A 109856-nucleotide genomic window follows, 5' to 3' on the forward strand; every position below is an offset into this window, starting at 1 on the left:
GACGAACGGCTCAGGCCACTATCTGCCCGGCAGTTGTGCCCCCGCGTACAACGAGGTGGATTACATGCGGCTGCGGGACGTGGCTGCACGAGCGCTGCAGGGCCAGGGCTTCGGGCTCACAGTCAACGAAGGCACCGTATGGAAACCCTGGCCCGTGCGAAATCAGCATTACGGCGGTTTGCTCTGAAAGCGCGACTCCTGGGAGTAGGGATGTCCGGTCCTCATTTCCAAGGAGCCTCGGCCCCCTCCGTCGATCGACCCCTTTCGACGCAAGACGTAAGGTGACACCGTGGCGAGTCATCCAGGCTTCGGCGTTCTTCTGGCTCGACTTTTGAAGCACCGTCGGACGGATGTCGCGTGGCTGTCCTCGGCGTCCGGCATCCCGGAGACCGAACTCCGCTCGGTGGTATCGGGCACGCCGCCGCTGGCTTCGCAGCTCGACAACCTCGCCCCCGCGCTTGGTTTCCACGCCGTCGACCTCTATGCGATCGCCGACGTATCGGCGCCGGAATCCCTCACCCCCCAGGACCCGGCCGCAGGATCCGTAGTTGCGGACCTTGTCCGGATCACGATGGCACTGCCGTCGGACCAGAGAGCCAATGTCCACCAGCTTGTCGATCAGCTGCCGCTGGAACTCAAAGGACGTCCATCCGCTTCGCCGTTCACCTATGACCAGCACAAGGCCGGTTCTGGTGCGATGCTCGCCAACCTGTTGTGCGGCAACCGGAACCTGCGCTCCCTGACCGCTGCGGCCAAGATCTTGGCCATCCTGACCGAAGGGCGCGTGTACCTGGCCGCCTCGACGATCAGCGGCATCGGAAGGGGCCGTGTACCTCTGACCTCGGACCAGGTGGAAGCCTTCGCAACCGCTCTCGGCATCCCGGCCGGCGACCTCGCCGCCATCACCGGCGTCGAACTCCGCGAGCCATCGCGGCCCGACGATCCACTGGCGGCCGAAATGGCAGGGCTGCTGTGGAACTGCCGACGGCTGACCACAGCCCAGGTCGGACTCGTCCGCGACGAAGCGGAGTCGATGCTCGTAGCAGTGCCTGACGATGCCTCTGACGAAGCCTGGAACCGTGTTCATCACCACCACGGCAGATGGTGGGGTGCGCCGAGACGGTGAGAGCCGCTGGTGACGTTTCTCCTGGATCTTGGACTCTTATGTCGTTTCGGTGAACACCTGCCGACCACGGTGGGGCAGTGGTCTGCGCGTTGCGCGGGTGGACCGCCGTGTCCGTCCCAGCGTCGATTCCACGCTGCACCGATGCCTCCAACGCCACCATCGAGCCCCGTATTGAGGCTGTTGAGCGCAAACAGTCGAAAGCGCAGGAACTGCTCTATGAGCGGTTTATCGATCGCGCCCAAGATGGAGCGCACCGATCGTGGAATTGTTTGGATGGCACAATCCTGCGGCCCAAGCCCTCATGTGACCGCGCGGCAGATCGGGAAGCCAGGCCACAGCCCTACGAGCCGAAACGCCCACTGGCGGTCGACCTCAGACCTACGCATTGCGATGCGCAGGTCACAGGTGCCCGGTTGGCCCGGATTCCAAGGTCAACCAAAACAAGAAACCCCAGGTCACGGCGAGTGAGTCCTGGGGTCCCTCAGAGCCGCCTTCGGGATTCGAACCCGAGACCTACGCATTACGAGACCACGAGCGTTCGTGTTGCCTGGTGTCTCGCCGTGCTGCGTGGTGACGTTTTTACTGATCAGAGCATGTGCAGCAGGTTGAACCGTGCCACCCCGTGATGCACCGTCCAAAGGCGTCTGTCCACCGGCTGTCCACCGGGCGGGGTCGCACCCACGTCGCAAGGGCGGGGCAGCCGACCATCGAGGGGCTACCGACCCGCACCGTAATTCAGCGCAGAGGCGCTTGTCGACAACTGACAGCCCACCTGGCGGGGCCATATCGCTTGGTCATCACGCCGGACCACCCGAGTTGCCGGAGTCCTGACCGTTACTCCCCCGCCGAGACCTCGACCATCAGCCGGCCACCGTCCGCGCCCGCCATGATCAAAGCCACCATCGGCTTCGTAGCAGCCACGTCCACCCCGTTCTGCTCGGCCTGGTGTCGTGCCTCCGCCTTGGCTCGATCCATATCAGGCTTCCAGACGGGGCGGCTCGGCTTCGGCGATGAAACGTGGCCGTCGTATGCCGAACGCTCCAGCACAAGCCGGAACTCGTAGGACGAACGGCCGCGCATCGAGCGGGTGTGGTTCTCAGCCCGTCGGATCCGGATCCGTGCCTCCGCCACGGTGGTCGTCGGGCCGTGGCTGCTCCTCCTCCATGCCCGTCGCTTCCTGAAGCTTGACCATGGGGCGCGCCGGCGTCGGCCGCACGGCTCGTGCACCGGGTGCGCCGGGTGTCGACCGCCGGGCGGTCGGCGCGTGACGTGTGCCCGGCACGGTCGGCGGCGGGACCGCCACGGTCTGGCGGGCTCGTATCGCGAAGGGCGTCCGGGAGAGGACCGTCACGGTCAGCGGGGCGTCGACGTCATCGAGGTCGCCGTCGACGGTCAGCACGAGGCCTGCTCTCGGGTGCTCCATGACGCCGCGGACCGTCGCGGTCGTGGTCGCCAGCCGGTCTGCCAGCCACCTCAGCGTGACCGGGGTCGCGCTCTCCGCGGCCCACAACGCCAGCATCGCGACGTCGGTGACGACGCTGCGGTAGCTGCCGTCGAAGACGCCCCGCTGGTCGGCGGGCCGGGCGTCGACCAGCGGGGCGCTGCGGCGCAGCCATCGGGGCGGCTCCCCGGGCGCGTCCACCGGCCAGAACCGCAGCCGGTACTCGCAAGGCCATCCCCTGGGGTCGTCGCCCGCCGTCAGAGGGCGGCGGGCGAACAGGATCCGGTACGCGCTCGGCGGTCCGAGCCGGATCGGTTCGCCGACGGGGCCGGCGACGACGAGGGCCAGGCTGACCAGACCCGAGCTGACGAAGGGCGTTTCCATGACGTCGTCCCACTCGGAGAGGTCGTCGTCATCCGGCGGGGCGTCGTACACCTCGATCCGCACGGTGTGCTGGCTGTCGGCCGCGACGCCTTCCACCCAGCCGTCACCGGCCCGCGCGAACGACCCACTGGGCTGGGTTTCCACCGCGAACTCCGCGAGCAGCTCACCGACTTGGGGCCCGGACCGGTTGAGCCAGGGAACGTCCCGGATGACGAACGTCCCGTACTCCGGCCAGTAGTCGTCGTTGTCCACGGCCCTCAGCAACGGCATGACCTGTCCTCCCTCACACCGTCAGTTCGACGGCTTCGAGGCGGAGCGCCAGGCCTGTGGTCCCGGCGGTCAGGAAGTCGCCTGGCGTGTCGCACTTCCGGCCCTGCCAACCGATGTTCTCCACATGGGCGTTGGCGCAGACGGTGCCGGAGCCGACATTCAGCGTGAACGCCTCCATGCGCAGCAGCTGTCCGGTGGTTCCGATGGTGAGGTTGGCGCCGTTGTCCGCGAACTTCCAGTTGGGCTCCCAGCCGGAGTTCTCGATGTACCCGTTGGAGCCTGTACCGCTGACGCCGGACACAGCGATGTTGAGGGCTTCGATGGCGCGGGCCTGTCCGACGGTGCCGGCCTGGGCGCCGTCGCACACCGGGGCCTGCCAGCCGACGTCGCTCACATAGGCCCGGTAGCAGATGTGGCGGCCCGGGCTGGCGGCGGCCAGCTTCTGCACGGCGTAAGCCGCGGTGCCGGCCGGTGCCGTGATGGTCGTCTTCGTCGTCTTCGACGACTGTGTCTTCGTAGTCCCGGATCCAGTCGAGGCCACGTGTCCGCCGGTTTCGGCGCTCTTGGCCTTGGCGGCCGTCGTCTGCTGCTTCGCGGCGGGCGTGGGCGGCGATTTCGTGGTCTTCTTCTTGGTCTTCGTGTCGTCGTCCTGCTTGGACGACGGTGTCGCCGAGGGAGAACCGGACACGTAGCCGCCGGCCGCGCCGTCGGGCCGGCCGTTCAGAACGGTGTCGCTCGTGGCTGCCGCGCCCGCCGGGTGGGACGGCTTGCTGTCGCCGTGTCCCAGGACCAGGAACGGAACCCCGATGAGTAACGCCCCGATGATCGCCGCCGCGGCCAGCACCGGTTTCTTCGGCCCGGCCGAGGGCATCCGTACGCCCTCGGTGTCGGCGCCGCTCGTCCCCGCGGGCGCCTCGTCGGCCTCGTGCTCGGCCAGGACGTCGGCTCCGGCGCGTGCTTCGGGTGCGGCGGGTTCCTCCCTGGCCGTCGAACCGGCCGGGGCGGCGGCCAACTCCGGAGCTGCAGCCTGAGCCTCCGGCCCGGGCTGCCATGCCGAGCGCTCCGGGGCCTGGGGACGCTGCTGCTCCGGCGTGGCCTCGGGGCGGACGGGCACAGTGGCCGCCCGGCCGCTCGGGGTCAGGGCGGCGCCGGGATCTCCGGCCACCGCGGACACCTGGACGGCCCGCCGAACGGCCACCGGCGCCGTGTCCTCACTCCCCGGTGGCGTGCCGCCGGATGTTTCGTGCTGCCGGGACATCCTCGGGTCCTCTCTGGTGACTTCAAGGGTGGCGCCTCAGGACCGGCGGGCACCTGCCGAGCCCGCTGTGTCGTGTGACGCGTGGGGCAGGGGATACGGGCACGGTATCGGCGGGGACCCCAGAAGACCTCGGTCTTCGCCAGCTGTTTGACGAAGCTTCAGAAACCATTGCTGGACTGGGTAGTTGGGAGCTGCGGCGGAAACCCCTGGGTGGCGGTCAAACCGACGCGCCGGCGACCTGGACGTCTTCCGGCAGCAGCAGCCGCAGGTCGTCCAGGCCCGGTGCGGCCAGCGAGCTGAGCCGCCGGGCCTGCCGGGTCATCATCGACTCCAGCAACTGGCGGGCGGTACGCGCGTTGCCGAAGGAGCGGTCGCGCGGCAGGCCGTCCACATGGCCGCGCAGCACCTCGACAGTGGCGGGCGCGCACTCGTAGCCGGACGTGGCGGCATGCCCGCGGATGATGTCGATCAGTTCGTCGGTGGTGTAGTTCTCGAATTCCACGAAACGGGAGAAGCGCGAGGCCAGTCCGGGGTTGGAGGCCAGGAAGCGCTGCATCTCCTCGGTGTAGCCGGCGGCGATGACGACGATCTCGTCGCGGTGGTCCTCCATGAGCTTCAGCAGGGTGTCGACGGCCTCGCGGCCGAAGTCGGAGATGGCGCCCTCGGGAGTGAGGGTGTACGCCTCGTCGATGAACAGCACGCCGCCCAGGGCGCGTTCGAACACCTCGCGGGTGAGCTGGGCTGTGTGGCCGACGTAGCGCCCGACCAGGTCGGCGCGGGCCACCTCCACGAGGTGCCCCCGGGGCAGCACACCCAGGGAGCTCAGCAGTTCCGCGTAGAGCCGGGCGACGGTGGTCTTGCCGGTGCCGGGCGGGCCGGAGAAGACCAGGTGGTGGCTGATCTTCGGCACGGGCAGTCCGGCGGCCCGGCGCTGCCGGGTGGTGGCGAGGAGGTTAACGAGGTCGGCAACCTCACGCTTGACGGCCCCCAGGCCGACCATGGCCTCCAACTCCGCGCGCGGGTCCGCCTCCTGGTCGGCGTCCGTGCCGGCGCGGGCTGCCGCGTCACTGACGTCCTCGGGGAACAGCAGGGACAGATCACTCTCGCTCGCCTCGGGCACGGAGGCCAGCCGGAACGCCTGGCGGTCCACCATCTCCTCGAACACCCCGCGTGCGGCACGGCCGTTGCCGAAGGTCGCGTCGCGCGGCATGCGTTCGAAGTGGGCGGCCAGCGCCTCGGCGGTACCGGGACCGAAGTCGTAACGGTGAGCCCGGCACATGCTCTCGGTGATGGTCACCAGCTCCGCCACGGAGTAGTTGGCGAACTCCACGGTGCGGGTGAAGCGGGACGCCAGGCCCGGGTTGGCCGACAGGAACGCGTTCATGTCGTCGGTGTACCCCGCGGCGACGACCACGACGTCCTCGCGGTGGTCCTCCATCAGCTTCACCAGGGTGTCGATGGCCTCCCGGCCGAAGTCGGCGCCGGAGCCCTTGCTGTCGGAGAGCAGGGTGTACGCCTCGTCGATGAACAGCACCCCGCCCAGGGCGGTGGTGAACGCGTCGGTGGTCTTGATCGCGGTGCCGCCGATGACCTGGGCCACGAGGTCGGAGCGGGAGACCTCCACGAGGTGCCCGGAGCGCAGCACGCCGAGTGAGGCGAGGATGCTGCCGTAGAGGCGGGCGACGGTGGTCTTGCCGGTGCCGGGCGGGCCGGAAAAGACCAGGTGGCGGCTCATCGGCGGGGCGGGCAGGCCGAGCCGGGCGCGGCGCTGGGTCAGTTGGGTGAGGTTGATCAGGGTGCGGACCTGGTGCTTGACGGCCTGCAGGCCGATCAGCGCCTCCAACTCCTCGACGGGGCCCTCGGGTTCGGCGGGCGGGGCACCAGCGTTGTCGCCACCGCCCTCGGCCACGCTTCCGGCGCTGGTGCCCCAGGCATCGGCGACGGCGTTGGAGGCACTGGTCAGGTCGCCCACGTCGAGTCGTTCCCCGGCGCGGGTCTGGCGCAGCCCGGAGCCCCGGTTGTCGCGTACGACGCAGCCGTCAACCGTGACCGCCTCGGTGCTGTCCACCCGGATCCCGTCGCCCGTGTTGCCGCTGATCTCACAGCCGTTGAGCACGGCCCGCGCACCGCTCGCGATCAGCACGCCGTGCGCACCAGAGGCGGTGACCCGGACGCGGGTGGCGTTGAGTTCGCCGCCGTCCTCGACGAGCATTCCGGTGGCGCCGCTGGTGTCGATCTCGCAGTCGCGTACGGTGCCGAGCCCGCCGGGGCCGACGGACACCCCGGTCCGGGCCGCGGCGCGCAGGACGCTGTCGCGGACGTAGGGGTTGCCGTCGTCGGCACAGCGGACGGCCGCGGCGCCCGCCGCGGCGGTGATCTCGCTGTTCTCGATCCGTCCACGGCCACCGGCGGTGACCTCGACGCCGTACCCGCCGGGGGCCTCCACACGGGCCCGGCGTATCAGTGGCTTGGCGCCGCCCCGGATGGCGATCGCGGTGCCCGCGGCGCGCAGGATCTCCAAGTGGTCGAATTCGGCGGCGCATTCGTCGTCGAGCAGGACGGCGGCGTCGGTTCGGTCGGCGCAGTCCCGTACGGTCACGCGGACCAGCGTGGGCGCCGAGCCCGAGCCGCTGACGTGGATGCCCGGCCCGGCAGAGGAGTTGAACTCGCAGTCCTCGAAGGTACCCCGGGCGCGGTCGGTGACCAGCAGACCGCTGCCCTTGGTCCGTGAGGTGTGGCAGCGGCGCAGCACGGGCGAGGCCCCGGCGGAGAGCGCGATGGCGGGTCCCGTGGTGTCGGTGACGCGGATGTCGGCGAGTTCCGGGCGCGAGGCGCTGGTCACCTGGAGGCCGACAGGAGCGTGCTCCACGGTCGTGCGCAGCACGGTGGTGGTGCTGTTGCCCTCAAGCGCGATGGCCGGTTTCTCGGTACCGGATATCTCGCAGTCCTCGATGCTGCCCCGGGCCTCCTTGTTGGCGAGCAGGCCGTTGGCACGGGCGTCACGGATCCGGCAGTCGCGCACGGTGGTGCGGGCGCGCTCGGTGAGGACCAAGCCGGTGGTGCCGAGGTTCTCGATCAGGCAGTCCTCGATGACGCTGCCGGTGGGGGAGGTGTCGACGATTCCGGCTCCCTCGGGATTGGTGACCCGGCAGTCGCGCATGGCGACCGAACCGGCCTCCCGGGTGAGGATCGCGGTCCAGCCCGAGCCGATGACGGTGCAGCCGCCCATGGCGACCTGGCCGCGCGGTACGTCGACGACGGGGAGGCCGTCGCCGCCTCCGCGCAGGAGGAGGTCGGTGAGCATGACAGCATCGGCGACCAGGGTGATCGCGCTGCCGTCGCGTGGACACAGTTCCACGCTCCCGGACTCGCCGTCGGCGACGATGGTGACCCTGGTCCTGACGGTGAGTCTCTCGGGGTAGCGGCCCGGTCGGACACTGATCACGGCCCCTGAGCGGGCCGTGGCGAGTGCGTCGCCGATCGTCCGGAAACCGTCCGGTGCTTCCGGGTCGACCGTGAGCCACTGCCGCGACACGCTGGGTCCTCCTGGGTCTCGGAGTCTGGCCTCTGGGTCCGGCCGCGAGATCCGGCCTGGGGTGAAGGGCCAACTTCCCTCCCCCGCCCCTGTGTTCGCAACGCTATCCCGGCGCACCACCGGTGACGAACTATCATGCGAACATGCGATGTCCGGTGGCCCGCAGACTGTTCCTCCTGCCCGTGGTGCTCGCTGTGTCCGCGACCCTGGTGGCCGCGAGTCCGACACCCCGCCCGACCTCGGTGAGCCTGCCCGTCATCCCGTCGGAGCTGACCTCCGACGCCCCCTGTACGCCGGCGTCCAAGCAGTCCGCCGAGGCGCGGTCGTCGACCCGGGCCGCTCTGGGTCTGAACCGTACCTGGCAGTTGACCCAGGGCTCCGGGGTGACCGTGGCGGTGGTGGACACCGGTGTCGCCGAGGGCGTTTCCGCTCTCGCCGGGCGGGTCTCGGCGCCGGCCGGAGCCGGGGAGGACTGCGTGGGGCACGGCTCCTTCGTGGCCGGTCTCATCGCGGCCCGCAGTACCGACGCCGGCGCCTTCGCGGGGGTGGCCCCGCTGGCCCGGATTCTCGCGGTGCGTGGCACGGACGACCGGGGGGTGCCCTCGGTGGCCCTGGTGGCGGACGGCATCCGCGCGGCGGTGAATGGCGGCGCCGAGGTGATCGCGGTCTCGGCGGCGCTGGCCGACGGCCGCGAACAGCTGACCTCCGTGGTTGCGTACGCGACGGCCCACGACGCCCTGGTCGTCGCCCCGGCGGTGCCGGACACCGAGAACGACAAGGACGGAGCCGCCGGCGTCTACTGGCCCGCCTCCGCCCCCGGTGCCCTCTCGGTCGGCGGCACCGGTCTGGTGCTCCCGGCCGCCGCCGCGCCCGACCTGGCCGCGCCCGCCGACGGCATCGTCGGCGTCGGCCCACGCGGCTCCGGCTCCTACATCGCCTCCGGGTCCTCTCTCGCGTCCGCCTTCGTCGCGGGCGCCGCCGCGCTGGTGCGCTCCCGCTACCCCGCGCTGAGTGCCGCGCAGACCGCCGCCCGGCTCACCGACTTCGCCTACCCGGCGGTCCCGCCCCGCCTCGACCCGTACGCCGCTGTCACCGCCGTCCGGTCCACGGTGGCCCGGGCCCCCGGGGCCCTGCCCGATCGGGTCCGCATCGCACCCCCGGCCTCCGGCACCCCGCGCGCCGTGGCGGTGCTCGTCGCCGGGGTCTCCGGTGGCCTGGTCCTTCTCACGGCCGCCGCCCTCCTTGTCATTCCCCGGGGACGCGCGCGGAGATGGCGCCCGGCGGACTCCTCCCCGGCCCCGCCGATCCCCTGACCGGCCGGCCGACACGGCCTGCCGGTCGACGCCTCCCGGCGGACCACGGCGCGGGTCAAAACCACCGGCCGCTCGTTCCGCGGGGCCCTTGGCGCATTCTGCGGGCGCGCGACGATCGTGCCCGGGGTCACTCACGCAAGGCGCCGGGTCTGTTTAGCCGACCGGGAGTCCGGGTGCGTCCCGTTCGCGGGTGTCTGGCGGGTCTGTAAGGCCCGGCCGACGGGGCGATGCTGTTGGCGAAAACCGGCTGGGTGATCCGGGCCGTGGCGAGGCAGTGCCGGGAGCAGGGGGGGCTGTCGTCCGCGAACGCGACACTTCACCCGACGAGTGTCACATTCGCGGAACTAGCACCCTGCCCCCCGTGGATTCACCGACGACATCACAGAGTGGGCCGGGCGTCCTGCTCGCCCCGTCGGCCCGAAGCCGGGAAGCCGGAGCAGGTCCGGTTCTGGTACGACGACGGCCGGTCGGGCCGGCCTGCTCGTCACAGCCGGCTGGGGTCCAGGAGGGCCGTCTGTATTTCGACCGTCTTGCGGCGGGCGATCCGTAGCGCCCGGCCCGGAGGGAGGATGCGGCCCTTGACGTTGCCGAAGACGTACCCCTCGGCGGGCGGGCAGGACATCAGCAGGGCAGGGGTGTTGACCTCCTGGAGGCGCCGTAGCAAGGACTCGTTGAGGCCGCGTCCGGCACTGGCCGCTGCCCGGGCGACGACCAGGTGGAGGCCGACCTCGTGGCCTAGGGCGAGGTGGTTCAGGAGCGGGTCGAAGGGGGCGTTCATCGGACCGGTGCCGACCATGTCGTAGTCGTCGACGAGGATGAAGAGCCGGGGGCCGGTCCACCAGTCGCAGAGCCTCATGCGGGCGGGGCTGATGTCGGGGCCGGGGACGCGGTCGCGGACGGCGCGGGCGGCGCCGTTGACGAGGTCCTTGAGGACGTCGACGGAGACGGCGTGGCCGAGGCGGTAGGCGTCGGGTACGGCTTCGACGAGGTCGCGGCGGTAGTCGACGATCATGATGCGGGCCTCGGCGGGGGTGTAGCGCTCCGTGATGGCCTTGGCGATCAGCCGCAGCAGGTTGGTCTTGCCGCTCTCGGTGTCACCGACCACGATCATGTGCGGGGATTCGCTGAAGTCGTGCCAGACGGTGGCGAGTTCGTCCTCGTCCACGCCGATCGGCACGCGCAGACCGTCCTGCGCCGGGGGCAGCGCGGAGGCCGGCAGGAGCGTCGGCAGCATGCGCACCGACGGGGCGGCCGGCCCCGGCCAGCTCTCCTTCACGGCGGAGACCAGGCCGGCGACGCCGTCGGCGAGGTCCTGGGCGTCCTCGGTGCCGTCGATGCGGGGCAGGGCGGTGAGGAAGTGCAGCTTGCCCTCGGCGGTCATGCCCCGGCCGGGGACACGGGGGACGGTGGCGGCGCGGCGGATGTCGATGTGGGAGTCCATGGGATCGCCCATGCGCAGTTCCAGCCGGGTGCCCGCCTGGTCCCGGACCGCCGCGGGGAGTTCGACCCAGCGGGCGGTGGTGGTGACGAGGTGGATGCCGTAGCTGAGGCCGCGCCCGGCGAGCGCGCTGAAGGTCTGGATGTGCCGGTCGAAGTCCTGGCGCACCGTCTGCCAGCCGTCGATGACGAGGAAGACGTCGCCGTGCGGTTCGTCGGGGAACTCCCCGGCGGCGCGGCGCCGCCGGTAGGTGATCATGTTGTCGATGCCCTGGTCGAGGAAGAAGCGCTCCCGCACGGCCAGCAGCGAGGTCACCTCGGCGATGGTCCTGCCGACGCGTTCGGTGTCCAGTCGGGCCGCGACACCGCTCACGTGGGGGAGTTCGGCGAGGCTCGCCAGCGTGCCGCCGCCGAAGTCCAGGCAGTAGAACTGCACTTCGCGCGGGGTGTGGGTGAGGGCGAGGGCGGTGATCAGCGTACGTATGAGGGTCGACTTGCCGCTCTGCGGGCCGCCCGCGATGGCGACATGCCCGCCCGCGCCGGACAGGTCCACGGTGAGCAGGTCGCGCATCTGGTCGAAGGGCCGGTCGACGATGCCGACGGGCACGGTGAGCCGACCGCGGCCGTCCGGGTCGGTGGTGGTGAGACCGCGTACCGGGTCGGGCGCGAGCGGCGGCAGGACCTGGTCCAGGGTGGCGGGCAGGCCGAGCGGAGGCAGCCACACCTGGTGGGCGGGCGGTCCGGCGCCGATCAGCCGGTCCACGGCGACCGACAGCAGGCTCTCGGCCTCCTCGTCCTCCGCCGTGTCGGGTCCGGTGGCGACGGATTCGTCGGGCATCCGGCGTGGCACCACCCAGTCGGCGGTCCACGGTACGACCTGGCTGGCCACCCGGGCCTGGACGACGGCGCTGTGCCGTCGGGCGTACGGTCCCGACACGTAGGCGGCGCGGAACCGGGTCAGTGCCTCGCCGCCGCTGGCCAGGAAGCCGCCGCCGGGCTGCGGTGGGAGCTCGTAGGCGTCCGGCACACCGAGCACACCGCGGCTCTCCATGGCGGAGAAGGTGCGCAGGCCGATCCGGTACGACAGATGGCTCTCCAGGCTGTGCATGCGGCCCTCGTCGAGCCGCTGCGAGGCCAGCAGCAGATGGACGCCCAGCGACCTGCCGAGCCGTCCGATCATCACGAACAGGTCCATGAACTCCCGGTGCGCGGCGAGGAGTTCGCTGAACTCGTCGACGATGACGAAGAGGCTGGGCAGCGGCGCCAGCGGGATGCCCGACACGCGTGCCTTCTCGTAGTCCAGCGCGGAGGTGTAGTTCCCGGCGCTGCGGAGCAGTTCCTGACGGCGCATCAACTCACCGTGCAGCGCGTCCTGCATGCGGGAGACGAGGGCGACCTCGTCGGCGAGGTTGGTGATCACGGCGGAGGTGTGCGGCAGTTCGTCGAGGCCGAGGAAGGTGGCGCCGCCCTTGAAGTCGACCAGGACGAAGTTCAGGGTCTCGGAGGAGTTGGTGAGCGCCATCGCGAGCACCAGGGTGCGCAGCAGTTCGCTCTTGCCGGAGCCGGTCGCGCCGATGAGCATGCCGTGCGGGCCGGTACCGCCCTGCGCGGACTCCTTGATGTCCAGCTGTACCGGAGCGCCGTCCGCGCCGACCGCGATCGGCACGCGCAGCCGGTCGGCTCCGGTGCGCCGCCGCCACAGGGCGGCCGGGTCGTGCCGGTGCAGGTCGGGTATGCCCAGCAGGGTCGTCAACTCGACGTTGGTGGACAGCGGTTCGGCGGCCTCGGTGCCGAAGCCCATCCGGTACGGGGCGATGAGCTTGGCCAGCGCGGTGGCGGTGACCGGCCCCAGGGTGTCGGCGCGGCCGAGCCGGGTGGTCTGTTCCTTGCGGTCGCGGTCGGTGCGCACCAGGCTGAGTTCGTCCCCGGTGAGGTCCAGGCGCAGGGTGGTGCGGCCGGGCCGCCAGCCGAGTTCACCGGTGAGGTCCAGGACGACGGCGTTGCGGAAGCCGGACCCGTCGATGCGGTGCCCGGCCGGGACCCGGCCGCCGTCCAGGACGATGACGGTGAACGGCTCCTCGCGTCCGGTCGGCGCCTCCGGGTCGAACGGTGGCCGCTCGACGAACTCCGCGCCGAGCAGGTCCTCCAGTTCGTTGAACGCCGAGACGATCATGCGGGCGGGGCCCGCGCCGTCGTGTTCCTGGTCGCGCAGGCTGTGCGGCAGCCACTTGGTCCACTCCCACTGTGCACGCCGGTCGTCGTCCACGCACAGCGCGATCCACAGGTCCTCGGGCGCCTGGAAGGTGGCCAGTTGGGCGACTATGGAACGGACCAGGGCGCGTATCCGCTCCTGGTCGCCCCGGAACAGGACCCGGGACCAGGGACGCAGATAGATCGCGATGGGCTGGTCGGGGACGGTGGCGTAGGCGCGGATGAAGCTCCGCAGGGCGTGCGCGGTCAGTGGTTCCAGGTCCTCGACGGGTTTCGTGGACTGCGGGGTCAGCCGCAGTCCCAGCCGCTGGTCACCGACGGCCACCCGGACCTCGGCGAAGTCCTCGTCCGTCGGACGGCGTTCCCACAGCCGCGAGGTGCCCACCAGTGACGGCAGCGCGGCCGGTTCCGGGTGCCGCCAGGCCAGCGCCCGCTGCTGCTCGACGACGGCGCCGCGGACCTTGCGCCGGGTCTGGGTGAGATAGCGCAGGTAGTCGCGACGTTCGCCCTTGAGCCGTTGCTTGCGCTCGCCGTTCTTGCGGACGACCTGGCCGACCATCATGGCGGCCGAGGAGAGCACCATCAGCCCCATGGCTATGTACATGAAGCTGCCGAGCTGGCCGTTGGAGCCGGGCCTCATGAACATCATCATCATGGAGACCGACATCATCCCCATGGGCAGATACGTCCACACGGCGGAGCTGTCCGGCACCACCTCGGGGAGGGTGGGCGGCTCCTGGAGGCTGAGCTCTCCTTCGGGCATGTCCGGGCCTCGCCGGCGGGCAGGCCTGCGGAACAGAACCACACTCACTGCGGTGTCTCCTCGCCATGGTCGGCGCTCGCGCCACTGTGGGGCTTTCGGGACAGGGCCCCGAGTCCGGTCACGGTACCCGGCCCGGAACCTGCCTCCGATCGCCCGACCGGGAGTTCAACTCGCGGTCTACAAAGGTTCGTTGGGAAGTTTCTCTGAAGATCCGTCAAAAAGGAGTGGTGGCCCGTACGTTCGGCTCTGACGTGTGCGAGTGGTGACCCCGGCGTTCAGGTCACACGTCCGGCGCGTCCCCCCTACCCCGCCCTGTTCCCCCAGCCCCGGACCTCCGGAGAAGGGTGCGGCCCCTGATGACCGACAGGCCCGTCGGCTCAGCGGCGGCCCTGTGCCGTCTGACCGTGCATGCCCCCGCCAGGACCATCGACCTGGCGGTCCCCTCCGATGTGCCCGTCGCCGACCTCCTGCCCACCGTCGTCGGCTACGGCGGCGACGGGCTTGCGGAGACCGGCATCGAGCACGGCGGCTGGGTACTCCAGCGCCTCGGTGGGCCGCCGCTGGACGAGGAGAGCACGCTGGACGCCCTCGACCTGCGTGACGGCGAGACGCTCCACCTCCGCCCCCGAGTCGAGGCACTGCCCGAAGTACACCTGGACGACCTGGTGTTCGGTGTCTCCACCACCATGCGGCAACGCCCCTACGGCTGGGGACCGGACGCCAGCAGGCGGCTGCTGCGGGGGTTCGCGGTGACCGCGCTCACCCTCGGCATCCTGGTGCTGGCGCTGCCCGGAGCCCCCGGCTGGCAGCGCGGCCTGGCGGCCGGCGCGACCGGGCTGCTGCTGCTCGCGGGCGCCGCCTCCGCCGGCCGGGCGGTCGGCGACGCCGGCGCGGGCGTGGCGCTGGGGTTCATGGTCGCCCCGTACCTGGCACTGGCCGGCTGGCTGCTGCCCGGCGGCGCGATAACGGGGCCGAATGGCAACGAGGGGCTCGGCTCGCGCCTGCTCGCGGCCTGCGCGGCCGGAGCGGGTGGCGCGGTGCTGGCGCTGGCCGCCGTGGCCTCGTTCGCCGCGGTGTTCCTCGCGCTGTTCGTGGTCGCGGTGTTCGGCGCCTTCGGCGCCGTCCTCATCCTCGTCGGCGACCTGCCCCTCGGGCACGCCGCCGGCGTCCTCGCGGTGTCCGCGGTGGTCCTCGGCGCGTTCGTCCCGGCACTGTCCTTCCGGCTGTCCGGACTGCGTACGCCACCGCTGCCGACCAACGCCGAGCAGCTGCAGGAGGGCATCGAGCCGCATCCCACCGCCGCCGTGGCGGCCCGGGCCGTGATCGCGGACGGCTGGATGACCTCGCTGTACGCGGCGACCGGGGCGATCTGCGCGGCCAGCCTCGCCGCGTTCACCCACGACCCCGGGCTGCCCGAGGCCGTCACCGCGGCTGTGCTCTCGCTGCTCCTGCTGCTGCACGGGCGCGGCCTCGGCAACGTCTGGCAGCGGCTCTCGCTGCTCCTGCCCGGCGCCCTGGGCGCGGTCCTGCTGGTCTACGGCGTCGCCCGCTCGGCCGGCCCCGACGACCGGATGCTGGTGGTCGCCGGGCTGCTCGCGGTCACCGCGACCCTCGCCATCGCCTCCTGGACGGTACCGGGGCGGCGGCTCGTGCCGTACTGGGGGCGCGCGGCGGAAGTACTGCACACCACGACCGCCATCGCCCTGCTGCCGCTGGCCCTGTGGGTGCTCGGTGTGTACGGCGCCCTGCGCGCGATGAACAGCTGACCCGGAGGAAACGACCGCGATGCAGTCCAGGCGCGACCAGGTGCAGGCCCACATGTTCGTCATGGGCCGGCTGACCTCGGGCATGCTACGAGCCGACCCGGACGCCCCGGAGAGTCCGCAGGGCCGGACCAACCGGGGTGTCGTGATCGGCCTGCTCGTCGCGGTCCTCGTCTCGGCGGGGGCGTTCGTCTTCGGCATCATCAAACCCGGAGGCACGGACACCTGGCGGACCTCGGGGAACCTGATCGTCGACACGGACACCGGCTCCCGCTATCTGTACCTGGACGGGCGGCTGCGGCCGGTGCGGAACTACGCCTCGGCACGGCTGCTCCTCGGCGCGGATCTGGCCGTCACCAAGGTGCACACCGCCGCGCTCAGCGGCACCCAGCACGGCTCGCCGGTCGGCATCGACGGCGCGCCTGACGCGCTTCCCACCGGCGCGGGGCTCAACAGCGGTCCCTGGCAGGTCTGTTCGGGGCCGGACACCGGCGGCGGGACCGGCTCCGGATCGTCGGCCGGTGCCGCCGTCACGACCCTGGCGGTGGGCGCCTCGACCGGCACCGGCACCCCGCTCGCCTCCGGGCAGGGCCTGCCGGTCGTCGGCCCCGACGGCACGGACTATCTCCTCTGGCAGGGCAGCCGGCTGCGGCTCGACCGCGCCGCCGGCGCGATCGACGCCCTCGGCTACGGGTCCACGACCCCGCGCCCCGTCTCGGCCGCCTTCCTCGACGCGCTGCCGTCCGGTCCCGACCTCACTCCGCCGGACGTCCCCGGCCGGGGCGACACGGGTCCGGCGCTGGGCGGTCTCGCCACTCGCGTCGGGCAGGTGTTCCAGGTGTCCGTGCCCGGAGGCGGCCCGCAGTACTACCTCCTGCTCAAGGCGGGGCTGACGCCGCTCACCGCCACCGGCGCCGCCCTGGTCCTGGGCGATCCGCAGACGGGCGCCAAGGCCTACGCCGGCGGGTCCGCCGCCATGGTGTCCCTGGGCGCCGACGCCCTCAAGGGCCACCTGGCACCCACCACCGGAAGCGTCGCCACCCCGGGCCTGCCGGAGTCGCCGCCGTCCGCCCAGCGGGTGGCGGACGGCTGGACGGCCTGCGCCCGCGTCCAGCCGAGCGGTTCCGGCACCCGGGTGAGTGTCGACCTCGTGCCGGCGGACTCCGGCGGGCGGGCCACGCAGGCCCTCGCGCCCGGCGAAGCGTCCGCCGCATGTCTGCCGGTGAACTCCGTCACCGTGCGCGCCGGAGGCGGCGCGCTGGTCAGGGCGCTGGGCGAACACGGCGACGAGGTCGGGGACACCACGTATCTGGTGACCGACACCGGGGTGAAGTACCAACTCGGCACGGAAACCGACCAGAAGGCCCTCGGTTATGCGGACAACGAGGTCGTGGGGCTGCCGTTCATGCTGCTGTCGATGCTCCCGACCGGACCCGAACTGACCGGCGCCGCGGCCTCCTCGGCCGGCGACGCCGCCCTGGCACCCGCCGGCTGCGGGAGGCCGGACTCTCGTCGAAGTACATCGGAAGCAGGGTCTGATGTCATGTCAAATTAACCTGGGGCAAAGGAATTTGACGGATCGTCGACTGAAGCTCAGGAGAAGCCTCAGAAGTCATCGCCCGTCACTCCGGCCCCACCCTGCGATCAAGTTTCCGCAACCGTGGCGGGAAGCAGTGACGGATCATCAGAGGGAAGGCGAACCCTATGCCCGACGGCGTATCGAACGGCCAGCAGTCATCAGAGAGCTCGACCCGCAATGGGGTCCAGGCTCTGGAGACGGCGTTCAGCGGCATCCAGAACTCGAAGCAGGACGTCGAGAACACGAGGTTCAACCTCGCCTCGGGATACCAGGGCAGCGACGGCGGCAAGTACGGCGGCCTGATCAGCCAGTGGGAGGACCAGTGCGACATCGTGCTGAAGAACCTCAAGGACGTCATCGAGGGGCTGAACCAGAGCCTCGTGCAGCACGGCAAGCAGCAGGGCTCGTCGAACGACTCCATCGACCAGGCGTACAACCAGGCCCAGTCGGTGTTCGACACGCTCAGCGGCTGACGCTTCACCCGGCTCCGCCTGGGCACCCCGGGTGACCCAGGACATTTCCGCACCCCTGATGACCGTTGTGAGAAGAGGACTCGAATGGCCGACAACCTGACCGACGGTTTCATCTACGTCGACTACTCCCACATGGACAACGCGGCCGATGACCTGGTCAGCCAGACCAAGGCGATCGCCAACACGCTGTCCTCCCTGGAGTTGGAGCTCAACGAACTCTCCAAGACGTGGTACGGCTCGGACGCCGACATGTACCGGCAGAAGCAGCAGGCCTGGGACAACGCTGTCAAGGCCATGGAGCAGTTGCTCAGCACGCACGCCACGCTGCTCAACGACGTCTCCGGCAACTACCGCTACAGCGAGCAGTCCCTCGCCCAGATGTGGTCGGACATCCCCATCGGCAGGTGAACCGGTGACCGGTCGGGCGCGGCGCCTTCGCCCGCCCGGCCCGGCACGCCGGAACGGCACAGCGAACTGACGGCGACAACGCGCCTCTCGGGAGGGGACCACCGTGGCAGACGTGACCCGGATGGACAGTGCGTGGCTACAGAACTTCCTCACCAACAACATCGAGCCGTTCAGCAAGGCGATCGACACCATCGAGAACGTCGACGACCCGTCGCCGAGCCTGGGGACCGTCATCGGCGGGAAGGTCACCGACACCTCCCGCCCGCAGAACAAGCCGCTCGCCATCGGAAAGATGGCCGTGGACGACTCCGTGCAGGGCCTCAGCCTGAACAAGGCGGTGGCGTCCGCGGCGCAGTCGATCATCACCATCTACGAGGACCAGGCGGACCTCTTCTCCAACATCCACGACGACATCAAGACCACCATCGACACCCTCCTCACGACACAGAACACCAACCTGACCCAGATCGAGGGGAAGGACTTCCTGGACGTGTTCTCCAACGTCGACGGTGACCTCAGCGGATCAAGCGGGACCAGCGGCTCCGGTTCCGGCTCCTGAGGTCCGTCCGCTCGTACTCGGCCATCGCATCCATCGGACGGAGATCCCCCCATGCCGGTGTCACCACTCGACGACACCAACGACAACTGGTACACCGCCGTCCAGTTGTTCACCGGTTATCCGCTGCCCAAGCGGAGCACCGTGTTCGACACCTTGAAAGGGAACAATGAAATCCCTCTCATGAAGGTGGAGATCTCCAAGAAGAACATGGAGGCGGTGGATCCGCACGACCTCCACTGGATCGTCGAGAACGCCGGCTGGCGCATCGAGAACACCGACTTCGTCATCCCCTTCTACATCGCGGGGGGAAACGGCGCTCAGGACGACGTGTCGATGCACAAGGCCCGCATCACCCTGCTCGGCACCAACGGTCACGACGTCCCGGCCGGCGGCATCGACATGGGCGGAAAGTTCGCCAGCAGCTACAAACTCGGTGACTCACCGACCAGTTGGGACTCCGCACCCTGGACCCAGTACGCCTACGGCGGCGGCCTCGCCCTGATGCGGCTGATGGACACGCCGAACACCACCAAGGACTTCAGCTGGAACAACCTGCTGGTCGATCAGAAGGACGCCGTCGACCTCGGTTCCTTCACCAGCGCCGCCGACGCCTTCGACCGCTCCGCGCTGTTCTTCAAGAACCAGCTCGACCAGCTCCAGACCTGGGAGAACGCGCTGGGCAAGGAGGACTCCTCGTGGCGCGGAAACGCGGCGGGTCTGTTCTGGGACCTCGTCCACATCCTCCGCAAGAAGTACGAGGCCTACGACAAGAAGCTGCGCCCCGGCGGCGGCGCGACGTCCGCGCACGGGGACGCCCTGCGGCAGGCGCGGCAGGACTTCATGAACGCGGCGGGCGACCTCTACAACGCCTGGAACTCCTGGCAGTTGCAGATGGGCAATCCACTGCGGTGGCTGTACGACGACCTTGCGGACATCGCCAACTGGGTGTGGGACAACAACATCACCCACATCAACCATGAGTTCAACTACACGGCCGAAAGCTATTCGGACTCGTACTCCACCGACGCCGGGTTCCTGCAGGACCTCAACGCCCCGCGTACCGGTCCGCTCGGGCGGCTGGACGACATCGGCACCTGGAAGAAGGTCGGCGAACACGCCGTAGGACAGTGGCAGCAGTCGATCCGGGACAACCTCGAAACGCCCGCCTCGCATGCAATGACGGTGATCTACAACAGTTGGGGAAGCTTCAAGTTCCCTGAGGTGAAGTCGACGGGCGACGAGACCCTGAAGGACTTCTACGCGCAGGAGCAGTCGGACCTCGCGCAGGAGAAGGCCGACGCGGCGGCGGCCAAGGCCGCGGCCGACGCCAAGGCCGCGCAGGACAAGTACGACAAGGACAAGGCCGACGCCGACGCCAAGGCCGCCAAGGACAAAGCCGACGCGGACGCCAAGGAGGCCGCCGCCGAGGCGAAGTACGACAAGGACAAGCAGGACGCCGACGCGAAGGCGGCCAAGGACAAAGCCGACGCGGACGCGAAGGAGGCGGCTGCCACCGCCAAGTACGACAAGGACAAGGCCGACGCCGACGCCAAAGCGGCGAAGGACAAGGCCGACGCGGACGCGAAGGAAGCCGCCGCCGAGGCGAAGTACGACAAGGACAAGCAGGACGCGGAGGCCCAGGCCGCCAAGGACAAGGCCGACGCGGACGCCAAGGAAGCCGCCGCGCAGGCGCAGTACGACAAGGACAAGAAGGAAGCGCTGAACCTGTCGTCGGGTCTCAACACGGACACCGGCACGCCGACCCCGGAGCAGGTGGGCTACAGATCCACCATGCCGCTGAACTCCAATGACTCCAGCAGCTCCTCGGTGACGAACCCGGACGGCAGCACCTCCCTGCTCAACCCCGACGGCTCGGTCACCACGACCTTCCCGGACGGCAGTACCACGACCGTCGACCCGAACGCGGGCATCTCGACGGTGACCCTGCCGGACGGTTCGACCATCACCGCGCCGCTGAACCCCGGTGACACCGGCACCTCCTCGGTGACGAACCCGAACGGTTCCACGTCCACGCTCAACCCGGACGGCTCGGTCACGACGAAGTTCCCGGACGGCAGTACCACCACCGTCGACCCGAACGCCGGTACGTCCACGGTGACGTTGCCGAACGGCACCTCGGTCACCTCCCCGCTGAACGGCGGCGGTACCGTCGTCGGCCCGGACGGCAGCACCTCCGTGGTGAACAGCGACGGTTCGGTGACCACGACGTATCCGGACGGCAGTGTCAGGACGGTCGACCCGACCGCCGGCACCTCCACGCTGACCCTGCCGGACGGCACCTCGGTGACCACTCCGCTGAACCCGGGCGGTTCGGTGGTGAGCCCCGACGGCAGCACGACGACGCTCAACCCGGGCGGCACCGTGACGACCACGTACCCCGACGGCAGCTCGATGACCATCGACCCGAACGCCGGTACGTCGACCATCACCCAGCCCGACGGCACGTCCGTCACCAGCCCGCTCAACCCGGCGCAGACGAGCCCCACGCTCACCGAACCGACGCTGACGACCCCGACGCTGCCGGACACCACGGTGACGACCCCGGTCAACGACCCGACTGCCAACCCGACGGTGACGATTCCCAGTCCCACGGTGACGACCCCCACGGTGACCATCCCGCCGGCCACCGTCCATTCGCTCAACCCGGTCGCCACCACGTCCGTACCGACGCTGACGACACCCTCGTTGTCGTCCGGCACCGGTGTCGGCGGCGGCATCGGTTCCTCGACCACGCTGAACGGTGGCGTATCGACGTCCAGCGATCCCGGCTACGACGACTACGAGTACCAGTCGCCCTACTCCCCGGCCACCCTCACCCCCCCCGCCACGGCGACCGCCGCCGCGGCGAGCAGCGGCACGCCGCTGAACTCCGGTGGCTTCCCTCCCATGTCCGGGGGCACGGGCGGTGCGGGCTCCGGGTCCGGGTCGGGGTCCGGCGAGCGGGTGCGCAACGTGATGGACGAGACCGGGGTCACCACCCGGGGCGCCGGCAACCGCCGTGGGCGGGCCGCCACCCGCGCCGCGCAGCGGGTCGAGGACGAAGAGGAGGCCCTGGTGCCCGGCTTCGGCAGGGGCACGGCCACGACGAGCGGGGGCATGCCGTACCTGCCCGGCGCCGGCGGCGGGCCCGGACAGACCCAGACCCAGAGCAGCGACCGTGAGCGCGGCTCGTGGGCCGAGGAGGACGACGACGTCTGGGGTACGGACGAAGGAGGCGCACCGGCGGTGATCGGTCGATGAGGGAATCCATGGAGGAGCGGATCGCCAAGGCGACCGCGGAGTTGCGGGCGACCGAGGCGGCGGTCGCCCGGACCGAGGCGGAGCTGCGGCACGCCTCGGTGACGGTGGTGGCCCGGGACCGCTCGGTGAAGGTCACGGTGGGCCCCCAGGGCGAGCTAACCGGTCTGGAGTTCCTGGACGGCAGGTACGGGAATCAGGAGGCCAAGCAACTGGCCGCCGCGATCCTGGAAGCGGCCGACCGGGGCCGCGCCCAGATGGCCCAGCAGGTGGTGGAGGCGTTCGAGCCGCTGGCCCGGTCCATCCCCCCGGTGCCGGGTGCCGACGGCTCCTCCGCCGACTGGGAGCGAATCTTCGGGTCCCTGTTCTCCGGCGGAGCGGCGGACCCCGGACCGTACCGCTCGCGCGGCGACCGGCTGCGCGACGAGATCGACGAGGACGCGGAGGCGGAACGTGGCAGGTGACAAGTACACGGCGGACACGTCCCGGTTGCGGGCGGCTTCGGAGAACATCAAGTACATAGGCGACTTCGCCGGCAGCCTCAACGAGACCTTCAACTCCCAGCGCAGGCCGACCGACCAGTGGCCGGGGATCAACGACGAGTACGCCCTGCAGGCAGGCCAGACGTACCGGCAGAACGTCAACGACGTCCTCGACATCGGCACCGCGATCTTCGGAGCGATCGCGGGGATCGCCAAGGGAACGCTCGACAGCACCGCGCAGATCACCGGTACCCAGGGCTACGCGCTGGACAGCATCGCGCAGGTCGCGGCACAGACCTCGGACGAGTCGACCGGCGGCGGAAAGCACTGAGGTGCTCGACTTCCCGGAGTGGGCCAGGAAGCTGATCTTCGTCCTGATCGGCGAATGGCCCTTGCAGGCCAACGAGGACATGGCCTACGACAGCACGACCGCGTGGTCCGACCACGCGCGGCGGGTCCGGAACCTGCGGGCGCTGATCGTCAAGTCGATCGACGAGGCCGGCGCGGCGCTGCCGCCGGGCGTCGGGGACAGCTATGTGCGGGCCATGTCCACGCTGACCGGCGCCGGCGGCAGGGACTACCTGAACGAGTTCGCCGACGGGCTGGAGAAGATCGGGCAGGGTCAGGTCAAGAACTCCCGGGACATCATGGAGTCCAAGTGGAGCATCATCGCCGAACTGATCCACCTGATGCTGGAGTTGGCGCTCATCGCCGCCCTGTCCTTCTTCACCGGGGGCGCGTCCGCCGGTGAGGCGGCGCTGGCCAGGGCGCGGAGCCGACTGGCGATCCTGCTCGCCCTGGACCGGCTGCTGCAGCGTACGCACCTGATGCCGAGCATCTCGGAGGCGATCCAGGAGGCGTTCGAGACCTTCGCCGTCCGGCTGGCCATGCTCACGATCAACAAGGGCGACCACCGACCGGACGGGTTCAACTGGACCGACATCGGCAAGTCGGCGCTCTTCGGCCTTGTCGTGGGCGGTCTGGCCCAGGGGCTGGACAAGGTCTTCCACAACTTCAAGAACCTGTTCAAGAACTTCGACGACAACAAGTTCAACAAGAACCTGTTCCACGTCACGGGGGACTTCACGACCGAGGCAGTGGCGGAGGGGGCCGGCGAGACCCTGGTCAACGGTGTCCTCGACGGCAAGTGGTCGTGGAGCTGGAACACCTTCGTCGGCGCGGGCCTGAGCGGCATCAGCGAACTCGCCGGCCACCACGTGTTCGAGGGCGCCGGCAGCTGGCTGGGCAGCAACTACTTCAAGAACGCCAACCTCAGGCTCGACCTGCAGAACACCAACACCTTCAACCAGCCCGGGGGCCCCGGCTCCGCCAAGTTCACCCCCACTCCCACCCCCGTCGTACCGCCGCCCTACACGCCGCCCGTACCGATCACCCCGGTGGAGAGCACGTTCAGCGCCGGCGATCCGCTGACCGCCGGCTACCGGACACCGCCCCCCGAATACGAACCCGGCGTGCCGCACATCCCCACGGCCACGAACGAGTTCACGACGCCGGACTATTCGACACCGGACTTCACCGAACCGTCCCTCACCCCGCCACCGACCCCGACCGTGCCCACGGTCGTGACCCCGGTCCCGATGCCGAGTCGAACGTCGAACGTGACGCCCACGTCCACGCCGACGCCGAGTCCGGTGACCGAGGTGACGCCGGAACCGACACCGATCGTGACATCGAGTACCGCGCCACCGCGTTCAGCACCCGTACAGGACAACCGCACGCCCGAGGTGACACCCGATCCGACACCGATCGTGGCATCGGGCACTGCGCCACCGCGTTCGACACCCGTACAGGACAACCGCACACCCGAGGTGACACCGGACCCGACACCGGTCGTAGGGCCGGACACGACCCGGGTTTCGGCCCCGACGCCGAGCCGGACATCGGATGTGACACCGACGCCGGAGCCGGTCCTGACTCCGGGCCAGGCTCCGGGGTCGACTGTGATGCCGACACCGTCGCCGAGCCGGACCTCGAACCCGACATCGAGTTCGGGGCCGGCCGAGGGTGAGGCTCCGGTTCCGCCGCCGGTTCTGAGCCCGGGGTCGGGCCCTGCGGTGACGCCGACGCCGAGCCGGATGTCCAACGTGACGCCCACGCCGAGTCCGGTGACCGAGGTGACGCCGGAACCGACACCGGTCGTGACGTCGAGTGCCGCGCCGCCTCGTTCGGTGCCGGTGCAGGACGACCGGACACCCGAGGTGACGCCCACGCCCAAGCCCACGCCGACCGTGTCCCCGGTACCGGGGACAACGGTGACGCCGGGGCCGGTCCGGACCTCGGCCGTGGCGCCGCCCCCGGCCTCGGCGGAGGGGAGGACACCCGCCCCGGCCCCCGGCAACCCGGCGACCCCTGCTCCCGGCACGGGCAGTGCCCCCGCCAGGCCGTCGACCCCTGTCACCGCCTCACGCGACGCCTACGGCTCGGACAGCGGCGATGACGACACGGCGTCCTACAGCGGCACCGATTCCGATGCCGCCTCCGTCAATTCGGACACCACCTACGGTTCCGAGGACCTGCCCGTTTCGCCCATCACCCCGGTGACGTCGTCCGAGTCCTACGACTTCCCGGTTCCGGACACCACGACGACAACCCCCTACCCGAGTTCCCCCCCGAGCCCCGGCGCCGATCCGCGAGCGGCGCACGTGCGACAGCAGCCGCCGACCACCGAACGCCCGGTCCAGGACACGGAGAAGGAGCCGAGCCGCCCGCACACGGACGTCCGGCCGAGCACGCAGGCCGATGCCGTCGCAGCCGTCCTGGCCGGTGGGACGCCACCGATCACCCCGGCGGCACAGTCGGTGAACCGGCCCGGCAGCCCCGTGCCGTCGGTGACCTCGTCCTCCGTACCGGCGGTGGCGGTGCCCGCGTCGAGGCCGCGTTCCGCCAGCGAGAGCGCACCCGATCAGCCGTACGGCCCGGGCCGTCCCGACGTTGTGGCGCCGCCGTCGGCCGTGGCCACGTCCAGCCGGGCCGCGGCCGACGCATCACACGATTCCCCGTCCGGCACGAGCGGGCCCCGGGATTCACGGCCGGACGCCGCCCCCGACGACATCGCCGCCGCCCCCGATCCGGCGGTCCACAGTGTGGTCACCACCTCCGCCTCGACACCGCAGGCCGGGGTGACAGGTGGGCCGGCGTCCGTTTCCGGGGCCGACGCCACTCCCGAACCCCGCCCCGTCGCCGCTTCGTTGCCGCCGCCCCTGTCGCGGGTCAGCTTCACGGACGGCTCACTGGACATCGATCCGCATCAGCTCCGCGACATCAAGGCGCTGGCTCGACAGGTGGCGGAAGTGGGGGTACGCGACCAACGGGCAGGACTCCCGCACACTCCTCGGATCACCATCACCGGGTACGGCAACGGCTCGTGGCTCAAGCTGGGGACCGGCGACTGGACCGCGGAAAGGAGGGGACGGCGGCGCGCGGACACCGTCGCCACGGTATTCCGGGACGAGCTGTGGATCGCCCTGGACGAGCTCCAGCGCAACGAGCCGTACGGCACCCCGCGTGTCGACTCCCACCATTTCTCGATCGTGGTGCGCAGCCGGGGACGCGCACTCGACGCGAACGACCTGTCCGGCGGCACGGACGCGCGGGTCCTGCGTCGGCGGGCGACGATCGAGATCGACCTGAGCCTCCGCTCGTCGGCCGTCGAACGGCTGAACGCCCTACGGCTGGCCGACCCCGACCCCGGTGTGCGCGCGGGCCTCTTCGCCCCCGCCCCGCTCGCCCGCCGGATCCTGGGCCTGGACGCGGCGCAGCAGGTGACGGATGCCCACCGCCGCGAGCTGTACGCGCTGGTGGACGAGGCCGTCGCGGCCGGCCGGGCGACGAGCCTGGCGGCGCTGGAAGCCCACCGTCTCAAGCAGCAGGGGGTGCTGTCCGACGCGACCCGGATCACCGCTCGGGACGGCAGGGCCCTGGGCCGTAGCCTCACGCGCACCCCGGTGGTGAACCTGGACACTGCGTGGGACGGAAGCGGTCAGGCCCTGTGGCAGAAGAACGCGGGCGATCCCCGTCCCTACTTCGTGGTCGCCCAGGGCGACCACGAAAGCGTCGAAGTCTTCGGGCCCAACGGTGCCGTCCGCCGTGTGCCGGTGGACACCTTCGCGGAGTTGCTGGCCGTGGACCCGGACCTGGCGGGGCTCGGCGCCGACGTGCCCGTCGTCCTCGTGATACCGGGCGCTGGTGCCAGGGAACTCGTCCTGCCGCGGACCGTCGCCGCCCGGACCGGCCGGACCGTCTGGTCACACGCCGGCGCCGCGAAGCTGCGTTTCAACGGCCCGATGCTCAGTCACCGGATTTCGACGCTCGGTCTCCCGGGGGAGCTGACCGGGAGCTGGATCGCCAGCGGGCCGGGCGACCTGGGTCCCGTCGACCCGGATCCCGCAGCTCCGGAAATTCGCACGATCTCCGGTGACCGGATCCCGGACAGCCAGATCATGAGCCACACCCTGGCCGCCGACGGACTCCCGCACGGCCGCGCCGTGTTCACCAAGGGCGACCTGCTCACGCGGGAGAAGTGGTTCGGCGCTCTCCCGAAGATGACGTGGAACGTGCCCATGGACCCCGTCACCCAGGATCCGCACGGTGTCCCGGAGGAGGTGCCCTGGATCGGCCGGAAGGCGTACTACTTCTATCTGCACGGGCTGCCGGGCCGGTTCGAGGTGGTGAGAGAGGGCGGGACCCAGAAACCGGCGGGCGGCGGCCAGGTCGTCCGTGAGATCCGGGAAAAGGCTCTAGGCGACCAGGTCGGCGGGTATCTGCGACGGCGCCCGAGCATGCGGCAGCTCGCTCCCGACGGCGTCGTGGTGCTCATGTCGTGCTGGGCCGACGCGCCCGCGGAGGGGTTGCCCGCCGTCAACGCGGCCGGCCCCGCACCTTTCGTCTCCGATCCGCTGGAGACCGTTTCCGAGGCCCAGCGTGTGTCCAACCAGGTCGGCCGCACGGTGTTCGCGGTCGACCGGACCCACTACACGCTGAGGACGGGCACGCTGCGGCGTCAGGGCGTCGACTCCACCGCCGACGGGCGGCCGAGCCGGTGGCGGGAACTGCGACCCGAGCCGGCCGGGACCGCGCTCGACGACCTGGCGCGTACGGCGGGCCTGCACACGGGCACGGGCCCGGCATCGGACGGGAACAGGCGCACGACCCTACGGCTGGTCCGGGCCCTGCGTACGACCTTCGGCGCCTCCGTCGAGGACGACAAGGATGACCCGGCGGGCGGCTATCAGCGGCTGTTGGGCGGTATCGGCGCACTGGAAAGCATGCGCCTCGGGGACCAAAACCTGCGGGGCACCGGGGAGTTCACCCTCGACCTGCTCGACCGGGCCACCCGTGCGCACCTCAAGCAGCAGCAGGTCGTCGGCACCCGGCCCGCGCCGCCCGCCGAGGCCGACGTAAAGGCGACGTTGGAGGCGGCGAGCGCGAAGCTGGCCGCCGAGCCCGGGGCCGCGCTGCCGGCCTTCGTCGCCCTGCCTTCGGTGGACCGGGCCCGGGACCTGCTCGCGCAGGGCGATCCGGACCAGCGGGCCCGCGAGGTGCTGGGCCTGGGCAGGACCGACCCGGTCACCCCGGTCCACCGCCAACGTCTGCTGTGGGCCACCGTCAAGGCCGTCGAGGGCGTGGAGAACCATCCCGACGCGGATGCCCTCACGACGAAGGTCCTCCACCTGCGCGACGGTGAGGATCCGAAGGAAGCCGCCCGGCAGACCGAACTGCTCTGGACGGCGGCTGCCGCGGCGGCGGTCGGCCGCGACACTCACCACCGGACCGCGCTCGCCGCATATCACCTCGAACGTCACGGGGCACTGGACCGGGCCACCGAACTCGGCGGGGCCGGAAAAACGGTGACGGGCCGTAACTGGACCGGCAAGCCGATCACGGACCCGTTGCTCACGAACAAGTACTTCGTCTCGGAGGACGGCACCGTCGCGAAGGGCACGTTCTTTGCCGTCCCGTGGCGCACGACCGCCACCAGTGAGGACGCGTACTTCCTGGTGACCAAGGAGGACCCGCTCGCGGGCGGCGACATCATGATGCCGTGGCCGACCGGCCCCGACCGGCCGGTGCCCCCCGACGAGATCGCCGAACTGCTCGTGCACGACCGGTCTCTGGCGCGCCACGAGGCGACGTGGCCCGTCGTCCTGGTCGGAAGCGGTGGTCCGACCAGCCCGTCGGCCTCCGCCGACGGGCTGGCCAAGGCGCTCGCGGACCGGTCGGCGACCGCCAGGAACGTGCTGCGCACACCAGGTCCCCTCAACCTGGTCTACGACGCGGGGAAGAAGCAGAACGTATTCGTCCTGACCGGCGACCCGGCAAATTCGAGCCTCACGAAGGACTGGCTGCGCACCGAACCCCGGAAGCTGCCGACCCCGGTGGCCCAGGTGCCCCCGACAGCCCCCGTCGCTCCGGTCGCTCCGGTCAACCCGGTCACGCCGGTCACCCCGGTTGTCCCCGTGACGACAACGGCGAGCGACCCCGCGCTGCCCACCCCCATGTCCACCACTCCCGCTCCGGTGGTCGTCACGTCGTCCGCCGACGTCTCCCCGCCGACGGACCCCGGCCCGCCCGCCCCGTCGACCACCGTCGGTCAGGGCCTCGACGAGCGGCGTCCGCCCCGGATCGACCCCGACCCGCGGCCCGCTCCGGTGAGCGGCCTCGGCTCGCTGCTAAGGAATCTCCCCCGGAAAGTCCTGCGACGCCCCGGTGACCGCGTCCTGCGCGGTGTCGACCAGGTCGTCCGGGAACTCGACAGCAGGCTCCAGCAGCAGGCCGGCGTACGGCCCGCCACCCCCGAGTTGCTGAACGACGTACAGCGGCGGCTCGGGCAGCAGCCGTCCGGTGTCCTCGGCGACGGCGGCCAGACGTTCGCCTACACCACGGCCGACGGCACGCCCCTGACGCTCACGGTCACCGCCCGGCCCGACACGTTCACCGTCGTCGGCCACGCCAACTTCACGAAGACGGACGGCCTGGCGCGGGATGGGCGTTCCCACGGTGGAACCGCCGTCAACTCCACCGCCCAGACCGTGGCCCCGGCGATTCCGCCCGGCCCCGTCAAGCAGCCCGCCCGCACCTGGAAGCGGCTCCGCGCGCGCTTCTCCGGGATCCTGAACACCGCCAGCGGTGCGCGCCCGCGTCCGGACCACGTCTGGTACGAGTTCACGGTCACCGACCCGACCGGCCGCCCTGTCGACGGAACCGGCAACGTGCTTCCCGAGGGTGACACCTCGCGACTGCCGGTCGCCTTCGGCTTCGGCGTACGCGACGGACTGCTTGTACGACTGCCTGACAGCCCGGTTCAGGAGGCGCCTGAGCAGGAAGTCCCCGCGCCGCAGGCTCCGGTTGAGGCCCCGGTTCCGGAGCCCTTTGTTCTTGAGGAGCCGGTTCCGGAACTCTCCGACCATCAGCAGCCGAACCCGGAGACTGCCCTTTTCGAGCAGCCGCCTGCCGAGACCCCCGTCCCCGAGCCGGAAACGGATCGGTCTCCGGATGCAACGGATGTAGCTGACGCCGAAACGGTGCCCGAGCACACCCCCGAACTCCCCGCCACGACCGACCAGTTGCCCGTGCCGTCCACCGCCGCTGTACCCGGCCCGCGTCGTGTGCTGGCGCCCGCGCCGGAGCGGCTGGCCGCGTACGCGGGTGCGCTCACGGCCGAGGACGAGGAGACGCCGGGCAGCCGCGAGGCGATGTGGGCGAAGCGGTCTCCGGTGCTTGCCGCGGAGGGCAGTGATGTTCCGTCTCGGTTCGTGGAGATCGAGGACGTCACGGTCGGCTACACGCCGGCCGAGGAGAACCCCGAGGCCAACGCACCTGTCGCGGGCGGCAAGTTCATTGATGTGTTCGGCCTCGGTGACGACGGCAGCACTCTCGCGGTGATGGCGGAGATCTACCGTGCGCCCGGCGAGGAGTTCACGGCCGCCGACGCGTTCATCCACCAGTGGGCAACCGCCCATGGCCTGCTCAGCGGGGAGAAACTGTCGGCGAAAGCACTGTCCAAGGCGATGGCCCGGAGTCTGGACCAGCAGCTTTCCGTAGCTGATGTGCCGGATCGGCTGCCGGACCGGATCTACCAGCAGAACATTTCCGGATCGGAGGCGAAGAAGGCGCTGGGCGAGATTCTCGGCGATAACACGAGTACGAGGCAGTTCACCGAGGGCGACGAGACCTACCGGAAGATCCTCGGGACGGTCAACGGCAAGGCGAACAACAATATCGTCAAGACGTTCAATGATCTCAAGGGGTATGCGGGCGACGACGTCCAGGTCATTACCGGGGGATCCTTGTTCCGGGACGCCAACGGCAATTACCAGTTGCGTTTCGACATCGCCCGGGCGGCCGACGCTTCCCCCGGTGACACCGAGGCGGTGCCGACCGCGTCGACGACCGCGCCGGACCCCATGGACTCCGCGCCAGGCGCCGCCATGCCGGCGCTGAGCACGGCATCCGACGACGATGTGGGCAGCATCGTGTCCCTGGGGCCGGACGACCCCGGCCCACACCGCTCGCCGGCGGTCCAGCCGCCGTCGCCCCGGTCGCGGGTCCCGTTCGGGAAACGCCACAAGGAGATCGGTCCGCGGGAACGGCAGGAGATCGCCGACCTGGCCGAGCAGATCGTGGTGGCGGGCCTGCGGGACCTGAAGGCAGGACTGCGGGCCCCCCGTGTCACGGTCACCGGGTACGGCAACGGCACACGCTTCTCGATCCGCGGACGTACGGGCCGCCGGTCGGCGCGGGCGACCGGACAACTGCGGGCGGAGGCCGTGGCCGACCTGCTCCGTGAGGAGATCCGGGGGCAGCTGCTGAACAAGGACAACATGGTGAACCTCGTCCATGCTCTGCGGGGCAGGGAGGCCACGGTCGAGGACTTCCCGCTCACGGTGGTGAGCGGTGGCCGGGAGGCCGAGGGTGCGACCCGGCGGGCGGACCGGCGGCTGGCTGTGATCGGGGTCGACCAGTCCCCGCTGTCGGCGGCCGTCGCCCGGCTGGAGCAACTGAGCCCGGGCGACTTCGGTCCGGGAACGGGATTCGATCCGGACGCGATGATCCTGACCGTCCTGCGCAGGCCCTACCAGGGCGGCCCGGACAGCCGCTCCTCGAGTCCCGCCCCGTCGTCCGGGGCCGTGAGCCGTGTCTCCAGCGGGGCCGTGAGCGGCGCGTCCTCGCCCGTCGACCCCGGGAGCCGCGCACCGTCGATCGCCGGCAGTGACGCGAGCGACGCGTCCGACGGATCCGTACCCGTACCCGTCTCCTTCGACGTCGAGGACATGTCGGCCGATCAGCGCGCGTTGTACGAACTGGTAGCCGAGGCGATGGCGGCGGGGCGGGCGACGAGTACGGCGGCACTGGCCGCGTTCCACCTGAGCAAGGAACTGCTGTCCGACGCCACGCGGATCACCGCCCCGGACGGCACGCCGGCGGGCCGCAATTGGACGGGCCAGCCGGTGTCGTCCCTCGACACCTCCTCGTACGCCGAGGTGCCGCGTCCCGCTCCGAACGCCCCCACCACGCAACCGGCACCGCTTCCCGGGCCATGGGCCAAGACCCCGGGTGCCCCCGCCCCGTACACCTACGCGACCGCGGAGGGCGGCCACCTGTGGCTCGGGGCCGCCCTGCCGGACGGCAGGCACTGGAACCTGTCGGCGGACATAATCGCTGAACTGATGGACATGGACCGGGACTTGGCGTCCCGGGGCCGGGACACCCACGTACTGCTCGTGTCCCCGAAGGCCGGTGACATGGAGCTGGAGCTGCCCCGCAGGGTGTCGGCGCGGGTCGGCCGGACACTGTGGGCGCACACCGGCTCGGTCACGCTGGGCCTGGAGCAGGGCACCGGCCTGCACAGCGTCGTGGTGATCGACCGGCGGGCCGTAAATCTGCCGCTGGGCCAGTGGATCCGCACCGAACCGGAGGATCTCGGCCCCACCGACGACGGGTTCGAAGGCCCCGGCATGATCGAGGCGCTGGACGGCTCGGGCCTTCGCGACGACCAGGTCAAGAGCGTCACGTTGACCATCGACTCGCGGCCCGTCGGCCGCTCCGCCATGGACGACGTCGACCAGCTGCACCGCAAGCACACCTTCGAGACGTTGGGCACGTTCACGGAGTGGACCAGCGGCGATCCGGTCACGGGAGAGCCGTCCGGTCCCAGGAGGCCGGTGCCGTGGAAGGGCCGGAAGGCCTACTTCTTCCAGGCGCACGGACTTCCGCGGCGGAACGCCATGCCCCGGCTGAACCGCCCGAACCCCGTACACGTCCACAGCCGTGCGACCGGCGGCTACCTTGCCCGGCGGCGGAGCCTGCGGCGGCTCCCCAAGGACACGGTGATCGTACTTCTCTCGTGCTGGGCGAACACCGCCATCGGCGACTTCGGCAACGCCTGGCTGGGCCCGAGCGCCGACTCCCCGTTCGTCGCCGACCCCCTGTCGAACCCCTCCGGTGCCCAGGACATCGCCAACGAGACCCGGCGTACCGTCTTCGCCCCCAACCGGGTGCACATCCACTACCTGGTGGGGGGCCTGCACGGCATCGTGAGTTCTCCCTCGGGTGCACCGACCATCTGGGACGAGGTGCGGCCCGAACCGACCAGCGCCGAGCTCGACGCGCTGGCGGAGCAGGCCGGTCTGGGCTGGATCGCGTCGGACTTCAGCCCGGAAGAGGCCCGCGCCACCACTCTGCGGCTGGTCCGCGCCCTCCGGCAGACCTTCGGGGTGTCCGTCGAGGACGACAAGGACGACCCGGCGGGCGAGTACCAGCAACTGCTGGGCGGGATCGGCGCGTTGGAGGCGATGCGCCGCAAGGACGGAAACCTTCGGCACCACGGGGAGTTCACCCTCGACCTGCTCGACCGGGTCACCCGTGCGCACCTCAAGCAGCAGCACGTCGCCGGCACCCGGGCCGCGCCGTTGGCCGAGGCCGACGTACGGGCGACGCTGGAGGCCGCGGCGGCGAAGCTGGCCGCCGAGCCCCGGTCTGCGCTGCCGGCCTTCGTCGCCCTGCCGTCGGTGGACCGCGCCCGGGAGCTGATCGCGCGGAGCGACCCGAAACTACCGGCCCGCAGAGAGGCGGCGCGGGCCACCGATCTCGATCCCCAGTCGCTGCTGTGGGCCACCGTCAAAGCCGTCGAAAGCGTGGACAACCATCCCGACGCCGACGCCCTCACGACGAAGGTCCTCCACCTGCGCGACGGCGACGATCCGACGGAGGACGTCCGGCGGGCCGAACTGTTCTGGACGACGGTCGCGGCGGCAGGGGTGGGCCGCGACACCTACAACCCGACCGCCCTCGCCGCGTACGACGTCGAACTCCACGCCATGGGACCCCATGGAGCACTGGGCTCCGACTCGAAGATCCTGACGACCAACGGCAGGCCGGCCGGACGCAACTGGCGGAGGCAGCCCGTCCAGGGCCGGCTCGGTACGGAGACCTACGCCGTCGAATCCGCGGGCAGCCGCAGGACATTGCACCGGCTGCCCTGGCGCAGTCTCAGGGCCGGCGCCGAGCGGGCCGAGGGGTACTTCCTGGCCATGGACCCGGACTCGGGCTCCTCGGGCATCGACATGCCCTGGCAGGACGGCGGCACCCGCCCGGTGCCCCACGAAGAGATCGCCGAACTGCTGAGCCACGACACCGAGTTGCAGTACTCCCAGACCCGCGAGATGCATATCGTTCCGGTGGGGATCGACCGCGGGGCCGACCGGCTGGCCGCGGCCATCGCCGACCGGAGGGCCACGGGCAGGACCGTGCCGGTGGCCCAGCATTCGTTCAAGATCGACGACTACCCGTCGGCGAGCCACGCGGAGCTGGTCATGACCGTGCCGCCGGGCAGCGGCAGGGCAGACGACTGGGACTCGGTCAGCCCAGCCGGGGTGTCCCCGCAAGCCACCCCGTCCAGCCGCACCCCGTCCCCGCAGCCGGGCCCCGCTCCCGTCACTCCCGTCGCCACCTCGTCGCCCGGCGTCTCGTCGGCACCTACGTCCGCCCCGCCCGCGCCGACGGACGCCGCCCGCCGAGGCGACACGAACCCGCCCACGCCCACCGTCCGTGCCCGCCGAGCCGTCCTGCCCGTGCCCCCGCACCGCCGTGGCGGCACCCCCCTGACCCCCGTCCCCGAGGACGCCCCGACCCCCGTCGCCCCGGTCACCCCGGATCCCGTCGGCTCCCCCACCCCGCGCCCCGCCTGGATCGGCGAGGACCTCGGCGACCGCCGGCCGCCCCGACTGGACCGGGACCTGCCGCCCGCGCGGGTCCTCGGCGGCGAGGTGCGGTTCAGCGACAGGACGCGGCTGCCGGTCTACATGGGCCGGGTGGGCTCGGTGCTGAAGGGCCTGTCCGCGCAGGTGCTGGGGCGCTCCTTCGCCTTCGGGCACAGCGACCGCGCGCTGCGCGGGACCGACCTGGTGGTGGACGAGCTGGGCAGCCGGCTCGACGGGCTGGCCGGGGTCCGGCCGGCCGCCGCGAAGGGCGGCACGTCGCGGGAGTCCGCCCTGCTGGCCGACGTACGGCGCAGGCTCGTGCAGTCCCCGCAGGGTTTCTTCGGCGACGGGCAGGAGTTCGTCTACACCACCGCGAACGGCAGAACCCGGGTGCTGAGGGCTACCGCGCGACCGTACGCGCAGTGGGAACGGTTCGCCTTCGGCTACGCCAACCCGGTGAAGGCCGACAGCATGCAGCGGACCAACGTGCTCACCGGCCGCACCGCCGTGAACACCACCGCCACCGCGCTGGCCCCGACAGTGCCGCTGGGCCCGGTCAAGGTGGCCTTCAACGGATGGGGACGGGTCTTCGCGCGGGGCTTCTGGAACAAGCGGGTCCAGTACGGGATGCAGAACCAGACGATGAGCCAGACCGAGACCCGTTCCACGGACGGCTCGCACGCCCATCTGGACGACGTCTGGTACGAGTTCACGTTCGCAGACCGGGCCGGCCGCCCCGTCGACGCGTCCGGCCGCGCCATTCCCGAGGGAGAGACCTGGCGGCAGCCGGTCGGCTTCGGCTTCGCGATCCGCGACGGTCTGGTCGTACGGCTGCCCGACAGCGTCACCACGGAACAGCCCGCCAAGAACCGGGACGGGCTGCCGGCGGAGATGCGGCTCAGTCGCAGATCGAACTACCGGTCGGTGAACACGGAGGCGTACGGCCCGGTCGCGCACATCCGTGACTGGGTGATCAGACAGGCGGGCGTCGGGCAGGACAGCGTGGCCGGTTCCCAGCTGGGCGACTTCTTCTCCACCGACTCCTTCCACCGCATGGGCCGCGTGCTGAACGCCGGCCAGGTCACCACCCCGCCGCTCCTGCGCGACAAGGCCAAGACACCGTTGGGTGTCTTCTCGGTGCGGGTGGAGTCCGGTCAGGCCGTGCTGATCGACGGGACGACGGCGGCGGAACTGCGGGACATCATGCAGTCCACGGTCCGCAACGAGCGGATCACGGGCAAGGGCGCGGGCATCGACATCGGTGGCTCGGCCGGACCCGCCTTCCACCTGCTCGGCCTGGACAAGGGCGCGTTCGACCTGCGGATACTGGCCGGACTCAACGTCCGCTACGGCTCCTCGCGCGCCCGTACGTCCACGACCGGCGGCACCGGCGCCATCAAGTCCGCCTCCCAGGCCAAGGGTTCCTCCACCGGCCTCTACCTGGTGCAGAAGACGGTGACCGTCACCGCACCGCCCGACACGAAGGCCCCGCTGCCCGACCCGGCGGGCGACGGACAGGGGCCGCGGCTGATCCGCAAGAACCCGCCGCGCAAATGGAGCGCGCCGCCGCGCACCGAGACGTTCCAGACATGGGCCGTGGAACGGCTGACCCGCGCCGAGGCGCGCCGGCTGGCCGGGCTCGACACGGACGCACCCCGGGGCCCGGAGCCGACACCCCCGCCCTACCTGACCGAGGACCGTCCGCCGACCCTCGGCATGAGCCACGTCGAGGAGTTCACCTTCGCGGACGGCTCCGTCACCCGGACCATCGACGGTCAGGAGCGCACCTTCCTGGAGCACTTCGGGGACCGGATGCTGGAGGCCGTCGCCGAGGTCTATCCGGACCTGGTCGCGCCGCTCGCCGAGCTCAATCCGGACAACCCGCGCTGGCGCGGCGCCGACCACTTCCAGATGGTGCAGAACAACACCCTGGAGGTGCTGAGCACGCTCGCCCACCACAGCATGGCGGGGAACCTGGAGACGATGCTGACCACGGGCCTGCGGATCGGCCTGGTCGACTCCCGCCGCGCCACCCGGGCCCATCGGTACGTGTGGCTGGACGCGGACCTGACCGGCCGGCGGTACGAGACCACGGAGAAGGACGAGCGGCTGCGGTTCAGCGCCCCGGGCAGCGAGAACCTGAGCGGCACCTACAGCGGGACCCGCGGTCTGCACGGCGGTGTCGAGGCGCTGGTGGCGGTGCGCGACAGCGTCGGCGACAACGCCGGCGTGCCGATGCACGCGGGCTCGGCGTCGCTGGGCGGCCGGTGGGGACGGCGGCGGGAGAGCGAGAGCGGATACGGCCCGAGCGCCACGCACGAAGCCATGTCGATCGGCGCCAAGGGGTCGCACCTCTACAGCTACCGGATCGACCTGACGGCGAAGCGCGGCGGCTTCTGGCGGTTCCGCAGTCTGCTGCGCGGGGTCCTCTTCCTGAACCTGCTGGGCACGCAGCCGTTCGTCTTCGACGAGACGGAGACCCAGCTGATCGGCCCGGAGACCGGTCCGGGATCCGGTCCGCGCACCGCGGGGCAGTCCATGCCGGCGGGCCGGGTGCTGCTCAGCATCCCTGTCGAGCACACCCCCACCCGCACCCCTGCCAAGGCCCGGAACCCGCTGCACGGGGTTCCGCTGGCGACCACCCGCAGGGTCGCCAGCGACCTGGCGCTGGCCACCGACGACCTGCTTCACCGGGCCCGGCGGCGCGGCCCGGCGGACTACCAGAAGCACCCTCACCTCACGCTCACCGTGGTCGCAGATCCCTCCCTCGCGCGCGCTGCGGAGGAGGTGCTGGAGGAGTCGTCGCTGGGCTCGTGGATGATGTCGCAGGAGGGCGCCCCGGCGCACGATTCGGCGCTGCGGCTCTTCCAGAGCCCCTATCTGACCGCCAACTTCGACCAGAGTTCCACGCCGACCGGGTGGCGGGCGTCCGGGCTGTGGGCCAAGGCGCCGTACCTGGACAGGTCGTCGGTCCTCGCCCACCGCACCCGGCTACGCCCCGGGACCCTGACTGCCCTCACCGGTGCGGTGCCGGTGGAGACCGAGACCACGATCGGCGGCGTCACCCAGGCGGCCGGCCGTGACACCAGGACCAGTTCGCTGTTCTTCGGCGGCCAGCTGGTGTACCTGCACTCTCATGCGGCGGGACCGGGTGTCACCGGCAACTACGGCCTGGTCGCCAGCCCGTACCGGCTGGACCGATCGCGGGTGGCCCTCGTCTCCCGGTCCGCCGTCGCGGAGATCAACCGCAAGGACATGGGCCGCCAGGTCCTGGTGAACGGCGACGTGGACCACGAGATCGCGGTGGCCAGCAGCGTGATCGGCGAGCGGGCGACCGGCTGGCGGCGCATCCCGCGCCGGCTGGCCGGAGTGGCGGGACGGCGGGTCCTGGTGGGCGACGGCTGGGTGGGACACGTCCCGGAGAAGAGCGCCTACCGGCTGGGGCTGCTGACCGACCGGTGGGGCGACGTGCCCCTCTACACCGCCCGGTCGTGGTCACCGCAGCCCTGGCTGCTCGACAATCCCTTCGGCAGCTGGCCGGTCAACTCGCTCAACACCTCCGCCGTCCTCGCCGACTTCGACCGGAAGGTGCACTCGCTCGGGCTCTCCAAGCGCGACCAGGACACCATCAACCGCCTGGTGTCGGAGCGGGTGGTGCGGGCCATCGGGAAGGAGATGGTGGGGGCGGGCTCCTCGGTGCCCGCGCGCATCGGCCGTTGGGGTTCGGAGAGCGTGAACCTGTGGGTCGGCAGGCGGCGGGTCCGCGCGCGGGCCGAGCTGATCCCGGAGCGCGTACCGCGCGGGACGGACGCCGGCGCCGGTACCGGTTTCGGGGGCCTCGGCCACAGCGTGGAGCTGGAGGAGCACCGGCAGGCCGCGGAGACGGTCCAGGAGGGCCACAGCCGCAGGTCCGGCGCCAGCGTGGGAACCGTCGTCAGCGAGGGCGTGCACACCTCCAACGACACCGTCCGGGCCGCCGGTCCCACCTATGCGGAGGTGGGCTCCACCCAGCAGGTCGCCGCGCAGAACCGGTCGGAGGGCAGCGTCAGGATCGGCACCGCCACGACCACGCAGGCACACGGCGAGTACACCACCCGGTACCGCCTCCGCCTCACCCTGGAGATCACGGACGGCCCCGACCCGGACGAGGCCGCCGCCAGGCCGGCGCCGCGCGGCGGTCGCCTGGGGCGGTGGTGGCAGCAGTGGACCGGGCGGAAGAAGCGGATGATCACCTCCGAGGGCGAGGCCGGCGAGCTGATCGAGCACTACCCGCTGAGCCTCATGCGCCCGGACCCGATCGGCACCGCCACCGGCCCTGACCCGTTGGCCCCACCGGAGCTGGACGCGCCCGGCGAGCCCCGTACGGTCCCGGTGCCGCGCTCCATGGGCGCCGGCGGCTGGCACGACGTACCGCACCCCGGCGACGGCACCACGAAGCCGTTCCAGCTGCCCGAGGACGGCTTCAAGGTCCGCCGGGTCGTCGGTCTCGGCAACCTCCAGGCCGCCAACAACCTCGCCGTGGCCGCCGCCTACGACACCTCGTTCCCGCGGACCGGCGGCCTGGACGGCGACCTGCTCGCCTGGGCCAAAGACACCTCCCTGACCCGCCCGGGCACCGGGCCCGCCCAGAACCTGGAGGACAGTTCCAGCAACGGCGCTCTCACCGCTTTCTACGACCGGACGCTCGCCGCCGGCGGTTACGAGGTGCCCGGCCTGACCGACCGTGGCTTCTACGGCGGCTCGGACGCCGACCTGAGGATGTACTCCAAGCCCGACTTCGGCCGTGCCCAACTACTCACCGTCGCCGACGGGGTGAAGCACGAGGCCCCGAAGCGGGACGTGCAGGGCGGCGGTATGTCGGTCGCCCGGGTCGGGGCGACGGAGTCGGCACTGGGCGGCGGCCCGGTCACCTCCTCGCAGGACACCGGCGCGAGCCAGATGGGGGCGACCGGCCCCGGCGACTACTCCGTCGAGTCCGACGCGCTGGCGGTCTCCGGCGACCGGCTCGCCTCGGTCAACGTCAAGCCGAACCCGACCCGGTCGTTCCTGTTCGCGATCCCCACCACCTGGCTGAGTGTCGCCGCCGTGCACCACCACGTGAAGGACAGCCTGCCGGGCAGGGCGGCCCGCACCGTGTTCGGTAACCCCGGCCGGGGGCCGCAGGCGCTGGAGACCGAGACCACCGTCCTGGCCTGGGTCCGCGAGGACGTGGCCCTTCGGCTGGGGCTGATCGACGCAACCGGGTTCCCGCCGAAGGTGGCCAAGGCGTGGGACGCGGTCACCGCGGCGGACAAGGGGTGGACCGCCGCCGACAAGAAGTACTGGGACCTGCGCCGTGGCGGCGAGACCGAGCGGCAGGCCGAACTGGCCGCGGCGGAAGGGACCTTGCGCGAAATCCGGCAGACGCTCGCCGGACTGACAGCCGCCGACCTGGACGCCCTGCCGACCGAACTGACAGCCGCTCAGGCCGCTTTGGCGGACCTGGACCGGGAAGCCGGGGCCGACGCCGAACCCGCCCACGACGGCTGGGCGGAACTGGCCCGCCGGCAGCGGCAGGCAGCGGCCGGCCGGCTGACCGTGGTGAGCCGACGATCCGCCGCGCTGTCCGCACTGCCCGCGGCGCAGGCCTCGATGGACACCGCGCAGACCCGGCTGAACGGGCTCGGCGGCGAGCTGGCGGCCCTGCGGAAGACGGCGGAGGACCTGGCCGAGGAGTACGCCCGGGTCCGCGAGGCCACCGACCGGCTCACCCGCTGGCACCAGCTCGCCGCCACCGAGAAGGGGCGCCGGCAACTCGGCGACACCCCGGAACCGGACGAGGTGACCTTCACCCCGCCGAAGACGGACGGCGGCAAGCCGGCCATCCAGAAGACGGCCACGTCTCAGAAGCCCGCGGAGCAAAAGGGCGAGGAGCAGAAGCCCGCGGAACAGAAGAACGCCGGCTCCGGAACATCGGGCGGTGAGCTCACGGCGAGTGCCGACGAACGGCCCGCGTACGCCCGGCCGCCCTGGCAGTCGCCGCCGGGCGCCGGCCCGGGACCAGGCGAACGCCGCTTCGACGCGGCCACGGACCACCGCACCCTGACCGCCACGGACCCGGACGGCCGGAGCCGGGTCTACGACCTGCGTCAGCCGAGCGGAGACGGCAACGGCTTCTACGCAGCCGTCCTGGCGGCCGGGGGCGGAACCCGTGACCCGGCGGCCCTGGCCGGTCTGGTCGCCAGGAGCTCGCTGATGCCCGCCGACGCGCCGCTCGACCCCCAAGCGGTGTTCCACACAAGGGAGTTGGACTTCCGCCTGGGCCCGGGTTTCCGGTCCGACGCACGACTGCACGACAACATCGTGGCGAGCGGCGGCCGACTGCCCGACTCCGCACTGGCCCGGCTCACCCCGCACCAGCGCGCGAGCCTGGTCAGACTGCACGTCCAGCGGGCCCGTCGCTGGGACGACACGACGGCGGAGCTGGCCGCCTCCCTCACCGCGCGGACACTCGGCGTGGACCTGACCGTCGTGGACGAGGACGGCTCCTACCGGCACTTCTCCGGCGTCGGCCCCGACACCACCGGTCCGCTGGACCAGGTGATCGTCTACCGGCGCGGGGACACCTACCTGGCGGCCCGCCCGCGCCCGGTAACCCCGCTGCCCACGCCGGGTTCCGATGCCGCGCCGGCCGGGCGGCGCGTCGACGCCGGCAACCGGTCGTTCACCGTGAGCCCGGTGGCGGACGACGGGAACCGCCTGTTCAACGCGGTGCTGGGCAGTGTCGCGGCCCAGCGGCCCGGCTCGCCCGCGGCGTCCATGGACGTCCGACGGCTGCGCGAGCACACGGCGGCCTGGTACGGGCGCTCCGACGCGGCGGCCACCTCCCGCGCCCGGCACGCCGACCGGGACCATCTGGAGCCGCTCGTCCAGGACCTGTTCCCGGATCTGAGCACCCTGCTGGACCTGCTGGACCGCACCGACACACCCCCGAAGCTCACCGCCGTACAGAGCGGCCGGATCAACGAGGAACTGTCGGATGCCAGGCGCCGCACCGAACTCCTCGCCCTGTCCACCGAGGACGAGGACCGGGGCCTGCTCGCCGGCCTCCCGACAGGAGTCGTACGGGCCCTGCTGCCCGGCGTCCGGTACCGGCCCGGCCCGGATCCGACGGTCCGGCACCGGAGGCAGCGGCTGGCCGAGGAAGCACAGGCCGAGACCCTGCGGGCCGAAGTGGTGGCCGCGCTGAGCGCGCCTCGGGGCGACACGAAGGCGGACGAGTTGTGGCAGCGGATCCGTGCGACCCTGCCCTCCGGTGTCCGTGACGGTGTCCCCCGGGACCGCGCCGCGCTCTTCACGACGGGCCACGGAGGCCTGGTCGACCACGCGATCCGCTCGGTCCCGACGGAGCACATGTCGTTCCACGACGAGGTGCCCCCACTGGTGGCCGGTTCGCTGGGCGTCCTCCTCGTACTCGTCGAACCGGACGGGACCGGCGGCTTCACCACCCGGCACCTCGCCCCCGATGCCACCGGCCCCGCCGTCTACGTCCACCACGACGGCCACGGCCGCTACGAAACGCTGGTCCCGGCAGGTCCGGCCCCCGCCGGCGACACCGACCGGAGGCCGCACCGCGGGTCGGCGGAACCGGAGACGGCGGCGGACGGCGAAGGCGGCGTTCCCGCGCCGGACCAGGAGACCCGGGACTGGTTCGCGGACCTCGCCGGACGGCACGGGGCGAGCGGCGCCGACGTACGGCGGCTGACGGCCGGACTCTCGGCGGGGACCCTGGCACGGCTGCGGGCGGTGTCCGGCGCCGACGCCCCGCTCACGGAGCCCGACCCGGAGGACGGTCATCACCAGGTACTCCCTCCAGAGCCCCCCGCTGCCGCGGGCGACGCTCCTGCCGACCCGCCCCCGCCCCCGCCGCTGTCCTCGCCGCCGATGACGGTGCGCGGGTACGGCCGGGCCGCCGATCCGACTCTGTCCCTCGTCCACGACGACGCCTACTACCAGGTGCCCCTGTCCAAGTCGCCCGCTCCCGCCGACGAAGCGCCGCAGGCCCCGGCACCCACCCGTCCGGGGAGGGAAGTCCGCGTCAACGGCCTGTCGTTCACGGTGGGAAGCGTGCGCGGCGACGGCAACTGCCTTCCCCAGGCCGTCCTGGACAGTCTGGCCGGCCAGCACCCCGACGCGCCGGGGCCGCACACGAGCGTCGAGCAGGTGCGTGTCCACGCGGCGAACTGGTACCTGAACTCGGACGACGGCGCGGCGGTCCGGGCCCAGCACGACACGCTGGATCCCGTGGACATGCTCGTCGACGACCTGTTCCCGGACGTCAAGAGCCTCCTGACGCTGCTCGGCCGCACCCGTGGGCCGGACCTCACCGCAGAGCAGCGAAGCCGGATCGAGGACCGACTGACCCGGCCGCCGTACCGGGCCGAGCTGATGAAGTCCGCCGCCGGCGAGGACGATCGCCGTCTGCTCGCGGACTTCCCGGTGGCCGCCGCCGAGGAACTGTTGCCGGACCTCCGCCCGGTCACGGGCGGGGTGGACCGGGGCGAGGAGACGCGGCTCGCCGAGCGGGCCCGGACGGAGACCCTCAGGAGAGAAGTCGTCGACCGGCTGCACGCCCCCGACGGGGACAGGGACGCGGAGGCGCTCTGGCGGCGGGTGCTCGCGGCGCTGCCGCCGGACGTCCGCGCGCACGGCTTCGTCCGCGACCGGGGTGTCTTCACCCGGGCGCGCCTCAGCGACCTGGTCGCCCTGTCGCTCGACGTCGGCACAGCGCTCGGCGGCGACTCGCTGCGCCGACGGCCGTACCTCGCCGGCCTGGCCGGCCAGGACCTGCGCAGCGCCTCGACGTGGCAGACACCGTTCTACGACGAGGTGCCGATGGTGTTCGCCCGCTCGCTGGGGCTGGACCTCGTGCTCGTCCAGCCGGCCGGTGACGGCACCTTCGCGACGTACCGGTTCGATCCCGAGGCGGCGGGCCGTACGGTCCATGTCCTCTACAACGGACACAGTCACTACGAGGCGCTCCGTCCGACCGCCCCGCCCGCGCCGTCCACCTCATCGGGCACCACGCCGGGCACCGTCTCCACCGGCCGGCGGGCGCCGTCGCGCACGAAGAGCCCGGAGAGCGGTGTGCCCGTGCCCGACCAGGCGGCGCGCGACCGGCTGGACGAGCTGGTGCGTCGGCACGGGGCGAGCGAGGAGTATGCGCGGCGGCTGACGGACGGGCTGTCGGCGGAGGCAGTGAGGCGGCTGGGGCAGCGCTCCGGGGGGCTCGGAGTCGGGGACGACGCCGGGTTCGACCGGCAGGCACTGGAGGTCGGGGGCGACCGCTTCGCCGGGGCGCTGGTGGCGGCGCTGGACCAGAGTGTCCCGGACCTGCTGCGGCGGCAGCCCGGGCTCGCCGCGAGTCCCGGGTCCCTTCTCGACTGGCTGGACGCGCGGCTGGCGACGGACGGCTCCCCGGACACCGAACGCGTCGGTGGGACTCAACTCCTTTCCGTTCCGGACGAGTTGGTCACAAGAAGCGAACTGAGGCGGATCGGGGCTCAGTTGACTGCCGGTCAGCAGGTGGAGTTGGTCCTCGGGGGCCGGATCGGGGCCGAGACCATTGCCCTGACGCGTCTGCAGCGGTTCCGGCTGCTGCTCGCGCGACCCGGATTCGGTGGTGCCGCCTTCGTCGAGGCCCTCGCCGCCACGGTGGCGAGTGAACTGGGCGTCAGGCTCGCGCTGTTGGACGCGGCCGGGCGGCGGATCGAGTTCGGCCGGGCTGGGGAAACCGTCGTCACCCTTGACGTTGGCCGACTGGTCGCCTTCCCGAAACCTGATGTAGGCCTGAGCGGATCATCAGGTCAATGAATCTGTGAATTAATGCTCTTGAGCCCGTAGGGGCCGGATGGGGTTCGCGTGTTTCTGGAGAGTGCGTCACCGGTGGGCGAGCGGAGCGAGGAGCTCACCCCCTCCATTCCCGTGCCGCCGGACGACATCATCGAGGCCGCACGGCTCGCGCCCGACCACTGGCTCAGCATGATCGATCCCGCGTGGCCGGGTGACGGCCCGCCGCCGGACTGGGCGGTGATCGGCCGGTGGCGTTCCGGCCCGACGGGTGAGATCGAGGAGTGGGAGGACAACGCGGCGTACCGGCCCTCCCCGGAGAGCCTGGGCTGGCCCGAGCCCGCCGACGACGTCGACGCCGCCGTCCAGCTCGCCGCCACCGGCTACGGCCCGACGCGGGACGTGCCGCGCGCGCTGGCCGACTCCGTCGAACTGGCCGTGTTCCTGGCCCCCTCCGGCACGGCACTGTGCGCCCGCGCGCCGGACGGCACCGCCGTCGTCCCTGTGTTCACCGCGGCGCGCTACCTCCACCTGGCCGGGAACCTCGCCTTCGAAGTGCTTCCCGGCACCGAACTCGTCGACCGGATCCCGGACGGGCACCACATCTACCTCAACCCCTCGGCGCCGGTTGCCCTGATCGTGGAGACCGAGGCCCTGGCCGAGGCTGTCACGGCCCGCGCCGCCCGGGCTTAGCAACAGGAAAGCAGCCGATGTTCCGTCAGCAACCAGACGGCCGCCGAGGGGCCGAGCAACGTACGGCCCCGGCCGACGGCACCCGCCGGGCGCAGCAGTGGAGCCACAGGTGACGCGCTGGACCAGCGGCAGGTCCCGGCGGCGCGGCGGGGTCCGGGCCGAGGCCGTACCACCGCCGGAGGCCGGCGCGGCCGAGGGATTCGTACTCGTCGAGGACCACGACGGCCTGTTGCTGCTCCGTTCGCCCTTGGACGACACGCTGGGCCCGGCCGAAGTGGCCGAGCTCTCCCGCGCGTTACGCCCGGACGAGGGCACCGTGACGCTGATCGCCGGTGCGCGGGGCGCGGCAGCCACCGGCTTCTGGCCGCGGCTGAGCGAGTTGCTCGACTCCTTCCGCGACGCCGGCACCGGATCCCTCCGGCTGGTGCTGGCGGAGGCCGGGACCGACCGCCCCGACCGTCCCGCCGTGGCGCGCCGGATCGCCGACGACTGGGGCCTGGAGGTGGAGGCCCCGGACGGGTCCGCACTGGTCGTGCCGGGCGGTTCCCTGTACGTTCCCGTGGGTCCGCGGGGCGGCGGCTGGTGGCGGTTCTCGCCGGGGGAGAAGCCGGTGCCCCTGGGGCCGCGCAGCCCCACGCCGTCATGGCAGGCCGCGCTGGGCCGGGTGCCGTCGGGCACCGACAGCGGCTGTGTGGTCGAACAGATCCCGGCAGGCCTGCTGATACGGCCCGCCGAGGCCGCCACGCCCCAGCCGGGCGATCTGTACCACGCGATACCGGTCGACCCCCGGCGCCCGGCCGTGGTGGTGGGGGTGCCCTACGGCGAGGACGTCTCCGCGGCGGAGGTCGCCGAACTGCTCGCCGCCCTGCCGGAGTCGGCCGCGTCCGGCGTACGCCTCGTGCCCGGCGGGCTGCGCGACCTGCTGCCGCTGGGCCAGTCGGTCGCCTGGATGCTGGGCTCCGAGGTGGAGGTCACGACCGGGCTGCCGCTGTTCGCCGCCGACGGCCCGCTGGACACGTACGCAGCACGGTCCGTCCTGGTCGGGCCCGACGGTACGCCGAGGTGGCTGCCGTTCGTGGACGCCGTCGTGTGCCTGCCGTCCCAGGACCCCGAGAACACCCCGGCACCCCGGTTGCTGCGCTGGTCCTCTCCGCTGCCGGGCCCAGGCCGCCCCGAGGCCGGTGTCGTGCACCTCTCCGACCAGTGGCAGGTCACGGTGACCCGGGCGGGCCTGTGGGTGGGTCCGCGCGCCGCAGGCCCGCCGCCGCCCGCGCGCACGGTCACCACCGAGGGTCCCGTCATCGAGCTGGGCGTACCCGGCGAGCGGCTCGACCGCTCCCTCTGGCCGGTTCTCTCCCGCCTCCTGGGCGGGCTCTCGGCCGACCTGCGTGGCCGTGCCACTCTCCACGTCCACGGCACCGCCTTGGACGGCGGTCAGGAACTTCGCCGCCTGGCCGCCCACCACGGACTCCGCGTCATCCGCTACGGCCCATCGCCCGCCATACCGGGACGGGGCGCCGGACGCCGCGCCGAAAACGCCGCTGGTCCCCGTCCGGATGCCGGCCCGGATACAGCGTCCGCCCAGGGCCCCTCTGCCGGCACACCCAAGGCCACCGGGCCGGCTCCCACACCTGCGGTGACGCCAACTCCCGCCCCTGCCCCGGTCCGCGCGACGCGTACGGCTGCCCCACCGACGGCGGCTCATGGTCCGGGGCCAGGGTCGGCTCCTGACCCGAGGCCAGGGTCGAGTACTCCGGTTTCCGGTTCGGACTCGGGCTCCGGTTCCGGTTCCGGGCGCCGTCCGGCCGTCAGGACTCCGGTCGGCTCCGGTTCTGCGAGGGGTTCGGGTTCCTCCGGGTTCGGTCTCGGGTCCGGAGGAGGTTCGATCGGCCGGGCTCGCGAGGCTCTCGCGATTGCGGCGGGTCTGGATACGGACACGGGCTCCGAACCGATCCCAGGCGTTCCGCCCCGGTCGGCCACCCCGCCCGAGGGTTCCGGAACCCGCCCCGGTCCGGATGCCGGCTCTGCCGCGGGCTCCGCCTCTGATCCGGTCGGCGCAACAGGTACGGACGATGAGTCCCATGCGTGGGACGAAAGCGGTCCCGGTCCTGGCCCTGGCCTCGGGGCGCGTCCGGCAGTCGTGTCCACGATCTCCGTGTCCGGACGCGGCCCGGTACCAGGACCTCGACCGGACACGGAGACCGTGCTCGCCGGTTCGGAGGGCACCGCCCCCGCGCCGCCCGCCGTATCGGACGATGCCGAGCCGACGACAGTCCCGGCGTCCGATGTCCCGACGGTCGGTGCCGCCAACGGCTCCCGACCAGGCGGGCACGACGTGGCTCCGGGCTCGACGCGCAGCCCCGGCTCCCCGACCACGGCGCCGGGCTCCGCGGCGGGAAGCCAGGCGCCTGCTGCCGGGGCGGAACCCGCTCAGACGCACGGTGCCGGGTCCACGCCGGTGCCGGGTCCGGCGACCGTCACAGCATCAGGACCGCCGCCCGTGTCGGTCACCGCGTCCGGCTCGGCCCCCGGCATTGCCCCAACGTCTGGTGGTGTTCCGGCCCCGGGGCCGGAGAACGGAAGGCTCGCCGACCCCGGGAGCGGTGGCACCCACGAGCTGTCATCCGCGCCGCACTCGCGGCGAACACCGGCCGGAACGCCACCCTCGACCAGCCGCCCTCTGCCCGCCACACATCTGCTGTCCCCTGTTCCGATCACGCCGGGCCACCGCAGTACCGATACCGAACGCGCTGCCTTCAGAGCGCTCGCCGACACCGTGTGGGAACGGCACAGCGCGGCCGTCGCCAGGGCCCTGGCCCGTATGCCCGCGCTGCGCGGCCAGGAACAGGAGGCCGCGCGGGCCGACCTGATCGCGCTGCGGCTGTATCTGCTGACGCCGGAGGGGCCGTTGAGCCACGGCGAACTGACCCGGGCCCTGCGCGCCGGCGAGGACCGGCTGCTGCCCTACGCGGCGTGCCTGGCCTCGGGGTTGAACAGGCTGCCGTCGTACCGGGGGGTGGCCCTGCGCGGCTCCGGCCCGCCGGCACCCGGCTCCGTCGGGCCTCCGCCGGGGACGCCGTTGCGCGATGCCGCCCCGGTGAGCGCCACGCCGTTCGACCGTGCCCGAGCGGCAACGCCCGTGACACCGGGCGCGGGCTACGCCGTCTGGTCGGTCACCGGCCGGCGCGTGCGGCATCTCCTCGACGCGGGTGCGCCGGACGAGGTGGTCTTCGCCCCGGGGACGGCCTTCCGGGTACTGGACGTGCGCCCCGGTGCCACGCCCTTGGTTCTCCTGCGCGAACTGCCTACTGCCGATGCGCTGTCCACAGGTCTCGACGACGCGGACCGTGCCGTGCTCGCCCGGCTGGACGAGGCGTTGGACGGCCACTCGTTCCCGACGGGGACAGGCCAGTGGCCGGAACGCTGCGCAGGGCCGATCGGCGGCGGACCGTGACATCGCGCCGGGACCGACAGCGGGCCGGATCGTGACATCGCGCCCGATAGACATTGAGGGAGACCACGTCAGATGCCCCGTCAGCACGACACTTCCAGTAGCGAGGCAGGAGACGGCGCGCCGCACGCCGGCTCGGCACCGCCCGCGAACGCGTCCCCGGTGGTCATTCGCCGGGCCGTGAGCATGACCGCCGCGGCGGCGGAGCCGGGTGCCGCCCTGGCGCCGCGTGGCCCGGAGCAGGGCAGGACACAGAGCCGGGACACCGCCACGGCCGCCGTCGAGGAGGCCACAGCCTCAGCTGTGGCAGCCCCGGCCTCCGCGCCCTCGCCGGTGACACCGGAGCAGGCCCCTTCGACGACCCAGGAGGAGCCGCCCGCCGCGGCCTCCTCCGTTCGCGAGGACACCGCCGATGCCGACGATGAAGCCGGGGGGATGCCGTCGGGCGCCGGCAGCGCCGAGGCCGAGGCAGTGCTGCCATCGTCGGGCGATCACACGGCCGAGAGCGAGCGCATACGGCCGCCTTCGGGCGGTCCGAGGAAGCCGCTCCTGGCCGCCGCGGCGATCGTCGGAGCGATACTGATCGCGGTCCCGCTTCTGCTGTTCGGACACGACGACAAACCGCAGCACGTCGTCCGTACGGACGCCACGGGCGGCGGCACGGTCCTGACCGGCGAGCCCAGCGGCCTGCCGGCCGGCGGTACCTCCGAGTCGCCCACGGCCTCGCCGTCCCCCAAGAAGAGTGGCCCTTCGAAGAAGCCCGCGGCGCACGGGGCAGCGGCTTCCACGCCCACCTCGTCGCACCATGGCAAGGCCGCCACCACGGCGAAAGCCACCACCGCAGCAAAGGCCTCGACCACGACATCACACGGATCCGGCTCGTCGGCCGCACCGGCTCCGGTTTCCCACGCCCTGGTGGTCCAGGCCTCGGGGAAGTGCCTGAGCCGCGGTGACGGGACCGAGGGCACACAGTTGTTCCAGGCCACGTGCGACGGTTCCGCGGACCAGCAATGGCAGATCCGATCGGACGGGACGATCCGCTCGTCCGGGAAGTGCATGACCGTGGCCGGGGGCGCGACCGACGACCGCACCGAGATCCAACTGTCCGGCTGTGCGGGCATCGCCGCCCAGCGGTTCGGCCTCGACGGTACGAAGCTGCTGGCCGCCGCGTCCCAGAAGTGCGTCGACATCTTCGGGGGAGCGACTGGAACGGGGGCGGTCCTCTGGGAGTGCAACGGGAGGGACAACCAGATCTGGACGCTTCGATGAGAGTTCGCCGAGATCGGCGGCGGCTTCACAGCCCGTCGGGACGTCAAGGCCACCGATGCCAACGCCATCGCCCTCACCAAGGTGACGGACGGCGTGGAGGTCTTCGAGCCGGGCTGGGACGACCTCGACAAGAACCTCACCGCCTACATCAACGGCTGGAAGCCGGCCACCGGCCTGACCCGCCCCGCTCCACCGCAGCGCCCCTGACACCCCAGGGCGCTGCCGTGCTCTGCATCCGCAGACCGCCGGGTCGTCGCGATGATGAACCGTGCCGAAGGTAGAACCAGAACCGGCCGCCTCAGTGACCTCCCCATGCACGCCACCGACACCGCCGGTGCGCATGGTCCTCGCCGAGGAGGAGCACGCCAGGAGGCGGAACTGGACTTCCTGCCGGTCTTCCACGGTGTCGACCACCTCGCCGGCGCCGTAGATCTCCTCACCGCCGCCCCGGCGGGCCACACGAACCGAAGTACGCGGTGCCCCACCTCCACGCAGCCGCCGAAGTCCTGCTCAAGGCCCGCCTCCAGCAGGAACCCAGGAGCGTGGTGTTCGACGACCCGCGCCGGACCAACCGAGGTCCTTCGAGTCGGGGAACTTCCAGAGCTGCACGGGTTGGCCACCCGTACGTCATTCGGACATTCGGACGCTGCGACTTGGTTACGGATTCCCCGCGTTCTGGTAGCTGTGCGGTGAGCTGGTCATGATGGGCGCATGACGTTGGCCGCGCGTGCGTTCACACAGCTGGCGACTTGGCCCGATCTCGCCGAGGTGAAACCGAGCTGCGGCATCGGCCGTGCACTCGCCTCGGCCCACGGCGAGATCGCGCACTTCCATTCCGACACGGACGTTGACCTGTACCTCACGGCCAGGGCCATCCGGCGGTTCGAAGAGCACCTCACGGGCGCCTCCGCCGTCCGGCTCGTGCCTGGCTCACATTGGGTGACGCTGCGCCTGGACGTCTCCGCAGACATCGACCTGCTCATGACCCTGGTCAGTCTCGCCTTGCAAGCTCACCAGGCATGGCCGGTTCCAGGCGACGGCCCACGCGCACGGTGCAATGATCAACACAGCGGGACACTTCCGCGTGAGAATCTCAGCGGAAGCTGAGTGGCGCCCTTCCAGACAGGTGACAACGTGGCGGACCAGGCACGCGAAGAAGACGCCATTCGCGGAATCGTGGAGCGCCTGAAAAACGCCTTCAGTGCGACCCACAGCCCGGCCGAGGTCGAAGCAGCCGTAGCCAAAGCTCACGCCTCGTTCGTCGACAGGCCTGTACGCGAGTTCGTCCCCGTGCTGGTCGAACGCCAGGCACGGAGCATCCTCGACAATCATCCGGCTGACAACGCATAGCCAGAAATCTGTAGACGACCTCCAGACTTCATCGCCCCTTGCGCCCCCGCTGACCACCGACCGGTGAACCCGAGGGCCAACCATGAGCGAGCGCTGGCCACCCACCTGCCGTTCTTCAGCCCTGCCTGGCCGACTATTGCTGTTCCCGCCAGGCCGCCAGCCGCTGGCGTGTCTCCCAGCACAGGTGACTGGCGTGGTGAGAGACCGGGTGCCATGTCCGAGCCGCAGCTGGCATCCGCGCCGGGGCGACAAGGATCCAAGACGGGGAAGTGAGACCTGTCAGGACCGGACAGTCCCGAAGACGTCAATTGCCGCGTCCGAGACCGGTCCATTTCATCCGTCGTCCCACGGGCAGCGACAGACCCCTGATGGAGTGTCAAGCACGCCTGTCCACCGGCTGTCCACCGGGACCCTTCGCACGGGCCCACTCCATTTCTCCCGAACAAGCAAAAGGCCAGGTCAGAGACTTAAGATCGCCTACGCCAGCACAGAAACCACACCCCTGACCTACGCATTACGATGTGTAGACCACGCATGCCCGATTGGCCCAGATTCCAAGGTCATCCGAAACACAAAACCCCAGGTCAGAGGCCTGACCTGGGGTTCACCATGGAGCCGCCTTCGGGATTCGAACCCGAGACCTACGCATTACGAGTGCGTTGCTCTGGCCATCTGAGCTAAGGCGGCGCGCTGTCCACACCATGGTGCGATCAGCAACGTCGGAAAGTCTACACAGTTTCTGGGGGTGCTCCGTACACCCCCCGGCAGCACCCCCGACCGCAGCCGCGCCGACGCTACGAGCAGCGCTTTCCCTCCGTCGGCGGGGTCCCGCGGAGCAGATACGTGTCGATCGTGGAGTCGATGCACGTGCTGCCGCGGCCGTACGCGGTGTGGCCGTCGCCGACGTAGGTCAGGAGGCGGGCCGAGGAGAGCTGGCGGGCCAGGGACTGGGCCCAGCGGTACGGGGTCGCCGGGTCGCGGGTCGTGCCGACGACCACGATCGGGGCGGCGCCCTTCGCCTCGATGCGGTGGGGTTCGCCCGTCGCCCTGACCGGCCAGTACGCGCAGTTCAGGGACGCCCAGGCGAGGCCGTCGCCGAAGACAGGGGACGCCTTCTCGAAGGCGGGGAGCGCCTGCTCGACCTGACCGGTGGTCGAGAACGCGGCCGGGAGGTCGAGGCAGTTCACGGCGGCGTTGGCGAACATCAGGTTCGAGTAGCGGCCGTCGGCGTCCCGCTCGTAGTAGCTGTCGGAGAGGACCAGCAGACCCGCGCCGTCGTTCTCCTTCATCGCCGACGTCAGCGCCTCGCGCAGCTGCGGCCAGGCCGCCTCGTCGTACATCGCCGCGATCACGCCGGTGGTGGCGAGCGCCTCGCCGAGCTTGCGGCCGTCCGCGTCGCCGGTGGGGATCGGGTGCGCGTCGAGTTTGCGGAAGAAGGCCTTCAGGTTCGTGCCGACCTTGGCGGGTGTCGTGCCCTTGGCGCCGAGCGGACAGTCGGTCTGCCGTACGCAGTCCTTCGCGAAGGACTGGAACGCCGTCTCGAAGCCCGCCGTCTGGTCGAGGTTCATCCGGCGCGCGGGGAGGGAGGGGTCCATCGCGCCGTCCAGGACGACACGGCCGACCCGGTCGGGGAACAGTCCCGCGTACGTCGCCCCGAGGAACGTGCCGTACGACGCCCCGACATACGTCAGTTTCCTGTCCCCCAGTACCGCCCGCAGGATGTCCATGTCCCGGGCCGCCTCGACCGTGGAGACATGGCGCAGCACGTCGGGCGAGTGGGCGCCGCAGCCCTCCGCGAACTTCTTGTACTCGTCGACGAGTCGGGTGGTCTCCCGCTTGTCGTCGGGGGTGGTGTCGGTCTGCGTGAACGTGTCCATGGCCCGCCCGCCGAGGCACTCGACGGGCTCGCTGCGGGCTACGCCCCGGGGGTCCATCGCGACCATGTCGTAGCGGGCGCGGACCGTTGCCGGATAGCCGATCCCGGCGTACTGCTGCAGATAGCCGACCGCCGAACCGCCCGGCCCACCCGGGTTCACCATCAGCGAACCGAGCGGCTTGCCCTTGCCCGTGGCCTTCTTGCGGGCGACCGCGAGCCGGATGTCCCCGGCGGTGGGCTTGGCGTAGTCCAGCGGCGCCTTCATCGTGGCGCACTCGAAGCCGGGGACACCGCAGGTGCGCCAGCTGAGCTTCTGCCCGTAGTACCGCGTGAGCGTGGACGGCGTCGACTGCGGCAGCGCGGCCAGCACCACGGCCGCGGCCGGACTCGCCGCTGTCGTCGAACTCCCCGAGGAGCACGCGGAACACGCGGACACGAGGAGCGCGGCTACGGCGAGGAGCGTGCCGCCGGTCCGACGGCTTCGGCGGGCCCGACCGGGCCGACTGGGTTGGCGGAGGGAGCGCCTGATGTGCATCAGGCGATCGTAACGTTGCGCAACCAATTGAACGCCCTGTGTGCATAATCCACCTCGGACGAGTTACGTCGTCAACCTCACACCCGAAGGATCAGCCCGCTCTGAGTGCCAAGGTCATCGCCTCCACCGCGAGCAGCGGCGCCACATTCCGGTCGAGCGCCACTCTGCACGCGCCGATCGCGTCGATACGGCGCAGCGTGGACTCCGGGGAACCGGCGCGGGCCAGCCGCTCCAGGGCGTCTTCGGCGTCCATGTTGGCGATCGCCACCCGCGAGCCGAGCTGGAGGGCGAGGACGTCACGGTAGAACGCGGTGAGGTCGGTCAGCGCGAGATCGAGGCTGTCGCGCTGCGTACGCGTTCTCCGGCGCTTCTGCTTGTCCTCCAGGTCCTTCATCACGCCCGCCGTGCCCCGGGGCATCCGGCTGCCCTGGCCGCCGCCCATCGCCGCCTTCATCTCCTCGGTCTCCTTGCCGTCCACCTCCTCGGCCAGCTGCTTGGCGTCCTCCGCGGCGGCGTCGACCAGCTCCTGGGCGGCCTTGAGACAGCCCCCTACGTCGTCGACGCGCAGCGGCAGCTTCAGCACGGTGGCCCGGCGCTCGCGCGCGGCCGGGTCCGTGGCGAGGCGGCGGGCCCGGTCGACATGGCCCTGGGTGGCGCGCGCGGCAGCCGCGGCCACGGCCGGTTCGATGCCTTCCCGGCGTACGAGCATGTCGGCCACGGCGTCCACGGAGGGCGTCGTCAGGTTCAGGTGGCGGCAGCGGGAGCGGATCGTGGGGAGGATGTCCTCGATCGAGGGGGCGCAGAGAAGCCAGACCGTGCGGGGGGCGGGTTCCTCCACAGCTTTGAGGACGGCGTTGGCCGACTTCTCGTTCAGCCGCTCGGCGTCCTCGACGAGGATGATCTGCCAGCGGCCGGTCGCCGGCGAGGTGAACGACTTGCGGACCGTGTCCCGCATGTCGTCGGCGAGGATCTGGGTGCCCACGGCGGCGACCGTGGTGACGTCGGCGTGGGTGCCGATCAGCGCCGTATGGCAGCCGTCGCAGAAGCCGCAGCCGGGGCTGCCGCCGAGCGCGCGGTCGGGGCTCACGCACTGCAGCGCGGCGGCGAAGGCCCGCGCCGCCTGGTTGCGTCCCGCGCCGGGCGGGCCCGTGAACAGCCAGGCGTGCGTCATCTTCGACGCCTCCGGCGGGGGCGTGCCGGTGGTCGCCGCGGTGACGAAGGCGTCGGCGTCCCGAGCGGCGGCGTCGAGTTGCTCGCTCACCTTCTCCTGACCCACCAGGTCATCCCACACGGTCATGGGTCACCGGCCCTTTCGTCACGCTTCGGGTTACGCGATCCATTGTGCGGGCCACCACTGACAACGAGGACCGAGGGCAGTCAACGAGAGCTGCCAGGGGGAGTACGGAGCCGCCCCCGCCCGCCGCCGTCAGCCTCTGCGCCCCCGGCCACGGCCCCGCCCGCGACCCGTGTCGTCGTCCGGGTCGAAGTCGCCGGCCTCGTGCGGGCCGAGCAGTTCGTCGGCCAGTGAGGGCAGGTCGTCCAGCGGAGTCTCCTCGGCCCAGTCGGAGCGCGGCCGGCGTCGGGGTGTGCCCTGCTCGTCGACCTGGGGCAGTTCGCGGGTGCGGTCCTCGGTCCGGTCGGCCCGGCCGGTCGGACGCTCGTCGCGGAAGAAACCTTCGGGTACCCGGTCCGACGCGTTCTCCCCGCGCACCGGCGGCAGCACCGCGGTCTCGTCCGCGGCACCGACCGGCGGCAGCACGGCTGTCTCGTCGGCCGCACCGGACGGAACGGGCGGCAGTACGGCCGTCTCCTCGGCGGCGGACACCGGCGGCAGAACCGCCGTCTCGTCCCCGGCACCCGCGGGAGCGGGCGGCTGCGGCAGCTCCGCCGTCGTCTCGGAGTCGCGCGCCTCGGAGTCACCGGACACCGACCGCAGTACGGCCGTCTCGTCCCGGGAGTCGGAACCGGAAGCCACCGGCCGCAGCACGGCCGTGTCGTCCGCCGACCGCCCACCGGTACCCGCGCTCGCACCCGGCGCCTTCACGAACGGCGTCTGCACGGTCGACGCCTCGGACCTGACCTCCGGAGCGGCGGGAACCGCCGGAGCCGTCGGCTGCCGTACGGCCACCTCGGCGGCAGCCGCCGCCTCGGCCGCCAAGCGGCGTGCCTCCTCGGCCGCGAGCAGTGCCGCCTCGGCCTTGCGCTGCTTCTCGCGGCGCCGCTCCTCGGCCTCGGCGCGCAGCCGGGCCTCCTCCTCGGCCTGCTTGCGCAGCCGGTCGGCCTCGGCCCTGCGGCGGGTCTCCTCGGCGGCGCGGGCCTCCTCCTCGGCGAGGAGGCGGGCCTTCTCCTCCTCGGCACGCCTGCGTGCGTCCTCGGCGCGCTGGCGGGCCTCTTCTGCCTGCCGTTCGGCCTCTCGGCGCTGGGCCTCCTCCAGCTCGCGCCGCTTGCGCTCCTCCTCCTCGGCGCGCAGCTGGGCGAGCCGCTCCTGGCGCTCGCGCTCCAGGCGCTCCTCCTCGGCCTTGCGGGCGGCCTCTTCCTCGGCCTTGCGGCGGGCCTCCTCCTCGGCGGCCTTGCGCGCCTCCTCCTGGGCCTTGATCTCGGCCTCGGAGAGCGGCAGGACCGTGTCGAGGCGGTGCCTGATCACGGTGGTGACGGACTCGGGCTCCTGGCCGGCGTCGACCACCAGGTAGCGCCCGGGGTCGGCGGCGGCCAGCGTGAGGAAACCGGACCGCACACGCGCGTGGAACTCGGCGGGCTCCGACTCCAGTCGGTCCGGCGCCTCCGTGAACCGCTCGCGGGCGGTCTCCGGGTCGACGTCCAGCAGGACGGTCATGTGCGGGACGAGTCCGTCGGTCGCCCACCGGTTGATGCGGGCGATCTCGGTCGGGGAGAGGTCCCGGCCGGCGCCCTGGTAGGCGACGGACGAGTCGATGTACCGGTCGGAGATGACAACCGCGCCGCGCTCCAGCGCGGGCCGCACGACGGTGTCGACGTGCTCCGCGCGGTCGGCCGCGTAGAGCAGGGCTTCCGCGCGGTGGGACAGTCCCGCCGACGACACGTCGAGCAGGATCGACCGCAGCCGCTTGCCGACCGGGGTCGCCCCGGGCTCGCGGGTCAGTACGACCTCGTGTCCCTTGCCCCTTATCCACTCGGCGAGGGCTTCGGCCTGGGTGGACTTCCCGGCACCGTCGCCGCCCTCCAGGGCGATGAAGAAGCCGGTGGTCGCGGGCACGGTGTCCGGGTCGTCGCCGCCGAGCAGCGCGTCCCGCAGGTCGTGCCGCAGCGGTACTCCGGAGCGGTCGTCGACCTTGGCCAGCACCAAGGCGGCGACCGGCAGCAGCAGTGCGCCGACCAGCATCAGTGTGAACGCGGCACCGCCGTGCGCGAACACGAACTTGCCGTTCTCCAGGCGGTGCGGGCCGATCAGCGCGGCCACCAGGGGGGCGATCAGCGCGCCGAGCGCCACGGAGACCCGTACGACCGCGTGCAGGTGCTCGGTCGTACGGGCCCTGCGGTAGTCCTCGGCCTCCTGGTCGAGGAGGGTGTGCCCGGTGTTGGCGGCCACGCCCGCGCCGATGCCGGCCAGCGCGACGATCAGCAGCACGGTGGTGACGTCCGGGACCAGGCCTGCGGCGAGCAGTGCGATGCCGGTGAAGGCGATCGCGAGCGTCAGCAGTCGGCGCCGGGACAGCGTGGGCAGCAGGGCGGGCGCCGTACGGATGCCGACCACGACCCCGCCGGTCAGTCCGAGCACCAGCAGCCCGAAGGTCACCGGACCGCCGTGGAGGTCCTTGGCCTGGAGCACGGACACGGCGACGGCGGCGGAGATCGCCCCGGCAACGGCCGCGCAGGCGACCACGAGCAGCGCGATCGCGCCTGTACGGCCCTTGTCGACGCCGGTGCCCGTCCTGGGGCGGCGCAGTCCTTCGAGCGGCGACCGCGCGCGCGGGGTGCGGATTCCGGGCAGTTCCAGGGCCGTCAGCACGGAGAGGGACGCGGCGAACAGTCCGGCGGCGACGTACGAACCGAGGGCGGCCTGGTGCTGGGCGAACCAGGCGACGCCCGTGCCCAGCAGGTTGTTGAGCAGCGCGGCCACGACGAGGGCGGCGGCGGCGAGGGGGATCGCCACGAAGCTCGTGCGCAGCGACAGCCGTCGTAGGGCGTCCATGTGGTCGGGCAGGGGCCGGACCGTGGCGCCCTCCAGCGGCGGGGCCGGCAGCAGGGCGGGGGCCGCGCTCTCGCGGCACACCGTCCAGAAGCGCTCGGCGACTCCGGTGACGAAGGCGGTCACCAGGAGCAGCGCCAGTGCGTTGTCCGGAGTCCAGTCGATCCACAGGGGGGCGACGATCAGCAGCGCGGCCCGCAGACCGTCCGCGCCGACCATGGTCCAGCGCCGGTCGAGGGGGCCGTCCTGCGCGGTGAGCGAGCTGAGCGGGCCGAGCAGCACCGCCCCGAAGAGCAGCGTCGCCAGGATGCGCGCCCCGAAGACGGCCGCCACCGCGAACGCCACACCCCGATAGCCACCGCCGAACGAGCCCTGGGCGATCGCCGATTGGAGGGCGAGCACGACCAGGACCAGCAGAGCGAGGGTGTCACCGACACCCGTCACGAACTGGGCGCTCCACAACCGCTTGAGCTGCGGCTGGCGCAGCAGGGCGCGGACGGCACGCTCGCGGGAGTCCGCGACAAGGGCGTCGTCGGGGGCCGGCTGGTGGGCCGTTGGCTGCTCGGCTGGCGTCATGCTTTCAGCCTATCGGCAGCCACCGACATCGAGCCGCGCCCGCCCGGACCTGCGCACACCCCGACACCAAAGTGATGCCGGGGCGTTCGTTTCGAGACCTTGCGGTGCAGGAAGCGTGCGCGCCTCAAGGCTCGGCAACAGCGCGTCAGTCCTCGGACGTCACCTTGGAGGTGGCCGTCTTCTTGGCCGTCGCCGTCTTGGCGGCCGTGGTGGTCTTCTTCGCGGCCGTGGTCGTCTTCTTGGCGACGGTCTTCTTGGCCGTCGTCGTCTTCTTGGCGGGTGCCTTCTTGGCCGCGGTCTTCTTCGCCGGGGCCTTCTTCGCCGTCTTCTTGGCGGGCGACTTGGCCCGCTTCTCGGCGAGCAGCTCGTAGCCGCGCTCCGGGGTGATCTCCTCGACGCTGTCGCCGGACCGGAGGGTCGCGTTGGTCTCGCCGTCGGTGACGTACGGCCCGAAGCGGCCGTCCTTGACGACGACGGGCTTCTCGCTGACCGGGTCCACGCCCAGTTCCTTCAGCGGCGGCTTGGCGGCGGCCCGGCCGCGCTGCTTGGGCTGGGAGTAGATCTCCAGCGCCTCTTCGAGGGTGATCGTGAAGAGCTGGTCCTCGGTCTGCAGCGAGCGGGAGTCCGTGCCCTTCTTCAGGTACGGCCCGTAGCGCCCGTTCTGCGCGGTGATCTCCACGCCCTCGGCGTCCTTGCCGACGACGCGCGGCAGCGACATCAGCTTGAGGGCCTCGGCGAGCGTCACCGTGTCGGGGGTCATCGACTTGAACAGCGAGGCCGTACGCGGCTTGACGGCGTTCTTGCCGGTCTTCGGTGTGCCCTCGGGGAGCACCTCGGTGACGTAGGGGCCGTAGCGTCCGTCGCGGGCGATGATCTGGTGGCCCGACTCGGGGTCGGCGCCCAGCTCGAAGTCGCCGCTCGGCTTGGCGAGCAGCTCCTCCGCGAGGTCGACCGTCAGCTCGTCGGGGGCCAGGTCCTCCTGTACATCGGCGCGCTGGTGGTTCTCGGAGTCCTTCTCGCCGCGCTCCACGTAGGGGCCGTAGCGGCCGACGCGCAGCATGATGTCGTTGCCGACCGGGAAGGACGACACCTCGCGGGCGTCGATCGCGCCCAGGTCGGTGACGAGTTCCTTGAGTCCGCCCAGGTGGTCGCCGTCGCCGTTGCCTGCCTCGGCGGCGCCCGTCGCCTCGCCCTCGCCGAAGTAGAAGCGGCGCAGCCACGGCACGGCCTGCGCCTCGCCGCTGGCGATGCGGTCGAGGTCGTCCTCCATCTTGGCGGTGAAGCTGTAGTCGACGAGCCGCCCGAAGTGCTTCTCCAGGAGGTTGACCACGGCGAAGGACAGGAAGGACGGCACCAGGGCCGTGCCCTTCTTGAAGACATAGCCGCGGTCGAGGATGGTGCCGATGATCGACGCGTACGTCGACGGGCGGCCGATCTCGCGCTCTTCGAGCTCCTTGACGAGGCTGGCCTCGGTGTAGCGGGCCGGGGGCTTGGTGGCGTGCCCGTCGACCGTGATCTCCTCGGCGCTGAGCGCGTCACCCTCGGCGACCTGGGGCAGCCGGCGTTCGCGGTCGTCCAGCTCGGCGTTCGGGTCGTCGGCGCCCTCTACGTAGGCCTTCAAAAAGCCGTGGAAGGTGATCGTCTTGCCGGAGGCGCTGAACTCGGCGTCCCGGCCGTCGGAGGAGGTGCCCGCGATCTTCACGGTGACGGAGTTGCCGACCGCGTCCTTCATCTGGGAGGCGACGGTCCGCTTCCAGATGAGCTCGTAGAGCCTGAACTGGTCGCCGGTCAGGCCGGTTTCGGCCGGGGTGCGGAAACGATCACCCGAGGGGCGGATCGCCTCGTGCGCCTCCTGGGCGTTCTTGACCTTCCCGGCGTACACGCGCGGCTGGGCCGGCAGGTAGTCGGCGCCGTACAGCTGCGTCACCTGGGCGCGGGCGGCGGTGACGGCCGTCTCGCTCAGGGTCGTGGAGTCCGTACGCATGTAGGTGATGTAGCCGTTCTCGTACAGCTTCTGCGCGACCTGCATGGTGGCCTTCGCGCCGAAGCCGAGCTTGCGGCTGGCCTCCTGCTGGAGGGTCGTCGTACGGAACGGGGCGTACGGCGAGCGTCGATACGGCTTCGACTCGACGGACCGGACGGCGAAGTCGGTGTTCTCCAGGGCGGCGGCCAGCGCGCGGGCGTTGTCCTCGTCCAGGTGGAGGGTGTTCGCGCTCTTGATCTGCCCCAGGGAGTCGAAGTCGCGGCCCTGGGCGACCCGCTTGCCGTCGACGGCCTGGAGGCGGGCGACGAGGGACGACGGGTCGCTCGCGTCACCTGCCCGGCCGGTCCCGAAGGTGCCGGTCAGGTCCCAGTACTCGGCGGAACGGAACGCGATGCGCTCGCGCTCCCGCTCGACCACGAGCCGGGTGGCGACGGACTGGACACGGCCGGCCGACAGGCGCGGCATGACCTTCTTCCACAGGACCGGCGAGACCTCGTAGCCGTAGAGGCGGTCGAGGATACGGCGGGTCTCCTGGGCGTCGACCAGGGGCTGGTTGAGGTCGCGCGGGTTGGCGACGGCGGCGCGGATCGCGTCCTTGGTGATCTCGTGGAACACCATGCGCTTGACCGGGACCTTGGGCTTCAGGACTTCGAGGAGGTGCCACGCGATGGCCTCGCCCTCGCGGTCCTCATCGGTGGCGAGGAAGAGTTCGTCGGAGTCCTTGAGGAGGTCCTTGAGCTTCTTGACCTGGGCCCGCTTGTCGGCGTTGACCACATAGATCGGCGCGAAGTCGTGGTCGACGTCCACACCGAGGCGGCGCACCTCACCGGTGTACTTCTCAGGCACCTCGGCGGCGCCGTTGGGAAGGTCACGGATGTGCCCGACGCTCGCCTCGACGACATATCCGGGGCCGAGGTAGCCCTTGATCGTCTTCGCCTTGGCAGGGGACTCGACGATGACGAGTCGGCGGCCGCCGTGTGCGGTCTCGCTGGTCGGGGACAACTTCGCTCTTCTCTCCGGTCGACGCTGGGGCCTCCCCCGAAGCCGCTCGCCCCGGGGTCGGGTCATGGTGACGCTGCGGAGTGTGACGGTACATCCCGCCCCCGTGTCAAACGGGAAAAGCCCGCAACGGCCACTCGAACGGTAACCCGACTACCGCCATTCCTGCCGCCCGGAGTCCCCACCGGCCTTTTCGGGGCGATCCGGAGGGTGATCCCCCGGTTACCCGCGCGCCGACTCGGCCGCGGTGCTCAGACGTGCAGGAAGCACCAGGTTCCGAGGAGGAGCGCGGCGAGTGAGACGACGCTCGCGAGGGTCGCCGATGCGACCGGGTTCACACCCTGGGCGACGGGTTCGCGGTGCCGCACCCTCACCACGGTCCACAGCAGCAGCGCGCCTCCGAACAGGGCGAACACCAACCCCGCGAAGATCGCCGGCCCGCTCTCCATGCGTGTCCCCTCCCGACCCGGATACCCCGGTCCGGGAGGCTGGCAGCCGTGGGCGACGGACAGACCAACCCCCGGTGAATTCCCGGCGCACAGCCCTCAGGCGGCCGTGCCCGAGGACGATATCGCCCCGGTCGTCCTGGAGTGGTCCGCCTGGCCCACCGTGCACACGACCGAGTTGAATCCGGCCTTCCAGTTGTTCTCGTCGGACAGATATCCGTAGACGGAGCGGTCCGTTCCGGGCGCCCAAGTCGACTCGAACTTGTTGCCGCACAGCTTGTTCCCCTGCTGCAGCGCCTCCTCGAACGCCATCGTCTTCGGAGCCGTCACGAAACCGATCACCTGGTCGGTGTGCTCGTCGGCGCAGTCGGTCAGGGTCGCGGTGAAGTAGGTCTTGTGGTCGACGTACAGCCAGCAGTCGCCGACGCTCATCTCGGTGGTCCACACGTTCGCCCCGGTGTCCCGGAAGCGCCCTATCTCGCCGCCTATCGGCACATGACGGCCGAGTACGAGACACGCCGTACCGCCCCCGGCCGCCCCGAAGCCCGCCTGTGTCGGCGTGAGGGCGTAGACGTCCGCGTCGGCCAGGGAGTCGGCCGCCGCCTTCGCCTTGCCCGCGCACCGCTCGGCCCCGTGGTCGCGGGCGTCGGCGAAGTCGCTCGCCGTGTCGACCGCCATCACCTGGCCGTCCGGCACGTCGTGCGCGCAGCTCACCACCCCGAGGTTGGGCCGCGACCGGAACGCCGTCCCGGTCCACACCACGTGCACGCAATCGCCGGTCTGCAGCGCCTTCTTGAGCCCGACCTCCTGGCCGTACGGATACTCGGAGCCCGTCGGCGACGACACGGAGGACGACGCGGACGGGGACGCCTTCTTCGTCGCCGCCGTGTCCTTGCCGCCGGTCAGCGTGGTCACCGCCCACACCCCGCCGGCGATCACCAGCGCGACGGCCACCACGAGGGCGACGACCGCCGCGACCGGCTTCCGCCGTCGCGGTCCACCGCCCGGCGGACCCGCCGCGTGCCCCGGGCCGCCCGGATACGTCGGCCCCTGACCGCCCGCGTACGGCGGCGGGACCGCGCCGCCCTGGTAGGGCTCCTGCCGGGCACCGGGATAGGCCCCCTGGTAGGACATCGTGGGGCTGTTCGCGTACGGATTCCACTGGCCGTACGACCCTCCCGAACCGGCCTGCCCCTGCGGGGCGTACGGCGACGCGGCGCCGCCCGGGGTGTTCGGCGTGTTGGGGGTGTTGGGGGTGGGCGGTGCGCCCGGGGTCTGGGGGACGCCCGGGGTGTTCGGGGTGCCCGGAGTGGGCCGTCCCGCGGGCGTGAAGCCCCCGAGAGCGGCTGCGGGCCGGTCACCGTACGGCGCGGGGCTCTGGTGGGTGGCCCCGGGACCACCGCCTCCCGGTGTCGGGGGGCCGTAGGGACCACCGCCCACGGCGTATCCGGGCGGCCCGCCCTGGAGCTGCCCCGGATGTCCGCCCTGGATCCGGCCCTGGGGTCCGCCAGGGACGTGACCCGGCGGCCCGAAGTCGGAGTTGCCCGCAGGTCCGAAGTCGGCGTTGCCCGGCGGGCGTTCGGGGGTGGACCAGCCGCCCGGTGCCGGGCCGAAACCCTCCGGCATCGGTGTGTGCCCCGGTACCGGACCGGCCGACAGCGCGACCCGCTCCAGGCCGTGTGCCGCCGTCTCGGGTGTCGACCTCAGTACCGGGTCCTTGACCAGCAACCCCTGGAGCACGGGCGCCAGTTCGCCCGCGCGGACGGCGGGCGTGGGCTCCTCGCCGAGCAGGGCCGTGAGGGTCGCGTAGTCGCCGTGGCGGTCGAAGGGGCCGCGGCCCTCGACGGCGGCGTACAGCGTGGCACCCAGGGAGAACAGGTCGGCGGCCGGGGTGGGCGGCTCGCCGCGGGCCCGCTCCGGGGCGAGGTAGCCGGGCGTGCCGAGGATGCCGGCGGTGGCGGTGAGCCGGGGTTCGCGGGACTCGGGCTGGAGCGCGATGCCGTAGTCGGTGAGCAGCACGCGCGCGTACGGATCGCCCGAAGCGTTCGGTGCCAGAAGGATGTTGGCCGGTTTCACATCCCGGTGCAGGATGCCGATGCGGTGTCCGGCGGTGAGCGCGTCGAGGACGGCGAGGCCGATACGGGCGACCTGTGCGGGCGGCAGTGGCCCGGAGCGCCGGACGACCGCCTGGAGGTCGACGCCGTCGGGGACGTACTCCATGACGATCCAGGGCAGGCCCTCGTGGATCACCACGTCGTGCACGGTCGCCACATGCGGGTGGCCGCGCAGCCGGGCGGCGTGCCGGGCCTCGCTGCGGGCCCGCGCGATGCGGTGCGCGGGCTCGCTCGCGTCCCTCGGGACGTCCGGCAGCGAGATCTCCTTGATCGCGACCTCGCAGGCCAACTCCTCGTCGTACGCGAGCCATACGCGGCCCATGCCGCCCGCACCGAGCGTGCGCAGCAGTCGGTAGCGTCCGTTGACGATCCTGCCTTCACCCTGCTCCGGCGTATCCCCGGCCATCACGCCTCCCCCGAGACGGCGCGCCTCCCCCGAGGACGCGTGGAACCTGTCTCCGAAGGTAGCCTCGCACCCGCCACTGACAAGAGGGCCTTTCCGTACCAATCCCACCGATCCCGCCGGGCGGGGACACAGGCGGCTCAGTGGTGCGGACAGGCCTCAGGCGTGACGGACGCGGGCGCGGCGCGAGGCGGGACGAGCGGCGAACCGGCCGCCGGGGGCGGTCAGTCGACGGGCTCCAGGAACCCCTGCTCCACCAACAGCCGGATCTGCGCGGGCGTCCGGTCCCGGAGCAGCACCGGGTCCTCGCCCACGAGTTGGGCGATCGCGTCGAGGATGCGGCCCGCGCTCAGGCTGCCGTCGCAGACGCCGGCGAAGCCCGCGCCGACCGTGTCGACCTTGGTCGCCCGGCGCATCCCGCGGTGCTGGCGCAGCACGACGTGCTCGGGGTCCTCGGCGCCGGGCAGACCGACCTGTTCCTGGATGACCTCGGCGGCGAGCCTGAAGTGGGCGGCGAGCAGGGCCGCGTCGTCGTGGGCGCGCAGATGGTCGACGCGGTCGAAGTGCGCGCGCACGGTGTCGCCGAGCGGCTGCTCGACCGGGTGCGGCCACTCCTCGACGGTGATCGAGGGGGCGTCAGAATCCGTCCTGCGCAGCGTGATCCAGCCGAAGCCGACGGCCTTGACCTTGCGCGCCTCGAACTCGTCGAGCCACGCGTCGTAGAGCGCCTCGTACGCGGCCGGGTCGCCCCGGTGGTCGCCGGCGTCCCTGAGCCACAACTCGGCGTACTGCGTGACGTCCTGGACCTCGCGCTGAACGATCCACGCGTCGCATCCGCGCGGCACCCATGACCTGAGCCTGTCCTGCCAGTCCTCCCCCTCCACGTGCTGCCAGTTGGCGAGGAACTGCGCGAATCCGCCCTCGCGCAGTCGATCCCCCGCCTGCTGAACGAGCGACCGGCACAGATCGTCCCCGCCCATCCCGCCGTCGCGGTAGGTCAGTCGGGCGCCCGGCGAGATCACGAAGGGCGGGTTCGAGACGATCAGGTCGTACGTCTCGTCGTCGCGGACCGGGTCGAAGAGGGAGCCCTCGCGGAGGTCGGCCGCCGGTGCGCCGGAGAGCGCCAGGGTGAGCGCGGTGATGTGCAGGGCGCGCGGGTTGACGTCGGTGGCCGTCACGCGCGTGGCGTGCTGTGCCGCGTGCAGCGCCTGGATGCCGGAACCGGTGCCGAGGTCGAGTGCGGTGGCCACCGGCGTCCGTACGGTGATGCCCGCGAGGGTCGTGGACGCGCCGCCCACCCCGAGGACGACGCCTTCGTCCCGGCTGCCGATGCCGCCCGCCCCGCCGACCGCGCATCCCAGGTCGGACACGATGAACCAGTCCTCGCCGCCGGGCCCGCCGTAGGGCCGTACGTCGACGGTCGCGGCGACCTCGTCGCCGCCCACGGACGTCAGCCAGCCGCTCTCCACGCACGCGGCGACGGGAAGGACGTCCCGCACGCTTGCGTGCGGGACGGGCTGCTGGAGCAGGAACAGGCGGACCAGGGTCTCCAGCGGGGTGTCGTCCCGGGTGGCCCGGAGGGCCGGCACGGTCTCGCTGCGGGCCAGCGCCGCGTAGGCGGGGGCGCCGAGCAGATCGAGCAGTCCGTCGGCGGTGAAGGAGGCGCCGAGCAGGGCGTCCCGGAGCCTGGCGGCGACCTCCGGGCGGTCGGATGCGGGCAGGGTGGGCAGGGTGGAGTTACTCACGCCCCCATTGTGGCGGCTCCGGCCGACAACGTGCCCGTGCGTGCGAAGGCCCCGGCACGCACGCGTACCGGGGCATCTTTCAGTCACTGAAAGATCGCTGCCTACAGGAGGCGCCGTTCACCGGGCGGGGTCAGGTGGTCCCGGTCGAGGCCGACGCGGACGCCGACTTGCAGGCTTCCTGCTTCGTCATCGCCTTGCCGACATCGCCCTCTTCGAGGGTCTTCAGGGCGTCGTTCCCGCTCGTGCTGAGCTTGTCCAGCGAGGTCGCGATGCCCTTGAGACCGTCCGCGAACTTCGCCTGGTCCTTGACGTCGAGCCCGTCGACCTGCTTCTTCAGGGCGGCGTACGACGCGGAGATGTCGTTGAGCTCCTTGACGGCGTTCTGCTGCTTCGTCGCGCCGTTGTCGACGTCCGGCGCCCCGGCGGAGTTCACGGCGGCCCCGATCGCCTTGTAGGCGTCGGACATGTCCTGGAAGGCCTGCGAGTCGGTCTGCCGGACCTGCGCCGGGGTGCTGTTGTCCGAGGTCTCCTTCTGGATCGCCGTGTTGGCGGCCTCGATCTTCTTCGCCTGCGGCTGCACCGCGACGCAGACCTGCTTGGCCCAGGCGTCCAGCTTGGCGTCGCTGTCGTCGCCGCTGCCGCCGCATCCCGACAGCGCCAGTACCAGTACCGCACCGCCGGACAGTGCGGCCGCGAGCTTCTTGTTCACCGGATTGGTCCCTTCCATGGCTCTCGGCCCCGGAACATACACGGCGCACAGGCCGTGCCTCTGAGCCCGTGGACCGATAGGAGAGCTTTTGGGACCATTTGCACCAAGCGAGAGAAGGCTCACGGCGAGGGCCTGAACACATACAGAACGGGCGGGCGGCGCCCACAACTCGCGCCGCCCGCCCGCCGGTTGAGCAGGGCCTCGTAAGACCCCCCGAACCGGGCCCCGTAGGACCGCCTACGAAACCACCGCGGGATCCGCCTTCTTGGTCACCCGCTCGGCGTCGTCCTCGTCCCCCACGGCGATTCCGCGCCGCTTGGAGATGTACACCGCGACGACGATCACCAGGAACGCGAGCACCGCGATCGCGATGCGCACCCCGGTGTTCTTGTCGTCGCCGTAGCTGAACTTGATGACCGCGGGCGCGATGAGCAGCGCGACGAGGTTCATCACCTTCAGCAGCGGGTTGATGGCCGGTCCTGCGGTGTCCTTGAACGGGTCGCCGACCGTGTCACCGATCACCGTGGCGGCGTGGGCCTCGCTGCCCTTGCCGCCGTGGTTGCCGTCCTCGACGAGTTTCTTCGCGTTGTCCCAGGCGCCGCCCGAGTTCGCGAGGAAGACCGCCATCAGCGTGCCGGTGCCGATCGCGCCCGCGAGGAACGAGCCGAGCGCGCCGACCCCGAGCGTGAACCCGACGGCGATCGGCGTGAGCACGGCGAGCAGGCCCGGCGTGGCCAGTTCGCGCAGCGCGTCCTTGGTGCAGATGTCGACGACGCGGCCGTACTCCGGTGTCTCGGTGTAGTCCATGATCCCGGGGTGCTCGCGGAACTGCCGCCGCACCTCGTAGACCACGGCCCCCGCGGACCGCGAGACCGCGTTGATCGCCAGCCCCGAGAAGAGGAAGACGACCGCGGCGCCCACGATGAGGCCCACCAGGTTGTTGGGCTGGGAGATGTCCATCATCAGGTTGAGCGGCGCGCCCGGCCCGGACAGTTTCTCGCCGACGTCCTGTGCGCCGGTCGTGATCGCGTCCCGGTACGACCCGAAGAGCGCCGACGCCGCCAGGACGGCGGTGGCGATGGCGATGCCCTTCGTGATGGCCTTGGTGGTGTTGCCCACCGCGTCCAGGTTGGTGAGCACCTGCGCGCCCGCGCCCTCGACGTCGCCGGACATCTCGGCGATGCCCTGCGCGTTGTCGGAGACCGGCCCGAAGGTGTCCATGGCCACGATCACGCCGACCGTGGTGAGCAGTCCGGTGCCGGCCAGCGCCACCGCGAACAGCGCCAGCATGATCGAGGCGCCGCCGAGCAGGAACGCCCCGTAGACGGCGAGACCGATCAACAGGGCGGTGTAGACGGCCGATTCGAGGCCGAGGGAGATGCCCGCGAGGATGACGGTGGCCGGACCGGTGAGCGAGGTCTTGCCGATGTCCATCACGGGACGGCGGTTCGTCTCCGTGAAGTAGCCGGTCAGCTGCTGGATCAGCGCGGCGAGCACGATGCCGATGGCCACGGCGACGAGCGCGAGGATCCGCGGATCGCCGTCCTTGACCTTGATCGCCGCGTCGGTGACGCCGTCGAGGTCGGCGTACGACGACGGCAGGTAGACGAAGACCGCAACCGCCACCAGCACGAGCGAGATCACCGCGGAGATGAAGAAACCCCGGTTGATCGCGGACATGCCGCTGCGGTCGGACCGGCGTGGCGCCACCGCGAAGATGCCGATCATGGCGGTGATCACACCGATCGCCGGCACGAGCAGCGGGAAGGCGAGCCCGGAGTCGCCGAAGGCCGCCTTGCCGAGGATCAGCGCGGCGACCAGCGTCACGGCGTACGACTCGAAGAGGTCGGCCGCCATGCCCGCGCAGTCGCCGACGTTGTCGCCCACGTTGTCGGCGATGGTCGCGGCGTTGCGCGGGTCGTCCTCCGGGATGCCCTTCTCGACCTTGCCGACCAGGTCGGCGCCGACGTCTGCGGCCTTGGTGAAGATGCCGCCGCCGACCCTCATGAACATGGCGATGAGGGCGGCACCGAGGCCGAATCCCTCCAGCACCTTCGGCGCGTCGGCCGCGTACACCAGCACCACGCAGGAGGCGCCGAGCAGACCGAGCCCCACCGTGAACATGCCGACGACGCCGCCCGTGCGGAAAGCGATCTTCATGGCTTTGTGCGAGACGGCGGTGAGATCCTTTTCGGGCTCACCCTCCGCCGGAGTCGCTTCCCGGGCCGCCGCGGCGACACGGACATTACTGCGTACGGCGAGCCACATGCCGATATAGCCGGTGGTCGCCGAGAACACCGCGCCGATCAGGAAGAAGATCGATCGTCCGGCGCGCTGATTCCAGTCGTCCGCGGGCAGCAGCAGAAGCAGGAAGAAAACGATCACGGCGAATACGCCGACCGTGCGCAACTGCCGTCCCAGATAGGCGTTCGCGCCTTCCTGGATCGCCGTCGCGATCTTCTTCATGCTGTCCGTGCCCTCGCCGGCCGCGAGCACCTGGCGGACCAGGATGCCCGCGACCACGAGCGCCGCCAACGCCACGCCGCCGATCACCATCACGAGGATGCGGTTGTCGTGGGTCAGGACTGCGGCTGCGATGGTTGTGGGGTGGTCAAACTGCTGAGGGGTAGAAAGCCCCGCCATTCGTCCTCCTTGACGCCTGTGCTGAGCTCAAGATGTGGACGGATTGTAGGTACCGGAACCTGATCAAAACAGTGCGCGGCAAACGGAATTGGCCTTCGCATAGTAATGCCTTAAAAGCATTGGCGCTTGATCAAATTGTCGGCGGATTGATCGTGAATGAATTCACGAAAACGCTGTACGCGATCACTGTACGGCTGTCACCCGGGGCCGGACATGCCGAAGGGCCCTACTCAGTAGGGCCCTTCGGGGTAATGATATTGGGGCGGAACGGCTCAGAACTCAGGAGAGCGTCGTGGCCGGCGGCGTGGTCGGCCAGGTCATACGGATCGATCCGCCGTGCTCCCCCGCGGTGACCTCGACGTCGTCAACGAGCCCGCTGATGACAGCGAGACCCATCTCGTCCTCCTCGGTCTCCGCGTCCGGATCCTCGCCCAGCGCCCCGGGCGCCTTGTCGCCGGGAGCCGAGCGTGGTGCCTCGTCGCCGACCTCGATGGAGAACTGCTTCTCCTCCTCGATCAGCAGCACCTTCACCGGGGCGGTGATCCCACTGCTCTGGTGCAGCCCGACGGCGCGGGTGCAAGCCTCGCCGACGGCGAGTCTCACCTCGTCGAGTACGGCCTCGTCCACTCCGGCCCTGCGCGCCACCGCTGCCGCCACCAGTCGGGCGGTCCTGACGTGCTCGGGCAGCGCGCTGAAGCGGAGTTCAACGGTGGCCATGCATCCCCCTCGGGACTACGGGCGTGCTGTCGGAGGGCCGGGCTGCCGAAAGCCCGGTCCACCGGTCGTCTATACGGCCGATCGGGGAGCGGTCGTTCACCGCTCCCTGAACGGTCGGTCAGTCGGTGGCCGCCACCGCTTCCTCGACCGAGGTGTGAATCGGGAACACCTTGGTGAGGCCGGTGATACGGAAGATCTTCAGAATGCGCTCCTGGTTGCAGACCAGGCGCAGCGAGCCCTCGTGGGCACGCACCCGCTTCAGGCCGCCGACCAGCACACCGAGCCCGGTGGAGTCGAGAAAGTCGACGCCCTCCATGTCGACGACGAGGTGGAAACTCCCGTCGTTCACCAGCTCGACCAGCTGTTCGCTCAACTTGGGCGCGGTATATACGTCGATTTCTCCACCGACCTCGACGACCGTACGATCGCCGACGGTACGGGTCGACAGGGACAGGTCCACGGATCCTCCAGCACCTTGCTATCGAGCGGTCATCCCATGGGACACCTCGGCAGAGCCCCCAGGACGGTTCGCCAGCCGCGATGGCATTCAATCACTTACCGCAGGGCGTGCACGACGCCTTGGCTCCATTGTCCGTCACGCCAGTGACACACTCGGTGCCGATGGCCAAGAATCAGCGATCCGATCGACCCTCGGCGAACCCCGTGTCCGGGCTCTCGCCGAGCACGGTTCTGGACCGGCTCGCGTCCGGACCGAGCCGGGCTTCGCGCATCACTCATACGGAGCACTTGCCCCCACGTGCGGGCCGCCATGCCGTCTGGCCTGACCGGATTCGTGCGGAGGTGATCGCCACCGTCCAGGAAGCCGGTATCGAACACCCCTGGGCCCACCAGGCACAGGCCGCCGAGCACGCCCTCGACGGCGAGTCAGTGATCGTTGCCACAGGCACCGCCTCGGGCAAGTCGCTGGCTTATCTGGTACCGGTCCTCTCGACGCTCCTCGACGGCTCCGAGGCACCGAACGGCCGCGGCACCACCGCCCTCTACCTGGCCCCCACAAAAGCCCTGGCAGCCGACCAGCTCCGCTCTGTGAAGGAACTTTCACAACCTCTGGGCAATGCCGTTCGCCCGGCCGTGTACGACGGCGACACTCCGTTCGAAGAGCGCGAGTGGGTTCGTCAGTACGCCAACTACGTCCTGACCAACCCCGACATGCTCCACCGGGGCATATTGCCCTCGCACCCGCGCTGGTCCTCCTTCCTGAAGTCCCTGAAGTACGTGGTCATCGACGAGTGCCACACCTACCGGGGCGTCTTCGGCTCCCACGTCGCCCAGGTACTGCGCCGCCTGCGCCGCCTCTGCGCCCGCTACGGCTCCTCCCCCGTCTTCCTCCTCGCCTCCGCGACCGCCGCCGAGCCCTCGGTCGCCGCCCGCCGCCTCACCGGCCTCCCTGTGGTCGAGGTCGCCGACGACGCCTCACCGCGCGGCGAGTTGGTGTTCGCCCTCTGGGAGCCCCCGCTCACCGAACTGCACGGCGAGAAGGGCGCCCCGGTCCGCCGCACGGCCACCGCCGAGACCGCCGACCTGCTGACCGACCTCACCGTCCAGGGCGTCCGCTCGGTGGCCTTCGTACGGTCCCGGCGCGGCGCCGAGTTGATCGCGCTGATCGCCCAGGAACGCCTCGCCGAGGTCGACCGCTCACTGGCCCGACGGGTCGCCGCCTACCGCGGCGGCTACCTCCCCGAGGAGCGCCGCGCCCTCGAACGCGCCCTCCACTCCGGCGAGTTGCTCGGCCTCGCCGCCACCACCGCCCTCGAACTCGGCATCGACGTCTCGGGGTTGGATGCCGTCCTGATCGCCGGCTACCCCGGCACCCGCGCCTCCCTGTGGCAGCAGGCGGGCCGCGCCGGACGCTCCGGCCAGGGCGCCCTGGCCGTCCTGGTGGCCCGCGACGACCCCCTGGACACCTTCCTCGTCCACCACCCGGAGGCCCTGTTCGACCAGCCGGTGGAATCCACGGTCCTGGACCCGGACAACCCGTACGTCCTGGCCCCGCACCTGTGCGCGGCGGCGGCAGAACTACCGCTGACCGACGAGGACTTGGAACTGTTCGGCCCGGCCACGGCGGACCTGCTGCCGCAGCTGGAGGCCGCGAAACTGCTCCGCCGCCGGGCGAAGGCCTGGCACTGGACGCGCCGGGAACGGGCCGCCGACCTCGCCGACATCCGCGGCGGGGGCGGCAGGCCGGTCCAGATCGTCGAGAACGGCACGGGCCGCCTGCTGGGCACGGTCGACGAGGCCGCCTCCCATGCGACCGTCCACGAGGGCGCGGTCCACCTCCACCAGGGCAGCACCTACCTGGTGCGCTCCCTGGACCTGGAGGACTCGGTGGCCCTGGTCGAAGAGGCCAACCCTCCCTACTCGACGGTCGCCCGCGACACCACGGCGATCTCCGTCCTGGAGACGGACATCGAACTCCCCTGGGGCCAGGGCAGGTTGTGCTACGGCTCGGTCGAAGTCACCAACCAGGTCGTCTCCTTCCTCCGCAGACGTGTCATCACCGGTGAAGTACTCGGCGAGTCGAAACTCGACCTCCCTCCTCGTACGCTCCGCACCCGCGCCGTGTGGTGGACGGTCACCGAGGACCAGCTCGACGCCGCCCGCATCAACCCCGAGATCCTCGGCGGCGCCCTGCACGCCGCCGAACACGCCTCGATCGGCATGCTCCCCCTCTTCGCCACCTGCGACCGCTGGGACATCGGCGGAGTGTCGGTACCGCTGCATCCGGACACGTTGCTGCCCACGGTCTTCGTCTACGACGGCCATCCCGGCGGCGCGGGCTTCGCCGAGCGCGCCTTTCACACCGCCCGCGCCTGGCTCACCGCCACCCGCCAGGCCATCGCCTCCTGCGAGTGCGAGGCCGGCTGCCCGTCCTGCATCCAGTCCCCCAAGTGCGGCAACGGCAATGAGCCGTTGCACAAACGGGGGGCGGTGCGGTTGCTCACGGAGCTGTTGCGGGAGGCACCGGTGCCGGAGGGAGCGGTGCGGGTTCCGGAGGCAGAACCGGTCCCGCAGGTCCCGCCCGTGCCCTGACCTCCGCCGCGAACGGTCCCCGGCCCGCCGCCGCCGTCACGTCCGACGTCTCCCCCACGACCGCGCACCGCACCAACCGCGTCCCCTGGGCCCGCGCCACCCGCTCCGCCCGGGCGCAGGCCCCCGTGCCGCCCTCCGCCCAGTGGTCGGCCGCCGCGAGGGCCGCGAGATCCGCGCCGCCGGCCGCGCGATGCCGGGCCACGACGGCCTGCCCCAGGGCGAGCACGATGCCGAACACGACACACATCACGGCCATCGCACCGAGGCTCCACACGGTGGCGGACCCACGGTCCGAGTCCCGGCCCGAGTGACGGAGTCTCATGCACCCCGGAGCGGGCATACGACACCTCACGGCCCCGCCCTCCCCTCTCCCACCGTCTCCTCCGCCACCGCCACGGCCTCCTCCCGCACCTCGAAGGGCAGCCCGCTCAGCATCGGTGGCTTCGCGACCACGACCACATGGACCTGGTCGCCCTCCCGGGAGACCGTGATCCTCGCGTCGCGCGGTGCCGTGTCCCGGGCCACCCGGACGACCGCGTCGGCGGGATCCTGCCGAGCCGCCGCCCGGGCGCCCGAGCGTGCCGCGTCCACGCACTGGATCTGGGCGGCCACCACCAGCAGCCCCCACACCAGCGCCATCGCGAACATCACCAGCACGGGCAGGACCACGGCCGCCTCGGCCGTCACGAACCCCCCGTCGCCGCCCCGGCGTTCACACCTTCGCATCGAGGGCCCGCTTCACGATGTCCTGGAGCTCCGTGCTGACCGCTCCGCTGGTCACCACCTTGTAGAGCACCACGGCGAACGCCACCGCTGCGACCAGCCCCATCGCGTATTCAGCCGTTGCCATACCGGCGTCCCGGCGCGCGGCGCCGAACTGGGCCCGTACCCGTACTGCTCGGACCACCCGTACCGCCGCCGCCCGCACTCCCTGCACTGCCTTGTACATCTCAACCCCCGTGAGGTTTCTGTCGGTTCAATTGCTCGATTGCTCGGTTGCTCGGTTGCTCGGTTGCTCGGTTGCTCGGTTGCTTGGTTGCTTGGTTCTTGGATCAGCCGCCCCCTCCCGTCGCCCCGCCCGCGAGCCCGATCACCACGGGCAGTACGCCGACCGCGATGAACGCGGGCAGGAAGCACAGCCCCACCGGTGCGGTGATCAGGACGGCCGCCCGCCGGGCCTGTGCCGTCGCGGTGCGGGTCCAGTCGGCGCGGGCCTCCGCCGCGAGCCGTGCGACCGGTCCGGCGGCGGGGAGGCCCGACTCGTCGGCCCGTTCGAGCAGCCTGGCCAACGGGCCGGCGCCCGGGAGCGCGGCCAGCCTCCGCCAGGCGTCGGCCGGTTCGCCGCCGAGCCGTACCTCCGCCGCCGCGCGCGCCAGCCGTTCCCCCACAGGTCCCGCCAGCGCCTCTCCCACGGCCTGGGCGGCGATCACCGGGGAGGCCCCGGCGGCGATACAGGCGGCCAGCAGATCGGCGGCGAGCGGGAGTTGGCGAGCGGCGGAGGCCGCGTCGCGCTCGGCGCCGGTGTCGTCGACCACCTGCCTACGGCGCCACCACCACAACGCGAGTGCGACAGCCCCGCCCACCACGACTCCGACGACCCCACCGACCAACACCCACCCGGCACCCACGACGCCCACCACGGGCAACCACCGCCGCGCGGCGTCCCGAACCTCGAACCTCCGCCCGGTGAGCGGCACTTCACGAACCTCCCGACCCTCCCGAACTTCCCGAGGCAGCAACCCGGCCAGCCGTCGCCGAGCCCTCCGCTCCCGCCGCAGCGCGTCCAGCCACCGCACCAACCACCCCACGACCAGCACCGCCCCCAGACCCACCCCCAGCCTGTGGACAACTTCCGCACTCACGTGGTCTCCCTTCTCCAACTCCGACACCCGGCGACCTCGCTCACGCCGCCTCCACCCCGCCCACGATCCGCAGTGCCCACCACATCCCCAGGCCCTCCAGCAACCCCCCGACCACCAGGCACCCCAGCCCCGCCCCGCTGTGCAGCAGCACCCGCAGCGGATCGGCGCCCATCGCCGCGCCGAGCAGCAGCCCGAGCACCGGCAGGCCGGCGAGCATCACGGCGGTGGCCCTCGCCCCGGCCAACTGGGCGCGAAGGTCGGCCCGTTGGTCCCGGTCCGCGCGCAACGCCCCTTCGAGCCGGTCGAGTCCCGCGGCGAGCCCGGCTCCCTGGTCCACGGCCACCCGCCAGCACGCGGCCAGCCCCAACAGGCCGTCGGCGCCCGGCTGCCGGGCCGCCGAGGTGAGCGCACCCGGTACGTCCCCGCCGAACCGCGCCGCCGCCAGCACCGCGGCCTGCGCCTCCCCGAGCCCCTCGGAGTCGAGCGCGGCCCGCAGCAACGCCTCGCCCGGCTGCCGTCCCGCGCGCACCTCCCCGGACAGCGCCGAGCACAGCGCGATCACCGCGTCCCCGCGCGACTCCCGCGCCCGCCGGGCCTCCCCGGCCAACCGCACCCGCCGTAGCAACGGCACTCCGATCGCCCCCGCGACGACCGGAACCACCGAAGCCCCCAGTGCCGCCACCACCAGTCCGACGCCCAGTGACCACCACTCGGCCCGCAACCGGCCCCGGATCCGGCGCAGTTCATCGGCGGCCCGCTCCCACGAGGGCGGTCCGACGCCCACCGCCGCGCCGCCCGCGAACAGCAACTGCGCGCGCCGCGCCCCGGACTGCCGCCCGCCCATCAGCCAGACCAGGGCCCCGACACACACCGCGGCCACCCCGACCGACACCTCACCCGTTCCCACGTCCATCACCACTCCCGCTCGCCGTAGTCGGCCCCGCACGCCCCTAACCCCCTTCGCCCCCACCCCGAATCAACTCCCGCAGCCGCTCCCACCCCCGCTCGTACGCGAACGCCTCCGCGCCCCAGCGCAGCGCCGGTACCGTCCGCACCAGCCCCGACGGGTCGCGTTCCAGGACATGGACCTCGGCGATCCGGCGGCGCCCGGCCCGGTCCCGTACGAGGTGCAGGACCACCGACAGCGCCGCCGCCAACTGGCTGTGCAGCGCGGCCCGGTCGAGGCCCGCGGCCGTACCCAGGGCCTCCAGGCGGGCCGGGACATCGGCCGCGGCGTTCGCGTGCACGGTTCCGCAGCCGCCCTCGTGGCCCGTGTTGAGCGCGGCGAGCAAATGGACCACCTCGGGCCCGCGCACCTCGCCCACGACGAGCCGGTCCGGCCGCATCCGGAGGGCCTGGCGGACCAGGTCCTGGAGGGTGACGAGGCCGGCGCCCTCCTGGTTGGCGGGTCTGCTCTCCAGCCGTACGACGTGCGGATGGTCCGGCTTGAGCTCCGCCGAGTCCTCGGCGAGCACGATCCGCTCGCCCGGCCCGACCAGCCCCAACAACGCGCTCAGGAGTGTCGTCTTGCCGCTGCCGGTGCCACCGCTGGTCAGGAACGACAGCCGTGCCTCGATCACGGCCCGCAGGATCCGGTCGCCGCCCGGCGGGACCGTGCCCGCCGCGACCAGTTCGTCGAGCGTGAACGCGCGTGGTCGTACGACGCGGAGCGAGAGGCAGGTGCAGCCGACGGCGACCGGGGGCAGTACGGCGTGCAGGCGTGTTCCGTCGGGCAGCCGGGCGTCGGCCCAGGGCCGTGCGTCGTCCAGCCTGCGTCCGGCCACCGCGGCCAGGCGCTGCGCGAGGCGTCGTACGGCCGCCGCGTCCGGGAAGGTGACGGCGGTCAGTTCCAGGCCGCCGCCCCGGTCGACCCACACCCGGTCCGGGGCGGACACGAGCACGTCGGTGACCGAGGGGTCGGCGAGCAGGGACTCCAGTGGACCGCTGCCCACCAGTTCGGACCGCAACTGCTCGGCCGCGCCCAGCACTTCGGCGTCCCCCAGCACCCGCCCCTGCTCCCGCAACGCCTGCGCCACCCGCGCGGGCGTCGGCTCACCCCCGCTCTCGGCCAGCCACCGCCGCACACCGTCGAGCATCCCGGCGGGCATGCCCGGAGCCAAGGGCGCACCGCCCCTCCCCGACTTCCCCATCAGCTCGCTCATACGCCACCCGCCTCGACCAGCGCCCGCTCCCAGAACTCCCGGCAGAACCGCGCCAGCGGCCCCCGCCCGGCCGCCCCCGGCGGCGCCTTGCCCTCGTGTGGCCGCAACAGCCCCGATTCGACCGGCACTTCGCCCGCCAGCGGCAGTCCGAGCAGACGGGCCACCTCCCGGTCGTCGAGGCCGGGGGCGTACGGCCCCCGTACAGCCACGCGCAGATCGCGCAGGACCATGCCGACGGCGGACGCCACCCGGCCGGCCGCTGCGACGGCGCGCAGTTCGGCGGGGACCACCAGGAGGCCCACGTCGAGTTGGGCGAGGGTCTCGGCGACGCCGTCGTCGATGCGGCGGGGCAGGTCGACGACGACCGTGCCGCCGCGCCTTCTGGCCGCGGCGAGCACCGCGCGGACGGCCTGCGGCGGGATGGCGACGCAGTCGCCGCGGTCCCAGCTGAGCACCCGGAGCGAGTGGAGTTCGGGGAGGGACTCCTCCAGGGCGCCGCCGCCGACCCGGCCGCGCGAGGCGGCGAACGCGGGCCAGCGCAGGCCTTCCGCGCTCTCTCCGCCGAGGAGTACGTCGAGTCCGCCGCCGAGTGGATCCGCGTCCACCAGGAGGGTGCGCAGTCCCTCCCGCGCGGAGGTGACGGCGAGGGCGCACGCGAGCGTGGACGCTCCGGCCCCGCCGCGGCCCCCGATGACACCGACGGTGAGCGCGGGACGGCCGACGCCCTCGGCCACGTCGGCGATGCGGTCGACGAGCCACTGTTCGCCGTCGGGGAGCATCAGGACGTGGTCGGCGCCGATCTCGACGGCCCGCCGCCAGACCCCGGAGTCGTCCTGGTCCCGGCCGACCAGCACCACCCCGTGCCGGCGGGCGGCCCCGCGCACCCGTCGTGCCGCGTCGTCGCCGACCAGGACGAGCGGCGCCGTCTCCCAGCCGCCCCGACGCTCCGGGAACCCGGGATGGACCTCGGGTGTCGCGCCGGCCGCCGCGCACAAACGCAGCAGGTCGTCGAGGAGTTCGGCGTCCTCGGTGACGATCAGTGGTCCGCCCTGTCGCCCGCCGGCGGCGGGTGGCGGATCGTATGTGACAGTTCCGGCCATTCTTTCCATCCCCCATCGGTGTGTCTCTCGCGTGGCCCCTGCGGTCACGCGATTCCCAAACGTGTGAAGAACCGGCGATCGGCCTCCATATGCACGGCCGACAGAAACCGGCCGAACGCGTCCGACAAACGGAACCGGCCATGAAGTCGCCGCGAGCGAGGACGCGTTGGAATCACGGTGCGGGCATCACGGAAATCGTGTGGATCTTGGTCGAAAACTGTGGACAAGCCAGGGCCTGTGAATATCGCCGTCACCCATACCGGTGACCCCCGTACTGGCCTCTGTGCGAGTTCCGCAGCGCAGCCCAGCGACTACGCGCAGTGACGGGCTCCGGGCATGAAAAAAGGCGGCCTCAGCCGCCTCGGGATGGCCTCACGACTACGCGCGGGAAGGGAAAATGGGTCCGGACATGCGACGACCCCCACCGGGGGGGAGAGTGGGGGTCGCCTTCACGGCCGACTCGGGGGGGGAGGAGCCGGGCCGCGTTAGCACGGTCGCGAACGATCCGTGACTTCCATGGTGTACCCGAGAGCCCTCTCAGGCAAACCCACGCGCCACACCTTACGCCGAATGGGCTGCGCCTATGCTCTGGGTTGTGGAAAACCACTCCTTGCCCCGCACAGCAGCCTTCTTTGACCTGGACAAGACGGTCATTGCGAAGTCCAGCACGCTCACCTTCGGCAAGTCCTTCTACCAAGGCGGACTGATCAACCGCAGGGCCGCGCTGCGGACCGCCTATGCGCAGTTCGTCTTCCTCGCCGGCGGCGCCGACCACGACCAGATGGAGCGGATGCGCAAGTACCTGTCCTCGCTCTGCCGCGGCTGGAACGTCCAGCAGGTCAAGGAGATCGTCGCCGAGACCCTGCACGACCTGATCGACCCGATCATCTACGACGAGGCCGCCTCCCTCATCGAGGAGCACCACCGCGCCGGCCGCGATGTCGTGATCGTGTCCACGTCGGGCGCCGAGGTCGTCGAGCCGATCGGCGAACTCCTGGGCGCGGACCGGGTGGTGGCGACCCGCATGGTGGTGGGCGACGACGGCTGCTTCACGGGCGAGGTGGAGTACTACGCGTACGGCCCGACGAAGGCCGAGGCCATCAAGGAGCTGGCCCGGTCCGAGGGTTACGACCTCGACCGCTGCTACGCCTACAGCGACTCCATGACCGATGTGCCGATGCTCCAGTCCGTGGGCCGCCCCTACGCCGTGAACCCGGACCGCGCGCTGCGCCGCGAGGCCATCGCGCGCGGGTGGCCGATTCTGGACTTCAACCGCCCGGTCCGGCTCAAGCAGCGGCTGCCCACGCTCTCCGTGCCGCCCCGCCCGGCGCTCGTGGTGGCGGCGGCCGTGGGTGCCGCGGCGGCCACGGCGGGGCTCGTCTGGTACGCGAGCCGACGCAAGGCGGCGACCGTTTACGCCGGTTAGTGACCCTTTGAGCGCAAAAGTAAAGAAGCGCGGTAAGGGGTTCCGCTTCCTCCGGTGCGGGAGTAGAAAGGATTCAACGGCCCGCGAGACCAAGGACATCCGAAAGGATCACCTTAATAACGCATTTGGCCCACGGACCGCGCATGAACACCGAGCACCCACGCGACGTCGACCCGTCGATTACGGGCCAGCCGCACCAGGCGACGGGCAATGTTCCCGACCTGATGGGCAATATTTCGAGGACGCTTGGTAACCCGGTGGAACATGCCAGCGGCGGTACGAATCCTCGTACCGCCGCAACCCGTAACGGCCCCCTACGTAGGGGGCCGTTTCCCTGCGTCAGGCGGCCCCACGCTGCAGCGCCTCGCACACCGCCGTCGACTCGCGGGCGCCCAGCTCTACGGCGCGCCCGCAGTGGGTGATCCACGCGGCCATGCCCTCCGGGGTGCCGGAGACATAGCCGTCCAGCGCCGCCAGATAGGCCGCGCGCCCGAGTTCGGCGTGGCCGACCTCCGCCGGACACACGGACTTCGGGTCGAGACCGCTGCCGATGAGGACGATCCGCTCGGCCGTGCGCGCGACGAGCCCGTTGCGGGAGGTGAAGGGGCGCAGCGCGAGCAGTTCGCCGTGTACGACGGCGGCCGTCACCAGCGCCGGCGCGGAACCGCCCGCGATGATCAGCTCGGAGAGCCCTTCCAGACGCCCCGAGACCTCGGCCGCACCGGGCAACGGCAGTTCGACGAGCGGCTCGTCGACCGGCTCTCCCTGCTGCCGCGGCCGTCCGACCTCGCCCTCCTTGCTCGCGGCGGCCACCAGATGCAGTCGGGCGAGCACCCGGAGGGGCGACTGCCGCCAGATGGACAGCAGTTGGCCCGCCTCGGCGGACAACCGAAGGGCCGCACCCATCGTGCGGGCCTCCGGGTCGCCGCTGAAGTCGGTGCGCCGACGCACCTCTTCGAGTGCCCAGTCGGCACCGGACAGCGCGGCGGAGCCACGCGCTCCGCGCAGTGCCGCCTCGGCGGTGATCTCATTGCTGCGGCGCCGCATGACCCGGTGCCCGTAGACCCGGTCCACGGCCTTGCGCATGGACTCGACGGACTCGGCCACTCCGGGCAGCGTGCCCAGGGCCGCGAGCGGATCGGCGGTCGCACCTGTCGTACTCATGAGTACGACAGTAGCCATCCCGGCGGCGCACCCCACGATGGAGTGGTCTTCTTCACGCACACCTGACACATACAGCTACAACCCGACTACTCTTCGTGAACATGAAAATTGCTTTCGTCGGGAAGGGCGGCAGCGGAAAGACCACCCTGTCCTCCCTGTTCGTCCGCCACCTCGCGGCCACCGCCCAACCCGTCGTCGCCGTCGACGCGGACATCAACCAGCATCTGGGCCCCGCGCTGGGCTTGGACGAGGCGGAGGCCGCCGCACTGCCCGCACTGGGCGAACACCTCCCCCTGATCAAGGACTACCTGCGCGGCGGCAACCCGCGCATCACCTCCGCCGACACGATGATCAAAACCACCCCGCCCGGCACCGGCTCCCGGCTGCTGCGGGTGCGTGAGAACAATCCGGTCTACGACGCCTGCGCGCGCTCGGTGGAACTCGACGGCGGCGCCGCCCGTTTGATGGTCACGGGACCTTTCACGGACGCCGACCTGGGGGTCTCCTGCTACCACTCCAAGACGGGAGCGGTGGAGCTGTGCCTGAACCACCTGGTGGACGGGCGGGACGAGTTCGTCGTGGTGGACATGACGGCGGGCTCGGACTCCTTCGCCTCCGGCATGTTCACCCGCTTCGACATCACGTTCCTGGTGGCCGAGCCGACCCGGAAGGGGGTCTCCGTCTATCGCCAGTACAAGGAGTACGCCCGCGACTTCGGAGTCGTCCTGAAGGTCGTCGGCAACAAGGTGCAGGGCCAGGACGATCTCGACTTCCTCCGCGCCGAGGTCGGGGACGACCTGCTGGTGACGGTGGGGCACTCGGACTGGGTGCGCGCCATGGAGAAGGGCCGTCCGCCCCGGTTCGAGCTCCTGGAGGACGTCAACCGCCGCGCCCTGCGCATGCTGGAGATCGCCGCCGACGCGACGTACGAACTGCGCGACTGGGAGCGATACACGCAGCAGATGGTGCACTTCCACCTGAAGAACGCCCGGAGTTGGGGCAACGAGCGCACCGGAGCCGACCTGGCGGCGCAGGTCGACCCCGGGTTCGTGCTCGACGAGAGCATCACCGCCCCGGTGTGAGGCGCGCCCTCTTCCGACCCTCTACTGCTTGACCGCCGGCGCCCCAGGCACCCCCTTCGGGGCCGGGGCGGGGCGGCCGGTCAGGAAGGACGCCCAGCCCGGCTTCGGTGCCTCGCCGACGTTCAGGGTGCGCAGCTTCGCCAGGGTCCCCGGGTCCTGGGCGTCCAGCCAGTCGGCCAGCTGCCGGAAGGAGACACAGCGCGTCTCGGGCTTGTTGCAGACCTTCTCGATGACCTCGTCGAGGGCACGCATGTAGGTGCCGCCGTTCCAGGACTCGAAGTGGTTGCCGATGACCAGGGGCGCACGGTTGCCGTCGTAGGCCCGGTCGAAGCCCTTGAGCAGGCCGTCACGCATCTCGTCGCCCCACTGCTCGTACTTGTCGGGGTCGCCCTGGGTCCGGGTGCCGGACTGGTTGACCATGAAGTTGTAGTCCATGGTCAGTTGCTCGTAGGAGTGGCCGGGGAAGGGGACGAGCTGCATGGACAGGTCCCACAGCCCCTCCTTCTTCTTGGGCCAGATCTGGTCGTTGACCCCGCTGGTGTCGTAGCGGAAACCCAACTGGCTCGCCGCCTTCATGAAGTTGGCCTGGCCCTCCAGGCAGGGCGTGCGGGCGCCGACGAGCTCCTTGTCGTAGTCGAAGGGCAGTGGAGACGCCTTCTTCATCCCGGAGTTGGTCTTCCAGCTCTTCACGAACTGCTTCGCCTGGGCGATCTCGCTCTTCCACTCGGCGACCGACCACTCGCCGACCCCGCCGTTCGTGCCGCAGAAGTGACCGTTGAAGTGGGTGCCGATCTCGTTGCCCTCCAGCCACGCCAGGCGCAGCTGCTTCACGGTGTCGGAGATGCCCTGCTCGTCGTTGAAGCCGATGTCCGAGCTGCCCGGCGAGTGCTCCGGGGGCTTGTAGAGGTCGCGCTTGTCCTCCGGCAGCATGTACACGCCGCTGAGGAAGTACGTCATGTTCGCGTGGTTGGCCTTGGAGACCTTGCGGAAGTGGGAGAACAGCTTCTGGCTGTCCTCGCCGGCGCCGTCGAAGGAGAACACCACGAACTGCGGGGGCTTCTGACCGGGCTTGAGCCGCTCGGGTCTGGGCAGATGCGGCTGCGCCCCGGTGTACGACGTGGAGCCGTCCCCGATCAGGCGGACTCCGCTCTTGGGTGCCGGGGCGGGCGCCGCCTTGTGCGGACCGTGCGCTCCGTGCGGGGAACCGTTGTCACCGATCGCGCAACCGGCGAGCGACGCGGCACAGGCCGCGGCGATCACGGCGCCCGCGGTGATCCTCTGGGTGGCGGCCATGTCCGCCCACCTTCTTCCTTCGTTCGGACCGACGCCGATCAGGGCGTTTTCTGGCGATGTGCCGGGATTCCCGGCAGCGCCGCCAAGGTCGCACGGGGCCGAAGGTGGGATTAGTACGACAAGCCGATGAAATTCTCACTTCACTCTGTGAGGTGACTTATTAACCCATTTGCCTGCAAAGTCTATGCTTGACCTTTACTCTGCATTACGATCCATTTACCGAGCGTTGAGATATCCCGCCGCTGCACGCCGTGACCCACGGCCGCGACCGACCCCCGCCATCGACGGGGACCACCAGTTCCGCGACCGCGCTGCCCCGGAGGAGACGGGAAGACATGTCAGCCTGCGTACCCACCCGCGCCACCGACTCGAACGCGAATCGGACGAAGCGCGTCCACCCGCCCCACAGCCCGCCGCCGCCCCCGCACCGACGCTTCCGGATCGCGGGCGCCGATGTGTCGGCCTCCATCGCGGTCTTCCTGATCGCCCTGCCCCTGTCCCTCGGCATCGCCCTCGCCACTGGCGCGCCCCTCCAGGCCGGCCTGGTCGCCGCCGCCGCGGGCGGACTCGTCGCCGGACTGCTCGGCGGCTGCCCCCTCCAGGTCAGCGGCCCGGCCGCCGGACTCACCGTGGTCACCGCCGACCTGATCCACCGTTACGGATGGCGCACGACCTGCGCGGTCACCGTCCTCGCGGGCCTGGCCCAACTCGCCCTGGGCTGCGTGCGCGTGGCCCGCACCGCGCTCGCCGTCAGCCCCGCGATCGTGCACGGCATGCTCGCCGGCATCGGTGTCACCATCGCCGTCGCCCAGCTGCACATCGTCCTCGGCGGCACCCCGCAGAGTTCGGTCCTCGCCAACCTCCGTGCCCTGCCTGCCCAGTTGGCGGACCTGCACCCCGCCGACGTGGCGATGAGCGCGCTGACACTGGCCCTTCTGCTGCTGTGGCCGCGCGTCCCCGGCCGGCTCGGCCGTCTGATGCGGAAGATCCCGGCCGCGCTCGTCGCCGTCGCCGGGGCCACGCTCACCGCCTCCCTCGCCGGGCTGAGCCTGGCCAAGGTCGACCTGCCGTCCTGGAGCAGCCACGCGCTGGCCGGGCTGCCCGACGGCCCGGTGCTCGGCATCGCCGCCGCCGTCCTCACCACCACGCTGGTGTGCAGCGTGCAGTCGCTGCTCGGCGCGGTCGCCGTGGACAAGCTGGTCGCCGGTCGGCCCGGGCTCTCCGCCCGCGTCGGCCGCTCCGACCTCAACCGCGAACTGCTGGGCCAGGGCGCCGCCAACATCGTCTCCGGCGCGCTCGGCGGACTGCCGGTCGCGGGGGTGGCCGTACGGAGCTCGGCGAATGTGCAAGCAGGTGCCGTGAGCCGGAACTCCACGATGCTGCACGGCGTTCTCGTAGTGATCGCCGCGCTGCTGATGGTCCCGGCGCTGGAGCTGATTCCCCTCGCTTCGCTCGCCGCACTCGTGATGGCCGTCGGTATCCAGATGGTGTCCCTGCACCACATCCGCACGGTGACCCGCCACCGGGAAGTGCTGGTCTACGCCGTCACCACCCTCGGCGTGGTCTTCCTCGGTGTCCTGGAGGGCGTGCTCCTCGGGGTCACCGTGGCCGTCGCCGTCGCCCTCAACCGCCTTGCCCACACCCGCATCACGCACGACGAGAAGGAAGGAGTCCATCACGTACACGTCCGAGGGCAGTTGACGTTCCTCGCGGTGCCGCGGCTCAGTCGCACCCTGCATCTCGTACCCCAGGGCGCCCACGTCGTCGTGGAGTTGGACGGTTCGTTCATGGACCACGCGGCGTACGAGTCACTGCAGGACTGGCAGAACGCGCACACCGCGCGGGGAGGCTCCGCCGAACTGACGGGCCGCCGTACGGGAGTCAGTGCCGGCGCGACGAGTCCGGAAGCCTGCCGCTGTCACCCCTGGACGCCGTGGCGCGAGCACCGGTGCGAGCGTCCGCGGTCCACGCCCCGCAGCGGCGATCCCACCTCCGGTCATCAACTCGCCCGTGGCATCAGCGCGTTCCAGCGCAACACCGCACCCCTCGTGCGGGGTGAGCTGGCCCGGCTGGCCAGGGAGGGGCAGCAGCCTTCGCAGCTCTTCCTCACCTGCGCCGACTCGCGGCTGGTCACGTCGATGATCACCTCCAGTGGTCCGGGCGACCTGTTCGTCGTACGGAACGTGGGCAACCTCGTGCCGCAGCCCGGCGAGGAGAGCGGGGACGACTCGGTGGCGGCGGCGATCGAGTACGCGGTGGACGTGCTGCGCGTGAGATCGATCACGGTGTGCGGGCACTCCGGGTGCGGGGCCATGCAGGCGCTGCTCAACTCCCGGCCCGGAGAGGCCCGTTCGCCGCTCAGGCGGTGGCTGCGGCACGGGCGGCCGAGCCTGGAGCGGATGGCCGACGACAACCGGCCCTGGGCGCGGTTGGCCACAAGGGCGCCCGCCGACGCCGTGGAGCAGCTGTGTCTGACCAATGTGGTGCAGCAGTTGGAGCATCTGCGGGGGCACGAGTCGGTGGCGCGGGCCCTGCGGGAGGGGGCGTTGGAGTTGCACGGGATGTACTTCCACGTGGGTGAGGCGCAGGCGTATCTGCTGAGCGAGGAGGACGAGTTGTTCGATCGGGTGGGGGTGGTGGACGTGTCGGCCTGAACCTCGTTCACCCGGCGTCCGTGGGTACGGAAGACCCTCGCCACGCAGATCCGCCCGCAGGTCCGATGACAGGTCTAAACCAATATTTCGACGACCCTTGTCATCGGACCCCCGGGTCTGATGAGCTGGCCCGGGACACAACGGACACCCTGGGAAAGGCAGATGCCGTGAGCAACGAAAGCCTGGCCAACCTGCTCAAGGAAGAGCGCAGGTTCGCACCCCCCGCGGACCTGGCGGCGCACGCCAATGTCACGGCGGAGGCGTATGAGCAGGCCAAGGCTGACCGGCTCGGCTTCTGGGCCGCGCAGGCCCGACGCCTGAGCTGGGCGAAGGAGCCGAGCGAGACGCTGGACTGGTCGAACCCGCCGTTCGCCAAGTGGTTCAAGGACGGCTCGCTCAACGTCGCGTACAACTGCGTGGACCGGCATGTCGAGGCGGGCAACGGCGACCGGGTCGCCATCCACTTCGAGGGCGAGCCCGGCGACAGCCGCGCGATCACCTACGCCGAGCTGAAGGACGAGGTCTCCAAGGCCGCGAACGCCCTGCTGGAGCTGGGAGTTCAGAAGGGCGACCGGGTCGCCGTCTACATGCCGATGATCCCGGAGACGGCGGTCGCGATGCTGGCCTGCGCGCGCATCGGCGCCGCGCACTCGGTGGTGTTCGGCGGTTTCTCGGCGGACGCGCTCGCGACCCGTATCCAGGACGCGGACGCCAAGGTCGTCATCACCACGGACGGCGGCTGGCGGCGCGGCAAGCCGTCCGCGCTCAAGCCGGCCGTGGACGACGCGGTCGACCGCCCGGACAGCGGCGTCGAGCACGTGCTCGTGGTCCGCCGTACGGGCCAGGACGTCTCGTGGAGCGACGAGCGGGACGTGTGGTGGCACGAGATCGTCGACCGGCAGTCGACGGAGCACACGCCGGAGGCGTTCGAGGCCGAGCAGCCGCTGTTCATCCTCTACACCTCCGGTACTACGGGTAAGCCCAAGGGGATCCTGCACACCTCCGGCGGCTATCTCACCCAGGCCGCGTACACCCACCACGCGGTCTTCGACCTCAAGCCGGAGACCGACGTCTACTGGTGCACGGCGGACGTCGGCTGGGTCACCGGGCACTCGTACATCGTCTACGGCCCGCTCGCCAACGGCGCGACGCAGGTCATGTACGAGGGCACCCCGGACACCCCGCACCAGGGCCGCTTCTGGGAGATCATCCAGAAGTACGGGGTGACGATCCTGTACACGGCGCCGACGGCGATCCGTACGTTCATGAAGTGGGGCGACGACATCCCCGCGAAGTTCGACCTGTCCTCCCTGCGCATCCTGGGCTCGGTCGGCGAGCCGATCAACCCCGAGGCGTGGATCTGGTACCGCAAGCACATCGGCGCCGACAAGACGCCGATCGTGGACACCTGGTGGCAGACCGAGACCGGCGCGATGATGATCTCGCCGCTGCCGGGCGTGACCGCGACCAAGCCCGGTTCCGCGCAGACCCCGCTGCCCGGCATCTCCGCGACGGTCGTCGACGACGAGGCGAACGAGGTCCCGAACGGCGGCGGCGGTTACCTGGTCCTCACTGAGCCGTGGCCCTCGATGCTGCGCACGATCTGGGGCGACGACCAGCGGTTCCTCGACACGTACTGGTCGCGCTTCGAGGGCAAGTACTTCGCCGGCGACGGCGCCAAGAAGGACGACGACGGCGACATCTGGCTGCTCGGCCGGGTGGACGACGTGATGCTCGTGTCCGGGCACAACATCTCCACCACCGAGGTCGAGTCGGCGCTCGTCTCCCACCCGTCCGTGGCCGAGGCGGCCGTGGTCGGCGCGGCCGACGAGACGACCGGTCAGGCGATCGTCGCGTTCGTCATCCTGCGCGGCACGGCGAACGCGGAGGACGAGAACCTGGTCAACGACCTGCGCAACCACGTCGGCACCGTCCTCGGCCCGATCGCCAAGCCCAAGCGGGTCCTCCCGGTGGCAGAGCTGCCGAAGACCCGCTCCGGCAAGATCATGCGCCGACTGCTGCGGGACGTGGCGGAGAACCGCGAGCTCGGAGACGTCACGACACTGACCGATTCGACGGTTATGTCCCTTATTCAGGAGAAGCTCCCGGCGGCGCCCAGCGAGGACTGAGCAGTACGTCACTCAGCGGTACGTCCGTGAGGGGTGCCCGGCGCAGCGCGCGCCGGGCACCCCTTTTAGGTAAACTAAGCAAAAAGTGACCCTCATGGTGTGCCGGGAAGTCTGGTCGGCGAGTCGTTCCGTCCTGCCCACCGACCGGAGGTTCCCCCGATGGCCGCGCCCCGCCCCACCCCCGCCCGCAAGGTACTCGGACGGCTGTCCCTGCCCGAGCGGAACTTCGTCGCGGAGGCGCTGCGCACCGAGACCGTCGGCGGTGTCCTGCTCCTGATCGCCGCGGTCACCGCGCTGATCTGGGCGAACGTCCCCGCCCTGCACGACAGTTACGAGAGCGTCAGCCACTTCCACCTCGGCCCCGCCGCCCTCGGCCTGCACCTCTCCGTCGCCCACTGGGCCGCCGACGGCCTCCTCGCCGTCTTCTTCTTCGTCGCCGGCATCGAGCTGAAGCGCGAACTCGTCGCCGGTGACCTGCGCGACCCCAAAGCCGCCGCCCTGCCCGTCGTAGCGGCCCTGTGCGGGATGGCTGTACCGGCACTCGTCTACACCCTCACCAGTCTCACCGGCGGGGGCTCTCTCCAGGGCTGGGCGGTGCCGACCGCCACCGACATCGCCTTCGCGCTCGCCGTCCTCGCGGTGATCGGCACCTCCCTACCGAGCGCCCTGCGCGCCTTCCTGCTCACCCTGGCCGTGGTCGACGACCTGTTCGCGATCCTGATCATCGCGATCTTCTTCACCGACCGCATCGACTTCGCCGCGCTCACCGGCGCGGCCGTGGGCCTCGCCGTCTTCTGGCTGCTGCTGCGCCGGGGCGTGCGCGGGTGGTACGTCTACGTCCCGCTCGCACTCGTCATCTGGGTGCTGATGTACAACAGCGGCGTCCACGCCACGATCGCGGGCGTGGCGATGGGCCTGATGCTGCGCTGCACCACGCGCGAGGACGAGGACCACTCCCCCGGCGAGCACGTCGAACATCTCGTACGGCCCCTGTCGGCGGGCCTCGCGGTGCCGCTGTTCGCGCTGTTCAGCGCCGGGGTCGCCATCTCGGGCGGCGCGCTGGGTGACGTGTTCACGAAGCCCGAGACCCTCGGTGTGGTCCTCGGGCTGGTCGTCGGCAAGGCGGTCGGGATCTTCGGCGGGACCTGGCTGACGGCCCGTTTCACCCGGGCCTCGCTCAGCGACGACCTCGCCTGGGCGGACGTGTTCGCGGTCGCCTCGCTGGCCGGCATCGGCTTCACCGTGTCGCTGCTCATCGGGGAACTCGCGTTCGCCGGCGACCAGGTGCTCACCGACGAGGTCAAGGCGGCCGTCCTCGTGGGCTCACTGATCGCGGCCCTGTGCGCGACCGTGTTGCTCAAGCTGCGCAACGCCCGGTACCGCAGGATGTACGAGGACGAGGAGCGCGACGAGGATCTCGACGGCATCCCCGACATCTACGAGCAGGACGACCCGGCGTACCACCTGCGCATGGCCGCACTCCACGACCGCAAGGCCGCCGAGCACCGCAGGATCGCCGCGGAGAAGGCCGCCGAACAGCGGCGCGGGCCCGCCGAAGTGGCGGGCGGGGCGGGCGAGGACAAGGACGGTCCGGCATGATCTGACGAGACGGTACAAACACATGCCGGTACACACACATGCGGAAGAGGGAGTACGCGATGAGCGCACCCGACGGCAGCCCGGTCGGCGCCGAACGCAGCATCGGCCAGCTGTTCGCCTCGGCGACGACCGAGATGTCCGCGCTGGTGCACGACGAGATCGCGCTGGCCAAGGCGCAGCTCAAGCAGGACGTCAAGCGCGGGGTGGTGAGCGGCGGCGCGTTCACGGTCGCCGCGGTCGTACTGCTGTTCTCCCTGCCGATGCTCAACTTCGCGCTGGCGTACGGCATCCGCACCTGGAGCGGCTGGAACATGGCGCTCTGCTTCCTGCTCTCCTTCGCGGCGAACGTGCTCGTCGCGGTCGTCCTCGGCCTGGTCGGCGTGCTCTTCGCGAAGAAGGCCGCCAAGAGCAAGGGCCCGCAGAAGGTGGCCGCTTCGGTCAAGGAGACGGCCGGAGTCCTGGGCAACGCCAAGCCGCATCCGCGCCCGGCGATCGAGGACCGTGTCCCCGAAGCCATCGAGGCTGTGGCACGCTCGTCCTCATGACGGACCCCGCCCATCCCTGGGCACAACCTGCTTCGGTCGTACGGCTCGACATTCCCGGCGGGCGCGAGGTGACCCACCGGGATGTCGCGGCCAACGGCGCGCGCTTCCACATCGCGGAGGTGGGCGACGGGCCGCTGGTGCTCCTGCTGCACGGCTTCCCCCAGTTCTGGTGGACCTGGCGGCACCAGCTGGGCGCGCTGGCAGACGCCGGGTTCCGGGCCGTCGCGATGGACCTGCGGGGCGTCGGCGGCAGCGACCGCACCCCCCGCGGCTACGACCCCGCCAACCTCGCCCTCGACATCACCGGCGTGATCCGCTCCCTCGGCGAGCCCGACGCCGCACTGGTCGGCCACGACCTCGGCGGCTATCTGGCGTGGACGGCCGCCGCGATGCGCCCCAAGCTGGTGCGCCGACTCGCGGTCTCCTCGATGCCGCACCCCCGGCGCTGGCGCAACGCGATGCTCTCCGACGTCAGACAGTCCGCGGCGAGTTCCTACATCTGGGGGTTCCAGCGGCCCTGGCTCCCCGAGCGGCAACTCCTCGCCGAGGACGCCGAGTTGGTGGGCAAGCTGATCCGGGACTGGTCCGGCCCGCAACTGCAGGACGACGACGCGATCGAGGCGTACCGGCGGGCGATGCTGATCCCGTCGACCGCGCACTGCTCGATCGAGCCGTACCGCTGGATGGTGCGGTCGATGGCTCGCCCGGACGGCATCCAGTTCAACCGGCGCATGAAGCGGCCGGTGCGGGTGCCGACGCTGCATCTGCACGGCTCGCTGGACCCGGTGCTGCGCACCCGCAGCGCGGCGGGATCCGGGGAGTACGTCGAAGCGCCGTACCGCTGGCGGCTGTTCGACGGTCTCGGGCACTTCCCGCACGAGGAGGACCCGGTGGTCTTCTCGACCGAACTGGTCAACTGGCTCAAGGATCCCGAACCCGATCGGTGACCGATCAGTGACCGTCCCACTGCGCCCGGTATCCGGATATGAACACCTGTACTACGAACGGCTACTTGCCCCGCGCATAGGCCAATTGGAGCCCCAAGGGGCGGTTATCGACCTTGGGGCAGGGGCAGAGGTCGGGGTATGGGCTGGACGCACGACTACAGTGACGCAGCACGCAATCGCCGCTCGGACCATGGTCTGAGCTCCCACCAGCGAGGCGCCCCGCAACTCCAGGGCACAGACCTCAGGGTGGGGATCCCGCGCATTCTGCGCCGCCGGGCCCGCTGGGTCTCGGTACGGCTGCGTCATCCTCGAGGCTGACGCACCCACCTCTTACAAAGCCGGGCTCACAGCGCGCAACTGTCGCTGTCCACCTGCTCGTTGGCACTGCGCCCCTTGACGATGTCCTCCTGGATCTCGTCGGCGGTGAGCGCGTACCCGGTGTTGGGGTCGTCCAGGGACTTCGCGAAGACCACGCCGTACACCTTGCCCTCGGGGGTGAGCAGCGGGCCGCCGGAGTTGCCCTGGCGGACGGTCGCGTAGAGCGAGTACACATCGCGGCGGACCGTGCCGCGGTGGTAGATGTCCGGGCCGTTGGCGGTGATGCGGCCACGCACGCGTGCGGCTCGGACGTCGTACGACCCGTTCTCCGGGAAGCCGGCGACGATCGCGCTGTTGCCGCTGTCCGCGTCCTTGGTCGCGAACTGCAGGGAGCGCGCCTTCAGGTCCGGTACGTCGAGTACGGCGATGTCGCGGTGCCAGTCGTAGAGGACGACCTTGGCGTCGTACTTGCGGCCCACGCCGCCTATCTGGACGGTGGGTTCGTCCACGCCGCCGACGACGTGCGCGTTGGTCATGACGCGGCGGTCGCCGAAGACGAAGCCGCTGCCCTCCAGGACCTTGCCGCAGCTCTGGGCGGTGCCCATGACCTTGACGATGGACTGCTGGGCACGGGTGGCGACCGCGCTGGAGGCGAGGGCCGGGTCGGGCGGCTGGACGTCGTTGATCGGCTCGTTCGCGAACGGGCTGAAGACCTGCGGGAAGCCGTTCTGCGCGAGGACCGAGGAGAAGTCCGCGAACCAGGTGTCGGCCTGCGCGGGCAGCGCCCGGGACACCCCCAGCAGCACCTTGGAGCTGCGGACCTCCTTGCCGAGCGTCGGCAGAGTGGTGCCGGCCAGCGCCGAGCCGATCAGCCAGGCCACCAGGAGCATCGCGAGAACGTTGACCAGGGCGCCGCCGGTCGCGTCCAGGGCGCGGGCCGGGGACCAGGTGATGTACCGGCGCAGCTTGTTGCCGAGGTGGGTGGTAAGGGCCTGGCCGACGGAGGCGCAGACGATGACGACGACGACCGCGACGACGGCCGCGGTGGTGCTGACCTCCGAGTTGTCGGTCAGCGCGTCCCAGATGACGGGCAGCGTGTAGACGGCGACGAGACCACCGCCGAGGAAGCCGATCACCGACAGGATGCCGACGACGAACCCCTGGCGATAGCCCACGATCGCGAACCACACGGCGGCGACCAGCAACAGGATGTCCAGCACATTCACGACGGACACCTTGTCATGACCGCCAGTCGAGGGGGACCTGCTTCTCGCGGTCCCAGGGGCGCTCCCAGCCGGAGTAGTGCAGCAGACGGTCGATGACGCCGGCCGTGAAGCCCCAGACGAGGGCTGATTCGACCAGAAATGCCGGACCCAGGAAGCCGCTGGGGTGCGACACCGTCACCCTGTTGGCCGGATCCGTGAGATCCGCCACGGGGACCGTGAACACCCGGGCCGTCTCGTTCGGATCGACCACCCCGACCGGTGTCGGCTCCCGCCACCAGCCCAGCACCGGGGTCACCACGAAGCCGCTCACCGGGATGTAGAGCTTGGGCAGCACCCCGAAGAGCTGCACTCCGGCGGGGTCGAGCCCGGTCTCCTCCTCGGCCTCGCGGAGAGCGGCCCGCAGCGGGCCGTCGCCCGTCGGGTCGCCGTCCTCGGGGTCGAGGGCTCCACCCGGGAAGGACGGCTGCCCCGCGTGGGAGCGCAGCGAACTCGACCGCTCCATGAGCAGCAGCTCGGGCCCCTGATCGCCCTCCCCGAAGAGGATCAGTACCGCGGACTGCCGGCCCGCGCCGTCCTCCGGCGGCAGGAACCGGCTCAGCTGGAGCGGCTCGACCGTCTCCACCGCGTGCACCACCGGGTCCAGCCAGCCCGGCAGGCCCTCCTTGCTGAGCCCCACGCCCTGGGCATTGCTCGCGCGCGTCATCCCCCACCCCCGTTCACACTGATCAACGCCCGGTACCTCCGAGATCGTTCCGTCATCCGGCCCCCGCTGCCGTCGTCACGCCGATCCCAGCGGCGGCGCCGGTTTGCCGCCCGCGTCCAGATAGGCCTGCGGAGGGTTGAGGCGCTGGCCCGGATAGCCGCCCTTCTCGTACTTGAGCAGCTTCTTCGCCTTCTCCGGGTCGGTCTCGCCCTCGCCGTACGCCGGGCAGAGCGGGGCGATGGGGCAGGCGCCGCAGGCGGGCTTGCGGGCGTGGCAGATCCGGCGGCCGTGGAAGATCACGTGGTGCGAGAGCATCGTCCAGTCGCTCTTCGGGAAGAGCGCTCCCACGGCGGCCTCGATCTTGTCGGGCTCGGTCGCCTCGGTCCACTTCCAGCGCCGTACGAGCCGCTGGAAGTGCGTGTCCACGGTGATGCCGGGGCGCCCGAAGGCGTTGCCGAGCACCACGAAGGCGGTCTTGCGGCCGACGCCGGGCAGCTTGACGAGGTCTTCGAGCCGACCCGGGACCTCACCCCCGAAGTCCTCGACCAAGGCCTTGGAGAGGCCTATCACCGACTTGGTCTTGGCCCGGAAGAACCCGGTCGGGCGGAGGATCTCCTCGACCTGCTCCGGGTCGGCGGTGGCCAGGTCCTCGGGGGTCGGGTACTTCGCGAACAGTGCCGGGGTCGTCTGGTTGACCCGGAGGTCGGTCGTCTGGGCGGACAGGACCGTGGCGACCACGAGCTGGAAGGGGTTCTCGAAGTCGAGCTCCGGGTGGGCGTACGGATAGATCTCGGCCAGCTCGCGGTTGATACGGCGGGCACGGCGGACGAGGGCGGTGTGCGACTCGCTCTTCGCAGCACCCTTCACAGCAGCCACCTGCTTTGCCCCCTTTGCCGCTTTCCTGCCGCCGTCAGGGCTCTGTTCGCCCACGGCGGAATCACGAGGTACAACCATCCGCCCAGCCCCCTTGGCCTGTGCTCTCACCGGCGATTTGGACACCCGGCCAGCCTAGAGCCCGCCACTGACATCCGCCCCGGACCCCGAAGATCAGCCCCCAATTGGACCCCTGCCGCTTACCTCGGGACACCTGTACGGCATCCTTGTGACAGATCACACTGTTTGGACGGTCCGGCAAAATGGGGAGCACGGTCCCCTGGTACCAAGGGGGAGCACCATCCCCTGAGCAGGTCGACAAGGAGAGAACTCGTGGACGACGTTCTGCGGCGCGCCCCGCTCTTCGCGGCGCTCGATGACGATCAGGCCGCGGAGCTGCGCGCCTCCATGAGTGAGGTGACCCTCGCGCGCGGGGACTCGCTCTTTCACGAGGGCGACCCGGGCGACCGGCTCTACGTGGTCACCGAGGGCAAGGTGAAGCTCCACCGCACCTCCCCCGACGGCCGCGAGAACATGCTGGCCGTCCTCGGCCCCGGCGAGCTGATCGGCGAGTTGTCGCTGTTCGACCCGGGCCCGCGTACGGCGACCGCCAGCGCGCTGACCGAGGTCAAGCTGCTCGGCCTGGGCCACGGCGACCTCCAGCCCTGGCTGAGCGCCCGCCCCGAGGTGGCCTCCGCGCTGCTGCGCGCGGTCGCCCGCCGGCTGCGCAAGACCAACGACGCGATGTCCGACCTCGTCTTCTCGGACGTCCCCGGCCGCGTGGCCCGCGCCCTGCTGGACCTCTCCCGCCGCTTCGGCGTGCAGTCCGAGGAAGGCATCCACGTGGTGCACGACCTCACGCAGGAGGAGCTGGCCCAGCTGGTCGGCGCGTCCCGCGAGACGGTCAACAAGGCCCTCGCCGACTTCGCGGGCCGCGGCTGGCTGCGCCTGGAGGCCCGCGCGGTGATCCTGCTGGACGTCGAGCGGCTGGCGAAGCGCTCGCGCTGAAACGCACGTCTTCTTACTGAAGGGCCCTGCCGACGGCAGGGCCCTTCTCGCATCGCCGGGCGGGGACCTAGAAACAGGGGGCGGGAATGTACGAGGACAAGGCGCCGGATGCCGTCTGGGCTGGGCGGTCGACGCGACGCCGGTGGGGGCGGAGACCGGCGTCGGCGCGGCTTCTGTGGCGGACCGAGCGGGAGAACGGGAGCCAGGGGGCACCGCTGGGCACCTGGGCGCTGGACGGGACGCTCGCCCTGGCCCGCGTCGACGGGGTGCGGGCCTACGGGCTGACGACCGGTGAGCCCCTGTGGAGCTGGCAGCCGCCCGGCGACGGCGCCCAGGTGATCGCCCACGTCTCGCAGGACACGGCGGACGGCGTGATCGTCGTACTGCACCACGACGCCGGCCACGGGGACGACCGGCGTACGGACGACGGGCACGCGCGCGTGTGGCACGTCAGTCTCACCGGGCTGGACCTCCGCACGGGTACCGCGGTCTGGACGCGTGACCAGCGCGCCGACGAGTTGGGGTCCGTCGGCGCGGACGCGCCCGAGGTGGCGCTCGGCGGCGGCCGTATCGCGGCCGTGACCGCCCGGATCCGCGACGGGGGCACGGAGACCACGGTCCGCGTGCTCGACGCGCGCACCGGCGCCCTCCAGTGGGAGCGACCAGTCCCCGAAGGCCGACGTGACGCCTTCGTCCTGACGGCCGGGCCAGTCGTCGTGTCCACCGCCGGACCCGAGGATCCCGCTTCCCCGCACAGTCGGCTCCGGCTCCACATAGTGGGCGAGGACGCCCAACAAGCGATCGACCTGCCGCCGTTGTACGAGGCGTTCGGCGCTCACCCGGTGATCGTCGGCGACACGCTCGCCGTCGAACTCGTCCCGCCCCAGCCCTACGACACGGAGCACATGGGAAGCACACTGCGCGCGGTCTCCACCGCCACGGGCGAGTTCCGCTGGTCGTGGTCCAGCACCTACGGGCGCACGATCTTCCCGCTGGCACACCGGGGCGCTCTCCTGGTCCTGAACGGCTATGGCGACCGGGCGACCGTGCTCGATCCCGCCGATGGCCGGGTCGTGGCCGAGCGCTCCCTGCCCGGCTACAGCTACCAGGCACGCCTCGTCGCCGCCGGGGACTGCCTCGCCGTGGTCTGCACGGCGCCGCGCACCACCACGCGCGTACGCGTGTTCCGCTGGAAATGACGTGTCCCCGACCTCGATCGGCTGCACAGTGGTGCCATGCGGAACAAGGGGCTGGACGCCCAGGGATACATCGAGCGCGAGGGCTCCTTGGGGCGCGTCCCGCACGTCTTCCGGCCGGTCGTCGCCGCGGCGCGGGACCGGCTGCTCGACGTCTACGGGGGACGCCTAGACAGCGCGTACCTCTACGGGTCGATCCCGCGCGGCACCGCGCGCGTGGGGCGCAGCGATCTGGACCTGCTCGTGGCGACCCGGCGGGAGCCGACCGAGGAAGACAGGGATGCGGCCCGGAGCCTGGGCGAGGCGCTCGACAAGGAGTTCCCGGAGATCGACGGGGTCAGCATCCTGCTGTACGGCCGCATGCGGCTGCTGAGCGAGCCGGAGACGTACGACCTGGGGTGGTTCGTCGCGTGCCTGTGCACACCGCTGCTCGGGGAGGACCTCGCCGAGTATCTGCCCCGCTACCGCCCCCACTCGCTGCTCGCCCGGGAGACCAACGGCGACCTGGCGCTGCTGCTCCCCCGCTGGCGTGAGCGGATCGCCGCCTCCGAGGACACCGACGAGGCCCGCAGGCCCCTCGTCCGCTTCATGTCCCGGCACCTGGTCCGCACCGGCTTCACCCTGGTGATGCCCCGCTGGAACGGCTGGACCAGCGACCTCCGGGAGATGGCCGAGGTGTTCGGCGCGTACTACCCCGGGCGGGCGGAGGAGCTGCGCGAGGCGGCGGCGTCGGGTTGCGAACCGAGCGGCGACGCGCGCGTGCTGCGGTCGTACGTCGACGATCTCGGACCGTGGCTGGCCGACGAGTACGCGCGCGTGCACGGCGTGAAGGCACCGCGCCCGGACGGCATCGCCTAGGTCAGGCCGTCAGATCAGGCCGTGTTCCTTCAGGTAGTCCAGCTGGGCCAGTACGGACAGTTCCGCCGCCGGCCACAGTGAGCGGTCGACGTCCGCGTACACGTGGGCGACGACCTCGGCCGGGCTCCGGTGGCCGTTCTCCACGGCCGTCTCGATCTGGGCGAGCCGGTGGGCGCGGTGGGCGAGATAGAACTCGACGGCGCCCTGGGCGTCCTCCAGGACCGGTCCGTGGCCCGGCAGTACCGTGTGGACGCCGTCGTCGACCGTGAGGGAGCGCAGCCGCCGCAGCGAGTCCAGATAGTCGCCCAGGCGGCCGTCAGGATGCGCCACCACGGTCGTACCGCGCCCCAGGACGGTGTCTCCCGTCAGGACGGCCTGATCGGCCGGGAGATGGAAGCACAGGGAGTCCCCGGTGTGCCCGGGCGTCGACACGACGACGAGTTCCAGGCCGCCGACCCGGACGACGTTCCCGGCGGCGAGGCCCTCGTCCCCGAGGCGCAGCGCCGGGTCCAGCGCGCGGACCTTCGTGTCCGTCAGCTCGGCGAACCGGCCGGCGCCTTCGGCGTGGTCGGGGTGTCCGTGCGTGAGCAGGGTCAGGGCGATCCGCTTGCCCGCCTTCTCGGCGGTGTCGACGACGTTGCGCAGATGTCCCTCGTCCAGGGGCCCCGGGTCGATCACCACGGCCAGCTCGGAGTCGGGCTCCGCGACGATCCAGGTGTTGGTCCCGTCCAGGGTCATCGCGGACGCGTTGGGCGCGAGGACGTTCACGGCACGCGCGGTGGCTGGGCCGGTGAAGACCCCGCCTCGTGGCCGGCCGGGAAGCGCGGCTGCGTCGGTCATGCGGGGGCTCCACCGGTCGGCAGGTCGGTCGGGATGTGCTTGGTGAACTCCTCGTGGCCCGGCCAGGACAGGACGATCTCGCCGTCCTCCAGGCGGGCCTGAGCGAGGACGGGCGTCAGATCGCGCTCCGGGGCCGACGACAGGGCCTCGGCCGCGCTGCCGTACGGGATCAGCCCGCGCAGGGTCGCGATGGTCGGCGGCATCATCGTCAGGTCGCCCTTGTCGTACCCGGCCGCCGCCTCGCCGGGGGCGATCCACACCGTGTGGTCGGCCTCCGTGGAGGCGTTGCGGGTGCGCTGCCCCTCCGGGAGGACGGCGACGAAGAACCAGGTGTCGTAGCGGCGGGTTTCGAACTCCGGGGTGATCCAGCGGGCCCACGCGCCCAGCAGGTCGGAGCGCAGGACCAGGCCGCGGCGGTCGAGGAACTCCGCGAAGGACAGGTCACGGGCGACCAGGGCGGCCCGGTCCGTCTCCCAGTCGGCGCCCGTGGTGTCGCCGACCACGGTGTCGGGGGTCTGGCCGGCGAGCAGGACGCCCGCCTCCTCGTAGGTCTCCCGTACGGCAGCGCACACGATCGCCTGGGCGGCCGTCTCGTCGACGCCCAGCCGGCCGGCCCACCACGCGCGCGTGGGGCCCGCCCAGCGGACGTGACGGTCGTCGTCGCGCGGGTCGACACCGCCGCCCGGGTACGCGTACGCGCCCCCGGCGAAGGCCATGGAGGCGCGTCTGCGCAGCATGTGGACGGCTGGGCCGGTGTCCGTGTCCTTCAGGAGCATCACCGTGGCCGCCCGCCTGGGCACGACCGGCGTGAGCGCGCCCTCCGCGAGCGCTCGGATGCGCTCGGGCCACTCCGCCGGGTACCACTGACCGTTCGCCATGGGCGGAGGCTATCCCGTAGCGCGCGGATGTTCGAGAGGCAACAACGCGCACTCCAGGACACCGATCACGCGCGGTCACGCACTCCGGGACGGCGACTACGCCTGCGTCAGCTCCACCTGGATCTCGACCTCGACCGGCGAGTCCAGCGGCAGCACCGCCACGCCGACCGCGCTACGCGCGTGCACGCCCTTGTCGCCGAGGACCTCGCCGAGGAGCTCGCTGGCGCCGTTGATCACGCCGGGCTGGCCGGTGAAGTCGGGGGCCGAGGCGACGAAGCCGACGACCTTCACCACGCGCGCGACGCGATCCAGGTCACCGGCGACGGACTTGACGGCGGCGAGGGCGTTCAGCGCGCAGGTGCGGGCCAGTTCCTTGGCCTCCTCCGCGGTGACCTCGGCGCCCACCTTGCCGGTGACCGGCAACTTGCCGTCCACCATGGGCAGCTGGCCGGAGGTGTACACGTAGACACCGCTTTGCACGGCGGGCTGGTACGCGGCGAGCGGCGGGACGACCGCCGGCAGGGTCAGGCCGAGTTCGGCCAGCCGGGCCTCGACGGCACTCATGCCTTCTCCCGCTTGAGGTAGGCCACCAGCTGCTCGGGGTTGTTCGGCCCGGGCACGACCTGGACGAGCTCCCAGCCGTCCTCGCCCCAGGTGTCCAGAATCTGCTTCGTGGCGTGGACGAGCAGCGGCACAGTCGAGTATTCCCACTTGGTCATGCGGCCGACTTTAGCGGCTGCGAACCGGTCGCCCGTGGTCGCGTTATCCACAGCCTCCCGCTTGGTTCGGGCGCGGACTGGTTAGGCTCGAAGACGTGAGCAGGCTCCAGGTCGTCAGTGGCAAGGGCGGTACCGGCAAGACCACGGTGGCCGCGGCCCTCGCGCTGGCCCTGGCCACCGAGGGGAAGCGGACGCTTCTCGTCGAGGTCGAGGGTCGCCAGGGCATCGCGCAGCTCTTCGAGACGGAGACGCTGCCCTATGAGGAGCGGAAGATCGCCGTCGCTCCCGGGGGCGGGGAGGTGTACGCGCTGGCCATCGACCCCGAACTGGCCCTTCTGGACTACCTCCAGATGTTCTACAAACTCGGCGGCGCGGGCCGCGCCCTGAAGAAACTCGGCGCGATCGACTTCGCCACCACGGTCGCGCCCGGCCTCCGGGACGTACTCCTGACCGGCAAGGCGTGCGAGGCCGTACGGCGCAAGGACAAGAGCGGGCGGTTCGCCTACGACTACGTCGTGATGGACGCCCCGCCGACCGGCCGCATCACCCGCTTCCTGAACGTCAACGACGAGGTGGCCGGGCTCGCCAAGATCGGCCCGATACACAATCAGGCGCAGGCCGTGATGCGGGTCCTGAAGTCCCCGGAGACGGAGGTCCACCTGGTGACGCTCCTGGAGGAGATGCCCGTCCAGGAGACCGCCGACGGCATCGCCGAACTCCGGGCGGCGCGGCTGCCGGTGGGCCGGGTCATCGTGAACATGGTGCGGCCCGAGGTACTGGACGCGGCCGAGCTGGATCTCGTACGGGCCGTGCCGCGCACCGCCGTCGCGCAGTCGCTGTCGGCCGCCGGGCTCGGCGGGGCGCGGCGCGGCGGCAATGCCGAGAAGCTGGTGGACCCGCTGCTCGCGCAGGCGGAGGAGTACGCCGCGCGGTACGCCCTGGAGCACGACCAGCGGGCCGTGCTCGGCGCGCTGGACCTGCCGCTGCACGAACTGCCGTTGCTCGCCGAGGGCATGGATCTGGCGGGCCTGTACGAACTCGCCACCGAGCTGCGGAAGCAGGGGATGTCATGAGCCCGGACCAGGAGCAGGGGCGCGACGGCGCCCGTCGGCTGTCCTCCGCGCGCGTGCTCGACGTCGACCCGCTGCTCGACGACCCGGAGACCCGCATCGTGGTGTGCTGCGGCTCGGGCGGGGTCGGCAAGACGACCACCGCGGCGGCGCTCGGACTGCGGGCCGCCGAGCGGGGCCGCCGGGTCGTCGTCCTGACCATCGACCCGGCCCGGCGACTCGCCCAGTCCATGGGCATCGACTCACTGGACAACACCCCGAGGCGGGTGAAGGACGTCGACGGGGACGGCGAACTGCACGCCATGATGCTCGACATGAAGCGCACCTTCGACGAGATCGTCGAGGCGCACGCGGACCGCGAGCGGGCCGCCGCGATCCTGAACAACCCCTTCTACCAGTCGCTCTCGGCGGGCTTCGCGGGCACGCAGGAGTACATGGCGATGGAGAAGCTGGGCCAGTTGCGCGCCCAGCACGACTGGGACCTGATCGTGGTGGACACCCCGCCGTCCCGCTCGGCCCTGGACTTCCTGGACGCGCCGAAACGTCTCGGCTCGTTCCTGGACGGCAAGCTGATCCGGTTGCTGACCGCGCCGGCGAAGCTGGGCGGCCGGGCCGGCATGAAGTTCCTCAATGTCGGCATGTCGATGATGACCGGCACCCTCGGCAAGCTGCTCGGGGGTCAACTGCTCAAGGACATCCAGACGTTCATCTCCGCCATGGACACCACCTTCGGCGGGTTCCGCACCCGCGCGGACGCGACGTACAAGCTGCTGCAGGCACCCGGGACGGCATTCCTGGTGGTCGCGGCCCCGGAGCGGGACGCGCTGCGCGAGGCCGCGTACTTCGTGGAGCGGCTGGCGGCCGAGGACATGCCGTTGGCCGGTCTGGTGCTCAACCGGGTGCACGGCAGCGGAGCCGCCCGGTTGTCGGCCGAGCGGGCACTCGCCGCCGCGGAAAATCTTGAGGAGTCCCGCATTGTCGATCAGGTGGGCGGGAAAGCTGGACTTCGTAACTCTCCCGACACGTACGGCAGTTCAGAATCTTCCGGTCCCAGATCTCCCGGTTCCCGGGCAGCGGCTCGTGACGAAGGCTCCCCCGCCACCACGGACGACGAGCTCCCCGCCGACAAGCGACCCGACGACGAGCCATCCGTCGACCGACTCACCGCAGGCCTGCTCAGACTGCATGCCGACCGGATGCGGCTGCTCTCCCGCGAGCAGCGCACACGTGACCGCTTCACCGCGCGCCACCCCGAGGTGGCCGTCGCCGAAGTGGCCGCGCTGCCCGGCGATGTGCACGACCTCGCGGGGCTGCGGGACATCGGGAACCGGCTCGCGGCCGGTCGGCCGGAGCTGCCCGAGACGACGGTCTGACGCCCGGGACGAAGGTCTGACGCGCGGCCCCGGGGATCGCCCGGGGTCGAATCGGCCCCCAAGGGGGGACCGGCGTCAGCCCACCGCCGCGTAGTTCTCGTAGATCTCGTCGTCGTCGAGGGGGATGATGCCGACCCCTCGCTCGTACTCGATGCGCGCGGTCTCCAGTAGCCGGCGCCATGAAGTGACAGTGGGCCGCCTGCGCAGCAGTGCGCGGCGCTCCCGCTCCGTCATGCCTCCCCACACGCCGAATTCGACGCGGTTGTCGAGCGCATCGGCGAGGCACTCCGTGCGTACCGGACATCCGGTGCACACTGCCTTCGCCCTGTTCTGCGCTGCTCCTTGAACGAACAGTTCATCCGGATCGGTAGTGCGGCAGGCCGCCTGCGCACTCCAGTCGGTAACCCAGCCCATACCGGCGCCGTCCTCTCCCGAATCGAGGCTCCCCCACGGCGGCAGCGGCATATTCACCGCCGCCAGTTGAGGACGTTACGGAAGGTGGGCACAGCGCAACACCCCCTTCGGGCCCAATCTTGAATGGCCCGAACGGACTATGCGTAAGCGGCAGATCACCCGGGGGAGTGAGCCCGCGACATACGTGACTTTCCTGGCAGACCGGGACAGTTGCCTTGCGTCACAACGGACGCCAGGTGACACAGGAGGCGGATTCGGACACGCCTCCCACAAAAAAACAGGGAACGACCGGAACGATTCGGGGTCGCCGGACGTATTGATACGAGACCGCTCTGCTGTGACAGTTGAGAGCAGCTTAGGCCAAGGCCTATACACCTGTCCGGCGAATGAGAACGTAGACGGCTCCTGTCGTCGTGCCGTCATGTTCCCGGGACGAGCCCTGCGTTTTCGGCGCGGTCGTAGAGCCGTCGATGCCATTGCCCACGACAAGGCGCCCGCCCATGGATGTCACGATCCCGCACCCGAACATCCCGAGACTCACCCGCTCCCTCGGGGCGCCCCAGGTGAGGGATTAGGCTGCCCCCATGCCAAAAAAGCGCTCGGGTGGTGGTCTGTCCCCTCTGCAGCAGGCCACCAAGTTCCTCGGTGTCAGTGTGCTCGCCGGTGCCGTCATGGCCGGAATCGCGTTGCCCGCGGCCGGAGCGCTGGGGCTCGCGGCCAAGGGCTCGGTCCAGGGGTTCGACGACATCCCGGACAACCTGAAGAGCCCTCAGCTGAGCCAGCGCACCACGATCCTGGACAGCAAGGGCAACCAGCTCGCCTCGGTCTACTCCCGTGACCGCACGGTGGTGGAGCTCAAGGACATCTCGCCGTACATGCAGAAGGCGATCGTCGCGATCGAGGACTCGCGCTTCTACCAGCACGGCGCGATCGACCTCAAGGGCGTCCTGCGCGCCCTGAACAAGAACGCGCAGAGCGGCGGCGTCTCCCAGGGTGCCTCCACGCTCACGCAGCAGCTGGTGAAGAACTACTTCGTCGAGGAGGCCGGTGACGACCCGACGAAGGTCGCCGAGGCCACTCAGCAGACGCTGGGCCGCAAGGTCCGCGAGCTGAAGTACGCGATCCAGATCGAGGAAAAACTCGGCAAGAAGAAGATCCTTGAGAACTACCTGAACATCACGTTCTTCGGAGAGCAGGCCTACGGCGTCGAGGCCGCGTCCGAGCGCTACTTCTCCAAGCACGCCAAGGACCTGAACCTCCAGCAGTCGGCGCTGCTCGCGGGCATCGTCCAGTCGCCCACGCGCTACGACCCGATCAACGACGAGGCCGAGGCCAAGAAGCGCCGCAACACCGTGCTGGCCCGCATGGCCGAGGTCGGCGACATCTCCAAGGCGGAGGCCCTGGCGGCCGAGAAGACCGACCTCGGGCTGAAGGTGAGCCAGCCGAAGAACGGCTGCATCACCGCGGTCAAGGGCGCCAGCTTCTTCTGCAAGTACGTCGAGAAGGTCTTCCTGAGCGACCCGGTCTTCGGCAAGACCAAGGAGGCCCGCGCGGAGATCTGGAACCAGGGCGGCCTGACGATCCGTACGACGCTGGATCCGCAGGCACAGGCCTCGGTGCAGTCCTCGCTCAAGGACCACATCTACAAGTCGGACTCGGTCGCCGCGGCGGCCACCCTGGTCGAGCCCGGCACCGGCAAGATCCTCGGGATGGGCCAGTCGAAGCCGTACGGCTACGGCAAGAACGAGACGGAGTACAACTACTCGGTCAACGCCGACATGGGCGGCTCGAACTTCGGCTTCCCGACCGGTTCGACGTTCAAGCCGTTCGTCGCGGCGGCGGCACTGGAGCAGGGCCTGCCGGCCACGCAGCAGTACCCGGCGCCGTACTCGATGGACTACCCGAGCCCCGTCTCGACCTGCAGCGGCAAGAACTGGGTCAACACGGACGGCGCGACGGTGGAGAACGAGAGCGAGTCGGAGAAGGGTCCGTACGCGCTGAAGGAGGCGATGGCCAAGTCGGTCAACACCTACTTCGTGCAGATGATCTCCGACATCGGTCTGTGCCCCGTGGTGAGCATGACCAGCAAACTCGGCGTCGTGCAGGGCAACGGCGACAAGATCCCCGAGGTCCCGGCCATCGCGCTCGGCTCCAAGGGCCTCTCGCCGCTGACGATGGCCAGCGCCTACGCGGCCTTCGCCAACGAGGGCACGTACTGCACGCCCATCGCCATCGAGTCCATCACCCGGAAGGTGGGCAACGAGCAGAAGTCGCTCGCCGTCCCCAAGTCCACCTGCTCGCGGGCGATGAGCAAGAAGACCGCCGACACCGTCAACACCGTGCTGCGCGGCGTGGTCGACTCGGGCACCGGCCAGGAGGCCGGCCTCACCGACCGCCAGAGCGCCGGTAAGACGGGTACGACGGACTCCCGCAAGAACGCCTGGTTCGTCGGCTACACCCCGAACCTGGCCGGCGCGGTCTGGGTCGGCAGCGCCAAGCAGAACGTCGAGATGACCAACATCCGCATCGGCGGCGTCTACCACGCCGAGGTCTACGGCGCCGACACCCCCGGCCCGATCTGGAAGGACGCCATGACCGGCGCCCTGGAGGGCAAGCAGGTCGAGAACTTCCAGCTCGTCAACATCCCGGACCCCGTCAAGGACAAGGGCAACAACGACGGCGGCAAGAACGGCGACACCACCGGGACCGACAACGGGGGCAACGACAACGGCGGCACCACCACCCCCACCCCGACGTTCTCCTTCCCGGACGGCTTCATCCAGGGCACGACGAACGGCGGCAACAACGGCAACGGCAACGGCGGCAACCGGGGGTAACTCCGGCCCGGCGAACCACCGTTCACCTCGCCTTCGCCTCGCCTTTCGGGCTTTTCGTCTACGACGACGGGGGCGCCCCTTTTCACAAGGGGCGCCCCCGTCGTCGTAGACGCACTTCTGTCCGCAGGTGGGTCAGCCGGCGAGCAGCTTCTTCACCACGGCGGCGACGCGACCACCCTCGGCCAGTCCGGCCACCTTCGGGTTCACGATCTTCATGACGGCACCCATGGCGCGCGGGCCCTCGGCACCCGCCGCCTTCGCCTCCTCGACGGCCTGGGAGACGATCGCGGTCAACTCCTCGTCACCGAGCTGCTTGGGCAGGTACTCGGCGAGGACCTCGCCCTCCGCCTTCTCCTGCGCGGCCTGCTCAGGACGGCCACCCTGCGCGAAGGCGTCCGCGGCCTCGCGGCGCTTCTTCGCCTCCTTGGCGATCACCTTGAGGATCTCGTCGTCGGAGAGTTCGCGCTTCTCCGTACCCGCGACCTCCTCCTTGGTGATCGCGGTGAGCGTCAGCCGGAGCGTGGAGGAACGCAGCTTGTCCTGCGCCTTGATCGCGGTGTTGAGGTCTTCCTGCAGCTTCGCCTTGAGCGTGGTGGTCATGGGTTTGATTCTCGCAGGTGCGCGACCGGCTCCGCCCGCCGATTTACCGGGCCCTCGCCGACGGGGTGTCAGGGGTGTCAGTGCGGTCTGACACGATGGAGGCATGCGCGCGCGATACGGAGTACCCCTGGGAATTGCGGCGGCCGGCGCCGCCGGTCTGGTCTACGCGGCGGGCTTCGAGGTCCGCTCCTTCAGACTGCGCCGGGTGACGGTCCCGGTCCTGCCCTCCGGCATGCGCCCGCTCAGAGTCCTCCAGGTCTCCGACATCCACATGGTCGGCGGCCAGCGCAAGAAGCAGCGCTGGCTGCGCTCGCTCGCGGGCCTGCGCCCCGACTTCGTGATCAACACCGGCGACAACCTCTCCGACCCCGAGGCCGTCCCCGAGGTCCTGGACTCGCTCGGCCCGCTGATGGAGTTCCCGGGCGCGTACGTCTTCGGCTCGAACGACTACTACGGCCCCACACTCCGCAACCCCGCCCGGTACCTGTTCGAAAAAACCGCGGGCCGCCACGGTCTGAACGGCAACCCGCCCATCGTGGGAGCCGTCCACAACCCGTGGGAGGACCTGCGGGACGGCTTCGACGCGGGGGGCTGGCTCAACCTCACCAACACGCGCGGCACGCTGAAGATCGAGGGCGCGTCGGTGGAACTCACCGGCCTCGACGACCCGCACATCAAGCGCGACCGGTACGCGCGCGTGGCGGGCGGCCCGTCGGACGACGCCGACTTCTCGATGGCCGTGGTGCACGCGCCGTACCTCCGGGCACTGGACGCGTTCGCCGCCGACGGCTACCCCCTGATCCTCGGCGGCCACACACACGGCGGCCAGCTCTGCATCCCGTTCTACGGCGCCCTGGTGACCAACTGCGACCTCGACACGGACCGCGTGAAGGGCCTCTCCACGCATACGGCAGAGGGCCGGACGTCGTACCTGCACGTGTCGGCGGGCTGCGGGACGAGCCGGTACACGCCGGTACGGTTCGCCTGTCCGCCGGAGGCTACGTTGATGACGTTGGTGGGGCGGGAGTAGGCAGGCGATGCGTGTGGGGGCTCGCGGGGGGCGTAGGTCCCTGGGTGGGCGGGGCTGTGGCAGGTCTCGCCGGGAGGCGTAGGTCCCTGGGTGCGGGGCTCCGTGCAGGTCTCGCGCGCGGCGCAGGTCTCCGTGCAGGTCTCGGGGGCCGGGTGGCTCGCGCGGCCTGCGTAGCTCGTGCGGCCCACCCGTATCGCCCGGTTCGTCCCCTCTGCCTAGCGTGAGGGCATGACCGCTCCGATACCCAGGGACATCCCGGACCTCCCCGCGGTACCCGGCATGCCCGCGCTGCTCGCCTCACCCGTTCCCGCCACCGCGGTGGTGGCTCCGTACCGCCGCCCCGCGGCGGCCGTGTACCGACTACTGGTCGCGCTGGCGGCGGCAGCGGCGGTGACCGCCGACCTGTTCCTCGGCAGCCCGATCAGGGTCCTGACCTACTTCACGATCCAGAGCAACATCCTGCTGGCCCTGGTGATGATCGCCACCGCCCGCCGGGCATGGACGGCCCGCCGCCCCCTCTCCCCCCTGGTGACGGGCGCGGCACTCCTCTACATCACGATCACCGGCCTGGTGTACCACCTGATCCTGGCGCACGCGTCGAGCCCGTTCGCGATGACGGGCGGCACTCTCACAGGCTGGCAGGCGATCACGAACCAGATCCTGCACACGGTGACACCGATCGCGGCGGTACTCGACTGGCTGCTGCTGACCGCACCCGGCCGACTGCACCTGCGGATGGCGGCGACGTGGCTGCTGTATCCGCTGACGTACCTGGCGGTGTATCTGGCCCGCGGCGAACTGATCCTCCCCGGCACACCGGGCCGCTACCTCTACACGTTCCTGGACGTCGAGCATCACGGCTACAAGAGCGTCCTCGGCAACGCCCTCCTCCTCGGCCTCGCCTTCTACGCCCTCTCCGTCCTCCTCGTGGCCCTCGACCACGCCCGCCCCAACCCGATCCGCCACCGCGCCAAAACCGGATTTCGTCTCCAGCCACCGGTGGGCTAAAGTAAACGATGTCGCCGCGATGAGCAGCAACACCGGCAAGATGAGCGGCGACATCGGGGTGTAGCGCAGCTTGGCAGCGCGCTTCGTTCGGGACGAAGAGGTCGTGGGTTCAAATCCCGCCACCCCGACAGTTGTAACGCCAGGTCAGGCCCGGTGCTGAGGGATCAGCGCCGGGTCTGGTTTGTTTTGCGGGGTTGTTTTGGGAGCCATTTGGGAGTTGGCCTCGGCGAGCAGCTCCTGGACGGCCCCCACTAGGACGAGTATTGGGTCGTGATCAAGGGGCGGTCTTGGTGAGCCGGAGCGCGATAGGTGTCACCTGGGCAGGCTTGTTGTCACCTGCGAGGTTGGGCGCCGGACTCGGGGGTGTCCGCCGACTCCTTGGGGGTGGGTCGGCGTCCGCCGCAGCAGGCCACCACTGCTGTCGCCGTGGAGTTCAGGAAGATCGTGAACCAGGATGACGTGTCCACCGCGTCGATGGATCCGGTACGAAGCGGCTCTTCCCCGGCTCGCAGAAGGATGTCGACGCTGTCGGCCAGGCCATCGATCGTGTGGCCCCGCTTCAAGGAGTGGTGCATTCGCCCCCGGAAGACGCCCGCGTGCCGGTTGGCCGGGACCAGGCCGTCCCAGACGACGAAGTCGGCCCCGGCGATCAAGGCGTTACGTGCAGGCCCGCATGCCGGAGTCTGTTCGCGGAGCATGGCGATGAGGTCGTCGCGAGTCACACTGCGCCCCGGAGACGGGAAGACCAGTGATCGGCTATGTGTGACAACTCCAGCGCCCCTCTGGTGACAGCTCGGCTGCTTCGACCCGGTTTCTGTGCAGCCTATGCGGTGCCGTCCGTGACAACTACCGAGCCTCGGCGCACGTGGCCAGGGCCTTGATCCCGGCACAACCCGACTGCAGAAGACGTCCGGCGCCACAGCCCCCTCCCTCGCAGACAAGGTGGCGATGAGCACCAGCGACTACTCCATCGAGGAGATCGCGCAGCAGATCGCTGACGTGGTGCAGGAAGAGAACGCCGCGTAGCTCCAGACCATCAGCACGCCGCTTCAGTGTGCAGCGGCTCCAGCGAGTGGTGGGCTTGTCCCTGGGAGACCACAGACGGTCCGGTGCCTTGAGGCCCGTGCGAACGCGGTCCACTCGTCGAAGCCTGAGTGCTGGGAAAGTCGGTCCGGGTGGCGTAGGACCACCGAAGCCGTCTCCGTCAGCCGGCGCCGCCCCACACCGCTTCCAGGTCCCGGCAGCGGACCAGGATGCTCGCGTCGGTCAGCGTGATCTCGTGCGTGCAGCCGCCCTCCTCGTCCGGAAGGATCTCGTCGAGGAGGACGGCGTCGACCAGCATCCAGTCGATGGAGTGTTCGTAGTCGACGGAGAAGTGCGTCACGCCCGAGTAGCTGATGCGCAGGCCGGAGTCGTGCTTGAACTTGTTGGGCGCGAAGTCCAGGACCAGGCCGCCGCGCTTGTCGGTGGCGAGGTGGACCCCGGCCAGTTCCAGGTCCTTGACGCAGCGGGTCGCGCCCGCGATGTCGTAGTGGCCGGGGTCGGTGGCGAAGGACCGGGCGCCTGGGGGCAGGTCGGCGCGCAGACGCGGCAGTTCGGCGAGATAGGCCCCGGCATCCACGAAGAACCCTCCGTCGTCCCAGACGGCCGTGACGTACTTCATGTGCAGCCTTCCGCAGCGAGAGGCGGTCGCCCCCATGTGTCTCCGGTGATGTCCTCGGTCCCCTTGGGAGCGATGCGGCCGGCCTTCCGCAGCTCGTAGATCATCCACCCCTTGTCGTGGACGTGGGTCTCCACGTCTCTTCCCAACGGGCGGGCCGGGGTCCCCGCAGTCGTCGTGGACGACAGCCGGGCAGTCGTCCGGAGGGCCGGTACCGATTCCAAATCCAGTACCGTCCCTCCACCACCCC

Annotated in this window: 70 protein-coding genes, 2 tRNA genes and 1 pseudogene; 36 read left to right on the top strand and 37 right to left on the bottom strand. The window is 71.1% G+C overall.

Annotation, left to right across the window (positions count from 1 at the left end):
- On the top strand, positions 1–187 hold a 187-nt coding region (locus OC490_RS30155), incomplete at its 5' end, for a hypothetical protein (RefSeq protein ID WP_262061178.1).
- Between the two features lie 102 nt (positions 188–289).
- On the top strand, positions 290–1126 hold the full coding sequence (locus tag OC490_RS30160) for a hypothetical protein (RefSeq protein WP_262061179.1): 837 nt from the start codon (positions 290–292) through the stop codon (positions 1124–1126).
- Positions 1127–1960: 834 nt separating this feature from the next.
- Here the strand turns inward: OC490_RS30160 and OC490_RS30165 are convergent.
- From OC490_RS30165 to OC490_RS30180, 4 genes are all read right to left on the bottom strand, one after another.
- A complete protein-coding gene (locus tag OC490_RS30165) occupies positions 1961–2101 on the bottom strand; it encodes a hypothetical protein (protein WP_262061180.1) in 141 nt (46 codons plus the stop codon).
- A gap of 121 nt (positions 2102–2222) precedes the next feature.
- Complete coding sequence (locus OC490_RS30170) at positions 2223–3221, bottom strand: hypothetical protein (RefSeq protein ID WP_262061181.1); 999 nt, start codon at positions 3219–3221, stop codon at positions 2223–2225.
- Positions 3222–3234: 13 nt separating this feature from the next.
- A complete protein-coding gene (locus OC490_RS30175) occupies positions 3235–4479 on the bottom strand; it encodes a hypothetical protein (protein ID WP_262061182.1) in 1245 nt (414 codons plus the stop codon).
- A gap of 217 nt (positions 4480–4696) precedes the next feature.
- Positions 4697–8014 carry a right-handed parallel beta-helix repeat-containing protein gene (locus OC490_RS30180; RefSeq protein ID WP_262061183.1) on the bottom strand — a complete coding sequence of 1106 codons (3318 nt, stop codon included), beginning with the start codon at positions 8012–8014 and terminating at the stop codon, positions 4697–4699.
- Between the two features lie 143 nt (positions 8015–8157).
- Between OC490_RS30180 and OC490_RS30185 the strand changes: the two genes are divergently transcribed.
- Positions 8158–9327, top strand: a complete 1170-nt coding sequence (locus OC490_RS30185; protein WP_262061184.1) for a S8 family serine peptidase — start codon at positions 8158–8160, stop codon at positions 9325–9327.
- Positions 9328–9811: 484 nt separating this feature from the next.
- On the opposite strand, the gene eccCa is transcribed toward OC490_RS30185, so the two are convergent.
- The gene (gene eccCa / locus OC490_RS30190; RefSeq protein ID WP_262061185.1) at positions 9812–13738 is read right to left on the bottom strand and encodes a type VII secretion protein EccCa; all 3927 of its coding nucleotides are present in this window, start codon (positions 13736–13738) and stop codon (positions 9812–9814) included.
- A gap of 356 nt (positions 13739–14094) precedes the next feature.
- On the opposite strand from eccCa, the gene eccD reads away from it, so the two are divergent.
- From eccD to OC490_RS30265, 15 genes and pseudogenes are all read left to right on the top strand, one after another.
- On the top strand, positions 14095–15504 hold the full coding sequence (gene eccD, locus OC490_RS30195; RefSeq protein WP_262061186.1) for a type VII secretion integral membrane protein EccD: 1410 nt from the start codon (positions 14095–14097) through the stop codon (positions 15502–15504).
- 19 nt (positions 15505–15523) lie between these two features.
- Positions 15524–17056 (top strand): type VII secretion protein EccB, encoded by a 1533-nt coding sequence (gene eccB, locus OC490_RS30200; protein WP_262061187.1) that lies wholly within the window; start codon positions 15524–15526, stop codon positions 17054–17056.
- A 149-nt stretch (positions 17057–17205) separates the two neighbouring features.
- Positions 17206–17553: a hypothetical protein gene (locus OC490_RS30205; protein ID WP_262061188.1), complete on the top strand. Its 348-nt coding sequence runs from the start codon at positions 17206–17208 to the stop codon at positions 17551–17553.
- Between the two features lie 84 nt (positions 17554–17637).
- A complete protein-coding gene (locus tag OC490_RS30210; RefSeq protein ID WP_262061189.1) occupies positions 17638–17961 on the top strand; it encodes a WXG100 family type VII secretion target in 324 nt (107 codons plus the stop codon).
- Between the two features lie 103 nt (positions 17962–18064).
- Complete coding sequence (locus OC490_RS30215; RefSeq protein WP_262061190.1) at positions 18065–18520, top strand: type VII secretion system-associated protein; 456 nt, start codon at positions 18065–18067, stop codon at positions 18518–18520.
- Positions 18521–18571: 51 nt separating this feature from the next.
- The gene (locus OC490_RS30220) at positions 18572–21781 is read left to right on the top strand and encodes an AAWKG family protein (protein WP_262061191.1); all 3210 of its coding nucleotides are present in this window, start codon (positions 18572–18574) and stop codon (positions 21779–21781) included.
- Positions 21778–22242 carry a YbaB/EbfC family nucleoid-associated protein gene (locus tag OC490_RS30225; RefSeq protein WP_262061192.1) on the top strand — a complete coding sequence of 155 codons (465 nt, stop codon included), beginning with the start codon at positions 21778–21780 and terminating at the stop codon, positions 22240–22242. The genes OC490_RS30220 and OC490_RS30225 overlap by 4 nt, the downstream gene beginning before the upstream one ends.
- The gene (locus OC490_RS30230) at positions 22232–22591 is read left to right on the top strand and encodes a hypothetical protein (protein WP_262061193.1); all 360 of its coding nucleotides are present in this window, start codon (positions 22232–22234) and stop codon (positions 22589–22591) included. The genes OC490_RS30225 and OC490_RS30230 overlap by 11 nt, the downstream gene beginning before the upstream one ends.
- Before the next feature lies 1 nt (position 22592).
- Complete coding sequence (locus OC490_RS30235) at positions 22593–44330, top strand: lonely Cys domain-containing protein (RefSeq protein ID WP_262061194.1); 21738 nt, start codon at positions 22593–22595, stop codon at positions 44328–44330.
- A 48-nt stretch (positions 44331–44378) separates the two neighbouring features.
- Positions 44379–44999, top strand: coding sequence for a type VII secretion system-associated protein (locus OC490_RS30240; protein ID WP_262061195.1), 621 nt, complete (start codon positions 44379–44381; stop codon positions 44997–44999).
- Between the two features lie 109 nt (positions 45000–45108).
- Positions 45109–48453 (top strand): hypothetical protein, encoded by a 3345-nt coding sequence (locus tag OC490_RS30245; protein ID WP_262061196.1) that lies wholly within the window; start codon positions 45109–45111, stop codon positions 48451–48453.
- 183 nt (positions 48454–48636) lie between these two features.
- Positions 48637–49719: an RICIN domain-containing protein gene (locus OC490_RS30250; RefSeq protein ID WP_262061332.1), complete on the top strand. Its 1083-nt coding sequence runs from the start codon at positions 48637–48639 to the stop codon at positions 49717–49719.
- Positions 49720–49926, top strand: a pseudogene (locus tag OC490_RS30255) (hypothetical protein); the annotation flags it as partial.
- A gap of 504 nt (positions 49927–50430) precedes the next feature.
- Entirely contained in the window at positions 50431–50826 is a 396-nt protein-coding gene (locus OC490_RS30260) for a luciferase family protein (protein WP_262061197.1), read from the top strand.
- A gap of 27 nt (positions 50827–50853) precedes the next feature.
- On the top strand, positions 50854–51069 hold the full coding sequence (locus OC490_RS30265; RefSeq protein ID WP_262061198.1) for a three-helix bundle dimerization domain-containing protein: 216 nt from the start codon (positions 50854–50856) through the stop codon (positions 51067–51069).
- Positions 51070–51679: 610 nt separating this feature from the next.
- On the opposite strand, the gene OC490_RS30270 is transcribed toward OC490_RS30265, so the two are convergent.
- The 12 genes from OC490_RS30270 to bldG all read right to left on the bottom strand — a co-directional run bounded on the left by OC490_RS30270 (position 51680) and on the right by bldG (position 70441).
- Positions 51680–51756 (bottom strand) — tRNA-Thr (locus OC490_RS30270).
- A gap of 107 nt (positions 51757–51863) precedes the next feature.
- Positions 51864–53480 carry an alpha/beta hydrolase gene (locus tag OC490_RS30275; RefSeq protein ID WP_262061199.1) on the bottom strand — a complete coding sequence of 539 codons (1617 nt, stop codon included), beginning with the start codon at positions 53478–53480 and terminating at the stop codon, positions 51864–51866.
- Between the two features lie 91 nt (positions 53481–53571).
- Positions 53572–54777 (bottom strand): DNA polymerase III subunit delta', encoded by a 1206-nt coding sequence (locus OC490_RS30280; RefSeq protein ID WP_262061200.1) that lies wholly within the window; start codon positions 54775–54777, stop codon positions 53572–53574.
- A 129-nt stretch (positions 54778–54906) separates the two neighbouring features.
- Positions 54907–58221 carry a dTMP kinase gene (gene tmk / locus OC490_RS30285; RefSeq protein WP_262061201.1) on the bottom strand — a complete coding sequence of 1105 codons (3315 nt, stop codon included), beginning with the start codon at positions 58219–58221 and terminating at the stop codon, positions 54907–54909.
- Between the two features lie 145 nt (positions 58222–58366).
- Complete coding sequence (gene topA / locus OC490_RS30290; protein WP_262061202.1) at positions 58367–61207, bottom strand: type I DNA topoisomerase; 2841 nt, start codon at positions 61205–61207, stop codon at positions 58367–58369.
- 248 nt (positions 61208–61455) lie between these two features.
- Positions 61456–61653 carry a hypothetical protein gene (locus OC490_RS30295; RefSeq protein ID WP_262061203.1) on the bottom strand — a complete coding sequence of 66 codons (198 nt, stop codon included), beginning with the start codon at positions 61651–61653 and terminating at the stop codon, positions 61456–61458.
- A 96-nt stretch (positions 61654–61749) separates the two neighbouring features.
- Positions 61750–64170, bottom strand: coding sequence for a serine/threonine-protein kinase (locus tag OC490_RS30300; protein WP_262061204.1), 2421 nt, complete (start codon positions 64168–64170; stop codon positions 61750–61752).
- Between the two features lie 221 nt (positions 64171–64391).
- A complete protein-coding gene (locus OC490_RS30305; RefSeq protein ID WP_262061205.1) occupies positions 64392–65912 on the bottom strand; it encodes a class I SAM-dependent methyltransferase in 1521 nt (506 codons plus the stop codon).
- Positions 65913–66042: 130 nt separating this feature from the next.
- Positions 66043–66639: a small secreted protein gene (locus OC490_RS30310; RefSeq protein ID WP_262061206.1), complete on the bottom strand. Its 597-nt coding sequence runs from the start codon at positions 66637–66639 to the stop codon at positions 66043–66045.
- Between the two features lie 219 nt (positions 66640–66858).
- The gene (locus OC490_RS30315; RefSeq protein ID WP_262061207.1) at positions 66859–69264 is read right to left on the bottom strand and encodes a sodium-translocating pyrophosphatase; all 2406 of its coding nucleotides are present in this window, start codon (positions 69262–69264) and stop codon (positions 66859–66861) included.
- Between the two features lie 279 nt (positions 69265–69543).
- A complete protein-coding gene (locus tag OC490_RS30320; RefSeq protein ID WP_093627589.1) occupies positions 69544–69981 on the bottom strand; it encodes an ATP-binding protein in 438 nt (145 codons plus the stop codon).
- A 118-nt stretch (positions 69982–70099) separates the two neighbouring features.
- Positions 70100–70441, bottom strand: a complete 342-nt coding sequence (gene bldG, locus OC490_RS30325) for an anti-sigma factor antagonist BldG (RefSeq protein WP_262061208.1) — start codon at positions 70439–70441, stop codon at positions 70100–70102.
- 80 nt (positions 70442–70521) lie between these two features.
- Here bldG and OC490_RS30330 point away from each other — a divergent pair, with 80 nt between their 5' ends.
- Positions 70522–73032: a DEAD/DEAH box helicase gene (locus OC490_RS30330; protein WP_262061209.1), complete on the top strand. Its 2511-nt coding sequence runs from the start codon at positions 70522–70524 to the stop codon at positions 73030–73032.
- Here the strand turns inward: OC490_RS30330 and OC490_RS30335 are convergent.
- The 7 genes from OC490_RS30335 to ssd form a co-directional block, all read right to left on the bottom strand.
- A complete protein-coding gene (locus tag OC490_RS30335; RefSeq protein ID WP_410099151.1) occupies positions 72941–73372 on the bottom strand; it encodes an Rv3654c family TadE-like protein in 432 nt (143 codons plus the stop codon). The genes OC490_RS30330 and OC490_RS30335 overlap by 92 nt on opposite strands.
- 8 nt (positions 73373–73380) lie before the next feature.
- Entirely contained in the window at positions 73381–73758 is a 378-nt protein-coding gene (locus OC490_RS30340) for a TadE family type IV pilus minor pilin (protein WP_262061211.1), read from the bottom strand.
- On the bottom strand, positions 73745–73981 hold the full coding sequence (locus OC490_RS30345; RefSeq protein ID WP_262061212.1) for a DUF4244 domain-containing protein: 237 nt from the start codon (positions 73979–73981) through the stop codon (positions 73745–73747). Before OC490_RS30345 ends, OC490_RS30340 begins: the two co-directional genes overlap by 14 nt.
- Before the next feature lie 103 nt (positions 73982–74084).
- The gene (locus OC490_RS30350; protein ID WP_262061213.1) at positions 74085–74894 is read right to left on the bottom strand and encodes a type II secretion system F family protein; all 810 of its coding nucleotides are present in this window, start codon (positions 74892–74894) and stop codon (positions 74085–74087) included.
- 40 nt (positions 74895–74934) lie between these two features.
- Complete coding sequence (locus tag OC490_RS30355; RefSeq protein WP_262061214.1) at positions 74935–75807, bottom strand: type II secretion system F family protein; 873 nt, start codon at positions 75805–75807, stop codon at positions 74935–74937.
- 37 nt (positions 75808–75844) lie between these two features.
- Positions 75845–77056: a TadA family conjugal transfer-associated ATPase gene (locus tag OC490_RS30360; protein WP_410099154.1), complete on the bottom strand. Its 1212-nt coding sequence runs from the start codon at positions 77054–77056 to the stop codon at positions 75845–75847.
- Entirely contained in the window at positions 77053–78156 is a 1104-nt protein-coding gene (gene ssd, locus OC490_RS30365) for a septum site-determining protein Ssd (RefSeq protein ID WP_262061215.1), read from the bottom strand. The genes OC490_RS30360 and ssd overlap by 4 nt, the downstream gene beginning before the upstream one ends.
- A gap of 583 nt (positions 78157–78739) precedes the next feature.
- Here ssd and OC490_RS30370 point away from each other — a divergent pair.
- On the top strand, positions 78740–79582 hold the full coding sequence (locus OC490_RS30370) for an HAD family hydrolase (protein WP_262061216.1): 843 nt from the start codon (positions 78740–78742) through the stop codon (positions 79580–79582).
- 339 nt (positions 79583–79921) lie between these two features.
- Here the strand turns inward: OC490_RS30370 and OC490_RS30375 are convergent, their stop codons facing one another.
- Positions 79922–80746 carry an oxidoreductase gene (locus tag OC490_RS30375; RefSeq protein WP_262061217.1) on the bottom strand — a complete coding sequence of 275 codons (825 nt, stop codon included), beginning with the start codon at positions 80744–80746 and terminating at the stop codon, positions 79922–79924.
- A gap of 101 nt (positions 80747–80847) precedes the next feature.
- Here OC490_RS30375 and OC490_RS30380 point away from each other — a divergent pair, with 101 nt between their 5' ends.
- Positions 80848–81828, top strand: coding sequence for an ATP-binding protein (locus OC490_RS30380; RefSeq protein ID WP_262061218.1), 981 nt, complete (start codon positions 80848–80850; stop codon positions 81826–81828).
- Between the two features lie 21 nt (positions 81829–81849).
- On the opposite strand, the gene OC490_RS30385 is transcribed toward OC490_RS30380, so the two are convergent.
- Positions 81850–83121 carry a hypothetical protein gene (locus OC490_RS30385; RefSeq protein ID WP_262061219.1) on the bottom strand — a complete coding sequence of 424 codons (1272 nt, stop codon included), beginning with the start codon at positions 83119–83121 and terminating at the stop codon, positions 81850–81852.
- A gap of 335 nt (positions 83122–83456) precedes the next feature.
- Between OC490_RS30385 and OC490_RS30390 the strand changes: the two genes are divergently transcribed.
- The 6 genes from OC490_RS30390 (at position 83457) to OC490_RS30415 (ending at position 91313) form a co-directional block, all read left to right on the top strand.
- Positions 83457–85775 carry a SulP family inorganic anion transporter gene (locus tag OC490_RS30390; protein WP_262061220.1) on the top strand — a complete coding sequence of 773 codons (2319 nt, stop codon included), beginning with the start codon at positions 83457–83459 and terminating at the stop codon, positions 85773–85775.
- A 125-nt stretch (positions 85776–85900) separates the two neighbouring features.
- The gene (gene acs / locus OC490_RS30395; RefSeq protein ID WP_262061334.1) at positions 85901–87904 is read left to right on the top strand and encodes an acetate--CoA ligase; all 2004 of its coding nucleotides are present in this window, start codon (positions 85901–85903) and stop codon (positions 87902–87904) included.
- A 159-nt stretch (positions 87905–88063) separates the two neighbouring features.
- Positions 88064–89503, top strand: a complete 1440-nt coding sequence (gene nhaA, locus OC490_RS30400; RefSeq protein WP_262061221.1) for a Na+/H+ antiporter NhaA — start codon at positions 88064–88066, stop codon at positions 89501–89503.
- A 59-nt stretch (positions 89504–89562) separates the two neighbouring features.
- Positions 89563–90048 (top strand): phage holin family protein, encoded by a 486-nt coding sequence (locus tag OC490_RS30405; RefSeq protein ID WP_262061222.1) that lies wholly within the window; start codon positions 89563–89565, stop codon positions 90046–90048.
- A complete protein-coding gene (locus tag OC490_RS30410; protein ID WP_262061223.1) occupies positions 90045–90995 on the top strand; it encodes an alpha/beta fold hydrolase in 951 nt (316 codons plus the stop codon). Before OC490_RS30405 ends, OC490_RS30410 begins: the two co-directional genes overlap by 4 nt.
- A 138-nt stretch (positions 90996–91133) precedes the next feature.
- Entirely contained in the window at positions 91134–91313 is a 180-nt protein-coding gene (locus OC490_RS30415) for a hypothetical protein (protein WP_078623198.1), read from the top strand.
- 26 nt (positions 91314–91339) lie between these two features.
- Here the strand turns inward: OC490_RS30415 and OC490_RS30420 are convergent, their stop codons facing one another.
- The 3 genes from OC490_RS30420 to nth all read right to left on the bottom strand — a co-directional run bounded on the left by OC490_RS30420 (position 91340) and on the right by nth (position 94196).
- Positions 91340–92539 (bottom strand): MarP family serine protease, encoded by a 1200-nt coding sequence (locus OC490_RS30420; RefSeq protein ID WP_262061224.1) that lies wholly within the window; start codon positions 92537–92539, stop codon positions 91340–91342.
- Between the two features lie 13 nt (positions 92540–92552).
- A complete protein-coding gene (locus OC490_RS30425) occupies positions 92553–93242 on the bottom strand; it encodes an NUDIX hydrolase (RefSeq protein ID WP_262061225.1) in 690 nt (229 codons plus the stop codon).
- Between the two features lie 75 nt (positions 93243–93317).
- The gene (nth, locus tag OC490_RS30430) at positions 93318–94196 is read right to left on the bottom strand and encodes an endonuclease III (RefSeq protein ID WP_262061226.1); all 879 of its coding nucleotides are present in this window, start codon (positions 94194–94196) and stop codon (positions 93318–93320) included.
- Positions 94197–94448: 252 nt separating this feature from the next.
- Between nth and OC490_RS30435 the strand changes: the two genes are divergently transcribed.
- The 3 genes from OC490_RS30435 (at position 94449) to OC490_RS30445 (ending at position 97177) form a co-directional block, all read left to right on the top strand.
- Positions 94449–95123 (top strand): Crp/Fnr family transcriptional regulator, encoded by a 675-nt coding sequence (locus tag OC490_RS30435; RefSeq protein ID WP_019063754.1) that lies wholly within the window; start codon positions 94449–94451, stop codon positions 95121–95123.
- Between the two features lie 86 nt (positions 95124–95209).
- Entirely contained in the window at positions 95210–96322 is a 1113-nt protein-coding gene (locus OC490_RS30440; protein WP_262061227.1) for a PQQ-like beta-propeller repeat protein, read from the top strand.
- A 36-nt stretch (positions 96323–96358) separates the two neighbouring features.
- Positions 96359–97177 (top strand): nucleotidyltransferase domain-containing protein, encoded by an 819-nt coding sequence (locus OC490_RS30445; RefSeq protein ID WP_262061228.1) that lies wholly within the window; start codon positions 96359–96361, stop codon positions 97175–97177.
- A gap of 9 nt (positions 97178–97186) precedes the next feature.
- Here OC490_RS30445 and OC490_RS30450 read toward each other — a convergent pair whose 3' ends face one another.
- The 4 genes from OC490_RS30450 to OC490_RS30465 all read right to left on the bottom strand — a co-directional run bounded on the left by OC490_RS30450 (position 97187) and on the right by OC490_RS30465 (position 99614).
- Positions 97187–98017 (bottom strand): MBL fold metallo-hydrolase, encoded by an 831-nt coding sequence (locus OC490_RS30450; protein ID WP_262061229.1) that lies wholly within the window; start codon positions 98015–98017, stop codon positions 97187–97189.
- On the bottom strand, positions 98014–98895 hold the full coding sequence (locus OC490_RS30455) for an NUDIX hydrolase (RefSeq protein ID WP_262061230.1): 882 nt from the start codon (positions 98893–98895) through the stop codon (positions 98014–98016). Before OC490_RS30455 ends, OC490_RS30450 begins: the two co-directional genes overlap by 4 nt.
- Positions 98896–98991: 96 nt before the next feature.
- Complete coding sequence (locus tag OC490_RS30460; protein WP_262061231.1) at positions 98992–99459, bottom strand: RidA family protein; 468 nt, start codon at positions 99457–99459, stop codon at positions 98992–98994.
- Complete coding sequence (locus OC490_RS30465) at positions 99456–99614, bottom strand: DUF4177 domain-containing protein (protein WP_019063748.1); 159 nt, start codon at positions 99612–99614, stop codon at positions 99456–99458. Before OC490_RS30465 ends, OC490_RS30460 begins: the two co-directional genes overlap by 4 nt.
- Before the next feature lie 95 nt (positions 99615–99709).
- On the opposite strand from OC490_RS30465, the gene OC490_RS30470 reads away from it, so the two are divergent.
- Entirely contained in the window at positions 99710–100687 is a 978-nt protein-coding gene (locus OC490_RS30470) for an ArsA family ATPase (RefSeq protein WP_262061232.1), read from the top strand.
- A complete protein-coding gene (locus OC490_RS30475) occupies positions 100684–102057 on the top strand; it encodes an ArsA family ATPase (RefSeq protein WP_262061233.1) in 1374 nt (457 codons plus the stop codon). The genes OC490_RS30470 and OC490_RS30475 overlap by 4 nt, the downstream gene beginning before the upstream one ends.
- 75 nt (positions 102058–102132) lie before the next feature.
- Here OC490_RS30475 and wblA read toward each other — a convergent pair whose 3' ends face one another.
- Positions 102133–102471 carry a transcriptional regulator WblA gene (gene wblA, locus OC490_RS30480; protein WP_019063745.1) on the bottom strand — a complete coding sequence of 113 codons (339 nt, stop codon included), beginning with the start codon at positions 102469–102471 and terminating at the stop codon, positions 102133–102135.
- A gap of 584 nt (positions 102472–103055) precedes the next feature.
- Here wblA and OC490_RS30485 point away from each other — a divergent pair.
- Positions 103056–105308, top strand: a complete 2253-nt coding sequence (locus OC490_RS30485; RefSeq protein WP_262061234.1) for a transglycosylase domain-containing protein — start codon at positions 103056–103058, stop codon at positions 105306–105308.
- A gap of 132 nt (positions 105309–105440) precedes the next feature.
- Here OC490_RS30485 and OC490_RS30490 read toward each other — a convergent pair whose 3' ends face one another.
- Positions 105441–105908, bottom strand: a complete 468-nt coding sequence (locus OC490_RS30490; RefSeq protein WP_262061235.1) for a GatB/YqeY domain-containing protein — start codon at positions 105906–105908, stop codon at positions 105441–105443.
- A 103-nt stretch (positions 105909–106011) separates the two neighbouring features.
- On the opposite strand from OC490_RS30490, the gene OC490_RS30495 reads away from it, so the two are divergent.
- From OC490_RS30495 to OC490_RS30505, 3 genes are all read left to right on the top strand, one after another.
- Complete coding sequence (locus OC490_RS30495; protein WP_262061236.1) at positions 106012–106938, top strand: metallophosphoesterase; 927 nt, start codon at positions 106012–106014, stop codon at positions 106936–106938.
- A 228-nt stretch (positions 106939–107166) separates the two neighbouring features.
- Positions 107167–107946, top strand: a complete 780-nt coding sequence (locus OC490_RS30500) for a Pr6Pr family membrane protein (protein WP_262061237.1) — start codon at positions 107167–107169, stop codon at positions 107944–107946.
- A gap of 54 nt (positions 107947–108000) precedes the next feature.
- Positions 108001–108074 (top strand) — tRNA-Pro (locus tag OC490_RS30505).
- Between the two features lie 204 nt (positions 108075–108278).
- Here the strand turns inward: OC490_RS30505 and OC490_RS30510 are convergent.
- Positions 108279–108668: a hypothetical protein gene (locus OC490_RS30510; RefSeq protein WP_262061238.1), complete on the bottom strand. Its 390-nt coding sequence runs from the start codon at positions 108666–108668 to the stop codon at positions 108279–108281.
- A gap of 482 nt (positions 108669–109150) precedes the next feature.
- Positions 109151–109609: a hypothetical protein gene (locus tag OC490_RS30515; RefSeq protein WP_262061239.1), complete on the bottom strand. Its 459-nt coding sequence runs from the start codon at positions 109607–109609 to the stop codon at positions 109151–109153.
- Positions 109610–109856: the final 247 nt, after the last annotated feature.

Source organism: Streptomyces sp. STR69 (assembly GCF_024519455.1).
In the GTDB taxonomy this organism is placed as follows: Bacteria; Actinomycetota; Actinomycetes; order Streptomycetales; family Streptomycetaceae; genus Streptomyces.

Coding starts and splice junctions, on each gene's coding strand:
- OC490_RS30345 (WP_262061212.1), bottom strand. CDS start 73,981: ATGTACAAGGCAGTGCAGGGAGTGCGGGCGGCGGCGGTACGGGTGGTC.
- OC490_RS30220 (WP_262061191.1), top strand. CDS start 18,572: ATGCCGGTGTCACCACTCGACGACACCAACGACAACTGGTACACCGCC.
- OC490_RS30320 (WP_093627589.1), bottom strand. CDS start 69,981: ATGGCCACCGTTGAACTCCGCTTCAGCGCGCTGCCCGAGCACGTCAGG.
- OC490_RS30360 (WP_410099154.1), bottom strand. CDS start 77,056: ATGAGCGAGCTGATGGGGAAGTCGGGGAGGGGCGGTGCGCCCTTGGCT.
- ssd (WP_262061215.1), bottom strand. CDS start 78,156: ATGGCCGGAACTGTCACATACGATCCGCCACCCGCCGCCGGCGGGCGA.
- nhaA (WP_262061221.1), top strand. CDS start 88,064: ATGGCCGCGCCCCGCCCCACCCCCGCCCGCAAGGTACTCGGACGGCTG.
- OC490_RS30280 (WP_262061200.1), bottom strand. CDS start 54,777: ATGACCGTGTGGGATGACCTGGTGGGTCAGGAGAAGGTGAGCGAGCAA.
- OC490_RS30165 (WP_262061180.1), bottom strand. CDS start 2,101: ATGGATCGAGCCAAGGCGGAGGCACGACACCAGGCCGAGCAGAACGGG.
- OC490_RS30250 (WP_262061332.1), top strand. CDS start 48,637: ATGACCGCCGCGGCGGCGGAGCCGGGTGCCGCCCTGGCGCCGCGTGGC.
- eccCa (WP_262061185.1), bottom strand. CDS start 13,738: ATGCCCGAAGGAGAGCTCAGCCTCCAGGAGCCGCCCACCCTCCCCGAG.
- nth (WP_262061226.1), bottom strand. CDS start 94,196: ATGGTTGTACCTCGTGATTCCGCCGTGGGCGAACAGAGCCCTGACGGC.
- OC490_RS30475 (WP_262061233.1), top strand. CDS start 100,684: ATGAGCCCGGACCAGGAGCAGGGGCGCGACGGCGCCCGTCGGCTGTCC.
- tmk (WP_262061201.1), bottom strand. CDS start 58,221: ATGACGCCAGCCGAGCAGCCAACGGCCCACCAGCCGGCCCCCGACGAC.
- OC490_RS30205 (WP_262061188.1), top strand. CDS start 17,206: ATGCCCGACGGCGTATCGAACGGCCAGCAGTCATCAGAGAGCTCGACC.
- OC490_RS30225 (WP_262061192.1), top strand. CDS start 21,778: ATGAGGGAATCCATGGAGGAGCGGATCGCCAAGGCGACCGCGGAGTTG.
- OC490_RS30445 (WP_262061228.1), top strand. CDS start 96,359: ATGCGGAACAAGGGGCTGGACGCCCAGGGATACATCGAGCGCGAGGGC.
- OC490_RS30450 (WP_262061229.1), bottom strand. CDS start 98,017: ATGACCGACGCAGCCGCGCTTCCCGGCCGGCCACGAGGCGGGGTCTTC.
- OC490_RS30500 (WP_262061237.1), top strand. CDS start 107,167: ATGACCGCTCCGATACCCAGGGACATCCCGGACCTCCCCGCGGTACCC.
- OC490_RS30485 (WP_262061234.1), top strand. CDS start 103,056: ATGCCAAAAAAGCGCTCGGGTGGTGGTCTGTCCCCTCTGCAGCAGGCC.
- OC490_RS30330 (WP_262061209.1), top strand. CDS start 70,522: ATGGCATTCAATCACTTACCGCAGGGCGTGCACGACGCCTTGGCTCCA.
- OC490_RS30415 (WP_078623198.1), top strand. CDS start 91,134: ATGGGCTGGACGCACGACTACAGTGACGCAGCACGCAATCGCCGCTCG.
- OC490_RS30300 (WP_262061204.1), bottom strand. CDS start 64,170: ATGGCCGGGGATACGCCGGAGCAGGGTGAAGGCAGGATCGTCAACGGA.
- OC490_RS30275 (WP_262061199.1), bottom strand. CDS start 53,480: ATGCACATCAGGCGCTCCCTCCGCCAACCCAGTCGGCCCGGTCGGGCC.
- eccD (WP_262061186.1), top strand. CDS start 14,095: ATGACCGACAGGCCCGTCGGCTCAGCGGCGGCCCTGTGCCGTCTGACC.
- OC490_RS30260 (WP_262061197.1), top strand. CDS start 50,431: ATGACGTTGGCCGCGCGTGCGTTCACACAGCTGGCGACTTGGCCCGAT.
- OC490_RS30340 (WP_262061211.1), bottom strand. CDS start 73,758: ATGCGAAGGTGTGAACGCCGGGGCGGCGACGGGGGGTTCGTGACGGCC.
- OC490_RS30455 (WP_262061230.1), bottom strand. CDS start 98,895: ATGGCGAACGGTCAGTGGTACCCGGCGGAGTGGCCCGAGCGCATCCGA.
- OC490_RS30440 (WP_262061227.1), top strand. CDS start 95,210: ATGTACGAGGACAAGGCGCCGGATGCCGTCTGGGCTGGGCGGTCGACG.
- OC490_RS30380 (WP_262061218.1), top strand. CDS start 80,848: ATGAAAATTGCTTTCGTCGGGAAGGGCGGCAGCGGAAAGACCACCCTG.
- OC490_RS30310 (WP_262061206.1), bottom strand. CDS start 66,639: ATGGAAGGGACCAATCCGGTGAACAAGAAGCTCGCGGCCGCACTGTCC.
- OC490_RS30495 (WP_262061236.1), top strand. CDS start 106,012: ATGCGCGCGCGATACGGAGTACCCCTGGGAATTGCGGCGGCCGGCGCC.
- OC490_RS30465 (WP_019063748.1), bottom strand. CDS start 99,614: ATGACCAAGTGGGAATACTCGACTGTGCCGCTGCTCGTCCACGCCACG.
- OC490_RS30295 (WP_262061203.1), bottom strand. CDS start 61,653: ATGGAGAGCGGGCCGGCGATCTTCGCGGGGTTGGTGTTCGCCCTGTTC.
- OC490_RS30315 (WP_262061207.1), bottom strand. CDS start 69,264: ATGGCGGGGCTTTCTACCCCTCAGCAGTTTGACCACCCCACAACCATC.
- OC490_RS30425 (WP_262061225.1), bottom strand. CDS start 93,242: ATGACGCGCGCGAGCAATGCCCAGGGCGTGGGGCTCAGCAAGGAGGGC.
- OC490_RS30335 (WP_410099151.1), bottom strand. CDS start 73,372: ATGCCCGCTCCGGGGTGCATGAGACTCCGTCACTCGGGCCGGGACTCG.
- OC490_RS30410 (WP_262061223.1), top strand. CDS start 90,045: ATGACGGACCCCGCCCATCCCTGGGCACAACCTGCTTCGGTCGTACGG.
- OC490_RS30210 (WP_262061189.1), top strand. CDS start 17,638: ATGGCCGACAACCTGACCGACGGTTTCATCTACGTCGACTACTCCCAC.
- OC490_RS30405 (WP_262061222.1), top strand. CDS start 89,563: ATGAGCGCACCCGACGGCAGCCCGGTCGGCGCCGAACGCAGCATCGGC.
- OC490_RS30170 (WP_262061181.1), bottom strand. CDS start 3,221: ATGCCGTTGCTGAGGGCCGTGGACAACGACGACTACTGGCCGGAGTAC.
- OC490_RS30185 (WP_262061184.1), top strand. CDS start 8,158: ATGCGATGTCCGGTGGCCCGCAGACTGTTCCTCCTGCCCGTGGTGCTC.
- OC490_RS30175 (WP_262061182.1), bottom strand. CDS start 4,479: ATGTCCCGGCAGCACGAAACATCCGGCGGCACGCCACCGGGGAGTGAG.
- OC490_RS30355 (WP_262061214.1), bottom strand. CDS start 75,807: ATGGACGTGGGAACGGGTGAGGTGTCGGTCGGGGTGGCCGCGGTGTGT.
- OC490_RS30515 (WP_262061239.1), bottom strand. CDS start 109,609: ATGAAGTACGTCACGGCCGTCTGGGACGACGGAGGGTTCTTCGTGGAT.
- OC490_RS30490 (WP_262061235.1), bottom strand. CDS start 105,908: ATGACCACCACGCTCAAGGCGAAGCTGCAGGAAGACCTCAACACCGCG.
- OC490_RS30375 (WP_262061217.1), bottom strand. CDS start 80,746: ATGAGTACGACAGGTGCGACCGCCGATCCGCTCGCGGCCCTGGGCACG.
- wblA (WP_019063745.1), bottom strand. CDS start 102,471: ATGGGCTGGGTTACCGACTGGAGTGCGCAGGCGGCCTGCCGCACTACC.
- OC490_RS30390 (WP_262061220.1), top strand. CDS start 83,457: ATGTCAGCCTGCGTACCCACCCGCGCCACCGACTCGAACGCGAATCGG.
- eccB (WP_262061187.1), top strand. CDS start 15,524: ATGCAGTCCAGGCGCGACCAGGTGCAGGCCCACATGTTCGTCATGGGC.
- OC490_RS30385 (WP_262061219.1), bottom strand. CDS start 83,121: ATGGCCGCCACCCAGAGGATCACCGCGGGCGCCGTGATCGCCGCGGCC.
- OC490_RS30460 (WP_262061231.1), bottom strand. CDS start 99,459: ATGAGTGCCGTCGAGGCCCGGCTGGCCGAACTCGGCCTGACCCTGCCG.
- OC490_RS30370 (WP_262061216.1), top strand. CDS start 78,740: ATGCTCTGGGTTGTGGAAAACCACTCCTTGCCCCGCACAGCAGCCTTC.